Origin of the sequence: Mycolicibacterium chengduense, from assembly GCF_033741155.1 — a bacterium.
Taxonomy (GTDB): Bacteria; Actinomycetota; Actinomycetes; order Mycobacteriales; family Mycobacteriaceae; genus Mycobacterium.
In genome coordinates this window covers 511,239-624,698 of record NZ_JAWQNH010000003.1, presented here as the reverse complement: position 1 = coordinate 624,698, position 113,460 = coordinate 511,239, and the positions used below count along the sequence as shown (strand labels likewise).

Genomic DNA, 113,460 nt, shown 5'->3' with positions numbered 1-113,460 from the left:
AGGCGCTCAAACCGGGTGCGGTGATCGATGCCACCAGCACCACCACCGAGTTCAACACGTTGTTCGAGACGATCATGGGGATCGCCCAGCAGGTGGATCCGGTGAAGCTGAATCAGACGTTGACCGCGGCGGCGCAGGCCTTGGACGGGTTGGGCGACAAGTTCGGGCAGTCGTTGTTCAACGGCAACGACATCTTGGGTGAGCTCAATGCGCGGATGCCGCAGATCCGCCGGGACACGCAGGGTTTGGCGGATCTGTCGACGGTGTATGCGGATGCGGCGCCAGACCTGTTCGACGGGCTCAAGAGTGCGGTGGTGACGGCGCGCACGCTCAATGCCGAGCGGGGGACCATCGATGCGGCGCTGATGTCGGCGGTGGGGTTCGGTAACAACGCCGGGGATGTGTTCGAGCGGGGTGGGCCGTATCTGGTGCGCGGTGCCCAGGATTTGTTGCCGACCACCAAGTTGCTGGATTACTACAGCCCGGCATTGCTGTGCACGCTGCGCAATTTCCACGACGTCGCGCCGCGTTTTGCCGACATGCTGGGCGGCAACGGCTACTCGCTGGTGCTCGCCGACGAATTGGTCGGTGCTGGAAACGGTTACGTGTATCCCGACAACCTGCCGAGGGTCAACGCCCGGGGTGGGCCGGAGGGCAGGCCGGGCTGCTGGCAGCCGATTACCCGGGATCTGTGGCCGGCGCCGTATCTGGTGATGGACACCGGTGCCAGCATCGCCCCGTACAACCACTTCGAGCTCGGCCAGCCGCTGGCCGCCGAGTACGTCTGGGGCCGCCAAGTGGGGGAACGCACCATCAATCCGTGACGCTCGTGCATGGACTAGGTTGACCGGGTGGCTCGTCGCAAACGATCGAGCGCCACCACCGTGGCGATCCTGACCCTGATCGGTGCCGTGCTGTGCATCCTGGCGGTGGGCGGATTTCTGCTCTACCCGTACTACCTGCTGCGGCCGTGGATCTATCATCCGGTGTGGTTCGGTGTTCCGGGTTTCCTACTGCTGGCGCTGGCCTGCTGGCTGGGGCTGGGCCGTGCAGCGGTGAAGTGGGCTGGTGTGGCCGTGTGTCTGTGCTGCGGCGCGACGATAGGGTTCATCGGCTGGTTCGCCGCGGCGTACGCCAGCCCCATGCATGCCGCGGGGACGTATCGAGCCCCCGACGGTGGGGTGGAAGTGGTGGTGTATCAGAGCACGGCCGGCTTGGCGCCCGACCTCACCTGGGAATTGCGCCTGCACACCCGCCGTGGCCTGCTCTCCCGGGAGAGCGATCTGGGCTGTGTCAACTCGGATGTCATGGCGCTGAACATTATTCAGTGGATCGGTCCCCGGACGGTACGGGTGGGCCTGTCCCGGGCCGGGGCCATCGACGTCCTTGTCGACGACCAGGGCAGGCCCAGCCGCACCGTTGACGGGGGCTGCTAACTCAGGTGGTGTACCTCCTGCAGCCCGTACACCGGGGTGGGCAGCCCGGCGTGCCGGGCCTTGAGCTGCAGCGCCAGGTACAGCGAATAATGCCGGGACTGATGGAGATTCCCGCCGTGGAACCACAGGTTCTCCTGCTGGGTGGGCTTCCACATGTTGCGCTGTTCGCCCTCCCACGGACCGGGATCCTTGGTGGTGTCCGAGCCGAGGCCCCAGACCTTGCCGACCTTGTCGGCGACGTCCTGACCGATCAGGTCGGCGGCCCAGCCGTTCATCGAACCGAACCCGGTGGCATAGACCACCACGTCGGCCGGCAGCTCGGTGCCGTCGGACAGCACAACGGAATTCGCGGTCAGGTGGGACACGTCGCCGTGCGCCAGCTTGATGCTGCCGTCGGCGACCAGATCGCACGCGCCGACGTCGATGTAGTAGCCCGACCCGCGGCGCAGGTACTTCATGAACAAGCCGGACCCGTCATCGCCCCAATCCAGGTCGAAACCGGCGGCCTCCAGCCGGGCGTAGAAGTCCTTGTCCCGCTCGCGGATCGCGTCGTAGATCGGGATCTGGAACTCGTGCATGATGCGGTACGGCAGTGAGGCGAAGGTCAGGTCGGCCTTCTCGGTGGTCATGCCGGCGGCCAGCGCCCGCTCCGAGTAGAGGTCGCCCAGGCCCAGGTCCATCAGCGAATCCGACTTCACGATGTGGGTCGAGGACCGCTGCACCATGGTCACGTCGACACCGTTCTCGTACAGCGCCTTACAGATATCGTGCGCGGAGTTGTTGGAGCCGATGACCACGGCCCGTTTGCCGACGTACTGGTCGGGGCCGGGGTGGTGGCTGGAATGGTGCTGGTCACCGAGGAACTCATCCTGCCCGGGGAACGACGGCACATTCGGCTTACCGGACATTCCGGTCGCCAGCACCAGATGCGCCGGCCGCAGGGTCACCGCCTCACCGTCGCGATCCACTTCGACGGTCCAGCGCTTCTCGTTCTCGTCATACGTGGCGGACCGGCACGTGGTCTTCGACCAGTACGGCACCTCCATGACCTTGGTGTAGAACTCGAGCCAGTCGCCGATCTTGTCCTTGGGTGCGAACACCGGCCAGTTCGACGGGAACGGCAGGTACGGCAGGTGGTCGTACCACACCGGGTCGTGCAGGCACAGCGACTTGTACCGCTTGCGCCATTGATCGCCGGGACGGTCGTGCTTGTCGACGACGATGGCGGGCACCCCGAGTTGACGCAGCCGCGCCCCGAGCGCGATGCCGCCCTGCCCACCGCCGACCACCAGGACATACGGCTGCTCGGAGTAGCCCAGGGTGCGCTCCTCGTCCTGCCGCTTCTCGGCCCACGACCGGGTGTCCGGGTCCGATCCGTGCACGGCGCCGAGCGGCCGGGTGGCGCCCTTGCCCTCCTCGTGACCCTTGAGTTCCTGCAGCGTGGTCAGCAGGGTCCACGCTTGATCACCCTTGAGCCGCAGATGCCCGATCCCGCGGCCCACCGCGGTCTCGAACTCGATGAACGCAGTGGTCACCTCCCCGTCCTGAGTGGGCGTCTCACGGGTCCGGAAACCGGACGGCTCGGAACCGGCCAAACGTGTCGTCAGCATGGCGGCGATCGCCTCGCGGCCTTCCAGCGTCTTCAGGTTCCAGGTGAAGGCCACCAGGTCGCGCCAGAAGCTGTCCAGGGCGAACTTGCCGACAGCACGGTCGATATCGCGAGTGGCCAGGGCGTGTTCGAAGTCGGTGAGCCACGCGTCGACCCGCTGCTGCGGGGAGAGCTCCTCTGGGTGCGACGGTGCTGGTGCATCGATGGTTTGTGTCATGTGAGCCAGCACACACCGGCGCGACGAGCGTCACAAGGGTTGCAGAGGGTTGCACCCCGCCATCCGCATCGGCCCCAGGTCAACGCCCGTGCAACCCCTTGCAACTCTTTCCGGCTGTGGTGCACGCCACATACAACGGATGGCATGAAAGCAGCTGTGTACTACGGACCGAACAAGCTCGACGTCACCGAGGTGGCCAAACCGGAGCCCGGGCCGGGCACCGTCCAAATCCAGGTCGGATTCAACGGCATCTGCGGCACCGACCTGCACGAGTACTTCGCCGGACCGATCTTCGTCCCCACCGCACCGCACCCGCTGACCGGTCAGCAGCTGCCGTTGGTCATGGGCCACGAGTTCGCCGGAACCATCACCGCCCTGGGCCCCGGCGTAGCGGGGTGGGCCGAAGGCGACCGGGTCGCGGTCGAGCCCGTCTACCGCTGCGGGAAGTGCAGCGCGTGTCGCGCCGGCCACTACAACATCTGCGCGCAGATCGGCTTCCACGGCCTGATGTCCGACGGCGGGATGGCCGAATACACGGTGGTGCCCACCAACATGCTGCACAAGCTGCCCGACAACGTCTCCATGGAACTGGGTGCGCTCGTCGAACCGATGTCGGTGGCCTACCACGCTGCCACCCTGGGCGATCCGGACCCCGAAGGCACCGCCATGGTGTTCGGCGCCGGACCCATCGGTATCGGGCTGTGGTTTGCCCTGCGCGGCAAGGGCATCGAGGACGTCTACGTCGTCGAGCCGGCACCCACCCGCCGGGCCGCCATCGAGGCACTCGGTGCGCGCACCCTGGACCCGACCGCGCTGGACGTGCCGGCCTTCATCGCCGAACACACGTCCGGCCGCGGCGCCGACGCCGTCTACGACGCTGCCGGCGTGGCGCCCGCGGTGGAGACGGCACTGGCCTGCGTGGGCGCTCGACGCCCCATGGTCAGCGTCGCCATCTACGAGAAGCCTTTGACCACACCGCTGTTGCGGCTGGTCATGAACGAATCCCGCATCCAGGGATCGCTGTGCTACACGTTCGCGGACTTCGAGGCCGTAATCGCCCTGATGGCACAGGGCACCTACGACGCCACCGGCTGGGTGACCTCCATCGGTATCGACGACGTGGTCGACGAAGGCTTCGAGGCGCTGCACGCCGGCGCCAAGATGAAGGTCCTCGTCGACCCGTCCAAATGAGAGGAAACGTCATGACACGAAGCATCGAAGCCCCGCTGCTGGACAAGGTCGCGCTCGTCACCGGTGCCGGCCGCGGTATCGGCCGGGGCATCGCCCTCGAGCTGGCCCGCCAGGGCGCCGACATCGCCCTGGTGGACGTCAACCTGGAAGGCATTGCCGCCGTCGCCGACGAGATCACCGAAATTGGTTCGAAAACAACCACTTTCGTCGCCGACGTAGCTGACCGCGATGCGGTGTTCGCCGCCGTCGAGCATGCCGCGACGGCGCTGGGCGGATTCGACGTGATGGTGAACAACGCCGGCATCGCACTGGTGGGCCCACTGGCCGACGTGACCCCGCAGCAGCTGGCACGGTTGTGGTCGATCAATGTCGACGGCGTGCTGTGGGGCATCCAGGCCGCCGTCGCGAAGTTCAAGGAACTCGGTTGCCGGGGCAAGGTGATCAATGCCTCCTCCATTGCCGGGCACGAGGGATTCGCCATGCTGGGCCCCTACAGCGCCACCAAGTTCGCGGTGCGGGCACTGACCCAGGCCGCCGCCAAGGAGCACGCCGCCGACGGCATCACGGTCAACGCCTACTGCCCCGGTGTCGTCGGCACCGATATGTGGGTGGAGATCGACAAGAGGTTCGCCGAGCTCACCGGTGCAGCCGTGGGGGAGACGTTCGAGAAGTTCGCCGGCACCATCGCGCTGGGCCGGCCGGAGACGCCCGAGGATGTCGCCGGTTTCGTCGCCTACCTGGCCGGGCCCGGCGCGGACTACATGACGGGTCAGGCCGGCCTCATCGACGGGGGCATGGTCTATCGCTGAGCCCCGCGCGTGACACGCACTGTGATGGGGAGCACAATCGGGTCAATGCCCGGTTCGTCGGTCCCCGAACCCGCGGTCGCAGTCGGCGATGACCCGCGGAGTTACGCGCTGTTGTTGTCCGAGGTCTACGACGCGACCATGGCCGGCGGGCGAGCCCCCGCCAAGCCGCGCCCGGTGATCGAAGAGTCCTGGAACAGGTTGTTGGGGAAGGGGATCGACCCCGAACACCACTGCCCGCCGGATGTCGACCGCAGCGCGCTGGATCTGCTGCGGCAGTCGTCCGGGCTGCTGGCCGTGCTCGACGACATCTCCCGCGGGCTGGAGTCCGTACTGGCCGACGGCAACAACATCCTGGTGGTCGCCGATGCGCGCGGCCGGGTGCTGTGGCGCTCGGGCGCTGCACGCGTGCTCATGCACGCCGACCGGCTCGGCTTCACGGAGGGCGCCAACTGGGGGGAGACCGCCGTCGGGACCAACGCCATCGGTACGGCGCTGGTCTCCCGGCGCGCGGTGCAGATCTTCTCCGCAGAACACTTCCTGCGCAGCCACCACTCCTGGACGTGCGCCGGCGCCCCGATCCGGGACCCGCGCACCGGGCAGGTCATCGGGGCGGTCGACGTCTCGGGGCCGGCGTCCACCGTGCACCCGACCACCATCGCGCTGGTCGACCTGGTCGCACGGCTGGCCGAATCGCAGTTGCGGGAGGCGCACGACCGCACGTTGAACCAGCTCCGTGCGGTCGCGGCGCCGATCCTGGCCCGCATTGCCGCGCCTGCGCTGGCCGTGGATGCGGAAGGGTGGGTGGCCGCGGTCGGCGCACTGCCGCCACATCACCGAATCCTGCTACCGCAGAACGTGGCACCGGGCCGGGCGTGGGTTCCGGCGCTTGGGCCCTGTGATCTGGAACCGCTCAGTGGTGGCTGGCTGGTGCGCCCGGTGGACGATGAAGAGCAGGCGCCGGCCACCACCCGGGCCGTCCTGGACCTGCGGGACAGTAGTGTCCCGACGCTCGAGATGACCGGGCAGTTCGGGTCGTGGCGGCGGGAGATCTCGCCGCGGCACGCCGAGATCCTCTACGTGCTGGCCACCCGGCGATCGGGACGTTCGGCGCCGGAGTTGGCCGAGGATCTCTATGGCGACAGGTCCCGTGTTGTGACCGTGCGCGCCGAGATGTCCCGTATCCGAAAGCAACTCGTCGGTGTGATCGCGGCACAGCCTTACCGTTTCGCCGAATCGGTGGAACTGCAGGTGCGGTACCCGGCGGATATGCGCAATTTCCTGACGGCGTCGAACGCGCCGGCCGTCCGCGCGGTCCGGCTCGTCTGATCGGCCCTCAGCCCAGCAGAATCTGGCTCAGCCTGGTGGTCGTCGCGACCCCGTCGTCATACCCGCCCTCGCCGCCGAGCGCGTTCATGATGGCCAGCGTGAATCGCTGACCGGGCCCGGCGAACCCGACCGAGTTGATCACCCAACCGCCCTGTTCCTGGGACCAGCCGTTCTTGTTGCCGGGGTTCATTGCCGGCCCGGCACCCCACACTCCCCACTGTTGATCAGGGGCGACCCGCTGCATCTCGGCGGCGATCGCTGCCGCGTCGGCGGAGTTCATCTGTCCCAGAATGTAATTCATCAATCGGTCCAGGTCATTGGCGGTGGCCTTCTGAAAACCCCAGTACGGGAAGATGTCTCCGAATCCCGGCTGGGGCGCCAGCGAGGTCATGCCGTAGCGCGGAAAGTCGGCGTTGAACGTCCGGTGATCGGGTCCGCCGTACCGCGACCACAGCGTGTCGGCGGCGTCGTTGTCGGAATCGCGCAGCATGGCGGCCATCAGCTGCCGGTCGGCCGCGGACAGCCGCAGCGCGCCGGCGCGCTCCCTGGTGAGCAGGTCGACGACCATGGCGAGTTTGATGGTGGACGCCGTCCAGATCATCGAGTCGGCATTCGGATTCGCATATCGCTGACCGGTAGAGCGGTCCCGCAGGACGTAGCCGATGACACCGGGCCGCCCGGCCAGGTAGCTGTCCGCGGCGGCAATGCGGTCCCGCAGGTCACAGCCGGCGTCGGTGCACGCGGCGCGCGCAGACGGCGCGAGCAGGCCGGTGAGCGTCAACAGTGTGGCGGCCATCAGGGCGAGACGGTTCACGCGCACACCGTAGCCGCCCGTCACGCCGTATACGACGACATCGACAGCGAGCCGTAGGTGTACCCGTCGACCAGCCGGGAAGCGGCAGTGCCCGATGCGGCCAGCAGGCCTGCGAAGTACAGCCCTGGAATGAAGTGATCCGGGGTGGGGACCGCCGCGGCATAGTCGGGATGTTCGGACAGCCGCACCAGGTCTGCCGGAGCCGTGACGAGCAGGTCGCGTGCGGCCTCGTCGAACCGCTGGGCCCAGTCGAATCCGGTATCGGGGCTGGTGGGATTCATGGCGCGCAGATTGTGCACGATGTTGCCGCTACCTGCGATGAGTACTCCCCGGTCACGCAGCGGAGCCAGGCGGGCGCCCAGTTCGAGGTGATAGTCCAGCGGCTTCTCGGCATTGATGGACAGCTGCACGACCGGGATGTCCGCCTCGGGGAATGCGTGCGCCAGCACCGACCAGCTGCCGTGGTCGATACCCCAACTGTCCACGTCGGCACCCACCCAGGTCGGCTCGACGATATCGGCGATCTCCGCGGCCAGATCCGGCAAACCCGCTGCAGGATAATCCATTTCGTACAGTTCGCGCGGAAAACCGTAGAAGTCGTGGATGGTCCGCGGTTTCGGCATCGCGGTGACCGCCGTGGCGTTGATATACCAGTGCGCGCTGATCACCAGGATGGCGCGCGGGTGCGGTACCGATGCACCGAACTGCTGCCAGGCAGTGGTGTACCGATTGCTCTCCAGGGCGTTCATCGGGCTGCCGTGCCCGAAGAACGCGACGGGCATTCTCATGGCCACCATTGTCCCCCGGGCGGCGGGATTGGGCATCAACGGTCGTGCGGTGAGCGTTGTCGTGTGACACGCATCTCGGAGGTAGGTCTTGCGATGCCGCTGCGGCTAATTAGGCTCGCCTTACTTACTGGAGTGAGGTGCTGAGTGCGTGACATCCGTGTGGCAGTGGTCGGGGCCGGTCCGGCCGGAATCTATGCGTCGGACATCCTGACCGGCGAGCTGCCCGGTGCCCGGGTCGACCTCTTCGACCGGTTGCCGGCGCCGTACGGGTTGGTGCGCTATGGCGTGGCGCCCGACCATCCGCGGATCAAGGAGATCATCAAGGCGCTGCGCCGGGTGCTGTCCCGCAGCGAAATCCGATTCATCGGCAACGTGCACTATGGCACCGACCTGACGCTCGCCGATCTTCGCCGCCATTACGACGCGGTGATCTTCTCCACCGGCGCCCGGGCCGATCGCCCGCTCGACATCCCCGGTATCGACTTGCCGGGTAGTTACGGCGCAGCCGATTTCGTGTCGTGGTACGACGGCCATCCCGACGTTCCGCGCACGTGGCCGCTGGAGGCGGAAAGCGTCGCTGTCCTGGGCGCGGGCAATGTCGCACTGGACATCGCCCGGATGCTGGCCAAGCCCGCCGACGAACAGCTGACCACCGAGATCGCCGGCAACGTGTATCAAGGCCTCGCCCTGAACCGGGCCACCGACGTGCATGTGTTCGCCCGGCGCGGGCCGGCCCAGATCAAGTTCTCGCCCATGGAGTTCCGCGAGCTGTCGCATTCGCCGAGTGTGGACGTGATCGTGCATCCGGAGGGCTTCGAGATCGACGAGGCCAGCCAGAAGGCCATCAACTCCACCAAATCGGTCAAGCTCGTCGTCGACACCATGATGCGCTACATGGACAAGGAACCCACCGGTGCGCCGCGCCGCATCCACCTCCACCTGTGCCAGTCGCCGGTCGCGGTGCTCGGCACCGACCGGGTCGAGGGGCTGCGGACCGAACGTACTGAGTTGATCGGTGACGGAACCGTCCGGGGGACAGGGGAATTCACCGATTGGCCGGTGCAGGCCGTGTACCGCGCCGTCGGGTACCTGTCATCGCATCTGGCCGATTTGCCATTCGATCACCATGCCGGTGTGGTGCCCAATGACGCCGGGCGCGTGCTCGACGCCGACTGGATGGTGGTGGACGCGACGTACGTCACCGGCTGGGTCAAGCGCGGCCCCATCGGATTGATCGGACACACCAAATCCGATGCAGCCGAAACGATCAGCAGCCTGTTGGCCGATCTGCCCGGACTTCGCCCGCCGGAGGTCACCGATCCGGACGCCATCCTGGAACACCTGTCCGGCAACGGTGTCGACTACACCACCTGGGCCGAATGGGAACGCCTGGACGCCCACGAGACGGCGCTCGGCGCGGCACAGGGCCGGGAACGGGTCAAAGTCGTTCCCCGGGAAGACATGATCCGCGCGGGCCGCGGCTAGTTGGCGCTCGTCGGTGGTGGTTGGAAGGGGTGGTACCACCACCATTGGGCGCGTTCACCGGTCGGGCCCTTGTACGGGCCGACGGTAGGTGGCGCGGTGCTGGGTGGTCGGGCTAGTGACCCGCGGTCGATGGGGTCGCCGTCGGTGTCGGTGACGACGAGGCGATCGGCGGGGCCGGTGATGGTGATCTCCCCGCGGTGATGCTGGCGGTGATGCCGCGGGCAGAGCAGCACGAGATTGTCCAGCTCGGTCGGGCCGCCGTCCTCCCAGTGGACGAGGTGATGCGCGTGCAAGCCTCGGGTGGATGCGCAGCCGGGGATGACGCAGTGCCGGTCCCGGTGTTCCAAGGCTTTCCGTAGCCGGCGGCTGATGGTGCGGGTGGACCGTCCGGCCCCGATGGGTCGGCCGTCACGCTGAAACCAGGCCTCGCAGGTCGCATCGCAGAGCAGTTCGCGGCGCTGCTCGTCGGTGAGGATTGGCCCCAGGTGCAGGGCGGCGGGTTGGTCGACCTCGACGTGCACGATGACGGTGCTGTGCTGCCCGTGCGGGCGGGCGGCGACGTCGGTGTCCCAGCCGGCGTGCACCAAGCTCATGAACGCATCGACCCGGGTGGGGAACGGCGTCTGGTCACCGGGATGCTCGGCGATCAGCGCGTCGTGGCGGGACTGCAGCGCGGCGTCGAGTATGGCGGCTTCCAGCCGGGGCAGGGTGATCCGGTAGATGCAGTGCTGGCCGTGTTCGGTTTTGGTGATGTGCGGTGTGGGTTCGGGTTTGGGTGGCGAGTCTGGTTGGGGTGCCAGTTTGATGGCGGTGCGCAGTTGTTCGACGGTGGCCGACAGCGCCAGTTCGGCGTAGTGCGCATCAGACCCGTCGGCGGCGCGTTCGGCGATCACCCCGACCTGATCCAACGACAGCCGGCCCTCGCGTAAACCATCGGCGCAGCGGGGGAACTCGTCGAGGCGGTGCGCGACGGCGGCCATGGTTTCGGCGTTACGCGGTGTGGCCCCAGTTTTCCAGGCGATCAGGGCCGCGATCGAGCGGCAGCCGGTCATCCCGGCCAAGTCGTCGCGCTCGAGTTCGGCGACGATCTCGACCAGCCGCCCGTCGATGGCGTTGCGTTGCCCGCACAACTCACCGATCTCGTCGAACAGCACCGCCACCCGCTCTTTGGGCTCCAAAGATGCTGCGGCGGTGGACATACCTCATTCTCGCAGAGGGGTACGACAAGTACGGTCGGCCAGCGCGTACCCAAGTACGCCGTGTCTCAGCGCGTACCCAAGTACGCGTCGGCCCACGCGCCGATGATCCGCCCCGCCCGGTGCGCCTGCCCCGGCCCGGTCAGCAGATGCTCGGACCCCTCCAGCGACACGAAACTGCGGGGATGCCGAGCGGTGCGGAAGATATCGCTGGCGTTCTTGATCCCGACGGTGTTGTCGGTGGGGGAGTGCAGGATCAGCAGCGGCAGCTTCAGGCCCTTGATCTTGTGGTGCAGCTTCGCCTCCCGGACATCCTCGACGAAGGCGCGTTTGAGGGTCAGCGTCTTACCGCCCACCATCCACTGGCCGCTGCCCTCGGCGAACACCTGCTCCAGGCAGGCGTCGTACTGATGCTCGACGTGTGCCGGATCGATCGGCGCGCCCACCGTCACCACCGCCCGTACACCGGGGCACTCGCGCGCCGCGGCCAGCACCGCCGCGCCACCCCACGAATGGCCGGCCAGGATCTCGGCCGGCGTACCGCGCTCGGCCATGAACTTGCAGGCCTCGATGACGTCGTTGACCTTCACGGTGAACGATCCGTCACCCCAGTCGCCCTCGGAATGACCCAGCCCCAGCGCGTCGAAACGCAGCATGCCGATCCCGTCGGAGGCCAACTGCTTACAGATCCTTGCCGCGGCCGGCGAGTCCTTGCCGAGGGTGAACCCGTGCGAGAACACGCCCCAGCCCCGCGCCGGGCCGTCCGGCAGGTCGATCACGCCGGCCAACATCGGGCCGGTTGCGCTGGGAAATGTCACCCGTTCAGCCATGGGGGAGGTTTACCACGGCCGGGTGCGTGATCCGTAGGGTGTGGGGGTGCCTCTCAACACCATCGCGCTGGAACTGGTGCCGCCGAACGTCGAGCGCGGCCCGCAGTACGCCGTCGACGAGGCCCACAAGGTGCTCGAGCTCGCGGCAGCGACCGGCCTGACCGGCCGGTTCGGCCACATCATGATCCCCGGCATGATCGACGAGGACGACGACCGTCCGGTCGAGATGAAGCCCAAGATGGACGTACTCGAATACTGGACGCTGATCCGGCCGGAGCTGCCGGGCATGCGCGGTCTGTGCACCCAGGTCACCTCGTTCCTGGGGCCCGACGCCCTCGGTCGCCGGCTGACCGATCTCAGCGGCGCGGGATTCGACGGCATCGCCTTCGTCGGCGTGCCGCGGACCATGAAGGACGGCGAAGGCGAGGGCGTGGCCCCCACCGACGCGCTGTCGATGTACGCCGACCTGGTGCCCAACCGCGGCGCCATCCTGATCCCGACCCGCGACGGCGAACAAGGCCGATTCGCCTTCAAGTGCGGACAGGGCGCCACCTACGGCATGACGCAGCTGTTGTACTCCGACGCCATCGTGGGCTTCCTGACCGACTTCGCCAAGACCACCGAGCACCGGCCCGAGATCCTGCTGTCCTTCGGCTTCGTCCCCAAGATGGAGTCCAAGGTCGGGCTGATCACCTGGCTCATCCAGGACCCCGGCAACGCGGCGGTCGCCGCCGAACAGGAATTCGTGTCCCAGCTGGCCGGCGTGGAACCCGCCGAGAAGCGGGTGCTGATGCTCGACCTGTACAAGCGGGTGATCGACGGCGTGGCCGACCTCGGATTCCCGCTCAGCGTGCACTTCGAGGTCGCCTACGGGGCGTCGAAGCCGGCCTTCGAGACCTTCGCGGAGATGCTGGCCTACTGGTCGCCGGCCTGAGCCTCAGGCCGCGAACGCGGGGGTGAGCTGCACCCGCAGTACCGGGTCGGTGCCCAGCCGCTCGCGCAGCGCCTTCTCGAACTGCCAGATGGACGCGAGGTCATGGTCCAGCCGGCAGTCCACCGCCGCCACTGCGCCAGCCGGTGGCGGGCAGTCGGCGATGTGGCCGGCCACCGAGTCGAGCAGGGTGCGCGGCACCGCCAGGTAGTACAGCGGGTGCGGGTGCTCTACCGCGGCGGCGAACACCAGGCCGTGCTCGGTGATCACCAGGTGGGTGGACAGCACCCGGGCCGGCCGCTCGTGCGTCTCCGCTACACCCCATTCCCCGGCAGCCACCCGGCCCTGCAACGCGTGCAGCCGGACATCGTCGGTGAGGAACCGGGTGAAATCGGCCGGACCGATCCGTGGCGACGACCGCGGGTCGCAATCCAGACAGGCGCCCAGCGTGCCGCCAACGTAATCGAACCACCGATCGATCATCTCGACACTCCCATCGGGTCGGTCCCCTCGAGCGTGCACCCGGGCGCAGGCGTGGGTCAACGGGTGCGGGCACCTATCCTTGACCAAATGTCCGGATTGTCTGCCGCGTCCGTGCCCGAGCTGCGCGCACGCCTCGATGGCCTGACGATCAGGGACGCCGCACGGCTGGGCCGGCGGTTGAAGAATCTGCGCTCGGCCCCCGACGAGAAACTGCTGGCGCAGTTCGCCGCCGCCGAAGGCCTGATCGCGACCCGGCTGGCGGCGGTCCCGCAGATCAGCTACCCGGACCTGCCGGTCAGCGGACACCGTGACGAGCTGGCCAAGGCCATCGGCGAGCATCAGGTCGTCGTGGTGGCCGGGGCGACGGGCTCGGGTAAGACCACCCAGCTGCCCAAGATCTGTCTGGAACTCGGCCGCGGCATCCGCGGCACCATCGGGCACACCCAGCCCCGCCGGCTGGCGGCCCGCACCGTGGCCCAGCGCATCGCCGACGAACTGCACGTGCCGCTCGGTGGGGCCGTCGGCTATACGGTGCGCTTCACCGATCAGGCCGATGACTCGACGCTGGTCAAGCTGATGACCGACGGCATCCTGCTCGCCGAGATCCAACGCGACCGCCGGCTGCTGCGGTACGACACGATCATCATCGATGAGGCCCACGAACGCAGCCTCAACATCGACTTCCTGCTCGGCTATCTGCGCGAATTGCTGCCGCGCCGGCCGGATTTGAAGGTTATCGTCACCTCGGCGACGATCGACCCAGGTCGCTTCGCACAGCATTTCGGCGGTGCGCCCATCGTCGAGGTGTCCGGACGGACCTACCCGGTGGAGATTCGGTACCGACCCCTGGAAGTGCCTGTCGGCAAAGATGTTTCGGATGATCCCGACGACCCGGACCACGAGATCGTGCGAACGGAATTGCGTGATCCCACCGAGGCCATCGTGGACGCGGTGCGCGAACTGGCTGCCGAACCGCCCGGTGACGTGCTGGTGTTCCTGTCCGGGGAGCGAGAGATCAGAGACACCGCCGACGCCCTGCGCGGCGTGGTCGGTACCAACACCGAGGTGCTGCCGCTGTACGCCCGGCTGCCCACCGCCGAGCAGCAGAAGGTGTTCACCCCGAGCCGCACCGCCCGCCGGATCGTGTTGGCCACCAACGTCGCCGAGACCTCATTGACGGTGCCAGGGATCCGGTACGTCGTCGACCCCGGCACCGCCCGCATCTCCCGCTACAGCCGGCGCACCAAGGTGCAGCGGCTGCCCATCGAACCGATCTCGCAGGCGTCGGCGGACCAGCGGGCCGGCCGGTCGGGGCGCACCGCGCCCGGCGTGTGTATCCGGTTGTACTCCGAAGAGGATTTCCAGGCTCGCCCGCGCTACACCGACCCGGAGATCCTGCGCACCAACCTGGCCGCGGTCATCCTGCAGATGTCGGCTCTGGGCCTCGGTGAGATCGAACGGTTCCCGTTTCTGGATCCGCCCGATGCGCGCAGCATCCGCGACGGCGTCGGCCTGCTGCAGGAGCTCGGCGCCTTCGACGGCACCGGTGCGTTGACCGACGTCGGGCGCCGGTTGGCGCGGCTGCCGCTGGATCCGCGGATCGGCAGGATGATCCTGGCCGCCGACACCGAGGGCTGTGTCCGCGAGGTACTGGTGCTGGCTGCGGCGCTGTCCATCCCGGACCCCCGTGAGCGCCCCGCCGACCGCGAAGAGGCGGCCAGGCAAAAGCATGCCCGCTTCGCCGACGAGCATTCCGACTTCGTCTCCTACCTGAACCTGTGGAACTACCTACGCGAGCAGCGAAAGGACCGCTCCGGCAGCGCCTTTCGCCGGATGTGCCGTGATGAGTTCTTGCACTACCTGCGGATCAGGGAATGGCAGGACCTGGCCGGACAGTTGCGCAGCATCGCGCGCGATATCGGCATCCAGGAATCCGATCAGCCCGCCGACCCGGCCGTCATCCATGCCGCGCTGGCCGCCGGACTGCTGTCGCATATCGGCCTGCGCGACGAGACCAAGGCGCGCGACTCACGGGACTATCAGGGCGCGCGGAACACGAAGTTCGTGCTGGCGCCGGGATCGGTGCTGACCAAGCGGCCGCCGCGCTGGGTGGTGGTCGCCGATCTGGTGGAGACCAGCCGGTTGTTCGGCCGTACCGCGGCCCGGATCGATCCCGAGACGCTGGAACGCGTCGGCGCGCATCTGGTGCAGCGCACCTACAGCGAACCGCACTGGGATGCCACGCGGGCGGCGGTGATGGCCTACGAACGTGTCACGTTGTACGGGCTGCCACTGATACCGCGCAGGCGGGTGGGATACGCCGCCGTCGATCCGGTGGTGGCGCGCGAGTTGTTCATCCGGCACGCCCTGGTCGACGGCGATTGGCAGACCCGGCACCACTTCTTCCGGGACAACGCCGCGCTGCGCGCCGAACTGGCCGAGATGGAGGAGCGCTCACGCCGTCGCGATCTGCTGGTCACCGACGACGAGATCTACGCACTGTACGACGCCCGGGTACCGGCGACGGCCGTGTCGGGCCGGCATTTCGACGCCTGGTGGAAAAAGCAACGCCACAAGACACCGGACCTGCTCACCTTCACCCGCGACGAGCTGCTCCGGGTCGACGACTCCGCCGACCACCCGGATTCCTGGCGCACCGACGACCTGGAATTGCCGCTGTCCTACCGGTTCCAGCCGGGCGCCGCCGACGACGGCGTCACCGTGCATGTGCCGGTTCAGGTGCTGGCCCGGCTGGGCGGCGACGGATTCGCCTGGCAGGTACCGGCTCTGCGCGAAGAACTGGTCACCGCGCTGATCAAGTCGCTGCCCAAGGAGCTGCGCCGCAATTTCGTGCCGGCTCCCGACACCGCACGCGCCGTGCTGGCCCGGCTGGAGCCGGATGCGGGCTCGGTGCTGGAAGCCGTGCAACGAGAGCTGCGCCGGATCAGCGGCATCCTGGTGCCGATCGACGCCTTCGACCTGACCAAGGTGCCCCCGCACCTGCGGGTGACCTTCGCGGTGGAGGACACCGACGGAACCGAGGTGGCCCGCGGCAAAGACCTTGGCGTGCTTCAGGAAACGCTGGCCGCACCGATCCAGCAGGCCGTCACCGAAGCCGTCGCCGGAGACTGGGAACGCAGCGGTCTGACGGGCTGGCCGAGCGATCTCGCCGAGCTGCCCCGCACGGTAGAGCGGGTCAGCGGTGGGCATTCGGTGCGCGGTTATCCGGCCTTCGTCGACCGCGGAACGTCGGTGGACATCCGGGTGTTCGCGTCGGCCGTCGAGCAGCAGGCCGCGATGGGCCCGGGCATCCGGCGGCTGCTGCGGTTGAGTGTGCCGTCACCGGTGAAGGCGATCGAACGCGGTCTGGACATGCGGACCCGGTTGGCGCTGGGCGCGAATCCGGACGGCTCGTTGCCCGCGCTACTGGACGACTGCACCGATGCGGCGGTCGATGCGGTGGTACGCGCACCGGTGTGGACGGCGACGGACTTCGGTGCGCTGCGGAACCGGGTGGCCGCCGAACTCGGTGCGACCACGCGCGGCATCGTCAGCCGTGCTGAGAAGGTGTTGACGGCCTACCACGAGGTGCAGGTGGCCCTGCCCGAACGCCCCAGCCCCGTGCAGGCAGCGGCGATCGCCGACATCCGTGCTCAGCTGGACCGGTTGCTGCCCAAGGGATTTGTCGCCCATGCCGGCGCAGGTCGGCTGGCCGACCTGATCCGGTATGTCACCGCGATCGGCCGCAGGCTGGAGCGGCTACCGCACGCCCCCGCCGCAGATGCCGAGCGGATGGCCCGGGTGCATGCTGTCGAGGACGCGTATGACGCCGTGGTGCAAGCCCTTTCGCCGACCCGTGCACAGGCCGCCGACGTCCGCGATATCGGCTGGCAGATCGAGGAACTGCGGGTGAGCCTGTGGGCCCAACAACTGGGCACGCCGCGACCGGTGAGCGAACAGCGAATCTACAAGGCGATCGACGCGATCGGCTGAGACCGGTCCTGCTCACCGGCGCAGGTCGGCCAGGCTGGCGCGCAGGCCCCCGTCGCGCCGGATCTGGACGCCGGCCACCGCAGCCATGACCGCGGCGGTGACGAAGTGCACGACGGCGTCGGTGATGTTGTTCGGGAACGTGAACACGTAGGCCACCTGGTGTGAGAACAGCGCCCAGACGCCGGGCAGGCCGCCTGCTACGGCGGCCGCCAGCAGGTAGAGCACCGCCCAGGAATTGCGCAGGCAGAACACCAGCCCGGGCCCGAACAGCGCCAGCCCGGCCACCGCGTGCCAGCCGTTGTAGTCCATGCCGAGGATCTGCACCGTCGGCGCTCCGGGGCCGACGGCGAAGCTGGGTTCGGCGATGAACCCGATGACCGCCTGGACCAGGTGCACGAGGCAGATGACCAGCAGTCCCCACTGTGCGAACGTCCAACCGCGCCGGGTATCGGTCATTACTACCCCCTGTAGTAGATCCGTCCTCCGACGGTACGACGACGAATCCGCCGGGTCAATGGGCCGGCACCGGTTAGCGTGTCGGAGTGCAGCGCGTCGTCATCGCCGGTCTCGGGGATACCGGTGTGTTGACCGCGCTGCGGCTGGCGCGGCGTTTCGAGGTGGTCGGCATCTCGGCCAAACCGGGCCTGCTCAGCGGGCAGGAACTGGGCGTGCGGGTAGCCCGGCCGCAGGAGTGGTCCCGTGACTACTGGACCACCTTCGACCGCTTCCGCGGCCTGGACGGGGTGCGCACGGTGCACGGCACCATCACCGGTCTGGACCCGGCCGCCCGCGTCGTCGACGTGGATACCGGACCGGAACCCTATGACGTCCTGGTCATCTCCACCGGTGTGACGAACGGTTTCTGGCGGCGGCCGGACCGGCAGACCGCCGAGCAGATCGACGCGCAGCTGCTGGCGGTGCACGCCCGGCTTGCGGCGGCACCGACCATCGCGGTGATCGGCGGCGGTGCGGCCGCGGTCAGTGCGGCCGCGAACCTGGCCGCGGCGCTGCCCGACGCGGCGATCGATCTGTACTACCCGCGCGACCATGCGTTGCCGCACCATCACCGGCGGGTGTGGCGCCGGGTCGAGCGCCGGTTGGCCGCGGCCGGGGTGGGGTTGCACGGCGGTCATCGGGCCGTGGTGCCCGGCCATGCCGACGAGATCACCACCGGCCCGGTCGAATTCAGCACCGGACAACCCCCCGTGCACGCCGATGCCGTGCTCTGGGCGGTGGGGCGGGTGCGGCCCAACACCAGCTGGCTGCCCGCCGATGTACTGGACGAGCACGGTTTCGTGCGGGTCACCCGGCAGCTGCAGGTTCCCGGCCACCCGGAGGTCTTCGCGATCGGTGATGTCGCGGCCACCGATCCGCTGCGCGCCTCGGCCCGCAGCCGAGCCGACGCGCTCCTGGCCCGCAATATCGCCGCCTTCGCCGACGGGACACCGTTGCGTGAGTACCGTCCGCCCACCCGGCGCTGGGGTTCGGTGCTCGGCGCCCAACGCGACGGGCTTGAGGTGTTCACGCCCGGCGGTCAGGCCTTCCGATTCCCGGCTTGGGCCGTCCGGAACGTGTTGCAGCCGTTGATCGTCAAGAGGGGGATCTACCGCGGGGTGCGCGCACCCCACGGGTGATCGTCACGGGGCCCGTTGGGTCAGCACACCCGCGGCCCGGAACGGTTCGAGCTGCGCCTCGGTGGCCGACTGGTCGGTGACCAGGATGGCCCCCGGCGGGATCGGGGCCCAAGCGTGGAACTGCCGTTGGCCCAGCTTGGCGGCGTGCGCCAGGATGTAGACCGTGCCGGCCCGCTCGATCATGAGCTCCTTGAGTCGGGTCTGGTCCAGTTCGGCCTCGCAGATGCCCAGCTCGGCATGCACCGAGTCGGCACCGAGAAATGCTCGGTCGAAGGTCAACCGGGCCAACGTGGCCTCGGCCAGCGGGCCGACGAACCCCTGGCTGAGATGGCGCAACGTACCCCCGATGCACTCGACCCGGACATCGTCGGCGTCGGCGAGCTCCTCAAGCGCACTCAGGCCGGCGGTCACCACCGTCAAACCGGGGATATCGCACAGGAATTCACCCATCGCGCCGACCGTGGTACCGGCGTCGAGCAGGATGGTCTCGCCAGGGCGCACCTGTGCGGCGGCCCACTGGGCGATCTGCCGTTTGGCGGCATAGCCCTCCTGGGCGCGCTGCCGGAAGGACGATTCGGGGTGGGGATCCAGCGCGATGGCGCCGCCATAGGTGCGCGCGATCAGCCCCTGCTCGGTGAGCTGACCCAGATCGCGCCGGATGGTGGACGCGGTGACGCCGAACTGCGCGGACAGCTCCTCCACGCTGGCCAGCCCGCTGGACCGGGCAAGCCGCACGATCTCGGCCCGGCGTGCCTGCGACCCCCGTACCGGCAAAACCCTATCCTTTGACAGTCGTTGTGCTGCTTGCCAATTCGGCGGCCTGCCGAAGAGCTTCGACCATACTACCGGCCTCGGCGATACCCTTGCCCGCGATATCGAAAGCCGTGCCGTGATCCACCGAGGTGCGGATCACGGGCAGGCCGACGGTGATGTTGACCCCGGCCTCGATGCCGAGCACCTTCACCGGGCCGTGCCCCTGGTCGTGGTACATGGCCACGATCAGGTCGTAATCACCACGTCCGGCCAGGAAGAACGCGGTGTCGGCGGGCAGCGGACCGTGCACGTCGATACCGTCGGCGACCAGCTTCTCGACGGCGGGGATGATCTTCTCCTCCTCCTCGCCGTATCCGAACAGGCCGTTCTCACCGGCATGCGGGTTGATGCCGCATACCCCGATCTTGGGCTCCGGGTTACCGGCGCGCACCAGTGCGTCGTGGCCCCGGCGCACCGTGCGCTCCACCAGTCCCGGCTCGATCCGCCGGACGGCATCGATCAGGCCGATATGGGTGGTGACGTGGATGACCTTGAGCTTGGGCGTGGACAGCATCATCGACACCTCCTCGGTGCCGGTGAGATGCGCGAGCAGTTCGGTGTGACCGGGAAACACATGACCGGCCGCGTGCAGCGCCTCCTTGTTCAACGGCGCCGTGCAGATCGCCTGGACATCGCCGCTCACCGCCAATTCGCTGGCCACCCGGATGTACTCATAGGCGGCGTGCCCGGCCGCCGCCGACAACTGCCCCCACGGCAGATCGTCGGGCAGCAGGTCCAGATCGATGACATTGATGCGATCCGCAACCTGCCGGGCGTCCGCGACGGTGGCGACGGTCACGATATCGGCCGCGCTGCCCAGCAGGGCGGCCGCCTGCGCCAGCCGCTTCGCATCACCGATGACGACGGGTTTGCAGCGGGCCTGGGTGGCCGGGTCCAGCAGCGCGGGCACGATCACCTCCGGCCCGATACCGGCACCGTCGCCCATGGTCACGGCGACAACGGGAAGTCCTGTCATGAGTTGTCCTTCAATTGAGGGTGGACATGCTGGGAACTGGTCAGATAGTCGGCGATGGCGACCAGACTGTCGCCGTCGCCGAAACTGCCAGGACGGGTGGCGACGCTGCGCCCGTCGGATGCGACCGACACCACCGCACCGTGGTGCACCTGGTGGATGGGCCGCAGATCGGTGAGACCGAGGGCATCGACGACCGCGCGGGCTGTCTCCCCGCCGGTGAGGATGAGGTCGGGCCGGTGACCGGTGCGGGCAGTGAGGGCGGTGGCCACCAATCGTCCGATGACACAGGACAATTCGCGCGCGGCTTCGAGCCGGATCGGGCCGTCGACGGTGACCACCGCCGGTCCTGCCGCGAGCGCGCGGCCGATGTCGGCGGGATCGACGGTGTCGCGGAGCAGCGCATCGGCGGCCAGCGGCACGTGCTGCACGCCCGTGTCGACAAGTCGGCCGACCTGTTCGGCTGCGTGCGGATGCGCCGTGCCCACCACGGCGAGCAGGCCTGCCGAGGGCCGCCGGTACACGTCGGCGGCTGCCTGCGCCGGAAGGCTGCGCGCCAATGCGGCGGCCAGCGCCGATGTGCCGACCAGCTGAGTGCGCGGTGTGACGGAGCCGATGATGGCGTCGAGGTCGGCGTCGCTGGTGGCGTCGCGGACGGTGACATTGGGCCCGACCAGCTCGGCCAGCGAATGCGGCGGCGCATCGGCTTCGGCGGCCCACGCGTCGGTGCGGTGCAACGGCACCCCGTCGACGTGCAACACCCCACCGATGACGCTGCGCCGCAGCGCTGGCAGTGCGGCCGCGACCAGCACCGGGCCGCGCTCGGCCAGCACCTCGACCTCGTCGCGGACATTGCCGCGCAGCAACGAGTCGATCTTCTTGACCACCAGCACATCCGGAGCCAATCGGGCCAGCGCCTCCCGATGCCTCCGCCGGGCGTCCTTGGCGGTCATGGTGCGGGTGTTGAGGTCGAACACCGTAACCCCGGTGACCGCGACGGCGCCGGCCGTGAGGCACAGGCTGACCGGGATGCCGCGGTCCAGGAAGGCCGCGGCGGATTCGGCCGCCCCGGAGAGGTCGTCGGCCAGCACGGCGACGGTGCCGGTCACAACGACGACCCTGCACACTGCACGATGGTTTGGCCGGTGATGCTGCGGGCGTCCGGGCCGAGTAGGAACGCGACCAGCCCGGCCACCTCGGCCGGATCGATGAACCGGCCCAATGGTGGGAGTTTGGGCGGGGTATGTGCGCGCGCCGGATCGGCCAGCATCGGCGTGTCGGTGGGACCCGGGGCGACGACGTTGACGGTGATGCCGCGGCCGGCGAGTTCGGCCGCCCAGGATCGTGCCATCCCCGTCAACGCGGCTTTGGTTGCGGCGTACTGACTTTTGCCGGGGTTGCCGGTCATCGTGCGGCTGCCGATCAGGACCAGCCGGGCACCGTCGGGTAACCTGGGTGCGAGCGCGTCGATCAGCGCTTCGGCTGCGCCGACGTGGATGCGCCACATCCGCTGCCCATGGTCGGAATCCAGCGCACCAAGCGGCGCCGAGTATTGCAACCCCGCCGCGTGGACGACGGCGTCGACCGCGCCGATGCCGCGGGCCCAGTCGCGCAGCCCGTCCAGATCGGCGAGATCCATTGTCGCCGAATCGAAAGCGGGGTCTCGGAGATCCGGCACCCGACGGCTCAGCCCGATGACGTGCCAGCCGCCGTCGAGCAGGCGGCGTGCCACGGCGGCACCGATGCCGGAACTGGCGCCGGTGACCACCGCCGTGCCGGTCATGTCGGGATCCATGCCGGGCTCACCTCGACATACTCGATGGCCTGCCGGAACCGGGTGAACGCGATGTGCAGGGTGTCGCCGGCGGTGGTGATGCTCGGGTAGGAGTACTCCCGGTTCAGGCCGTCCCGGGAATTGTTGGACAGGCAGTAGCCGTCCCCGACTTCGAGGTCGCGGCGCACCGGCCAGGTCAGTCCACCATCTTCGGACAGTGCCAGCGTCATCGGGGCGCGGGGTGCGCCCCAGAACGCCGTCCGGGTGCCGTCGTCGACCGGTAGCCGGGTCGCTGGCGCAGGCTCTTCGGCGGCCAATCCGTCGTCGTCGATCTCGTCGTAGAGCGAGGTGCGCCGCGCGGTGGCGTCGGCCGCGCTGGATTCGTTGTACACCAGGGCCAACCGGTCATCGGGAAGCACGACGAACTGGATGGACGAATTGTTGTTCGGAAGGTCCGTGGGCTGCGGTGCCGACCACGTCTGGCCGTCGTCGGTGGAGACGCTGCGGTAGACGAAATCCGCCCAGCGGCTGCGATACAGCGCGACCAGCGTGCCGTCGGAGCGTCGCCCGATGTTCATGTGCACCGCTCCGGTGCTGTCGGGCACCACCACCTCGCGCCAGGTGCCGCCGTCGTCATCAGAGATCATCACGCCGCTGTAGTCGCGGTCCCCCACCCAGCGCTGTCCCGGGACGCGCACGCAGTGAAAGATCGGCAGCAGCAGCCGTCCGCCGGGAAGCCGGATCAGCGGTTGGCGGACGAATACCCCGCCCTCCTCGGTCTCGGGCAGCAACACGTGCGGTTCGCCCCAGCTGTGCCCGCCGTCGGAGGAGATACGGCGCAGCACCCGAGCGGTGTCCTGGTTACCGGCATGCTGTGAGGTCCACAACAGCCAGACCTGGTTCGAATCATGCACGTACAGAATCGGATTCTGCTCTGAGCGGGTCGGGTCATCAGACAGTGCGACGGGTGGTGACCACACCCCGTCGTCGAGCCGGGAGAACCACACCCCGATATCCGAGACCCCCTCCTGCGTGCCGGCGAACCATACGCACCCCAGCGCACCGTCGGGCAGCACCGCGAGGTTGGCGGCATGGTTCTGCACCCGTGGCGCTGGTAGCAGAGCGTCGCGGCGGCCAGGCTCGAGGGTCGTGCGGACGATCCCGTCGGTGTGCAGCGATGCGGTGCTCACGGTCAGTTGCCCTTCAGTGACACGGTGGCCAGGTTGTAGGAGTTGGTGGGCCGCATGGCGATTCCGTCGATGCGCGTCCGTCTGCCCAGCACTGCCTTCGGCACGAACGACCACAACATCGGGCACGTCGCCCAGATGGCGTGCTGCGCCGTGGCCAGCAGGTCGGCGCGGCGCTTGGCATCGGGTTCCTCCGAAGCCCTGGTGATTTGGGCAGTGATATCGGGAAACAGGTAGCCGTGGTAGGTGTCGCGGGTCTTCTCCTTCTCCGCGGTGCCCGCGTACATGCCCTGCATGATGGTCAGGGCCAATCCGGTCGGGCTGGGGAAGCCGTTGCCAAGGACGTCCCAGTCGCCGGCGCGGCCCTGCCGCCACTGGGCGATATCGCCACCGGGCTCGAACTGGCGCAGGGTGGCGCGCACCCCGACGGCCGACAGCATCTGCACCACTGATTCCATGATATCGGTATCGGCGGCGAATTCGCCGCTCTCCCAGATGATCTTGAGGGACAGATCGCGCAGGCCGAGTACGTCGAGCTCGTGCCGGGCTCGGTCCGGATCGTAGGTGTACTCGCCGGTCTCGACGGCGCCGTCCAGGCTCAGCGGGATGACGCCCTTGGAGGCGGTGGCCGACTTCTGCAGCACGTTGTCGATCAGTGACGTGCCGTCGATGGCGTAGGTGAGCGCGCGGCGCACCCGGGCGTCGGCGGTGGGCGCGCCGGCCGGCTTGCGGAAGTTGTAGAAGAGCTGATTGAGCCGCACCCCGTCGGCGTAATCCACAGCGACACCGGATAATCCGGCCAGCTGATCGGTGGAGTCCGGCGTGATGGAGTCGATCACGTCCACCTCGCCACTGCGGAGTGCCACTACGCGGCTGGATTCGTCCGGTATGAACCGCACCCGGACCGACTCGATCGACGGGCGCGGTCCCCAATAGTTGACGTTGCGTTCCAGGCTGTAGTTGCCCAGCCCGCGGTCGGCGGCGGTGACGATGAACGGCCCGGTGCCAACGCCGCCCTGCAGATCCTCGGGCCGGTTGGCTGCGGCCGGCGTGACGAGAATGTTGGACATCAGGTAGTCGAGCACCGGCACCGGGCGCTGGGTGTTCAAGGTGAAGCTGGTGGCGTCGATCTTCGTGAGCGTCGGCCATTCCGGGAAGAAGCCGCCGACGAACCCGCCGTGCACCTGGCTGTACATCTGCAGGGCGGTGGCGACGTCTTCGACCTGGACCGGCGATCCGTCGGAGTAGCGGATGCCGCGGCGCAGCCGGACGAACCACTGGGTGGGCGAGTTGAGCCGGAACTCCTCGGCGAGCACCAGCCGCGGGCGCAGGTTCTCGTCGATCTCGGTGAGCGCCTGGCGCACGGCGCGCTGCACGGTCAGCGCGGCATCGTATTGCAGCAGCTTGTTGTCCAGGGTGGTCATGGACCGGTTCATGGCGAGACTGATCGTGGTGGGGCCCGGCCGGCCGGTGGGCGTGGCGCACCCGGCCGCGGCCGATCCGAGAGCCAGGCCGGCACCCAGCAACACCCCGGACCGGAGCAGGTTGCGGCGCGAAAACTGCCGTTGGAGAACGGGTTTGGTCATCATCGACCCTCCGGGCGAGACTCTGTTGTGACGGCTGACACAACCGAACTGTACGCCCTATTGCGCACAACGCGCAATCTATCGCGCATACTTGCGCAAATCACGCAGGCGTGACATTGTGAGCTGAGTAACAGCACCTCCTCGTTCGACGAAGGACGTCTCGATGACCCAACAGCTCGACGCACCGGCCCGCCGGCCCGCGCGCCGCTGGTTCACCGCCGCCATGCCGAGATACATCATCCGGCGGCTGGGGCAGAGCTTGCTCACCGTATTCCTCACCCTCACCACGGTGTTCGTCCTGATCCGGTTGGCACCGGGGGACCCGGCCGACGCCATCGCCGGGCCGCTGGCCACCACCGAAGACCTGGCTCGCATCCGCACCGACCTGGGACTCGACGAGTCGCTGTTCATCCAGTACCTGCGCTACCTGCAGGGCTTGCTGCACCTGGACCTGGGCACGTCGTACTCGTTCCAGGCCCCCGCCCTGGACGTCGTGCTCGGCCGGCTGCCGTACACGATCACGCTGTCGGTCGCCGCGATCCTGCTGACCACGGTGGTGGCCGTGCCCTTGGGGGTGTGGATGGCCCGGCGTGCCGACACCCGTCGCGAACTGGCCGCCAACGCCGTCACCATCACCGGGCAGTCCATGCCGGATTTCTGGACCGGGCTGATGCTCATCACGCTGTTCGCCGTGCTGGTCCCGGTCTTCCCGGCCGCCGGTTTCACCACCTGGTCCAGCCTGGTGCTGCCGACGGTCACCATCGCGGTGCTGCAGGTGGCACTGATCTCGCGGATGGTGCGCCGTGAGATGGTCGGCGCCTTCAACTCGCCGTACATCATCGTGGGCCGGGCCCGCGGCGTGACCGAGCGGGAGCTCATCTGGCGGTATGCCATGCGCAACTCGGCCATCCCGGTGCTCACCGCGCTCGGCACCAGGTTTGCGTCGATGCTCAACGGTGTCGTCGTGGTGGAGGTGGTGTTCGCCTGGCCCGGTGTCGGCTCGCTGGTGGTCCGCGCACTGGAAACCAGGGACTATCCGCTGATCCAGGCCACCGTCCTGGTGACCGCCGTGCTGGCGGTGCTGGTCCAGTTGGTGGTCGACCTCTGCTATCCGGTGCTCGATCCGCGAGTGCGACTCGGGAAGGGAACCGCCAAATGACCGCACCGTCGACCACCGTCTACCCGACACCCACGCAGGAGCGTCCGTCGGCGGTCACCGCGCGCGATATCGCCCGCGCCGGTGCGACGCGCCGCGCCAGGGACAGCCGGGTCAAGATCTGGATCGGCAGTATCGCCGCGCTGATCGTGATCCTGCCGGTCGCGTTCGCCCGCGTCCTGCCCGTGCCCTCGCCGGATGCCACCGACCTCGCCGCCCGCCGACTGCCGCCGCTGACCGGCGGCCATCTGTTCGGCACCGATCAGCTGGGCCGCGACCTGTTGGCCCGTGTGCTCTACGGCGGACAGGTCTCGCTGGCGATCGGCATCCTCGCTGTCGTGGTCTCCGGCGTCATCGGCTTGACGCTCGGCGCCGTCGCCGGTTACCGCGGCGGCTGGATCGACACCGTGGTCAGCCGCCTGCTGGAAGCTCAACTGTCGCTGCCGCTGTTGATGATGCTGTTGCTGGTGGTGGCGCTGTTCGGGCCGTCGATCCCGGTTATCACCTTTGTCATCGCCATTGCGCAGTGGCCTGAAATAGCCCGCCTGACAAGATCATTGACGTTGGTCGAGCGCGAGAAACCCTATGTGGCGGCGGCTCACGTGCTGGGCCTGGGCCGCACCGCGATCCTGCTGCGCCACATCATCCCGAACATCATCAAGCAGGTCTCCCTGGTGGTACTGCTGCTGCTCGCCCAGGCGGTGCTGCTGGAGAGTGCGCTGAGCTACCTCGGGGCCGGCCCGCAGCGCCCGTTCGCCACCTGGGGACGCATCATCTCCGACGGCCAGGACTACGTCACCACCTCGTGGTGGCTGGTCACCCTGCCCGGGTTGGCGATCGCGTTGTTGGTGGTGGGGGTCAATCTGCTCGGCGACGGCCTGCGGGATCACGCGGGCTTCACCAAAACCGGTCTGCTGAGCCGGTTCTCGCTCCGGAAGAAGGCGGTCTGAGATGGCGAAACTGCTGTGCGTCGAGGAACTGCAGATCGAGCTGATCACCGCGGCGGGTGTGATCCGCGCGGTCGACGGCGTGTCGTTCGATATCGAGGCCGGTGAAACCGTCACGATCATCGGCGAATCCGGCTCCGGGAAGTCCACCACTGCGATGGGCATCCTTGGGCTGCTGCCTGCCGACCTGGCGGTGTTGTCCGGATCGGCGACCTTCGGGGACCGGCCGATCCTCGGCGACGATCGGGAGCTGTGCGCCGTGCGCGGTCGGCATATCGCCCTGATTCCGCAGGATCCGATGACGGCGCTGAGCCCCGTGCACACCATCGGCGCACAGCTGCGCGACGCCATCCGGCACAGCGGTGTCAGGGGGCGGGCGCGGCAGCGGGACCGGGCGGTGGAATTGCTCGAACAGGTGAAGATTCCGCGGCCGGCCGAACAACTCGCCAAGTACCCCCATCAGCTGTCGGGCGGTCAGCTGCAGCGGGTCCTGATCGCCGCCGCGCTGGCCGCCGGACCAGAGCTGATCGTCGCCGACGAACCCACCAGCGCGCTCGATGTCACCGTTCAGGCCAGCATCCTGGACCTGTTGCTGGAACTGCAGCAGCGCACGGGTATCGGCATGCTGCTGATCACCCACGACCTCGGTGTCGCGCGGTTGATGTCCGACCGCATCTTCGTGATGCGCAACGGAAGATTCGTCGAAGGTGGACCCGCCGAGGAGCTGCTGCGCGCACCCCGGACCGAGTACACCCAGCGGCTGCTGGCCGCGGTGCCGCGGCTCGACGGCGCCGCCACGATCGGAGTTCCGGCATGAGCGAGCTGCTGACGGTGACCGACCTCGTCGTCGATTACCCGGCCGGCAATGGCGTGTTCCGTGCGCTGGACGGCGTCAGCTTCTCGGTGCAGCGCGGCACCACCTTGGCCGTCGTCGGTGAATCGGGCTGCGGGAAATCGACTTTGGCGAAGGCGATCGTCCGCCTGCTCACCCCGACATCGGGCCGGATCGTGTTCGACGGTACCGATATCGCCGCCCTGTCCGAGCGTGCCTTGCGGCCGCTGCGGTCGCGCATCCAGATGGTGTTCCAGGACCCCTACGGATCGCTGGACCCGCACCTGGATGCCGTCGACATCGTCGCCGAACCGCTCCGCCTGCAGGGCATCAGCAGCCGGGCCGCGCGCCGGCAGCGGGCAGCCGAACTGATCGACCGGGTGGGGCTGCCGACGACGGCGCTGCACCGCAAGCCCGCCGAGTTCTCCGGCGGACAGCGGCAACGCATCGGGATCGCCCGCGCGCTGGCCAGCGGACCCGACCTGCTGGTCTGCGACGAGGCGACCAGTGCGCTGGACGTATCGGTTCAGGCACAAGTGCTCGACCTGCTGCGGGAGATCAAACGCGACACCGGCCTGACCTACCTGTTCATCACCCACAATCTCGGCGTGGTGCGCGAGATCAGTGACAACATCATCGTGATGCGGGGTGGCGCCATCGTCGAGCACGGCGCCAGTGCCGAGGTGCTCGCACATCCCCAGCAGGCCTACACCCGCGCGCTGCGGGCGGCAGCGCTGGACCCGACCACCATGGTCGGCGTCAAACCACGAAACGTTCTGCGTATCAACGAGGAACAGGGAGTCGCATAGTGTCCGACCTGCAGTTGTCCCCGCTCGTCCTGGGCACCATGACCTTCGGCGACACCGTCGATGTCGTGGATGCCCAACGGATGTTCGACACGGCGTTGGACGCGGGCATCACCCATGTCGACACCGCCAACGGCTACGCGGGCGGCGAGACGGAGCGGATCCTGTCCGGACTGCTCAAGGAGCGGCGGGACCGGGTCACCCTGGCCACAAAGGCCGGGATGCCGCACCCGGATGCGGACGGACACGCACCGCTGTCGGCCGCCGGGTTGCGTGCCAGTGTCGAGGGCAGCCTGTCCCGGCTGGGCACCGACCACGTCGAACTGTTCTACCTGCACCAGCCCGACCGCGCTACCCCCCTTGCCGAAACCCTTTCCACCGTCGCCGAATTGGTGAAGGAGGGCAAGATCGGCGCGCTGGGGGTATCCAACTACGCGGCATGGCAGATCGGCGAGATCAACCACCTCGCCGACGAGGTGGGAGCGCCGCGACCACTGGTCGCCCAACAGCTCTACAACCTGCTGGCGCGCCGGATCGAGGACGAGTACGCCGAGTTCGCCGCGGTCACCGGTCTGATCACCATGGTGTACAACCCACTCGGAGGTGGGCTGCTGACCGGACGGCACACCTTCGATGCCGACCCCGCCGACGGCCGGTTCGGGACGTCGCGGCTGGCCCAGATGTACAAGCAACGCTACTGGAACACCGCGATTTTCGAGGCGATCGAGGCGCTGTCGGCGATCGCCGAGAAGGCCGGTGTGCCGCTGACCGAATTGGCGCTGCGCTGGCTGCTGTCCAAGCCTGCTACCGGGCCGATTCTGCTCGGTGGATCCAAAGTCGAACACCTGCAAGCCAATATCGCGGTGTTGGCAAAGGGGCCACTGCCCGTCGATGTGGTAGAAGCCTGTGATGACGTGGGCGCGGCATTGCGCGGCCCGATGCCCAACTACAACCGATAGGTCGACATGAGCGCACACGAATTCGCCGCCCGGTTACGTCGCCGGGAACGCATCCTGGGCTACTGGTCGGTGCTGGACTGTCCCGTCGCCCACGAGTGGCTGGCGCACGTCGGCTGGGACTACTTGGCCCTGGATCTGCAGCACGGGTTGATCGGCTACTCCGGCATGCTGGCCGGCCTGACGGCCATCGACGCCGCAGGCGGCCCGGTGGGGTTGGTCCGCGTCGAGGCCAACGATCCGACCCCGATAGGGCGGGCGCTGGATGCCGGGGCAGCCGGCGTCATCGTCCCGCTGATCAACACCGCCGCCGAGGCCGCCGCCGCCGTGGCCGCGGCGACATACCCGCCCAACGGAATCCGCTCCTACGGTCCGATGCGCTCCCAACTGCGGATCGGGCCACTGCCAGCCGACGCCGACCGGGACACCGTCGTGCTGGCGATGATCGAGACGCCGCGTGGTCTGGCCGAGGTGGCCGAGATCTGCGCGGTGCCCGGCCTGGACGGCGTCTACGTCGGCCCGTCGGACCTGCGGCTGGCCGTCGGTGGGGCGCATTCCAACGACCCCGCCGTCGCCGACGAGTTCGAGGCGGCGCTGCAGCGGGTACGGGAGGCTGCCGCGGCGGCCGGGATCGCGGCGGGCATCCACACCCCCGACGGGGTGAGCGCGGCCCGGCGGCTGGCGGAAGGATTCACCTTCGCTTCGGTCGCCTCGGACGTCACCCACCTGAAGGCGGTCTCGGCCGGGCATCTCAAGGACGCGCTGGGCGGGTAGCCCCCGTCTGGAGTACGGCACGCGCGCCACTGACCGCCGCCCGACGCGCTAACCTGAGCCCCATGCAGGTGACATCGCAGGCCACCGTGCCCACGCCGATCGACACGGTGTGGGCCACCCTGACCGACCACGTCGGGATGGCGTCCTGGGCTCCTGGCCTGAGCGTCAGCTTGGGCAGGCCGGGCGCGCCCGAACCCAACGGCGTCGGCGCTGTCCGGCGGATCAAGACGCCGGGGCCGGGGCCCGACATCGTCGAAGAGGTCGTCACCTTCGAGGCGCCGCACGTCTTCGGTTACAAGGCGCTGTCCGGCACGCCGTTTCCCGGCTACACCGGTGAGGTGCGGTTGACGCCGGTGGGTACCGGCACCCGCATCGACTACACCGTCGGGTCGACGGCCTCGTTCCCGTTGGTCAAGGCCCCGCTCGCGGTGGTCGCGCAGGTGCTGCTGCGATTGCTGGTGCGCGCGGCGTCGCGCGCCTGATGCCGGCTATATCCGGGGGATCTCGGCGTTGATCGCGTCCAACAGTGCGGGGTAACGCTTGGCCTCGGGGTGCCCGCTGGGCTTTCCGCTGCTGACCACCGCCACCGACAGCGCCCGCTCGGGATCGGCCCACACGGCGATATCGGTCAGCCCGGTGTGCCCGAATGCGCCCGCCGCGTCCCGGCCGAAGGGGCCGAACCGCTTGGACCCGAGCATGTACCCGGTGCCCCATCGCATCGGCGCCATGCCGGTCGCCAGATCGGGGCGCAGCCGGCGCGCCTGCCTCGTCGCGGCCCGCAGGGTTTCCGGCCGCATGATCCGCACGCCGTCGAGTTCTCCACCGCGGCAGAGGATCTCGGCGAACCGCGACAGCTCGTCGGCGGTGGATACGGTGTTCGACGACGGAACGATGCCGGTCAGGAATTCTGGCGTGTTGGACAGCGGGATGATCTGCTGCGGCGTCCCGCCGACGGCCAGTTTGAACGCCTTGGCGATCGGCACCGGCAGCGGCTTGCCGGTCACATGGCTGGGTGCCACCAGCGGAACATCTTCTGGCGCAACACCATAATTGGTCCAGCGGAAGTTCAGCGGTGCGAGGATCTCGTCGCGCAGGATATCGCGGACGGTGCGTCCGGTGGCCGCCGAGATGATCTCGCGCATCAACGGGCCCCAGGTCAGCCCGTGATAGATATGCACCAAACCGGGCCGGTACACCGGTTTCATCTTGCCGAGCATCTCGCGGGCATACTCGCTGTCGTCCATGCGCCGCAGGTCGGGTTTGGGCCCGGTGGCGAACGGGATACCCGCGCTGTGGGTGAGCACATGCCGGATGGTGGTGCGGTCCTTGCCGTGGCTGGTGTAGCTGGGCAGGTAGTCGCAGACCCGGTCGTCGAGCCCGAACGTGCCCCGCTCCACCAGCATGTGGGCGACGGTGGTGGTGATCGCCTTGGCGGCCGAGTACACGCAGAACGGGGTGTCGGTGCGGACCGGGATCTTCTCGGCGTCAACGGGGTCGGCGGGACCGTTGCCCCAGCCGTGGCCGATCGCGCGGTTGAGCACCACCTTGCCGCGATGGCGCAGGCACACCTGGATGGCCGGCTGCATCCCGGCGAGATACCAATACCGGGCTTTGTCCCAGATCCTCTCCACCGCTGCCGGATCGATATCGGAGTGGTCTTCGGGTGCACGGTCGGTCACCTCGTCGAGATCGGCCGGCACCCGGATGCGGCCGTCGAATCCGGTGGTGGTCGTCATGGCTGCCTCCGCAGGGTCGCCGACAGGTGATGCTGCAGTGGTTGCCCCACGGCACCCATCTGCACGGTGTAGGTCAGCTCGTCATCGATCACGGTGAACGAACGGGCCAGTGCGGTCACCTCTTTCGCCGAGGCTGACCGGCCGATGGTGGTGGCGATGACGTCGATACGCAACGGTTCGGCGACAACGGAACCCTCCAGGATCTCCACGATGCCGGTCGGGTGCGCGAGCACCAACTCCACCCGGCCGGGTGCCGGCACCCGGAGGTACCCGGTCTCGGCGTGCAGGGGCCGGCCGTCGTCGGCGGCCGTGGTGCGCTGCGCGTACGCCAGGAACGGCTTGCCGACATGGCCGAACGTGACGGTCTCCCGATAGTCGAACGGTTCGATGGTGGGGTACTCACCTGCGCCGGATCCGGCCCAGGTGCCGAGCAGGGGAGCCAGCACGGCGACTGCGGGATGAAGGTCGGGCACGCTCGCCAGCCTACGGCGCGGTGTTTAAATGCCTGGGTGAACACCGACGAAGCTGCCCTTGTTGGCGACGCAGCCCGCCCCCACCCCGCTCGCCTGTCCAAGGCCCTCTACCCGGTGTCCGGTCTGGCGATCGCGAGATACGGTGATATGGATGCGAACGGCCACCTGAACAACCTGGCGCTGGAGGCACTGCACGAGACCGCTCGCGCGGAGTTCAACGAGCGCATCTTTCCTGGCATCTACCAGCCAGAGGGGCGTCGCGTCCGGCTGGTGACGGCCACCAACGTGGTGCACTTTCTGTCCGAGGTGCACTGGCCGGCGACCATCGACACCGGCCTCGGCGTCGGGCGTATCGGCCGGACGTCGTTCGTATCGTCCACCGCGTTGTTCGTCGGGGAGGACTGTGTCGGCCTGTGCGACACCGTGCTGGTGCTGCTAGACGACAACGGTCCTACCCCGATCCCCGAACAGACCCGGGAGCAGTTGGAAACGTATCTGTTTCGCTGACCCGGCTATAGTGCGGCGTCGGCGACATCCAGCGCCGAATCCAGGATCGCCAGACCTTCGCGCACCTCGTCCGCGGACACGTTGCACGGCGGCACGACGTGGATCCGGTTGAAGTTCGCGAACGGCAGCAGGCCGCCGGCCTTGCAGGCGGCGATGACGGAGTTCATCGCCGGGCTGGATCCGCCGTACGGTGCCAGCGGCTCGCGGGTCTGCTGATCGGCCACCAGTTCGACGGCCCAGAACACCCCGGCGCCGCGGACCTCGCCGACGCTGCGGTGCTTGGCGGCCAGTTCGGCCAGGCCGGGACCGATGACCTCGGCGCCGATCCGGGCGGCGTTGTCCACCATGCCCTCGTCGGCCATCGCGTTGATGGTGGCGACGGCGGCCGCGGTGGCCAATGGATGCCCGGAGTAGGTCAACCCGCCCGGGTAGGCGCGGTGCGCGAACGTCTCGTAGATGGCGGGGCTGATCGCCACGCCGCCGAGCGGCACGTAGCCGGAGTTCACCCCCTTGGCGAAGGTCATCAGGTCGGGCACCACGTCGAAGTGGTTGATGGAGAACCACTTTCCGCTGCGCCCGAAGCCGGCCATCACCTCGTCGGCGATGAACACGATGCCGTAGCGGTCGCAGATCTCCCGCACCCCGGCCAGGTAGCCCGGCGGCGGCACCATGATGCCCGCCGTGCCCGGGATGGATTCCAGGATGATGGCGGCGATAGTGGACGGACCCTCGAGCTGGATCAGCTGGTCCAGGTAGGCCAACGCGCGCTGGGACTCCTCGGCCTCGGTGCTGGCGTGGAACTGCGAGCGGTACAGGAACGGCCCGAAGAAGTGCACCACCCCGGCGTTGCCGTGGTCGTTGGGCCAGCGGCGCGGGTCACCGGTCAGGTTGATCGCCGTCTCCGTGCCGCCGTGGTAGGCCCGGTACCGGGACAGCACCTTGTACCGGCCGGTGTGCAGCCGGGCCATCCGCACCGCGTGCTCGACGGCGTCGGCGCCGCCGTTGGTGAAGAAGATCTTGTCCAGGTCACCGGGGGTGCGTTCGGCGATCAGCCGAGCGGCCTCCGAGCGCGCCGCGTTGGCGTGCTGCGGCGCGACCGTACAGAGCTTGGCGGCTTGTTCGGCAATGGCGGCAACCACTTTGGGGTGCTGATGGCCGATGTTGGTGTTCACCAGCTGTGAGGAGAAATCGAGCAGGCGACGGCCTTCGCCGTCCCACACGTAGGACCCCTGGGCGGCGGTGATCGTCATCGGGGCGATCTCGGCCTGGGCGGACCAGGAGTGGAACACATGTTTGCGATCCAGTTCGAAGGCGCGGGCGGCCTCGGCGCGCGCGGCCTCGACGGTCAGACCGTTGGGCAGCAGGGTCGACTCTTCGGTGACAGTCATATCGTGCAGTCTCTCACTTGTTCTCGGGGAAGCCGAGGTTGATGCCGCCGTGGGAGGGGTCGAGCCAGCGGCTGGTGATGGCCTTGGCGCGGGTGAAGAAGTTCACCCCTTCGGTGCCGTGGGCGTGGCTGTCGCCGAACAGCGAGGCTTTCCAGCCGCCGAAACTGTAGTAGGCCATGGGAACCGGGATCGGGACGTTGATGCCGACCATGCCGACCTCGACCTCGTTCTGGAAGCGCCGGGCGGCGCCGCCGTCGTTGGTGAAGATGGCGGTGCCGTTGCCGTATGGGTTGGCGTTGATCAGCTCCAGGGCCTGGTCGTAGGTGTCCACCCGCAGTACCGAGAGGACGGGGCCGAAGATCTCGTCGGTGTAGACGCTCATGTCGGGGGTGACGTTGTCCAGCAGGGTGGGGCCCAACCAGAAACCATCGGCACCACCGTCGGCTTGGACATTGCGACCGTCGACGACGACCTTGGCGCCGTCGTTCTCGCCGGCGTCGATATAGGAGGCCACCTTGTCGCGATGGGCCTTGGTGACCAGGGGGCCCATATCGGAGTCCTTGGTGCCGTCACCGATCTTGAGGCCGACGGTGCGCTCGGCGATCTTGGCGACCAGGTCGTCGGCGATGGGGCCGACGGCCACGGCGGCCGAGATGGCCATGCAGCGTTCCCCGGCGGAGCCGAAACCGGCGTTGACCATGGCGTCGGCGGCCAGGTCCAAGTCGGCGTCGGGCAGGATGACCGCGTGGTTCTTGGCCCCGCCCAGGGCCTGGACGCGCTTGCCCGCGGCGGTACCGGTGGCGTAGACGTACTGCGCGATCGGGGTGGACCCGACGAACGAGACGGACTTGATCTTGGGATTGGTCAGCAGCTCGTCGACGGCGGTCTTGTCGCCCTGCAGGACGTTGAACACGCCGTCGGGCAGCCCGGCCTCGGCCCACAGTTGGGCCAGCCACAGGGAGGCCGACGGGTCTTTCTCCGACGGTTTGAGCACGACGGTGTTGCCGGTGGCAATGGCGATGGGGAAGAACCACATCGGGACCATGGCGGGGAAGTTGAACGGCGAGATGATCGCGACCGGGCCGAGGGGCTGGCGGATGGAGTAGACGTCGACCTTGGTGGAGGCGTTTTCGGTGAACCCCCCCTTGAGCAGATGCGGGATGCCGCAAGCGAATTCGACGACCTCCAGGCCACGGGATACCTCGCCGAGGGCGTCGGAGACGACCTTGCCGTGTTCGCTGGTGATGATCTCGGCCAGTTCGCCCTTGCGGGCGTTGAGCAGCTCCCTGAAGTTGAACAACACCTGAGTCCGTTTGGCCAGCGAGGTGTCCCGCCACTCGGGGAAGGCGGCGGCGGCGGCGTCGATGACGGCGCGGGCGTCCTCGACGCTGGCCAGAGCCACCTGCCCGGTGACCTGACCGGTCGCCGGATTCGTGACCGGCGCCGTGGCACCGGAGGCGCCCTCGAAGAACTTGCCGTCACGCCAGTGCTGAACGGTGGCTTGCATCGCGATGTGCTCACTTTCTGTCGGAGTGCTCTCAGTGTGTGGCCGCGGACACCCGAGCGGCCGTTACGAATCGTCTCTGAAATCGCTCCCACCGTTACGATGTGTAAATGATCATCACGGTGGCCGATGTCGTCCGGCTGCCGGTGCTGCAGAAGGGCGAGCCCGAGATCCTCAGCTCGCGGCGATTCGACGAGCCGATCCGCTGGGTGCACGTCAGCGATATGGCCGACCTGTCCACCTTGGTCCAGGGCGGTGAACTGGTGCTCACCACCGGCGCCGCCCTGCGTGCCGACCCGGGCCGTTACCTGCGCGGGATGGCCGAGGCGGGGGTGCTGGGCGTGGTCGTCGAACTCGGCGGGCATCGATTGCCGGCCGGTACCGGCACGATCGCCGAACGGTACGACCTGGCCCTGGTGGCGCTGCACCGGCAGGTCCGCTTCGTCGAGGTGACCGAGGCGGTGCACCGGATGATCGTCACCGATCAGTTCGACCGGGTGGATTTCGACCGCCGTGTGCACGAGACGTTCACCGATCTCAGCATGAAACGCGCCTCGCTGGGCGGCATCGTCGACGCCGCTGCGGCCATGCTCGACGAACCCGTGGTGTTGGAGGATTTGGCGCACCGGGTGCTGGCGGTATCGGCCCGCGGCCACACCGCCGACCTGCTGCACGACTGGGAGCGCCGATCCCGGCGCAGCGCGGGCACCGAACACTGGGCCGTGACCGCGGTGGGGCCGCGCACCGAGGAGTGGGGCCGGCTCATCGTGCCGCGCCAGCCCGCCGACGCGGCGCGCACGCAGATGGTGCTGGAACGGGCCGGGGTGGCACTGGCGCTGCATCGGATGATCGAGCGGGACCGCTCCGGGCTGGCGCACCAGGCCCAGAGCGGGTTGTTCGACGACGTGCTGCGCAGCCGGATCACCGACGAACGCGAGGCCGCCGCTCGTGCGCATGCGCTGGGGCTGCGCTCGTCGGTCCGGTACGTGCCGGCCACGGTACGGGTCGAGCGGCCGGCCGGGGCCCGCGGAATGGCCGATCCTGTTGCGGGACAACGTCGCAACGTGTCGCTACTGGACACCGTCACCCACACCGTCAACGCCTCGGGACATACCGGCCTGTTCTCGGTGCGGCGCGACGGTGAGATCGGCATGGTGTTGTCGCTCGGCGTCGCTCGCTCGGCGGATACCGCACTGGCGGCGCTCGGCACCGATCTGCGTCGCGAAATCCGCCGTGTGGAGGGCATTTCCGGCGCGGCGCTGGCGGTCGCCGAACCCGTCGAGCGGGTGATCGATGCCATCCACGGCCTGGCCGAGGCCTCGCACATCGCGGAGGTGGCGCTGTCGATGGCCGAGGCGGCGCGCCCGTACTACCGCGCGGCCGACGTGCGATTGCGCGGACTGATCTCGCTGCTGCGCAGCGATCACCGCGTGCAGGCTTTCGCCGAGACCGAACTCGGGGCACTGTTGTCCGGTGACCCCTCGAATATCGAGGTGTTGCGCGAGTATCTGCGCTCGGCAGGCAACAAGGCGGCGGTGGCCCAACGGTTACACATGAGCCGGCCGGCGCTCTACAAGCGGTTGGCCACCATCGGAGGCGCCCTGGGGGTGGAACTCGACGACGGGGAATCGCGGACATCACTGCACGTGGCGCTGATGGTGCTGGATGCGCAGAAGCTCAGCCGCCCGGCCGGTTCCGTCGTCGAGCCGGTGCGTGCCGAGATCATCGACCCGTACACCTGAGCCAGGGTGCTCGCCTCCGCGTGAAACGGCGGTAGGGTGGCCGCTATTGCCGGTGTTTGGTACGGGGGAGGACCGCTGCGGTGCCCAATGACGATCTCGCCGATTTCGAGCACGCAGAGTTCACCCACGAGGGCACCACGCGGTCGATTTTCCGGAAAGGCACGGGGCCTGCCGTCATCGTGATCGCCGAGATGCCCGGGATCACTCCCAAGGTGCTGGACTTCGCCAGGAAAGTCGCCGATATCGGATGTACCGCGGTGCTTCCGCACCTGTTCGGTGAGCCCGGCTTCGACCCGAATCGCAGCATGCAGGCAGCACTCGGCAGTTTCGCCAGGGCCATGGTGCCGGCCTGTGTCAGCAAGGAATTCGTCACGCTCGCCACCGGTCGGACGTCCCCGGTGATCAGCTGGTTGCGGGCGCTGGCCCGGGCCGAACACGAACGGTGCGGCGGTCCGGGTGTGGGCGCGGTCGGAATGTGCTTCACCGGCGGGTACGCCCTGGCGATGGCGGCCGACGATGTGCTGTTGGCACCGGTGCTCTCGCAGCCGTCGATGCCGATGGCGTTGACCGCGCGGCAGAAGCGTTCGATCGACATCTCGCCGCAGGACCTCGCCGTGGTGAAACAGCGTTGTGCCGCCGGGCTCACCGTGCTGGGTCTGCGGTTCAAGTTTGACCGCATGGTGCCCGCGGAGCGCTTCGAATTCCTGCGCGAACAACTGGGCGAGGCGTTCGTCGCCGTCGAGCTCGAGGACGCCGATGCCAATCCGGATGCGCTGTTGACCCCCCACTCGGTCTTGACCGAACACCTCATCGACGAGCCCGGGCAGGCCACCAGGGCCGCCCTCGACCAGGTTCTCGACCTGTTCCGCAGCAGACTGCTGACCGCCTGAGTGCGCCGCCTCCGCTGAGGGGGTCGGCGCAGGAATGACCGGCCCGGCGCCTGACGTTGGCAGGTGTATGAATCACCGCGCCGATGCGACAGGGACCCGGGGATCGGGTTGTGGAGTGTCCTCACTCACAAATGCCTTGTCGGGCGCGTTGCTTAGGAGGACTATCTAGTCATGCTAATCATCAAGCGCTACGTGGAAGCGGCGTTGCTGTCCGTGGTCGCGCTGGTGGCGATCGCCATTCCGACCACCATGTTGCTCCAGGACGGACCGCACGTTCCGGTGCAGATCGTCGTCAACGAACCGCTGTCCGGTCCTGCCCGTTGAGTCGAGGTGCGACATGTCTGGAATTGTTCGTCGGTCGCTACGCTTCTGGGGTGCTCACTCGCCTAGGTGGCTGACGGTAACCCTCTGCGCCGCAGCGGCATTGGCCCTGCCGGCGGCTGCCGTGAGCGCCGCGGTCGCGCCGGCGCCGGTGTCATCGGTGGTGGCCCAGCCCACCGGTGGCGGTGGCCCGGACGGTCACGGCGGTGGCGGAGGCTGCGGAAGCGGCCCCAACTGGCACGGCTGCGGCGGCTGGAACCCGCAGCAGGGCGGCTTCGGCAGCGGATGCTTCAACGGCATCTGCGGCGGCTGGGACGGTACGCGCGGCTGGGGCGGCTGACCCAGGTCGCTGGTTCGGTCTAAGCCGAGCGACCGATATCGGGACGGTTTTCCGGGTCGTCGTCCACCGTGGCCAACTTCGGCGACTCCAGCAGACAGGATTGATTGCCGCCGGCCTTGCGCGCCTCGTACATTGCGTTGGTCGCGATGGTGACCAGCTCGTCGAGCACGTCGCGCGAGGTGTGCCGGGCCAGCGGTTGCAGCGGAGTGCTGACCACACCCAGGCTCGCCGTCAACTGGAACGGCGCGGATTTGATGGTGCCCAGGATGCGGTCGGCCAGCGGCGACGGATCCTCGTGGGTGAACACGTCGGCGATCAGATACTCACTGTCGCCGAGGTGGCCGATCACCGCATCACCGCGCACGGTCTCGCGCAGCCGCTGTCCGATGGCCACGCGGGCGCGGTTGCCACCCGTCTTTCCCGACATGGCCGTCAGGAGCGAGAAGCTGTCCAGGTTCGCGACGATGAGCACGAAATACCGGTCGTCCCGGCGGCTGCGCGAACCGATCAGGGTGGCGACCTCGTCGTAGAACGTCTCGCGGTTCAGCAGGCCGGTCAGCGGTTCGATACCGTCGTGGCTCATCTCCGAGCCGGCGATCTTGAGGGCCAGTTCGCAGGCGAAAGCCACCGTCGCGTTGATGGTCACCACCAGCGCGATGGACGACAGCGCCGCCACGGGCTCGGTGACGAACAGCCGCCACGCCAGGATGGCCAGCGTCGCCGCCTGGATGCCTCCGATGAGCAGCAGCAGCCGGCGGGAATGGAAGAAGACCGTGTACGCGGTTGTCACGACGAACGCGGTCGAACCCACCAACGCCATGATCGGGTGGGGCAGCCACAGGCATGACGCGGCAATCAGCAGGGTGCCGAACACGACGCAGAACACCGACTGCCGCCATGTCGGCCAATCCGAGCGAAGCCAGATCGCGGCCATCACGCCGGTGCACAGGATGACGATCGCGCCCCCGGCCGGCCCGGACATCGGGGTGTACTGCGAGGTGGACACGGTGACGGGCAGCGCGATCGCGCCCAGCCCGATGATGCTCCACGCCACCACGCGACACGTCAGGGTCTGCAGATCGCGGGCCGCCAGGAACGACGTCAGCCATTGGTAGTGATCGCCGCGGTGTCGCCAGCGTGCGGGCGTAAGCATCAGATGCCCGTTCGCGCCGGGCCGCAACACTGAGGCATCACCGAACGGTACAGCAACAGGCGCCCTGCCGGTACCGGAGACGAGGGGCGAAATACCTGGTTAGCCTCGGGTTATGACAGCGCAGTGGACGCCAGGGCGGCTCGGGGATCTGACCGGCAAATGCATCGTTGTGACGGGTGCGACCAATGGGGTGGGATTGGCCACGGCGACGGCACTCGCCCGCGCCGGCGCCCGCGTCATCCTGGCGGTCCGCAACACCGAACTGGGCGCGCAGCGGGCCGCGGAGATGGGTGGCGACACCGCTGTCGCCCGACTGGATCTCGCCGACCTGTCCTCGGTCCGGGCCTTCCCCGGCCGACTCGACGACCTCGGCGCCGACGCGATCGACATCCTGGTCAACAACGCCGGCGCGCTGACCCGGCAGCGCACCGAGACCGTCGACGGTTTCGAGACCACCATCGCGACCAACCTGCTCGGGCCGTTCGCACTGACCAACGTGCTGCTCGGACGGGTCCGGGAGCGGATCATCACCGTGGGCTCCGAAGCGCACAAGTCGGCCACCCTTCATCTGGACGACCTGCATCTGCGCCACCACAAGTGGACCGTGATGGGTTCCTACGCGGCGTCCAAACTTGCCGTGATGCTGTGGGGTCTGGAACTGGACCGGCGGCTGCGGGCCGCCGGGTCGCCCGTCGTCTCCCAGCTGACTCACCCCGGATGGGTCGATTCCAACCTGCCGCAGGTGACCGGCGGGCCGCTGATGAGCGTCGTGCAGCGCGGGGTCAAGCTGGTGGTCGGTGTACTGGCCAACGACGCCGACGCCGGTGCCGCCACCACGTTGTACTGCCTCACCGAGCCGATCCCGCCGGGCAGTTACGTCGGTGTGCAGGGACGTTTCGGTTTGCGCGGTGGCCCGGTGCTGATCGGGCGCTCGGCGCAGGCCTGCGATTACGCGACCGCGGCGCGTATCGTCCAATTCGCCGAACATGAAACCGGCACAGAGCTTTTGGTCACTGGTTCGCCGCGGCCGGCCGCGCGCTGAATGTTTGCCGACCCATAACGGGACGGCCATCTGACGATGGCATGGTGACGCGGTGACCGTCGAGTCGGCGCCAGCACCGGCCCCTGGCCGGTTTGCCGACCGGTTCCACCACTGCTGTGAGCGCGTCACCGCGCGCCTGCCGCTGCGCCTTGACCGGGTCGTCGCTCCCACCTTTCTGGGTTTCGTACTGATCAACGGTTTCACCTTCGGGGTGGATCTGCTGATTTTGACATTGCTGCACAGCGGTTTTGGTGTGCCATTGCCGGTCGCCCTGACAGTCGGCTACGGGTGCGCGTTCGCGCTGAGCTACGCGCTGAACCGGACGCTGAACTTCCGCTCGCACGCGCAGGTCCGATCGCAACTGGCGATCTACGTCGTGGTCGTGGCCCTCAACTACGGGGCATTCATCGTTGCCGTGCCCACCGCACTGGCATCGTTCGGACTGGAGTACCACCTGGCGCGGGTCATCGCCGGCGGCGGTGAAGCCGTCTTCATGTACACCGCCATGCGCTGGGTGGTGTTCCGGCGCTGAGCGCGCGCTCCTACCGCGAACCTCCAGCTGATCTCCACGTCGTCTCCACACAATCGGGCCCACCGATGGACATGCTCGAACGCATGAAAAGCAAAGGTCCTTTGGTGACGGTGGCCGCGGTGGCGGCCCTCGGCGGCGGGTTGTGGGCGGTCAACGTGCACCACACACCCGCACCGTCGGCGACCCGGACGGCAGCCGCGGTCAACCCGGCCCCGACGCCGGCACCCCCACCACCCCCGGCGCCCGACCCGTTCGCCACCAAAGCCAACTTCGCCGGCAAGATCCCCACGGCGACCGGCACGATCACCGTGGAGATCACCGTGCACGGGACCGAGGCCGTCGCATACGCGTGTGACGGACGGGCCGTCGAGGCGTGGCTGCGAGGCAGCGCCCGGGGCGGTGCGCTGGCGCTGAGCAGCAAAGGTGCCACCAGTAGCCTCACCGGCGAACACCACGGGACCACGGTCACCGGCACGCTGACGATCGGCGAACAAAGCTGGAAATTCGCCACTTTCGAGGTGGACCGAGTGCAGGGAACCTCCAATGCGCCGTGAGTACGCCGAGGCGGATACCCGCCTGCTGGCCGCGCCGCGGGCCGCCGATACGGCGCTGCTCGGTGCACTGGCGATCGGAGCGGTCGTGGCCGTCGGGCTCGGCGTGTACGGCCGCCTGCACACCCCGCAGTTCTTCGCCGTCAATATCGGGGGTTTCTCCGGACCCGGCGCGGTGAAATCGTGGCTGGCGACCATCGCCGTTGCGCTGGCCGTCTTCCAGTTCATCTCGGCACTGGTGATGTACCGGGTACTGCCGGGCGGGCGGGCCCCGTCCTGGATCGGTGTCGCACACGTGTGGTCGGGCCGGCTTGCGGTCCTGGCCAGCGTGCCCGTCGCGGTGCACTGCCTCTACGCGCTCGGATTCCAGGCCACCGACAGCCGGGTGCTGTGGCATTCGCTGTTCGGTTGCTTCTTCTACGGCGCCTTTGTCGCCAAAATGATCCTGCTGACTCGGAAAAACCTGCGAGCGTGGGTGATTCCGGTGCTCGGTGGGCTGGTGTTCTTTACTCTCGTCAACATCTGGCTGACCTCAGCCCTGTGGTTCTTCCAGATCAACGGACTTGCCAAATGAAGCCGAGGAGATCAGCCATGACCATCCACGAGAACACCGTCGGACGCCGCCAGGTAATTGCCGGAGCCGGAATCGGACTGGGCGCCACCGCAATTGCGGCTTGCTCAGGCTACGGAGGCGGTCGCAACGACGGGAAAGCGGGGGATGATAAGGACGCTGCGTCTGCGACGCCGACATCATCGGAGACCCCTGGAGCGCCGGCGGTGCTCGCCAAGACATCGCAAGTCCCCGTCGGCTCGGGGCTCATCGTCGACGGTGTGGTGCTCACCCAACCCAGCGCCGGCGTGTTCAAAGGGCTGTCGACGGTGTGCCCGCACGCCGGCTGCGCGGTGTCCTCGGTTGCGGACGGGAAGATCATCTGCCCGTGTCACGGCAGCACCTTCGGCCTGGACGGCGCCGTCATCAAAGGCCCGGCCACCAAACCGCTGGCCACCGTCGCGGTGAGCGTGCAGGGCCAGGACATCGTCAAGGGTTAGACACCGGGAGGGCGGGCGCCGGCCACTGGTTACGATCACCGCCTGTGGGAGACGACGAGGCTGACAACCCGCCACCGTGGTACGAGGAGACCTGGGCGGTCTACGCAGCCGGTGCCGGCGTGATCGCGGTGCTCGTCGTCCTGGTGTTCGCGGTGGTGCAGACCTCACGCAGTTCGATGGATCCCGGCCGCCCGCTCACACCGGCGACCGTGGAGGCGCCCACCTCGTCGGGGACGACCACCCCGGCCACCACGACCACGACCCGCACCACCACGACGACACCGTCGACCGCCGATATCAACCCGTCGGGGTCCGGCACCACGACCACGACCACCGACGACTGGGTGCCTGGTTTCCCCGAACTGACCGGCGGCACCTCGACCACGACCACCACCAGCGACCCGTACGCGACCAGCACGTCAGCCCCCAGGGCCGGAGCGATCTGAGCCCCCAGGGCCGGTGCGACCTAGGCGGCCAGCGCGCTGCCCTTGCGCCACTGGTCCCACGGCACGCTCCAGTCGCCGTTCTGCGACAGCAGGTCCTGCGGCGGGCCGCCGGTGTGGCGGACTTCGACGACATCGCCGGGCACCGAGAAATCGAAGAACCATTCGGCGTTCTCGGAATTCAGGTTCAGACATCCGTGCGAGGTGTTGGTGTTGCCCTGCGCCCACACCGTCGCATTGAGCTGATGAAGATAGATGCCGTCACCGCTGATCCGGGTGGCCCACGGGATCGTCTCGCGGTAACCGAGCCGGGAATTGACCGGCAACCCGTAGGACGACGAGTCCATGATGACCGGGTTGGCCTTGTCCAGCACGGTGTACACCCCCGGCGGGGTCCAGAAGCTCAGCGTCGTCCCGCCGATGGTCTCGGTGCCGCCACGGCCCATCGAGGTGGGCATGGTCCGCACCAGTTTCCCGTTGTCGTACACGCTGACCTGTTTGGTGTTGTCGTCGGCGATCGACACGTGCGCGTCGCCGATCTTGAACGACACCTTCTCGTCGTCCTCGCCGTACACGCCGTTGCCGAGCGGGACGCCATAGATGTTCGCGGCCACCGAGACCGTGGTGCCGGGCGCGTAGTAGCGCTCGGGGCGCCAGTGCGCGGTCTGGTCGTCGACCCAGTACCAGGACCCCTGCACCGGCGGTGAGGTGGTCACCGTCAGCTGCCGCTCGGCCCGCGCCCGGTCGGCGATCGGCTCGTCGAACCGCGCCACCACCACCGTGCCGACACCGTAGGTGCCGCCGTCTTTCAACAGCGCGTACCCCGTGGTGGTCAGTGACACCGACGCCTGATAGCTGGGGGACACCGTGGTGAAACTGGAGGTCTCGGCGGCCGGCATCCCACCCGGCCCCTGCGAGCGCACGGTGAGCGTGTACTCGCGTCCGTAGCCCAACGGGACGGCGGGCTTCCACACCGTGCGATCCGGCGTCAGCACGCCGGGCACGACCGTGCCGTTCTCGTTGACCATGGTCACGTCGGTGAGGGTGCCGGTGAATGCGGTGACCCGTACCGGTCCGCGCGGGAGCACTCCCTGGGCGCCCGGCTGGGGCAGCACTCGGACCGTCGCCGGCGTCGGCGCAGGCGCAGGCGGGACGGCTTCGGTCGCGGCCAGATCGGTGCTCGCGGCCAACGTGCGGCAGCCGTCCTGGCATTGCGCAATACGCGAACTCTGCGTCACGCCGAAGGCGGTGGTGACGAGGAGCAGCGCTGCCAGGCATGCGACGCGCACGCGGTAACGATCAGGACGCACGGACACTCCGGGGCAGAAGATGAGGTGGACCGGGGTGCGTCACTGCACTGGCCGGACAGAAGCTCTCATAGTAGAGGGCCCGGGGCCCGGTTCACACGCGACCGCTGATCTCCATGCTGTCCGTGTCGCGGGCCGCGAAGTTGACGCTCGTGTAGCCGTTCGCCGGATCGCGTACGTAATCCAGATATGGCTTGGTATCGGACATTTCGGTGTTGTCGGCGATCACCAGCGCGCCGGATGACAGCTTCGGTTCCAGCACCCGCAGCACCGGGAGATACAGCTCCTTCCAGCCGTCGAGCAGGACGAGATCGACCGGAGCCGGTACCTCCGCCAGGGTGGTGACCGCATCGCCTTCCACGACGGTGATGAGATCCGCCAGGCCGGTCTCGGCGAAGGTTTGCGCCGCGGCGTCGATCTTGGCCTTGCTCAGCTCGGTGGTGATCACGCGGCCGGTCCCGTTGTCCCGCACCCCGGCGGCCAGGTGCACCGCCGACAGGCCGAACGACATCCCGAACTCGACGATCGTGGTGGGCCGGGTGGCGCGCACCAACATGTAGAGCAGTCGGCCCGCGGCCGGGGTGACCGGCATGTAGATGTCGCTGAGCGCGTCCGCACGTTCCTGCGCCGTCGCCTGCTGCAGGCGGGCACGGTCGGCGGGCCCACGCTCGCGCAGTTGGGCCATCTGTCGGTCGGATTCGGCGTACATCCGTGCCAGCGCCGCCGCGACGCGGGAATCGTCGAGTGTCGTCATGCCCGCGAAGCTACGCCGCGGGGCTGTGCGCCCGATTAGACCGATTCCGGATTCTTCTGCCACAATTGCTGGTGAGGGGAGTACTCCTACCGCTGCGGTGTCGTCATCACGTGATCCAACGTTGGATTACCGGTGCCGCGGGCCGCGCTCGTCATCGGCGCGGCGGAAGAGACCTCGGCCGTTGAACGACGACCGGAGGCTCATGATTCATGAACGTGTCTGCACTTGAGTGGGGGATCACCCTCAGCGTCACGATCGCCATTCTGCTGTTCGACGTGATCGTGATCGGGCGGCGCCCGCACGAACCGTCCCGCCGCGAGACCGCGACGTACCTGACGATCTACGTCAGCCTGGCCGTCGCGTTCGGGTTGTGGACCTGGTTCTTCCACGGCAGTCAGTACGGGGTGGAGTTTTTCGCCGGGTGGCTCACCGAATACAGCCTGTCGGTGGACAACCTGTTCATCTTCTTGATCATCATGGCCAGCTTCAAGGTGCCGCGGATCTACCAGCAGCAGGCATTGCTGGTCGGCATCATCTTGGCGTTGATCTTCCGCGGCATCTTCATCGCACTGGGCGCGGTGGCCATCGAGCAGTTCTCCTGGGTGTTCTATCTGTTCGGCGCTTTCCTGGTGTACACGGCGGTCAAGCTGGTTCGGGACACCGAGCATGACGACGACGCGGACAACGGCGTGGTGCGGTTCGCGCAGAAGCACATGAAGTTCACCGACAAGTGGGACGGCCTGCGGCTGTGGGTGAAAGACCACTCGGCCGGCGGCAAGCGGCTGATGACGCCGATGTTCCTGGTCATCGTCGCGCTCGGCACCACCGATCTGCTGTTCGCGTTGGACTCCATTCCCGCCATTTACGGACTGACCCGCGAGCCCTACCTGGTGTTCACCGCGAACGTGTTCGCCCTGATGGGACTGCGGCAGCTGTACTTCCTGCTGGGCGATCTGCTCAAACGGCTGGTCTACCTGTCCCAGGGGCTGGCGTTCATCCTCGGCTTCATCGGCGTGAAACTGCTGCTGCACGCGCTGCACGAGAACGAGGTGCCGTTCATCAACGGCGGCGAGTCGGTGCACGTCCCCGAGATTCCGACCCTGGCCAGCCTGGGCGTCATCGTGGTGACCCTGGTGATCACCACGGTGGCCAGCCTGTACAAGACCCGGTCCGACGCGAAGAAGTCGGTGCCGGCTGTGGCCGAATAGCGGCCGAGTAGGGCCCGTGGTGGAATCCCAGGATCGGCTCCGCCAGCAAACTCGCCGAGTTAGCATCTCGGCAGGGGTCCGTTGGTCGGGCCGGGATGGGGGCCAATGGTGGCGAACTCACGGGGGCGACATCGAGTTCGATCGGGTCACGAGCTCAGCGGGGTGGCCGGGGGGACGGGTGTCGCCCTGTCCACCGTTGCCCTGGCGGCCGTCGCGCTGATCGGCACGACCCCGGTGACGGCGGCCGGCGTGACGCTGTCGGCAAACTCGGCCGTGTACTACCTCAAGGGCACCGAGATCGGCGACACCACGGGTCATCCGGCGCCGTTCGCCTTCACCACCGCGATGATGACCGGGGCAGGCCGGGCCGCGCCGCAGGTCGACGTCACCGTCGTCGACTATCCCGCCACGATCGGCCCGTTCTCCAACGGCGGGTTCGGTGACCCGTCCTGGGGGGTATCGGTGGGCCGGGGCATTGCCGCCCTCGGGGAACGACCGCAGAGCGGCGACACCGTATTCGGGTTCTCGCAGGGCGCGGTGGTGGCCACCAGGTACAAGCGCGACCATCCGGGAAACGGCGTCAACTACGTGCTGGTGGAGAATCCGGGCCGGCCCAACGGCGGCATCTTCGAGCGGTTCGCCGGGCTCTACGTCCCGCTGCTGAACGTCACGTTCGACGGCGCCACGCCGGTGGTGGACGACCCCGAGGAGGGTGCGGGGACCACGGTCGACATCGCCCGGCAGTACGACGGGTGGGCGGATTTCCCCAAGTACCCCTTGAACCTGCTGGCCACCGCCAACGCGGTGCTGGGCATCGTCTATCTGCATGGGGACACCCAGGACCTCGACGCGAGCGCCCTGGCGGATATCGACACGTCCGATCCGCGCTACTACCAGCAGCACGGCGACACCACCTATTACCTGGTCCCGACGAAGCGGCTGCCGCTGTTGATGCCGCTGCGCGGCGTGGTTCCCGGCGCGGTGCTCGACAGGCTGGATGCCCCGCTGCGAGCCGTGATTGAAACCGGCTACGACCGACGCGATTACAGCAAGAACACCCCGGCACAGGTGTTTCCACCGGTAGGTGTGCCGGCGGCGGCCACGGACGAACCGGCCGAGCCAGTCGCACGCCAGGCACCCGCCGCCGTCGCGGCTGATACCGCCCGGCCGGCCCCCGCGGCCCCGACCGGAGCGGCCGGCGCCGGCAGCGCACCACCGGTCGCCACCCCCACGACGACGAAGAAACCCAAGCCGGCCCGCGTCGCACTGGCCGCGCAGCTGCGGCGGTCGGCCGCGGCGATCTCGTCGGCACTGCGTTCGGGCCGTCTGATTCACGGCACCGCCGGTACTCCCGGAGACGGCAAGACCGTGTCGAGGGTGCCGGGCGCCGATGCGACGCCGCCGCAACCGAGAACCCCGGATACCGGCAAGCCCGCGACGAAGACCGCGGACAGCGATGCACACCCGGCGGACGCCGCCTGAACCGACGATCCGGGTAGCGGGCCGGCCGACCCTCTGACCGCACCCTTAGGCGCGCAGGCCGCCGAACCCCTAGGGTTGTGTCGTGCTAGGCCCCGCCCTGGTGGTGCTGTTCGCCTTGTGCGCCGCGATCTTCGCCGCTGTCGGCATCGTGGTGCGCCAGCGCGCCACCCTCGACGTTCCCCCGGAGCACGGGGTGAGCACCGTCATGGTCGCCACCCTGTTGCGCCGACCGCTGTGGTGGGCGGGCACGGCCGCCGCGGTCGCCGGTTTCGTCTTCCAGGCGCTGGCGCTGGCTCATGGCTCCCTGCTGGTGGTCCAGCCGCTGTTGGTCTCGGCACTGCTGTTCGCGCTGCCGTTGAGCGCCCGCATGGCGCACCGCCGGGTCACCCGCGGTGAATGGCTGTGGGCCATCCTGCTCACCGTCTCGCTGGCGGTGTTCATCTTGCTGGCCCACCCGCGGGCCAACGAGCAGATCGAGTCGGCCCGGCAGATCACCGTCGTCGTGGGGATCAGCTTCGTGCTCGTGATCGGCTGTGTCGTGATCGCGGTGCGCAGGCCGGGCTGGCAACGGGCGGTGCTGCTGGCCGTCGGTGTCGGGGTGCTCTTCGGCATGGTGGCGGTGATGACGAAGGTGCTGACCCACCTGCTCGCCCGCAACACCGTGGCGCAGGTGCTGGCCACCCCGGTGCCCTATGTGTTGGTCGCGCTGGGTGTGGTGGCCACGCTGCTGCAGCAGTCGGCCTTCCATGCCGGCTCGTTGCAGACCTCGGTGCCCACCATGTTGGTGATCGAACCGCTGGCCGCGGTGCTGCTCGGGGCCTTCGTCCTCGGGGAAACGTTGGACGCCAACGGCTGGGAGGCGATCGTGCTGACCCTGGCGGTGGTCGCGATGACGGCGGCCACCATTGCCCTCGGGCGCGACGAGGGGGCGTATGAGGCCCAGTTGGAAGCGCGTAAGGAGCCCGCACGCCGTTAGCCGGCGGTTCAGCCCGCGGTTGCTGTGAAATCGCTGAATGCCTGGGTGGAGGCGGTACGCACCGGTGTTCTTGCTCACAGCACCCTGGTAGCTGCCAGGTTCGGGGCATATCTTTAGTTTTGCTAACGTTGTTTCGGGTACCGGTCACAGTGGCCGGCAGATAGCACCACGAATTTTCCGTATTGATCGCAAGAGTTATCGGGGGTTTCAGATGACCAATGACGCGAGTGTCGAGCGTTTCCAACGCCGCCTCAACCACCTGTACGACACCGACCCGCAGTTCGCGGCGGCCGCCCCGAGCGACGAGGTCATCGCCGCCGTCGACCAGCCGGGGCTGCGCCTGCCCGCCGTCGTCAAGACCGTGCTGCAGGGCTACGGGGACCGCCCCGCCCTCGGGCAACGTGCCGTCGACTTCGTCACCGACCCGGCAACCGGCCGGACGACCGCCGCGCTGCTGCCGCGCTTCGAGACCATCACCCACCGTCAGTTGTGGGACCGGGTCCAGGCCGTCGCCAACGCGTGGCACGACCAACCCGTGCGCAGTGGCGATCGGGTGGCCATCCTCGGCTTCACCAGCGTCGACTACACCACGATCGACACGGCGCTGAGCCAACTCGGCGCCGTCTCGGTACCGCTGCAGACCAGCGCGTCCGTCACCGCGCTGGCGCCCATCGTCGCCGAGACCGAACCGGTCCTGATCGCCAGCAGCATCGACTACCTCGACGATGCCGTCGCACTCGCCGAAGGCGCGTCGGTCGGTCATCTCGTCGTCTTCGACTATCACTCCGAGGTCGACGACCAGCGTGCGGCGGTCGCGGCCGCACAGGCCCGGCTCGGCTCCGGCGTCACCATCGAGTCGTTCGCCGACGTGATCGAGCGTGGAGCCGCACTTCCCGACATCGACGGGGTCGTCGGCCCCGAGGACGACCCGCTGGCCCTGCTCATCTACACCTCCGGCAGCACCGGTGCGCCCAAGGGTGCGATGTACCTGGAGAGCAAGGTCACCAACATCTGGCGCCCGGCCGCCAACGCGCATTGGGACGACAGCCAGGGCAAGGTGCCCTCGATCGTGCTGAGCTTCATGCCGATGAGCCACGTGATGGGCCGCGGCATCCTGTACGGCGCGCTGGCCTCGGGCGGCACCGTGAACTTCGCCGCCAAGGCTGACCTGTCCACCTTCCTGGAGGACCTCGCGCTGACCCGACCGACGCAGCTGAACTTCGTCCCGCGCATCTGGGACATGCTCTTCCAGGAATTCCAGAGCCGCACCGCGCACGGCGCGGACGAGGATGCGGTGCTCGCCGACATGCGGGAGAACCTGCTCGGCGGGCGTTACGTCAGCGCCCTGACCGGGTCCGCGCCCATCTCGCCGGAGCTCAAGGCCTGGGTCGAGCGGCTGCTGGAGCAGCACCTGCTGGAAGGGTACGGCTCCACCGAGGCCGGCTCGGTCTTCGTCGACGGCCGGATCACCCGGCCGCCGGTGCTCGACTACAAGCTGGTCGACGTGCCGGAGCTCGGCTACCGGCTGACCGACGTCCCGCACCCGCGCGGTGAGCTGCTGGTGAAGTCCACCCAGCTGTTCCCCGGCTACTACAAGCGCCCCGAGATCACCGCGCAGATGTTCGACGAGGAGGGCTTCTACCGGACCGGCGATATCGTCGCCGAGCTCGGGCCCGACGAGGTCCGCTACGTCGACCGGCGCAACAACGTGCTCAAGTTGGCGCAGGGCGAGTTCGTCACCGTGTCCAAGTTGGAGGCGGCGTTCACCACCAGTCCCCTGGTGCGCCAGATCTACACCTACGGCAACAGCGCCCGGCCCTACCTGCTGGCCGTCGTGGTGCCCACCGACCCGACGGTGAGTAAGGCCGACATCGCGCAGTCGCTGAAGGACACTGCCCGCGTCGCCGACCTGCAGAGCTACGAGATTCCGCGCGATTTCCTGGTCGAGACAACACCTTTCACGGTGGAGAACGGTCTGCTGACCGGTATCCGCAAGCTGGCCTGGCCCAAGCTCAAGGAACGCTACGGCGCCGAACTCGAAGCGCTGTACGCCGAGCTGGCCGACGGCCAGGCCAACGAATTGCAGTCGTTGCGTCAGCACGGTGCCGATGCGCCGGTGCTGGAGACCGTCAGCCGTGCGGCCGTCGCGCTGTTGGGTGCCGCGACTGCCGATGTGGCGCCGGATGCGCATTTCACCGATCTGGGTGGGGATTCGTTGTCGGCGTTGACGTTCGGGAATCTGCTGCAGGAGATCTTCGGGGTCGAGGTGCCGGTGTCGGTGATCGTGAGCCCCACCTCCGATCTGGCGGCGATCGCGGCGCATATCGAGACGCAGCGTGCCGGCGGTACGGGCCGTCCGACCTTCAGCTCGGTGCACGGCGCGGGGGCCGACGAGGTCCACGCGGCCGACCTGACGTTGGACAAGTTCGTCGACGCCGCGACGTTGGCGGCGGCGCCGTCACTTCCCAAGGCGGGCAGCGAGATCCGCACGGTGTTGCTGACCGGTGCCACCGGTTTCCTGGGCCGGTATCTGGCACTGGAGTGGCTGGAACGGATGGATTTGGTCGACGGGAAACTGATCTGCCTGGTGCGGGCGCGCAGCGACGAGGAGGCCCGGGCCCGGCTGGACAAGACGTTCGACACCGGTGATCCGGAGCTGTTGGCGCACTACCAGAAGCTGGCTGCCGAGCACCTGGAGGTCATCGCCGGTGACAAGGGCGAAGCGAATCTCGGTTTGGAACAGTCGGTTTGGCAGCGGCTGGCCGACACCGTCGACTTCATCGTCGACCCCGCCGCGTTGGTCAATCACGTGCTGCCCTACAGCGAGCTGTTCGGACCCAACGCCCTCGGCACCGCCGAGCTGATCCGCATCGCGTTGACCACCAAGATCAAGCGATTCGCCTACGTGTCCACGATCGGGGTCGGGTGGGGGATCGAGCCGGGCAAATTCGTCGAGGACGCCGATATCCGCACCATCAGTGCCACCCGGGTGGTCGACGACAGCTATGCCAACGGGTACGGCACCAGCAAGTGGGCCGGTGAGGTGCTGCTGCGCGAAGCCCACGACCTGGCCGGGTTGCCGGTCTCGGTGTTCCGCTGCGACATGATCCTGGCCGACACCAGCTATGCCGGCCAGCTCAACCTGCCGGACATGTTCACCCGGATGATGTTCAGCTTGGTGGCCACCGGGGTCGCGCCGAAGTCGTTCAATCAACTTGACGCCCAAGGTAACCCGCAGCGGGCCCACTATGACGGGCTGCCGGTGGAGTTCATCGCCGAGGCCATCTCGACCCTCGGCGCGCACGTCGACCAAGGGTTCGAGACCTACCACGTGATGAACCCGCACGACGACGGTATCGGCATGGACACCTTCGTCGACTGGCTGGTCGAGGCGGGCTACAAGATCGAACGCATCGACGACTATGCCGAGTGGCTGGACCGCTTCGAGACGACGCTGCGCGCCTTGCCGGACAAGCAGCGCCAGGCCTCGCTGTTGCCGCTGCTGCACAACTACCAGCAGCCCGGTGTCCCGGTGAACGGGGCGATGGCGCCGACCGACGTGTTCCGCGCTGCGGTGCAGGAGGCGAAAATCGGTCCGGACAAGGACATCCCGCATGTCAGTGCCGCGGTGATCGTGAAGTACATCACCGATCTGCAACTGCTCGGCCTGCTCTGAGCCGGAAAGCCTGGTCACCGCCCATTGCTGACGGGGGCCAGGCTTTCTCAGCTCATTGACAGCTGGGACGGGAATTCCGCGGTCCGCCCGCTCGTCCTTCTAATAGGGCGCAACGGCGCGCTCACCCCTGATTTGTATTGAAGTACCAGACGTTTTAGAGGTTCTGTGATGCCGAACGATATCCAAGACGAACGGCTCGAACGCCGCATCGCCGACTTGACCGCCAATGATCCCGAATTCGCCGCGGCGCGGCCCGATCCGACGGTGAGCGAGGCCGCCGACGTACCCGGCATGCGGTTACCGCAGATCGTCCAGACCGTGTTGCAGGGCTACGCGCAGCGACCCGCGCTGGGGCAGCGTGCCGTCGAATATGTCACCGATCCCGCGACCGGCCGGACCACTGCCGCGCTACTCCCGCGTTTTGACACCATCACCTACGCCCAGTTGTGGGACCGCGTCCGCGCGGCCGCCGCGGGCCTGCACGCCTCTGGTCTCGCCTCGGGTGACCGGGTCGCCATCCTCGGCTTCACCAGCGCCGACTACACCGTGATCGACACCGCGCTCGGTCAATTGGGTGCGGTATCGGTTCCCTTGCAATCCAGTTCGACGGCGTCGGCACTGGCCCCGATTCTGACCGAGACCGAGCCGCGGATCATCGCCGCGAGCATCGACTATGTCGACGAGGCCGTCGAACTCGCGCGCACCGGGCACGCGCCCGACCGGGTGGTCGTGTTCGACTACCACTCGCAGGTCGACGATCACCGCGAAGCGCTGGCCGCCGCCACCGATGCGCTGCCGGCCGGCGTCACCGTGGAAACCCTGGCCGAGGTACTGGCCCGTGGCGCCGACCTGCCGCAGGCCCCGGCCCTGAGCGTCGACGACCCGAACCCGCTGTCGTTGCTCATCTACACGTCGGGCAGTACCGGCGCCCCGAAGGGTGCGATGTACCTGGAGAGCCAGGTCACCTCGTTCTGGAAGCGTTCCAGCGACTCGTGGTTCGGCCCTAGCGTCGCGTCGATCAACCTCAATTTCATGCCGATGAGCCACGTGATGGGGCGCGGCATCCTGTACCTCACGCTGGCCGCCGGCGGCACCTGCTACTTCGCTGCGCGTGCCGATCTGTCCACGCTGCTCGAAGACTTGGCGCTGTCCCGCCCCACCGAGCTGAACTTCGTGCCCCGCGTCTGGGAGATGCTCTACCAGGAATTCCAGAGCCGTACCGCGCATGGTGCGGACGAGGATGAGGTGCTCGCCGACATGCGGCAGAACCTCCTCGGTGGTCGCTACGTGGACGCGATGACGGGCTCGGCCCCGATCACCGACGCACTGAAGGCCTGGGTGGAACACTTCCTCGGTATCCACCTGCGCGAGGGTTACGGCTCCACCGAGGCCGGCATGGTGTTCTTCGACGGCCGCGTACAGCGCCCGCCGACCATCGACTACAAGCTGGTGGACGTCCCCGAGCTCGGCTATCACCGGACCGACCAGCCATATCCACGCGGCGAACTACTGGTGAAGACCGTCAACCTGTTCCCCGGCTACTACAAGCGCCCGGAAGTCACCGCAGGGGTGTTCGACGAGGACGGGTTCTACCGGACCGGCGATATCGTCGCCGAGCTCGGACCCGACCAGATCCGTTACGTGGACCGCCGTAACAACGTGCTCAAGCTGGCCCAAGGTGAGTTCGTCACGCTGGCCAAGCTGGAAGCCGCGTTCAGCAACAACAGTCCGCTGATCCGGCAGATCTACGTCTACGGCAACAGTGCCCAGCCCTACCTGCTCGCCGTGGTGGTGCCGACCCCCGATGCGCTGTCGGGCTACGCCGACGAGGTTGCCCTCAAGCGTGCGATCGCCGAGTCACTTCAGGATGTGGCCAAGGCCCAGGACCTGCAGAGCTACGAGGTTCCCCGGGACTTCCTCATCGAGACGACACCTTTCACGGTGGAGAACGGTCTGCTGACCGGTATCCGCAAGCTGGCCTGGCCCAAGCTGAAGGCGCACTACGGTCCCGCGCTGGAGGATCTCTACACCGAGCTGGCCGACGGACAAGCCCGCGAACTGCGGGCACTGCGGGCCGAAGGGGCGGACGCGCCGGTCATCGAGACGGTCTCGCGCGCCGCCGCGGCGCTGTTGGGTGCTGCGACTGCCGATGTGGCGCCGGATGCGCATTTCACCGATCTGGGTGGGGATTCGTTGTCGGCGTTGACGTTCGGGAATCTGCTGCAGGAGATCTTCGGGGTCGAGGTGCCGGTGTCGGTGATCGTGAGCCCCACCTCCGACCTGGCGGCGATCGCGGCGCATATCGAGACGCAGCGTGCCGGCGGTACGGGCCGCCCGACCTTCGCCTCGGTGCACGGACGACACGCCGCTGAGGTGTCGGCCAGCGAGCTCGCCCTGGACAAGTTCATCGACGCCGCGACATTGGCGGCGGCGCCGTCACTTCCCAAGGCGGGCAGCGAGATCCGCACGGTGTTGCTGACCGGTGCCACCGGCTTCCTGGGCCGGTATCTGGCCCTGGAGTGGCTGGAACGGATGGATTTGGTCGACGGGAAACTGATCTGCCTGGTGCGGGCGCGCAGCAACGAGGAGGCCCGGGCCCGGCTGGACAAGACCTTCGACAGTGCCGGACCCAACAGCGGCGGCGATCCGAAGTTGTTGGCGCACTACCAGAAACTGGCCACCGACCACCTGGAGGTCATCGCCGGTGACAAGGGCGAGGCCGACCTCGGGCTGGACAAGGCCACCTGGCAGCGTCTGGCCGACACGGTGGACCTGATCGTCGACCCGGCGGCGCTGGTGAATCACGTGCTGCCCTACAGCGAGCTGTTCGGGCCCAACGCCCTCGGCACCGCCGAACTGATTCGCATCGCGCTGACCACCACGATCAAGCCGTTCGCCTATGTGTCCACGATCGGCGTCGGCGACCAGATCGAGCCGGGCAAATTCGTCGAGGACGCCGACGTGCGGGTGATGAGCTCGGTGCGTGCGATCAACGACAACTACGCCAACGGGTACGGCACCAGCAAGTGGGCCGGTGAGGTGCTGCTGCGCGAAGCCCACGACCTGGCCGGGTTGCCGGTCTCGGTGTTCCGCTGCGACATGATCCTGGCCGACACCAGCTATGCCGGCCAGCTCAACCTGCCGGACATGTTCACCCGGATGATGCTGAGCCTCGTCGCGACCGGTATCGCCCCGGAGTCGTTCTACCAGTTGGATTCCGACGGTCAACGGCAACGGGCGCACTATGACGGGCTGCCGGTGGAGTTCATCGCCGAGGCCATCTCGACCCTTGCGGCGCACGTTGCCGAATCAGCGGGGGCGTTCGAGACCTACCACGTGATGAACCCCTACGACGACGGCATCAGCATGGACACCTTCGTCGACTGGCTGATCGACGCGGGCTACAAGATCGAGCGGGTCGGTGAGTACGGTCAGTGGCTGTCGCGGTTCGAGACCGCACTGCGGTCTCTGCCGGACAAGCAGCGCCAGGCGTCGCTGATGCCGCTGCTGCACAATTACCAGCAGCCGGAGACGCCGGTGCGGGGTTCGATCGCACCGACCGACGTGTTCCGCGCTGCGGTGCAGGAGGCGAAAATCGGTCCGGACAAGGACATCCCGCATGTCAGTGCCGCGGTGATCGTCAAGTACATCACCGATCTGCAACTGCTCGGCCTGCTCTAGGCCGCTTGCCGGTCACGCGGTGACCGAAAGTGGGGCGCCCGTTTCGGGTGCCCCACTTTCGTCGGTTCACGCGTGCCAGGACGACCAGTGGCGCACGGTGATCGCCACCACCGGACCGTCGAGCGCGGTCCGCTCGTATTGCCGGTATTTGGCGCGCAACAACGCGTATCCGATCGCCATCTGTTCACCGTGCGGGTGGATCTCGGCGGTTCCGTCGGCGCGGACCCACCACAACTGCGTCCAATCGTCGGTGTAGTGATCGACCAGCAGGCTGACCCTCGGGTTGGCCTCGATATTGGCCAACCGCCGTAACCGCTGTGTCGACTTCCGTTTCGCGTCCACCGCGGTGTACACCGTGTCGCCGCTGACCGCGAACACCACCGGAACCAGATGGGGGACGCCGTCGGCGGCCGTGCCGAGTACGGCCACGGGCGCGGCGGCGAACGACTGCGCCCAGTCCGCGTCGGGCGCGGTCATCGTGCCGTCCTGGGCTGCGGCGCAACGCTGATCGGTGGCCGGGTCACGTTGATCCTGGGTTTGGATGGCGGCTCACTGGGCTGCCGGGGCGCCGGCCAGGACTGCTCGGGCGCCGGCTCCGGCGGGGGAGGCGGTGGTGGCGGCGGGGGCGGCGGCGGAGGGGCCGGCGGCTCGGTCGACAACGGGGTGGTGGTCGGCGTTGCACTCGGCGTGCTGCTGACCTGGTCCACCGGTTCGTCGTCGCTCGAGCCGGAGAAGGCAAGCAGCACCACCGACACCACCAGTGCGACCGCCGCGGCGCCCAGCGCCAACAGGGCCAGGGTTGCCCGCCGCGTGCGGTACCACGGCGGCGGCGGAGGTTTGAACGTCCACGTCCCGGTGTTGAACGCGTCGAACGGGCCGGTCTGCGGTTCCGCTGGTGCGGCCACCGGCTCGTAGAGCCGCGGGTCATCCCACACGCTGGCGTTGTGCCCCGCCCAGCCCGGGTGGCCGGCACCGTCAGCGCCGCCGGGATCGGCCGGATCGGCGGTTCCGTACACCCCCGGATCCGGAGCCTCGCGTTCACCCACCCCCCGATGGTATGTGCCGACCTGCGCAGATGCCGGTTCCGGCCGTGGCGGCACGCCGGATCGCCTGCAGCGGCCACCGTCGTCCGGCATTTCGTGAAGCCCCGTCGCGGACCCGAATGCGCCGGTAGGGTCGGTCTGCGTTCATTGCAGGTTCATCGCCGCAGGCGGATCGCGACACCGGAACGTCACCGGCCGGCCGCTTGCTCAACGGAGGGTTTGCGCATGAAGAAATCTGGGCTGAACACGACGGGTCTGCTGGCGATGGCCGCCGCCGCGCTGCTGGCCGCGGGGTTGGTCACCTCCTGCGCGCCGCCCGAGAAGAAGGACGGGCAGGGCGGCAACGCGGCGAACACTGCGACCTCGGCCGCAGACTTCGGCGGCATGGACGGCCTGATCGCGGCGGCCAAGAAGGAGGGCGAACTCAACGTCATCGCCCTGCCGCCGGACTGGGCCAACTACGGCGCCATCATCGAGGCCTTCACCGCCAAGTACGGCATCAAGGTCAACTCCGCCCAGCCGGGGGCCAGCAGCCAGGAGGAAATCAACGCCGCCCAGCAGCAGAAGGGCCGCAGCACCGCGCCCGATGTGTTCGACCTGGGCCAATCGGTGGCATTGGCCAACACCGGCATGTTCGCGCCGTACAAGGTGGAGCATTTCGCCGAGATATCCGACTCGTTCAAGGACCCGGACGGCCGATGGGTCAACGACTACGGCGGCTACATGTCGATCGGCTACGACTCGGCCAAGGTCGGTGTCATTGCCGGCGTGGACGACCTGATGAAGCCCGAGCTGAAGGGCAAGGTGGCGCTCAACGGCGACCCGACCCAGGCCGGCGCCGCGTTCTCCGGGGTGATGATGGTCGCGGTGGCCCAGGGCGGCTCACCGGACGATATCGCCCCCGGCGTCGAGTTCTTCCGCAAACTCAACCAGGCGGGCAACTTCCTTCCGGTGGATCCGACGCCGGCCACCATCGCCTCCGGCCAGACGCCGGTGGTGATCGACTGGGACTACCTCAATGTCGCGCAGGCCAAGAAGGTGCCCACCTGGAAGGTGGCCATCCCGCACAACGCCGCGGTGGCCGGGTACTACTTCCAGGCCATCAACTCCGAGGCACCGCACCCGGCCGCGGCGCGGCTGTGGCAGGAATTCTTGTACAGCGACCAAGGTCAGAACCTGTACCTGGCCGGCGGTGCCCGGCCGGTGCGGGCCGACTCGATGGTGACCAAGGGCACCATCGACCGAGCGACATATGGCACGCTTCCGCCGGTGGACGGCGCAGCCACCTTCGTCTCCGTTGAGCAGAACAAGAAGGCGACCGACTATCTGAAAGCCAACTGGGCCAAGGCGATCGGTTGACGCCGGTGCGTCGCGTCCGCGAGGTGCTACCCCTGCTGCCATTCCTGGCGGTGGTGACGGTGTTCTTGATCATCCCGACGGTGACCGTGCTGGTGAACGCGTTCGTCGTGGACGGGCGCTTCTCACCGGAGCGGCTCACCGCACTGTTCAGCGAGGCGCCGCTGGCGGCGTTGGGCCGCAGCCTGCTGCTCTCCGGCAGCACCGCACTGATCGGCGCGGTGTTCGGGGCGTTGTTGTGCTGGCTGATCGCCGGTAGTTCGCCGCGTTCCCTGGTGCGCCGGGTGGTGCTGTCGTTGTGCAGTGTGCTGGCCCAGTTCGGTGGTGTCGCACTGGCCTTCGCGTTCCTGGCGACTATCGGACTCAACGGTGTGCTGACGGTGTGGGCGCAGCAGGCCTTCGGCTGGGATCTCGCCGGCTCGGGCTGGCTTTACGGGCTGCCCGGACTGATCCTGGTGTACAGCTACTTCCAGATCCCCCTGATGGTCATCGTCTTCCTCCCTGCGCTGGAAGGACTGCGCGTGCAATGGCGCGAGGCCGCCGTCAGCCTCGGCGCCGGGCCGTGGCGGTACTGGCGTGAGGTGGGCGTCCCGCTGTTGACCCCCGCCTTCCTCGGGTCACTGCTGTTGTTGTTCGCCAACGCTTTTGCCGCGTACGCGACTGCGGCGGCGCTGGTCAGCCAGGGCAGCCCGATCGTGCCGCTGCTCATCCGGGCCGCGTTGACCAGCGAGGTGGTGCTCGGGCAGTCCGGCTTCGCCTATGCGCTGGCGTTGGAGATGATCGTCGTGGTCGCCGTCGTGATGGTGGCCTACAATGCCCTGGTCCGGCGCACGGCACGGTGGCTGACATGACGAAGGCGGTGCGCGGCGGGCTGTGGGTGTTGTTCGGCCTGTTCTTCCTGCTGCCGCTGTATGCGATGGCCGACTTCTCCACCAGAGATCCGCTCGGGGGTGGCCGCACGCTGGCGGCCTGGCACAGCCTGGTCAGTGATGACGAACTGGTCGCGGCGATCGTCACCTCGGTGCTGCTGGCGGTGCTGACGGTCGTGGCGATGCTCGCGGTACTGGTGCCGACGATGATCTGGGTTCGATTGCGCACTCCGTGGGCGCGCCGGCTCATCGAGTTCTTGTGCCTGCTGCCGTTGACCATTCCGGCGCTGGTGATCGTCGTCGGCTTGCGCAACGTGTACCTGTGGGTGACCTATCTGCTCGGGGAATCCGCACTCACCCTCACCTTCGTCTACATCGTGCTGGTGCTGCCGTTCGCCTACCGCGCCATCGACGCGGCGCTCTCGTCGATCGCCCTGACCACCCTGGCAGAGGCGGCGCGTTCACTGGGGGCCGGATGGCTCACCACCATCGCGCGGGTGATCGTGCCGAACATCTGGTCGGGCATCCTGGCGGCGGCGTTCATCTCGATCGCCGTGGTGCTCGGCGAGTACACGGTGGCCTCACTGTCGGGCTTCATGACGTTGCCCGTGCAGATCGTGACGATCGGCAAGGCCGACGGTCCCACCTCGGTGGCCGCCTCGTTGGCCACCCTCATCTTCGGTTTCGTGCTGCTACTGGTGCTTTCATTGGTGACGAGAAGGGGGCGCCGCGGATGACGGCCGGTGTCGCGGTGGAGTTGAAGGACCTGAGCCGGCATTACGGGGCGGTGCGCGCACTCGACGGGCTGACCTTGCGGATGGAGCCCGGTCAGTTGGTCGCGCTCCTCGGCCCGTCGGGCTGCGGTAAGACCACCGCCCTGCGGATCCTGGCCGGGCTTGACGAGGCGAGTGCGGGCAGCGTCTGGGTCGACGGCCGGGATATCAGCCGGGTGCCGGCGAACAAACGCGATATCGGCATGGTGTTCCAGGCGTACAGCCTGTTTCCCCACCTGACGGTGCGTGACAATGTGGCGTTCGGCCTGAAGATGCGCGGAATGGCCAAGCGGGACAGGCAGGCTCGTGCACTGGAGATGCTGGAGCTGGTGGGGTTGGCGGCGCAGTCGGATCGCTATGCCGGTGAGCTTTCCGGTGGCCAGCAGCAGCGCGTTGCCCTGGCCCGTGCCTTGGCCATCCGGCCCAGGGTGCTGCTGCTCGACGAACCGCTCTCGGCCCTGGATGCCAAGGTGCGCACCCAGTTGCGCGATGAGATCCGAAGGGTTCAACAGGAAGTCGGCATCACGACGCTGTTCGTCACCCACGACCAGGAGGAGGCGCTGGCCGTCGCCGATCGGGTCGGCGTGATGAATGCGGGCCGGCTGGAACAGCTGGCAGCCCCGGCTGATTTGTACACGGCGCCGGCCACGCCCTTCGTGGCCGAGTTCGTCGGGCTGAGCAACCGTGTTCCGGCCGAGGTTATCGACGGCCGGGTGCTGTTGTGGGGCATGGCTGTTCCGGCGCTGCCCGGATCGGTGACCGGTGCGGGCACGGCGCTGGTTCGGCCGGAAGCCGTGCGGCTTGTTGCTGTGCCGGCGGGGGAAACCGATACCGCCGGGGTAGGGACGGTGCAGTCAGTGTCGTTCCTCGGGGCGGTGTCCCGGGTCAGGGTGGCTCTGGCAGGACCTGAGTCCAGCGGGAGCGAGCGCGACACGGTGCTGGCCCAGGTCGGCGGTGGTGCGTCGTTCGCCGTGGGGCAGCGGGTCCGGATCAGCGTCGAATCCGACGGTGTGCTGGTGGTCTAATCCCCGCCGGTGATCTCGGCGATGGCCTCGTTGAGCCGATCCTGGTCGGCGGCAATGGAATCACTGGCCACCTCGGTGGCGTTGTGCAGCGCCTCGTTGAGCCGGTGGGACACCGTGTCAGAACCCAGCCGCAGCACACCGTCGGAGAGGTAGACATCGACCAGATGGTGATGGCCGTTGAGGGTCACCTCGACGGTCTCGGATTCGTCTGCCGCCGTGAACGATTCACCGGCCATCTTCTGCAGCTGGCTGTCCATCAGGTCCTGCAGGCGGCTGGCCTGGCGCAGCACGGCGGCCACCTGAGGATGCATGTCGTCGGTCGGTTCGAAGCTCACTTCTGGTCCTTGTCCGGGGTGTCACGGCGTTTGCGCGCCCCGATGACGCCCTCGGTCCAGGCGCGGTCCTCGGTATAGAGGTCCTCGTCGGGGGCGAGGTTCGGGTCGCGCCGCTTCTCCTTGCCTGGTTGGGCGCCACCGTGGCCCATACCGCCCATGCCGCCGCCCATACCGCCAATACCGCCGCCCATGGCCGCCGCCGGGATGGCGCCCGACCCGCCGCCGCGCGCCCCACCGGGTGCCGGGCCGACGGTCTCGGCGCCGACGCTGGGCTGCAGCGGCATGCCGGGCGTGCCCGCGCCGCCACCGGCGCCGCCACCTGAGCCGCCACCGGAACCGGCACCGGCAGGGCTGACACCCGGGTCGTCCAGTGCCGGGTCGGGCAACCCACCATCGGGCAGGCCACCTCCCGGTAGCCCGGCACCGGACGGCAACCCACCGCCGGCAGGGGAACCACCACCGCCCTTGCCGGCCGGGCTGCCGCCGGAACCCGATGGGCTACCGCCTGATCCGGATGAGTCCGACGGTGCCTGAGCGGCCGACAGCGGATCGGCACCCTGCGGGCTGACCGGCGCGGACGGCGGCTGCGGCGCAGCGCCAGGCTGACCGGCACCGCCGCCTGGGGTACCGCCGCCACCTCCACCGCCGGAGCCCGATGTGGTGCCCCCGCCGGTCCCACCGGATGAGGCGAACCCGGGCTTTTCCACTTTCACCTGATCGAAGGTGGCCTGCCCGGCGTAGTTCTGCCGCACCTCGTCGGAGGCCTGCTGCAGCTTCGCCATCTCGGCCTGCACATGCTGGGCTTGTACCTGGGACCTGGCGTCGCCCTCGGCCAGTAACCGGGCCAAGGCCTGCTTGGCGGCGAGGTATTGCAGATAGAGCGGCGTGTGTTCGGTCACCGCGGTGACGTGCGCGTCGGCGATCTTGGTGGCAGCGTCGGCCAATCGCCGCCACGCCGCACCCAGGTCGGTGCACCAGTCGCCGTACTCGTCGAGCCGCCGGTGGGCGGCATCGGCGGCCTCACCCTCCCAGTCGGAGGTGTTCTTCGGTGGGCGGGCACCCTCGGCACTGTCGGCGGCCAGGCCCCACTGCACAGCGGCGGCCCGCAATGAAGCGTCGCTACCGCTGAGCAGCTGGGCGTGTGTCTGCTCGATATTGCTGTACCCGCTGGCATCCGGGGCCTTCGGCGCCGGAGGCGCCTCGGGTACCGGGGGCAGCGGGGTGGACGGCGGGGACAACGTGATGCCCTCGACCGCCGCGTGCCGCTGCGGGTCGTCGAGGGTGGTCTTGTACTTCTCGTCGACCTCGTCGTAGGCCTTGGCGGCCGAGTCCAGCATCTCGCCGAGCCGATGGCCCTGGGCCTCCGCGAGTTTCTGATACTGCTGCAGTTCAGCGGCGTTGTCGTTCAAGTTCGCCGTCGCCGTGACCGCCAAGGGCAACTGGTCCGGTGGCGCGGCCTTCGCGTCCGGCTGATACCAGAACACCGCACGCATCGCCCCCGCCAGGGCTCTCAGGTCGGCGGTGACAACCTTGACCTCGTTGGTGGTCATACCCCCTCCAGCGCCATCTGGTAACGGCTCTCCTCACGCGGGTTGATCAACCGGATCGGCAACTGAGCGTGCCGTGGCGTGCCGATGAAGTTGCTACGCAACACGACTCGTCCGACCCCCGGGTGTGGTCCGAGGTAGGTGGTGGCGTTGGGCCAGGTCACCTTGGCCTCGTTGCCGATCCGTCCGTTCACGAAACCGGCGAACTCGCGGAACTGCGGACCGAGTGTCACCACACCACCGGCGGCGGCCGACCTGATGACGAACTGGGTGAACAACCGCGCGTCACCCAGGTTGATGCTGACATCGACGTCGTCGAACGGCATGTACACCGGGTAGCGGTCGGCCGTCTCACCCACCAACACCCCGGCCGATCCGATGGGCAGTTCGTAATGCCGGTCGGTGACCGGGCTTTGACCGAGCAGTGCGGCCCGCTGCCCGCCGAACAGGCACGAAAAGCCGCGCGGGGTGGTCGGATTGGCCAGCGTGGTGAGCAGCACCGTGGTGGTGGGTGCGGCGCCGGGCCGGATGCGCACCCGGGTGATGGTGTGGTCGGCGCGGGCCGACCACCAGACGTTGGGCCCGCCCGGCGCCACGTACGCCGCGGTGAACGTGCTGCGGCCTTTGATCGACGACCACGACTCACGTTCGAAACTGATCTCGGTGGCCCGGTCGAAATCGTCGAAGCTGCGTCCGCACCGTGCGTCGATACCGTTGCTGGCCAACTGATCCGCGATGCGGGTGGTCGAGGCCACCAGATAACGGGCCAGCCCGGCGACACCGGACTCGCGGCGCTGGGCCGGCCTGCGGGTGCGCTCGGGGTCGGCGCGCAGCACGATCCAGGTGCGCCGGTTCGCCGGTGCCGGGTACGGCCCGACCACCTGCTCGTACAGCGCCACGAGGCTGGCCGGTGCGGTCTTGCCCACCCGGTACCCGGCGGAGACCACGTCGGCCTCCAGTTCGGGACAGTGTGCGGCGAGCAGACGCTCGACCAGCCGGGTGTCCACCACGTCGTCGGTGAAGGCCTCACCGGACACCAGCACCGTCGGGGTGAACGGGCGTGGGATCAGTTCGATGGTGGCGATCAACTGGTCGCCCTCCCAACGCACCGCGACATGGTCGCCGGGCAGCACCGTGGCGCCGACGGCGGGCACCGACGGCGCGGGTGGCGCGACGGTGTGCCTGCGCCGCCAGGAGAACAGTGCCGCGATCCAGCCGGTGAAGCGGCGGCCGCGCACGGTCAGGGTGGTCGCCACGGCGATCAGCACGGCCAGGGTGATGCCCAGCCACAACAGGTTCAGCTGGATGAAGACCAACACGACGGCTGGGATCAGCACCGCCGCCCACAGCAGATGACCGGTGGTGAAGCGAAAACCGAACTGGCCGAAGAACTCTCTCATCGGCGCCTCAAGGCACGGCGGGCCATCGCGCCGATCCCGAGGATCAGCGCGACCGCGGCACCTGTGATCACCACGATGGTGATGGGGCGGCGGTCCGGCGGTGCGACGTATACCGGCGGCGGAAGCTGTTTGACCCGGTACGGCACCGCTTTCGGGCCGGCGGGCACATCCCAGGTCAGTGCGGCCACCGGGTCGATGACACCGGCGCCGACGTAGTTGTCCACCCCACCACCGGGATGCCGGGCGGTGGCGGTGATCCGGTTCATGATCTGCGCCGGGGTGAGGTCGGGGAAGCGTTGCCGCAGCAACGCCGCCAGGCCGGACACATAGGCGGCGGCGAAGGAGGTGCCCGCGATGGGGATGGGCCCGTCGGTGCCCGCCAGTGCGTTGACCGGGTTCCCGTCGTATCCGAGTGCGGTGATGTTCTCCGCGGGGGCCGCCGCGTCGAGCCACGGACCCGACACCGAGAAGCTGCTCGGCTGACCGGTCTGGCCGATACCGCCGACCGTCAGCACCATCGGTGAGTACCAGGCCGGGGACACGATGGTCTGGACCTGCTTCCAGCCGCGCGGGTCGTTGGGTTGGTCGGCTTCCGGTGGCGGATTCTGCGAGCAGTCCTGGCCGGTGTTGCCTGCGGCGACCACGACCACCGCGCCCTTGATGTTGACGGCGTAGTTGATGGCCGCACCGAGGCCGGTCTCGTTGATCGGGCGGGTCACCTTGTAGCAGGCCGCCTCGCTGATGTTGATCACCTGCGCGCCCAGGTTGGCGGCATGCACGATGGAGCGGGCCAGGCTGCGCAGCGAACCGGCGGTCTGGGTGCTGTTCGGATCGTTCGGGTCGCTGCGGGAGCCGACGGGCTGGAAGTTGTCCGAGGTCTGGCGCAGGGACAGGATGCGGGCGTCGGGCGCCACGCCGACGAAGCCGTCGGTGGGGGCGGGCCGGCCGGCGATGATCGAGGCGGTCAGCGTGCCATGCGAGTCGCAGTCCGACATCCCGTTGCCGGCCTTGTCGACGAAATCACCGCCCGGCTCGGCCGGGACTCGGGGGGACCCGTTCACACCGGTGTCGATGACCGCGACGGTGATCCCGGCGCCGGTCGCGAACTTCTGGGCGTCGGCCAGCCGCAGATAGTCGTTGGCCCACGGTTTGTCGGTGAAGTTCGAGTTCGGGAACGTGATCGGCGCCGAACACACCCGCCGCTGTTCGGTGGGCTGATCGGGCCCCGTCTCGTCCGGCGGAACGGCCCCGGGGTCGATCGTCGGCGGTTCGACGGCGCCCACCGGCGGTGCCAATCCCACCAACAGCGTCAACGCGGCCAGCAGCGCAGCGATGCGTCGCACGGTCGTCACTCCCCCTTGCGGTCCCCGGTTGCGGTTGTGTGGCACAACCGCAGCAAAGCGAAGGCCGCATCGGTGCGGCGTGTTCGCGCAACGTCAGCCTATGAGAAGAATCCCGCGGGCGGCGTCAGAGCAATATTACGGGGGCGAAGAAGGGGACCGTATCGCTTTCTGGTGGGGCTCAGGCGTCCAGATCCTGGGTGACCAGATCGGCGACGGTGGCCAGCGCCGCCGCGTCGTCGGAGGACACCGTCACCTGGGCGCCGTTGCCGGCACCGAGGGTCATGATCATCAGCGCCGACCCGGCGTCCACCGGCTCGCCGCCGTCCACGGCCAAGGTCACGGGCACGCCGGCGTTGACGACGGCCTCGGCGATGATGGCGGCGGGCCGGGCGTGCAGGCCGATGGCGGATCCGACGGTGACGGTCTTGCTGGGCATGGTTGTTCTCCTCAGTTGTAGGGGTGGGGGTTTATAGGGGTGGATCAGGCGTTGACGGGGGTCTTGGTGAACTGCTTGGCGAGCACGACGGCCAGGGCGGCGACCGCGGTTCCGGCCGCCAGCGCCACCAGGAACCACACCAGGTGGCCGATCGCGAAGAATACGAAGATGCCGCCGTGCGGGGCCTTGAGTGTGACGTCGAAGGCCATGATCAACGCGCCGGTGACGGCACCGCCGGCCATCATCGACGGGATCACCCGCAGCGGATCGGCCGCGGCGAACGGGATGGCACCCTCGGAGATGAACGAGGCGCCCAGGAGCCACGCCGCCCGGCCGTTCTCCCGTTCCGGCTCGCTGAACATCCCGGGCCGCACCGTGGTGGCCATGGCCATGGCCAGCGGCGGCACCATACCGGCGGCCATCACCGCGGCCATGATTCGCAGCGATGCCGGGTCGGCGACATTGAGCCCCGCGGTGGCGAACGCGTAGGCCGCCTTGTTGACGGGGCCACCCAGGTCGAAGCACATCATCAGGCCGAGGATGACGCCGAGCAGGATCACCGATGCGCCGGTCAGTCCGTTCAGCCAGTTGGTCAGGCCCGAGGTGATCGCGGCGAGCGGACGGCCGAGCAGCATGAACATCAACAGTCCGACGATCAGCGACGCGAACAGCGGGATGATCACCACCGGCATCAGGCCCCGCAACCATTGCGGGACATTGACTTTCGAGATCCACAGTGCGGTGAAGCCGGCGATCAGGCCGCCGACGATACCGCCGATGAACCCACCGCCGACGAATACGGCGACCGCACCCGCGGTGAAACCCGGTGCGATACCCGGCCGGTCGGCGATCGCGAAGCTGATGTACCCCGCCAACGCGGGGACCAGGAACATGAACGCCAAGCCGCCGACGGTGAACAGCACCGCACCGAGGTACTGCATGAAACCGCCTGCGGGCAGGTCGGTCAGCGAGTTGCCGGTGGCAATGTGGGCGCCGAGCGAATTCATGCCGAAGCCGACGGGTTTCGCGCCGTCGGGACTGTTCGCGATGTCGTATCCGGCGAACAGGAAGCCCAGCGCGATGAGCAGGCCACCGGCCGCCACGAACGGGATCATGTAACTCACACCGGTGAGCAGGATCTGGCGCATCCGGGTTCCCCAGCCCAGGCCGCCCGCGGCGGAGGGGGTGGCGGTCTCGCCGGCGGTTCCGCTGACGCGCGGGGCGTCGGGGTCGGCGGCGGCCGAGACCGCCTCGGCGATCATCTTGTCCGGCTCGTTGATGGCGCGTTTGACGCCGGAGGCGATGACCGGCTTGCCGGCGAAGCGCTGCTTGTCCTTGACGCCGACATCGGTGGCGAAGATGACGGCATCCGCGCCGGCGATGGTGTCGGCCGATAGTGCGGTGCCCCCCGAGGAACCCTGGGTCTCGACGTGCAGGGTGACATCGGCCCGTTCGGCGGCCAGCTTGAGCGCATCGGCGGCCATGTAGGTGTGGGCGATTCCGGTGGGACACGCGGTGACCGCCACGATGGACGCCGTCTTGGCCGGGGCGCCCGACTCGGCGGGAGCGGGTGCGGCCGGGGCCGGGTTGACCACCCCGTCCACGAGGGCCACGAGTTCTCCCGCGGTCTTGGCCGCACGCAGTGCTGCCACGAAGTCCTTGCGGACCAGGGCGCGCGCCAGGCTGGAGAGCAGCTTGAGGTGCTCGGTGCCGCCGGATTCCGGTGCTGCGATGAGGAACACCAGATCGGCAGGCCCGTCGGGGGCGCCGAAGTCGACCGCAGGCGCCAGCCGGGCGAACCCGATGGTCGGGGTGTCGACGAATGCGGACCGGCAGTGCGGGATGGCGATGCCGCCCGGTAACCCGGTGGCCGACTGTGCTTCCCGGGCCATAGCGGCGGCGATCAGGCCGTCCGCGTCGCTGGTCCGGCCTGCGCCGGCGAGCAGTGCGGCGATGCGGCTGATCACGGACTGGTTGCTGGTGCCCGCGTCGGCGTCGAGCAGTACCAGATCGGTGGTGATCACCGGTTGTGCGGTATCGGTGGTGGACATGGTGTGACCTTCTTGTGGTGGGGTTCAGGATCCGGTGGTGGACGGTGAGATCGACTTCACGACAACGGCATCGAGGTTGACCTGAGCAGGAGCGGGCAATGCCGATCCGGGCAGGCCGGCCGCGGCGCTGCCGTAGGCCACGGCCATCTGTAGACGTTCGGCGGGTGCGGCGCCGGCCAGGGCGGCACGGACATAACCGGCCAGCGACGCGTCTCCGGCACCGACCGTGCTGCGCGGCACGGTCGGCGGTGGCGTGGCCAGCCAGCTGCCCTCGCCGTCGACCAGCACGGCGCCGGCAGCCCCCAGGGTGACCAGGATGGTGGCCGCACCGCGGTCGACCAGCTGGCGGGCGGCGGCGACCACCGGTCCGGTGTCACCGTTGGCCACCGCCTCTTCCAGCTCGGCGCCGGAGCAGTCGGTGAGGCCGGCCAGCTCGTCGGCATTCGGCTTGATGACATCCGGCGCAGCGGTGCCGAATTCGGCAGCCAGCGCCGACAGCGGAGCGTCGGAGGTGTCCACCGCGACACGGCAGTCGTATCCGGCGAGCTCGGCCACCACGTCGGCGTACCAGCGGTCGGGGATGCCCGGCGGCAGGGAACCGGACAGCACCACCCAGCTGGCGGTCTGGGCTGCGTGCAGCACGGTGTGGGTGAGTTCCTGCAGGGCCCAGTCCTCGACGGGAGCCCCCGGCTCGTTGAGTTTGGTTGTGGTGCCGTCGTTCTCGGTGATCGTCAGGTTGGTGCGCACCTGGCCGGGGATCGGCACGTTGCGGTACGGCACACCGATGGCACTCAGCGCGACGAGGATCGGATCGGTGTCGGCGGCGGGCAGCACGGCGATCGTGTCCAGCCCGGCCAGTCCCAGGGCGCGTGCCACGTTGACGCCCTTGCCGCCGGGTTCACTGGTGACCGACCGGACTCGGTGCACCGCGCCCCGCACGAGCGGTGTGGCGAGGGCGACGGTGCGGTCGATGCCGGGATTCGGTGTGACGGTGACGATCATGGCTGCTCTCCCGCGAGGACGATTTCGATGCCGAGCCCGCTCAGCTCGGTGTGGTCGGCATCGGTGATCTCGGTATCGGTGATCAACGCGTCGACACTGGAGATCGGTGCGAAACTGATCAGCTCCTCGCGCCCGATCTTCGATGAATCCGAGGCGACGACAACGTAATTGGCGCACTTGACCATGGCCCGCTTGACCGCTGCCTCGTCCGGGTCGGGGGTGGACAGACCATGGCGAGGGGTGATCCCGTTGGTACCGATGAACGCGATGTCGACCCGCAGGCTGTCGAGCACCGCCAGCGTGGCCTCGCCGACGGCGGCCTGGGTGACGCCGCGCACGCGTCCGCCGAGCAGGTGCAGCGCCACCGAGGGGACGGCGGACAGCCGGGCGGCGATCGGCACCGAGTTCGTCACCACCACCAGGTCGCGGTCGGTTGGGATGACGGCGGCGATCCGGCTGGTGGTGGTGCCGGCGTCCAGCAGCACCGTCGACCCGGACAGCGGGAAGAAGTCCGTGGCCGCCGCGGCGATGGCATCCTTGCGGTCGGCGCGCGTGGTATCGCGCTCGCTGACGTCCTGTTCGACCAGGTGCAGCGCGCGGGCCGGAACGGCGCCGCCGTGCACGCGGCGGACCAGCCCGGCCTTGTCCAGTGCTGCCAGGTCACGCCGGACGGTCTCGGTGGTGACCTCGTAGGCTTGCGCCAGTTCGGCGACGGACGCGCGGCCCTGCCGGATCACCAGCGAGGCGATCGCTTGCTGACGTTCTTCGGCGTACATGGCTCCGGTCTCGGGGTCTGGGATCGAGTGGGTTCTCCGGTGGGGGACCGGGTTGCAAATGTTGGTATGTGTTGTTTTACGCTTGTTTGTGTTGACTTGTCAACGATTTCTTGTAACGTGGCTCACATGAGTGCTTCATCTGTGACGGATGCCGGTACGCGGGTGCTGACCGGGGTCCCTGTAGTGCCCGGGGTCGCCTATGCCCCGGTCATCCGCCCCGGGCGCAAGCCCGAGATCGATCTGGGTGCCGCCGCGCTCGGCGACGAGGAGCGTCCGGCCGAGGCCGCCAGGTTCACCGCCGCGGCCGCCGCGGTGGCGGGCCGGCTGCGGGAACGGGCCGGTCGGGCCACCGGTGCCGCCGCCGAGGTGCTTGCCACCACCGCCGGCCTGGCCCAGGACCGGGCCTGGCTGGGCGCGGCCGAGAAACGTATCGCCGAGGGCACCCCCGCGGTGCGGGCCGTGGCCGCTGCCGTCGACCAGTTCGTCGCGATGTTCACCCAGATCGGCGGCATGATGGCCGAACGGGTCACCGATCTGCGCGATATCGGGGACCGGGTGATCGCCGAACTGGTCGGCCTGCCCGAACCCGGAGTGCCCCAGCCCGAGGTGCCCTCGATCCTGTGCGCCGAGGACCTTGCCCCGGCCGACACCGCGGGGCTGGATCCGGCCCTCGTGGTGGCACTGGCCACCACCCTCGGCGGACCGACCAGCCACACCGCGATCATCGCCCGCCAGCTCGGCATCCCGTGCATCGTGGCCGTCACCGGGCTCGACGACATCCCCGCGGGCACCATGGTGCTCGTCGACGGCACCCGTGGCACGGTCACCGTGGCCCCGGACGAAGCCGCCGCGCAGGACGAGGTGGCGGCGGCCGAACGCGCCGCCGCGGACGCCGCTGGCTGGGCCGGCCCCGGTGCCACCTCCGACGGCCATGCCGTCGCCGTGCTCGCCAACGTCCAGGACGGTGCCGCCGCTCGGGCCGCTCGGCAGACACCGGCCGAAGGGGTCGGCCTCTTCCGGACCGAACTGTGCTTCCTCAACACCGATACCGAGCCCACCGTCGACGAGCAGGCCGTCATCTACGCCGACGTGCTCGACGCGTTCGCCGGCCACAAGGTGGTCGTGCGCACCCTCGACGCTGGATCGGACAAGCCGCTCAAGTTCGCCGGCCATCCGGACGAGGCCAATCCCGCCCTCGGGGTCCGCGGTATCCGCATCGCGACCGGCAACCCCGGGCTGCTGGACCATCAGCTCGCGGCCATCGCCGCCGCGGCGCAGCGGACCGGCAACCAGCCCTGGGTGATGGCGCCGATGATCGCCACCGCCGACGAGGCGAAGGACTTCGCCGCCAAGGCGCGGTCGCACGGACTGACCCCGGGCGTGATGATCGAGGTGCCCGCCGCGGCGTTACTGGCCGACCGGATTCTGGGCCACGTGGACTTCCTGTCCATCGGCACCAACGACCTGGCGCAGTACACCATGGCCGCCGACCGGATGTCGGCCGACCTGGCCGCGCTCACCGACCCCTGGCAGCCGGCCGTGCTGTCTCTCGTCGCGATGACGGCGAAAGCCGGTGCGGCCGTGGGTAAGCCGGTTGGCGTGTGCGGTGAGGCGGCCGCAGATCCGCTGCTGGCCTGCGTACTGACCGGCTTCGGGGTGACGTCACTGTCGGCGGCCGCTGCCGCCGTTCAGGGGGTCGGCGCCAAACTGGCGCAGGTCACCTTGGCGCAGTGCCGGGCCGCCGCGGAGGCGGTGCTGGGCACCGGCAGTGCGGCGCAGGCCCGGGCCGCGGCGCGTGAGGTCCTCGGCTAGAGAGTCCACCCGGTTTCTTCGGGCCACCACTCGACGTCCCGGCCGTGACTGCGCAGCACGACGGTGTCATAGCCGAGTTCGTTCGCCTGGGCCTTGGTGTCGGCGAACACGCGGCGGGCCTCCTCTTCGGAGGCTTCTGCGACGACGGTTTCCTGCGCGCCGTTGGCGGGGTCACCACGGTCGTGCAGGGTGGCCGCGACGACGGTCCACGGTTCGGCTGGGTTGATGTCGGTCATTGCCGTCGGATACCCACTCCCGGCCGCCGGAATGAATCGGACCGTGGTCCGGTTAAATGAAGCATGCCTGCTATCACAGCCGATACCCTCACCCTGCCCCGGATTTCCGGGCCGGGCTCCACCGACACAGCGCGCCCGGTGCGCACCATCACCACCGGCCCCCGCGGTTACGAAGGCGAGGGCTTCCCCGTCGTGCGCGCGTTCGCCGGGGTCAGCGCCGCCGATCTCGACCCGTTCATCCACATGGATCAGATGGGCGAGATCGAATACCAGCCCGGTGAGCCGCGCGGCACCGACTGGCACCCGCACCGCGGCTTCGAGACGGTGACCTACATGATCGACGGTCGTTTTGCGCATCAGGATTCGCACGGCGGCGGCGGGTTGATCACCGACGGTGCCACCCAGTGGATGACCGCCGGCTCGGGCATCCTGCACATCGAGACGCCGCCGGCCGAGTTGGTGGAAAGCGGTGGTGTCTTCCACGGCATCCAGTTGTGGGTCAACCTGCCGCGCGCGGACAAATTCGCGAACCCTAAATACCAGGCGATCGAGGGCAATCAGGTCAAGCTGCTGTCCTCGACCGACGGTGGTGCGCTGGTGCGCGTCATCGCCGGTGAGATCGACGGTGAAGCCGGGCCGGGTGGAACCCACACACCGATCACCTTGGCGCACGCGACCGTCGCGCCCGGTGCCCGGATCGACCTGCCCTGGGACCGCCGGTTCAATGCCTTGGTGTACGTGCTGTCCGGGCGTGGCGCGGTGGGTCCGGTCGGACATCCGATCCAGCAGGGCCAGCTTGCCGTGCTGGGGCCCGGCGATCGCATCACGCTGGCCGCCGACGGGTCGCAGGACTCCAACCGGCCCGCCATGGAGGTCTTGTTCTTGGGCGGCAAGCCGATTCGTGAACCGGTCTTCCACTACGGTCCGTTCGTGATGAACTCCAAGTCCGAGGTCATCGAGGCGCTGGAGGACTTCAACGCCGGCCGGTTCGGGGTGGTGCCCCCGAACGCGCTCATGCCGTACCGGCGGGGGTGAGGGCCGGCGCCGGCGCCGGGTACAGCAGCTCCAGCTCGCCGAGGTTGGCGGCGACGGTGACAAGCGGCAGCGCTGCCGCGACCGACAACTCACCGCCGGCCCCGGCGCGCAGCGCCCGGACGAAGTCGTCGCTGATCGGTGCGCCGAAGGCCGCCGGTTCCACGCCGCGAAACCGTTCGCAGGCTGCGGCACAGTGGGATTCGAGAACCGTGCGCACCTGCGGATAGGTCTCCAGGGGCGGCGGCACGACATCGGCGATCAGTTCGGCGGCACCGCGCAGCCGGGTGACCCGGTTGGCCGAGGTGATGACCGGCGCACGCAGGTCGGTCAAGCCGCCGCTCTCCGAAAGATAGTGGCGCAGCGTGTCATCCACCGTGCGACCGGCCGTCATGGCGTCGAATCCGAGCGCGCTGATCCGGTTGTCGGCATCTTCTGAGGCGCCGCGCGTCACCCGCATCACCGTCGCCTTCATGTACGCCATACCGGCTTCCCGGGCCGCATCCAGGGAACGGTTCACCGCCGAGGCGGCACCTCGCGGCCACAACAGCACCGACACCACCACACCCACCAGGGCTCCGATGACCACATCCTCGACCCGGATCAGTCCCACCCGCCAGCCGATCGGATGGATCAGGTTGAAGATGATCACCACCATCATGGTGAACGCGGCCTGCCCCGCGATGAACGACGCCACCTCGGGCACGAACGCCGATCCGAAGGCCACCACCGGCAAGGTCAGCCACATGACGATGGGGTCCACGCCCATCAACGCGATGAACACCGCGCCGAGGCCGAACCCGATCACCGTTCCGGTGATCGCCCGCACCACGCGGGCGCCGGTGGTCAGTGCGCTGCTGCGCAGCACCGACATCGCCCCGAGTACCACCCACAGCCCGTTCTGCACCGGGAACAGATAGGTCACGCCGACGGCCAGGGCCAGGCCGAGACCGGTGCGAAGGCTGTTGCGCACCACTACGGCCCTGGTCGCCACGAATCCGGATGGGATGCTGGCGACGGCCTCCGATTCCGAGAGCACCCGGGCCGCCGCACCGGAAGGCGGCAGGCGCCGGCCCAGCACCCTGGCCCACACCGGTCGGGCGTCCGCGTCGGCGGCCAGCCCGATCACCCGGCCGGTCGCTGCGACGCAGGCGGATATGGTTCTGCGGGTCAACAACTTCCGACCGATCACCAGTGCGGCGTCGTCATCGGGTGCACCCAGGATCTCCAGGATGTCCTCGCGGTAGCGGCTCTGCGCGATCAGCCGTTGCACCGCCAGCGCGTGGGCGAGCGCGCGGCGGTGTGCCGTGCGCCGTGGCTCGGCGGTGCGCAGAACCGCGGCGGATTCCCGCAACACCGCGACGATCGGATCGCGCATTTCGGCGAGCAGGACGCCGGAGGATCCCGTGACGAGGTCGGACAGCCACTGCAGATCGTCGATCACCCGCACCAGGGCGCGGCTGCCCGCGGTCAGGCCGACGGGCCGGAAGTCGGCGCCCAGAAACGTCGTGCGCAGGGCGTCCATCGCCGCGGTGACGTCGTCGGCCGAGGCATCCCGCTGCAGGCGGTCGGCCAAGGTCGCGCATACCTGCGCCGCGTGCTGCCGAAGTTCGTTGTGGTGGCGGGGCGGCAGCAGGAACAGTGCGGCAGGCACACACAACGCCAGCGCGATGGCCCAGCCGAGCAGCCGGTCGGGGATGGATCCGGGCGGGAGGCACAGCGCGGGCACGAAGGTGAGGAGCGTGGCGCGTTGGCCTGCCGCGACGATCTCGCTGAGCACCCCGGTGAACGTCACCGCTGCGGCGATCACGAACATCACGGTCACCGCGAGCCAGGGCACCGGCGCCACCAGGGTGCCCAGGGTGATCAGCACGGCACCGTTGAACCCGAGACCCGCGTAGGCCAGCGCCCGGGCGGGTCGGTTACCGGGAAAGTCGGCCAGGATCAGCAGGGCGACCGCGCCGAGGATGGCGAACATCGAGGTCTGCACCCCTCCGACGCCAAAGGCCGCCGCGGCGACCAGCGGGAGTACCAAGCCGGCGCGAGTGGCCCGTCGCAGCGCGTCGTACTCGGGGTCGCGGGCGTGCACCCTGGTGACCAGTCCAAGCCAGAGCGCGGCCGGGGACAGCATGCCCGTGGATGTTAGACGGTCAGGGCTGCTCGGGGACGTCGTCGAACATGCCGGAGTCCAGGCCGTCGAGCAGTTGGTTGGACAACCAGCGCAGGCTGCCGAAATCCCGCGGTAGCGACGCTTGTTCGTAGCCGGTCAGCAGATACACCGCGGCGATGGCGAATACCTGGGCCTGCCGCTCGTGCTGCAGGACCTCGAACGCCGATTCCTTCATGATGTCGAACCGGTGCTGGTCGACTGCCTTCTGCACCGCGCCGACGGTCGGGTCCAGCGAGCTCCACACCCGGATCGCTGCCTCGGCGCCGTGCGGGAGGGCCAGCCCCTCTTCCACCAGCTTGCCGATCCGGCGCCGGGGATCGCGCTCCCCGCGCGCCGCGTCGATGATCTGGGTGGTCTTGACCCGCATCCAGTGCTCCACGAGCGCTTGGGTGTACGCCGACCAGCTGGTGAAGTAGTGGTAGAAGGAACCGGTGGTGACGCCCAGTCGCTGACATACCTCGGCCAGCTTCAGGCCGGCGTAGCCTAGATCGGACAGGATCTCGATGCCCGTCTCGAAATAGGACTCCCGCGACACCACCCCTGCCATGGTTGGACACCTTAGTTTGATCGATCCACTCCGTTGGCCCGGTCGAGCCGGTCCGGCGTCGGTAGCTACGGATCTGAACGTTTGCTGAATCTGGGGCCTAGGTAACCGTGGTGCGATGACAGCAGTAGTGAGACGGGTAACCTGTGGCACAATTTGACTGTGCCGCACATAGCCAGCAGAGGACCGGGTCGCCCGCCCGCAGCCAAGGCCGCGGATACTCGTGAGCGTATCGTGCAAGCCGCACGCGAGGTTTTCAGCGAACTCGGTTACGACGCGGCCACTTTCCAGGCCATCGCCGTCCGATCGGATCTGACCAGACCCGCCATCAATCACTACTTCGAGAACAAGCGGGTGCTGTACCGCGAGGTCATCGAGCAGACCAACGCGATGGTGGTGGGCGCCGGATTCGAGAAGGCTAAGGCTCAGCGCACACTTCTGACCAGGTTGTCGACATTTTTCTCGGTCGTCATGCAAACCGACAACAGGGATCGGTCGGTGACGGCGTTCCTGGTGACTTCGGTTCTGGAATCGCAGCGGCATCCCGAGCTCATCCAGGAGCCGCACGACTCGCTGACCAGCTCCCGCTCCTTCGTCTCGTGGGCGGTGCAGGAGGCGATCGACAGTGGCGAGCTAACCACCGATACGGATGTCGAGACACTGGTCGAGCTGCTGGTCGCGGTGATGTGGGGGATGGGTTTCTACGCCGGGTACGTCGGCTCGTACGAAGATCTGGAACGTGTTATCGAAAAGTTCGAGCTGCTGTTGGCTAACAAATTGTGGACGCTGAGCGGGTAGCTGTCAGCAGCGCCAGCGCATAGCTAACCTAACTTGTTCGGTAGCATGGCGAACGACTTCCTCAGCGCTCGATTGAACGGATCGCCACATGAGCTCTCTGCGCACGCATGACGACACCTGGGATATCGCGACCAGTGTCGGAACCACCGCCGTCATGGTCGCTGCCGCACGTGCCGCCGAGACCGAAGCGGAGAACCCGCTCATCCGTGATCCGTACGCCAGGATGCTGGTGGACGGCACCGGCGCCGGTGTCTGGAACTTCATGCTCGACCGGGAGTTCGTCGCCAAAGCCGCCGATATCGATGCCGAAGCGGCCGCCATCTTCGCGCATATGGGCAGCTACCAGGCCGTGCGTACCAAATTCTTCGACGAGTTCTTCCTGGCCGCTGTCGGAGACGGCAACTCAGCCCCTTCCGCCGACGCCGGGATACGCCAGGTCGTCATCCTGGCCTCCGGGCTGGATTCACGCGCCTACCGGCTGGACTGGCCGGCGGGCACCACGGTGTTCGAGATCGACCAACCCAAAGTCCTCGAGTACAAGGCCGCTGTGCTCGCCGAGCACGGGGTGGCCCCGTCGGCGCAGCGCCACGAGGTGCCCGTCGATCTTCGGCATGACTGGCCGAAAGCCTTGGTGCAGGCTGGTTTCCAGGTGAATGAACCGACCGCCTGGCTCGCGGAGGGGCTGCTGATGTACCTGCCGGCCGATGCCCAGGACCGACTGTTCGCTCAGGTCACCGAACTCAGCGCGGCGGGCAGCAGGGTGGCCGCGGAGACCGCACCCATCCAGGCGCAGGAACGCCGCGCCGAGATGAAAGCCCGGTTCGATGTCATCCGGGAGAAGTTCGGGATGGACGACGGTCTCGATGTCGCGGAGCTGATGTACAACGACCCCGACCGGGCCGATGTCGCGGTGTGGCTGGCCGACCACGGCTGGGACAGCGCCGCCGTGAAATCGGCCGACGAAATGCGCAGGTTGGGACGGTGGGCGCTGCCCAGCGGACCCGATGCGCCCGGCGACGACGCGTTCTCGTACTTCGTCACCGCGGTGCGGCAATAGTCGATTTGGGCCTTCTGGACGCCCAACCAGTTGGTTAGTATGCGGGCAGCCCCCATGTGGAAGGACGCCCGCCGTGACCACAACCGATGCGACACCGGAGGCCGGTCCGCTCGCCACCCCCGATATCCCCGCGATCGTCGCCGGCATCCGTAAGACATTTGCCACCGGACGCACCCGCGACGTGCAGTGGCGGCAGCAGCAGCTGCTGGGGTTGGAACGGCTGGTGGTCGACAACGAACCGGCGATCGCCGCGGCGCTGCACCAGGACCTGGGTCGCCAACCGTTCGAGGCCTGGCTCGCCGATGTGGCCAGTGTGGCCGCCGAGGCCGCCGACGCGGCAAAGAACCTCGGCAAGTGGACCCGGCGCAAATACCGCAGGCTGGAATTCTCCCAACTGCCCGGGCGCGGCTGGGTCGAGTACGAGCCGTTCGGTGCGGTCTTGATCATCGGCGCGTGGAACTTCCCGTTCGCCCTGACCCTCGGACCGGCCGTCGGTGCACTGGCGGCAGGCAATGCCGTCGTGATGAAACCGTCGGAGCTGGCCCCGGCGTCGTCGGCGTTGATGGCCGAACTTGTCCCGCGCTATCTGGACCCAGGAGCCGTGGTGGTCGTCGAGGGCGGCGCGGCGGTGAGTAAGGAACTCATCGAGCAGGGGTTCGACAAGTTGTGTTTCACCGGTGGCACCGAGATCGGACGCAAGGTGTACCAGCTGGCGGCCGAGCAGCTCACCCCGGTGACCCTGGAATTGGGTGGCAAGAGCCCGGTGATCGTCGCCGCGGACGCCGATATCGAGGTGGCCGCCAAGCGCATCGCCTGGACCAAGCTGATCAACTCCGGTCAGATCTGCATCGCCCCCGACTATGTGCTGGCCGACGCCAGCATCCGTGACGAACTGGTCGACCGGATCACGCGGGCCGTCACGGCATTCGAGGCAGACGCCACCGGCGGCAAGCGCATCGTCAACGGCAGGCACTTCGACCGGCTGACCACGGCTGTTGCCGCCACCACCGGTGACGTGGTGCTCGGCGGCGGGTCCAATGCGGCTGCGCTGGAGATCGATCCGACGGTCGTCGTGGATCCCGCGCTGGACGAGCCGCTGATGACCGACGAGATCTTCGGACCGATCCTGCCCATCGTGACAGTTCAAAACCTGGACGAGGCAATCGAATTCGTCAACGCGCGGCCAAAACCGCTGGCCGCTTACCTGTTCACCAAGTCCAAGGACACCCGCGAAAGGGTGATCCGTGAGGTATCGGCCGGCGGCATGGTGGTCAACCACCTGATCTTCCATTTCGCGACCACCCGGCTGCCGTTCGGTGGCGTCGGGCCCTCGGGAATCGGGGCTTACCACGGGCGCTTCGGCTTCGAGGAATTCAGCCACCGCAAGTCGGTCCTGACCAAGCCCACCCGGCCCGATCTGGCCAAGCTGATCTACCCGCCCTACACCGAGAAGGCGTGGAAACTCGCGCGAAAGATCTTCTGATGCACCAAAAAGGGGGCACCCTGTTGGGTGCCCCCTCCTGGCGCTGCGGCGACGGCGGCTCGTCAGTGGCCGGCCGTTCAGTGGCTCTGGTGAACCGTGTTGTCGACCTGCGGGGCCGTCGCGTGCGGCTGGATGTCGTAGATCCAGTCGTGGTGGCTGATATCGGCCGACGCCGGGGCTGCCAGGCCCAGGACCGCTGCCGTCAGGCCGCCGGCGATGATTCCTGCGATGGAGAACTTCTTCATGATCCTGCCTCTTCCTTGATCCGTATCGGGGCTCTTCGCTCCGGTCTGACAGGTAAAACGCACAGGTCAGCGAGGTAATCCCGATGGCAGCGATTGATCGACGGTTGGCAGGAAACCTGCGTCGGCGGACCCGGTTCACCGGCACCTAACCGACCGCCGTATACAGAAGAATGAAGCTCGGCTGAAACGAAACTCGTTGGAGAGGAATCCCATGCCCGGAGTGCAGGATCGCGTCGTCGTCGTCACCGGAGCCGGTGGCGGTTTGGGCCGTGAGTACGCGTTGACACTGGCCCGTGAGGGCGCCAGCGTCGTCGTCAACGATCTCGGTGGTTCCCGGGATGGCACCGGCGCCGGCCACAACATGGCCGACCAGGTGGTGTCCGAGATCAAGGAGGCCGGCGGCCGCGCCGTGGCCAACTACGACAGCGTCGCCGAACCCGAGGGCGCCGAGAACATCATCAAGACCGCGATCGACGAGTTCGGCAAGGTCGACGGCGTGGTGAGCAACGCCGGCATCCTGCGCGACGGCACCTTCCACAAGATGACGTACGAGAACTGGGATGCGGTGCTCAAGGTGCACCTGTACGGCGGCTACAACGTCATCCGCGCGGCCTGGCCGCACTTCCGTGAGCAGAGCTTCGGCCGCGTGGTGGTCGCCACCTCCACCAGCGGGCTGTTCGGTAACTTCGGGCAGGCCAACTACGGGGCCGCCAAGCTCGGCCTGGTCGGCCTGATCAACACGCTGGCCCAGGAAGGGGCCAAGTACAACATCAAGACCAACGCCGTCGCGCCGATCGCGGCCACCCGGATGACCCAGGACATCCTGCCGCCGGAGGTGTTCGAGAAGCTGACCCCCGAGTACGTCGCACCGGTGGTGGCCTACCTGATGACCGAGGAACTGCCCGACACCGACTCGGTGTTCATCGTCGGCGGCGGCAAGGTGCAGCGCACCGCGCTGTTCCAGAACGACGGCGTCACCTTCACCGAGGTGCCGACGGTGGACGATATCGCCGCCAAGTGGGGCGAGATCACCGACCTGTCCGCGGCGCAGGCGGCGAGCTTCAAGCTCGGATGAAAGCCCTTGTCGCACAGGCCCTGACCGGCACCGACGGGTTGGCCTACACCGACGTCGACGATCCGGTGTCCGGTGACGCCGTGATCGTCGACGTCGGCGCGGCCGGGGTGTGCTTCCCCGATCTGTTGTTGTTGCGCGGTGAGTACCAACTGCGGTTGGAGCCGCCGTTCATCCCGGGGATGGAGGTAGCCGGCACGGTGCGGTCGGCGCCGCAGGGCTCGAATCTTGCCGTCGGCCAGCGAGTCTCGGCGATGACCATGCTGGGCGGCTACGCCGAGCAGGTCGCGGTGGCTGCCTCAAGCGTGGTGCCCACGCCCGACGCGATCGACGATGCGTCGGCCACCGCGCTGCTCGGCAACTACTACACGATGTACTTCGCGCTGCAGCGCCGTGCGGCCCTGCGGGCCGGCGAGACGGTGCTGGTGCTCGGCTCGGCCGGCGGCATCGGGGTGGCGAGCATCCAGATCGCGAAGGCGCTCGGCGCCCGGGTGGTGGCGCTGGTGCATCGCGCCGAGGCCCTCGATTTCGTGTCCGGCGTGGGCGCCGACGTGGTGCTGCCGCTGGCCGAGGGCTGGAAGCAAGCGGTGCTGGACGCCACCGGCGGGCGCGGCGTGGACGTGGTGGTGGATCCGGTCGGCGGCGACGCCTTCGACGATGCGATTCGGGTACTGGCCCCCGAAGGACGCCTGTTGGTCATCGGTTTCGCTGCCGGACAGGGCATTCCGACGGTCAAGGTGAACCGGCTGCTATTGCGCAACGTCAGCGTGGTGGGCGTCGGCTGGGGTGAGTTCCTGCGGCACGAGCCGGCGGCCCAGGCGGGGGTCGGGGCCGGGCTGGCCGCCCTGGTGGCCGCCGGGCTGCGTCCGCCCGCTCCGGTCACCTACCCGCTGGCCGACGGCGCCGCCGGGCTGCAGGCCCTGGCCGACGGCAAGATCAAGGGCAAACTCGTCCTGGTGCCGTGAGCACCCTCGGGCTCGTCCTCGTCGCCCTGGTCATCGCCGTCGGTCTGGCCGGCATCGTGATCCCGGTGCTGCCCGGCGGATTACTGGTGTTCGCCGCGATCACGGTGTGGGCGCTGGTCGAACAGAGCACCGTCGGCTGGGTGACCCTGGGTATCGCCGCGGCGTTGTTCGTCACCGCCGAGGTGGTCAAGTACGCGTGGCCGGTGCGCCGGATGCGCCAGGCCCAGGTGAGTACCTGGAGCCTGGTGGCCGGTGCGGTGCTCGGTGTGATCGGCTTCTTCGTGATCCCCGTGCTCGGCCTGGTGCTCGGCTTCGTCGCCGGGGTGTATCTGGCCGAATTGGCCAAGCGACGCGATCAACGCCGGGCGTGGGCGTCGACGGTGCACGCCCTCAGGGGCGTCGCGCTGTCGGTTGGCGTCGAGCTCACCGGGGCGCTGCTGGCGACGATCACCTGGGTGTGCGCCGTCCTGATCTGGTGATTTCGGCGCGGTTACCCGCGGTGGGCGCGGAGAAGCGCGCCGAAATCACGCCTGCAGGGCGGCGCGCAACCAGTCGATCTGCTCCGGGGTCACCTCGGAGACGTCCAGGAAACCTCCGAGCGAGCCGTATTTCTCGTCGCGGACCCGCCACGCCGCCTCCAGGTACTCCTCCCGGACGCCGAGCACCTCGTCGGTCAGCCGGGCCTCGGCGAAGGTGATCACCTCGGGGGTCTCGCCGGCGCGGGCCCGCACCTGCTCCAGGATCTGTTCCCGCAGCGCGGGAATGGCGTCATTGCTGCGCAGGAAGTCACCCAGGATGGTGTCGCGGTCGACACCCACCGCCTCCAGCACGGTCGCAACGGTGAACCCGGTGCGGTCCTTCCCGGCGAAGCAGTGCGCGAGCACGGGCCTGCCGTCGGCCAGCAACGAGATGACCTGGCGCACCGCGGTCTGGGCCCCGGGCAGCGCCGGAAACTCCTCGTACACCTCGGCCATGTAGCGCTTGGCCGATTCGGTGACGTCCTCGTCTGCCGGCGACTCGGACATCACCCGCTGGAACGTCGACTCGTGCGGGGCGTCCTGCTCGCTGTCGTCGTCGAAGTGGAACGGCAGCAGGTGGATCTGCACGTCATCGGGCACGTGGCCGGGCCCGCGCCGCTGGACCTCCCGGTGCGACCGCAGATCGGCGACGTCGGTGATACCCAGTTCGACGAGCCGCCGGCCGCCGTCGTCGGTGAGCCTGCTCAGCTCGCTCGCGCGGTAGAACAGGCCGGGACGGACCCCGGTCTGCTCGGCGACGTCACGAAAATTCCAGGCGCCCGGCAGTTCCACGGTTACTACTGTGTCACGCTCGTTCCGATGCGCGGCACGCCGCCGTCGCAAACGCCGATTTCTCCTGGCCGAGCTCCGCGCGGGCGATGGTCCGCATGTGCACCTCGTCGGGCCCGTCGAACAGCCGCATGGCGCGATGCCAGGCGTACAGCCGGGCCAACGGGAAATCGTCGGAGACTCCCGCACCGCCGTGCACCTGGATGGCCCGGTCCAGCACATCGCAGGCCACCTGCGGGGCCACCGACTTGATTTGGGAGACCAGCACGTGGGCGGCCTTGTTGCCCTGCTGGTCGATGGTCCAGGCCGCCTTCTCGCACAGCAGCCTGGCCTGGTCGATCTCGTTGCGCGACTTGGCGATCGCCTCGCGGACCACGCCTTGCTCGGCCAGCGGCTTACCGAACGCGATGCGGGTCTGCACCCGGTCGACCATGAGCGCCAGCGCCCGCTCGGCCGCACCGAGGGCGCGCATGCAGTGGTGGATGCGGCCCGGTCCCAGGCGGGCCTGGGCGATCGCGAACCCGCTGCCCTCCTCGTGCAGCAGGTTCTCGGTGGGCACCCGGACGTTGTCGAAGACGATCTCGCAGTGCCCGTGCTGGTCCTGCCAGCCGAACACCGGCAGCGAACGCTGGATGTCCACGCCGGGTGTGTCGGCGGGGACCAGGATCATCGACTGCTGCTGGTGGGCGGCTGCGTCCGGGTTGGTGCGGCCCATCACGATCAGGATCTTGCAGCGCGGATCCGAGGCCCCGGTGATCCACCACTTGCGCCCGTTGATGACGTAATCGGACCCGTCGCGCAGCATGGTGGTCTCGATATTGCGGGCATCGCTGGAGGCCACGGCCGGTTCGGTCATGGCGAAGGCCGACCGGATCTCACCATCGAGCAGCGGTTGCAGCCACTGCTTGCGCTGGGCCTCGTTGCCGAACAGGTGCAGGGTTTCCATGTTGCCGGTGTCCGGCGCGGCGCAGTTGAGCACCTCGGGGGCGATCTCCATGCTCCAGCCCGAAAGCTCGGCCAGCGGCGCGTACTCCAGGTTGGTCAGCCCGGACTCCGACGGTAGGAACAGGTTCCACAGCCCCGCGGCGCGCGCTTTGACCTTGAGGTCTTCGACCACCGGGGGCACCGTGTGATCCTTCGGGCCCTTCTCCTCGCGATAGGCGTGATAGGAGGCCTCGGCCGGGAACACGTGCTCGACCATGAAATCGGAAAGCCGCTGGTGGTAATCGGCCGCCTTGGCTGACATCGCGAAGTCCATGACCGTCACGATAGGCCACCTGGTTAGACAAGTGGAACAAGTCGACCATCGCGCAGCGCCAGCTCGCCCAGGGCAAGCAGCCGAGGCCATTCGGGCTGGCCGGTCTGGTCGACCAAAGGCGCACGCCGGCGTTCCTGTTTCTGGACCCACCGGACCACACCCGGCTGCGCAAGCTGGTCGTCAAGGCGTTCGCGCCGCGGGTGATCAGCGCGATGCAGGCCGAGATCACCGCGGTGGTCGATGATCTGCTGGACACCGCGCAGCAGAACGGCGAGTTCGATGCGGTGACGGGTCTGGCCTATCCACTCGCGGTGGCCGTGATCTGCCGGTTGCTCGGCGTGCCGGTCGAGGACGAGCCTCAGTTCGGCCGGGCCAGCACCCTGCTCGGACAGACCGTCGACCCGTTCCTCGCCGCCACCGGCGTGCCGGAGGGTTTCCACGAGCGCATCGAGGCCGGGAAGTGGCTGCGTTCCTATTTTCGGGAGCTCATCGCGCGGCGGCGCCGCGCTCCGGGTGACGACCTGATCTCGGCGCTGGTCGCCGTCGAGGAATCCGGTGACCAGCTCACCGAGGACGAAATCATTTCGACGTGCAACCTGCTGCTGATCGCCGGCCACGAATCCACGGTGAGTCTGATCGCGACCGCCATCCTGGTGATGCTGCGCGACCGAGCGCAGTGGAAGGCGCTCGGTGCCGACCCCGGACGCGCTGCCCGGGTGGTGGAGGAGACGCTGCGCTGGGACCCGCCGGCCCAGTTGCTGGGCCGGATCGCCGCCGAGGACATCGTCCTGCCGGACATCACCGTCCCCAAAGGCGACACCATGATCGTGCTGCTGGCCGCCGCCCATCGGGACCCCGCGGTCAACGCCCGACCGGATGACTTCGACCCGGACCGCAGCCCGATCCGGCATCTGGGCTTCGGACACGGCACACATTTCTGTCTGGGGGCCGCTCTGGTCCGGATGGAGGCCTCGATCGCGTTGTCCGCGGTGACGGCCCGGTTCCCGGGCGCCCGGTTGGCGGGGGAGCCGGTGTACAAGCCCAATGTGACCCTGCGCGGTATCGCGTCGTTGCCGGTGCAGATCTAGGCAGTGTCAGTCCTGCACCGCCTTGGCGATCGCAACGCAGGTCGTCAGGCAGCGTGGATCTGGTTCGGCCGCCTCGGTCAGCTCCCACATCGCGTTGTGCATGACCCGCACCGTCACCCATGCTCGGGCCCGGTCGGCGTCCAGCCCCGCGGCGTCGACCAGGGTGTAGAACCGGCGCCGCACACCGTCGCGGACGTAGCCCGTCAGCTCGTCCCACCGGTTCCAGAGCATGGGCGCGAGCTCGTAATGCGGATCCCCGTCCATCGGTTTGGGATCGATCACCAGCCAGGGCTCCCGGTCGGCGGCCAACACGTTGGCGTAGTGCAGGTCGCCGTGGATCAGCGTTCCGCCGCACGCGGCGTCGGTGACGAAATCGTCGCCAAGGCTGATGGCCTGTTCCACCAGCCGGCGGGGCACCGCCGCGTTGCGGGGCAGCGCTCGCAGCCCCGCGGTCCATTCCCTGACGAAGCCGGCAAGCGGTCGTAGTTGCGGCAGCGCGGCGACGTGGATGCGCCCGTACAGCCCGGCGACCACCTCGCACGCCTCGATATCCCACAGTTCCTCGAGATTTCGGTCCTGCAGCCGTTCCAACAGCAGGGACCGGGAATGCGGATCGGCGCGCAACAGCCGGACCGCTCCGGACCCGCCCCAGCGGCGCAGCGCCAGATGCTCGTGCTCGGATTCGGTGTCGGGGAAGGCCACCTTCAGCACGGCAGAATCGCCGTCTCCGGTGCGTACCGGCAGCACGATCGAACAGAACCCGTGTCGGGGTGCGCCGTCGAGCACCAGGTTCCAGCCGTCCAGCTGCGCGGAGACCAGGGTGGGCAGGCGATCCACCCAGGCCTGCCACTGCGGTCCCCGGGCTGCCATGGCCGTCACCGCCTCGGGAAGGACGATCACCGTGCCATCCTGCCAGCGGGTCCGGGATTCGCGCCCCTGGCCTGCACGCCGCGGGACTTCTTTGACAGACTGGTCGGCATGGCACAGATAACCATCAAGGGAAACCCCATCCACACCGTCGGCGAGCTTCCTGCTGTGGGAGCGCCGGCGCCGGCTTTCTCCCTGACCGGCACCGATCTGGCGCCCGTCAGCAGCGACAAGTTCAGCGGTAAGTCCGTCGTGCTGAACATCTTCCCGTCGGTCGACACGCCGGTCTGCGCCACCAGTGTCCGGACCTTCAACGAGCGGGCCGCCGCCAGCGGCGCCACCGTGGTGAACGTGTCCAAGGATCTGCCGTTCGCGCAGAGCCGGTTCTGCGGTGCCGAGGGCCTGGAGAACGTCATCGCGGCATCGGCGTTCCGGGACAGCTTCGGTGAGGACTACGGCGTCACCCTCGTCGACGGTCCGTTCGCCGGCTTGCTCGGTCGTGCCGTCGTGGTGATCGGTGCCGACGGCAACGTCGCCTACACCGAACTGGTCCCCGAGATCGCGCAGGAGCCGAACTACGACGCCGCGCTCGCGGCGGTCAAGTAGGCCCCGCCCCACACGCCGTAAAAGCGCCGGTTCGCACAGCGAATCGGCGCTTTTTCATGTCGCCGATCACCGTTCGGTCACGGTATTGCATCTCATCAGCGTTGTGCCGCATGGAATTTGGGTTGCTGGCCTAGAGGGCGGTAGAAATGTCTTCAGTGGCCGTCAATTACGGGGTCACATCGTGAATCCCGCGTGAATTGCAGAGAGTTGAGGTTCGGATGAAGCGCATCTGTGCCTTGTTGATCGGCTTGGCAGTGTTGCTGGCCACCCCCGGTATCGCCGCCGCGGACCCGTTCGGGCGACCCGCACGAAACCAGCAGGCGATCGACTTCGTCATCGCGCGCGCCTTGTCCCAGCGCGGGGTTCCCTACACCTACGGTGGCGGTAATGCCAGCGGGCCGACTCGCGGTGTGCCGCAAGATGTCACACCGCTGGCCGCCGACCCGGCCACCGGGTTCGGCACACCTCAGGTGGCTGCCGGAGCCCCCGGGTTGGTCCCGGGTCTGAACTTCCCCGGACTGGCAGCGCCGACGGCCGCGGCGCCGACGGTCGACCCCAACGCCAACGTCGTCGGGTTCGATGCGTCCGGCCTGATCGTCTACGCCTTCGCCGGTGTCGGGCTCAAACTCCCCCGATCTTCCGGTGAGCAGTACAAGGTGGGCCAGAAGGTGTTGCCGTCGCAGGCCCTGCCCGGTGACCTGATCTTCTTCGGGCCGGACGGTACCCAGAGTGTGGCGTTGTTCCTGGGGAACGGCCAGATGCTGGAAGCCACCAGTCCGGTGGTCACCGTGTCACCGGTGCGCACGGACACCATGGCCCCGTACCTGGTTCGCCTCATCGCCTGACCCCGTCTGGACGGCGACTTGTGCACGTTCTGTCACCCCAGAGATGACAGGACGTGCACACGTCGCTGATTAGGTCCGCACCGGCAGCGAGGCGTCCCGGCGCAACACGAAGAAATAGGGCCGGGAGACGCCGCGCAGATCCATGGCACCGATCACCTCGTCGTCGGACAGCCGGCGGAAGACGTCGTTGATGGGCAATTGGTCGTAGATCATCGTGGCGGTGTCGATGTCGCGATACCTGGTGGTCCGCAGCCGGGCCTTCGGGGCAGAGGTGCCCAGAATCGGTCGCAGCCTGGAGATCGGCCGTTGCAACGACGCGGATTTCAGGATCGGCAGCTTGCTGGTGGGGCCGAGTCCGGCGAAGGCGAGCAGCGGGTTCATCGCCCACAACCCCGCGCGGTCGGCAGTGGGGAACAGCAGCGGATGAACCTTCTCGGCGCCCAGGAACTGCTTACCCCACCAACCACTGGCGGCAAGCAGCCCATCCAGCGGATGACCGGTCGGCAGTTCGGCGCCGCGCCAGGTGCCGAGCATGAAGTCCGGATCCACCGCAGGCGCGGCGTCGAACACCTCGAGGGCCTCGGCAGTGGTGGTTGGCACGGTCGGCAGAACGTCCTGAGCGAGCATGCCGCGACCATACTTGACAGGCGTCAAGTTGGGCAACGTCAGACGCCGACGTAGGCCGCCAAGTGCTCGCCGGTCAGCGTGGCGCGCCGTTCCACAAGGGTGCGGGGCGTTCCCTCGAACACCACCCGACCACCGTCGTGTCCCGCGCCGGGGCCCAGATCGATGATCCAGTCCGCGTGTGCCATCACCGCCTGATGATGTTCGATCACCACCACCGACTTGCCAGAGTCGACGATCCGGTCCAGCAGCGCCAGCAACTGCGCGACATCGGCCAGATGCAGCCCGGAGGTCGGCTCGTCCAGCACATAGACGCCGCCCTTCTCGCCGAGGTGAGTGGCCAGCTTCAACCGTTGCCGCTCGCCGCCGGACAGCGTGGTCAACGGTTGGCCCAGCGTGAGGTAGCCGAGTCCGACATCGGCGAGACGTTCCAGGATCTTGTGCGCGGCCGGCAGCGCGGCCGTCTCGGCGAAGAAGTCCGATGCCTCGGTCACGGGCATCGTCAGAACCTCGCTGATATTGTGCCCGCCCAACGTGTATTCCAGCACCGCGGCATCGAACCGTCGGCCCTCACATTCCTCGCACGTTGTCGCCACCCCGGCCATGATCGCCAGGTCGGTGTAGATGACGCCGGCACCCTTGCAGGCGGGGCAGGCACCCTCGGAGTTGGCGCTGAACAAGGCCGGTTTGACGCCGTTGGTCTTGGCGAAGGCCTTGCGGATGGGCTCGAGCAGCCCGGTGTAGGTCGCGGGATTGCTGCGCCGCGAACCCCGGATGGGGGATTGGTCGACGGCCACCACCCCGTCGCGCCCGGCCACCGACCCGTGGATCAGCGAGCTCTTACCCGACCCGGCCACCCCGGTCACCACGACGAGCACACCGAGGGGGATGTCGACATCCACGCCCACCAGGTTGTGGGTGTCGGCGCCGCGCACCTCCAGCGCGCCGGTGGGTTCACGCACGGCGTCTTTCAACCTGGCGCGGTAATCCAGATGCCGTCCGGTCAGGGTGCCGCTCTTACGCAGTTGTGCCACGGTGCCTTCGAACACCACCTGGCCGCCCGCGGAGCCCGCTCCCGGGCCGAGGTCGACCACGTGGTCGGCCACCCTGATCGCTTCGGGTTTGTGTTCGACCACCAGCACGGTGTTGCCCTTGTCGCGCAGCCGCAGCAACAGGTCGTTCATCCTGGCGATATCGTGCGGATGTAGACCCACCGTGGGCTCGTCGAACACGTAGGTGACATCGGTCAGCGCCGACCCGAGCTGGCGGATCATCTTGACCCGCTGAGCTTCCCCGCCGGAAAGCGTGCCCGACGGCCGATCCAGCGACAGATAACCCAATCCGATCTCGACGAAGGAGTCCAGGGTGTGGCGCAGTGCCGCGAGCAGCGGTGCCACGCCTGTCTCGTCGATCCCGGTGATCCATTCCGCCAGATCGCTGATCTGCATGGCGCACACGTCGGCGATGTTGCGGCCCTTGATCTTCGACGAGCGCGCCAACTCGGACAGTCTGGTGCCGTCGCACTCCGGACAGACGGCGAAGGTCACCGCACGTTCGACGAAGGCGCGGATGTGCGGTTGCATCGCGTCGACATCCTTGGACAGGAAGGACTTCTGGATCGTCGGGATCAGGCCGGCGTAGGTGAGGTTGATCCCGTCCACCTGGATCTTGGTCGGCTCCTTGTACAGCAGTGCGTCCAGTTCCTTCTTGGTGAACTTTCGAATCGGCTTGTCCGGGTCGAAGAATCCGCAGCCCCGGAAGATCCGGCCGTACCAACCGTCCATGCTGTAGCCGGGGATGCTCAGCGCACCGTCGTTGAGCGACTTGGCCTCGTCGTACAGGGCAGCCAGATCGATATCGTTGACCACGCCGCGTCCTTCGCAGCGCGGGCACATCCCACCGGTGATGCTGAACTCCCGGCGCTCCTTGACGGTCTTGCCGCCGCGTTCCATCTTCACCGCCCCGGCGCCGCTGATCGAGGCCACGTTGAACGAAAACGCCTGCGGTGAACCGATATGCGGTGTACCCAGCCTGCTGAACAGGATGCGCAGCATGGGCCCGGTATCGGTTGCGGTGCCGACGGTGGAGCGGGGATCGGCGCCCAGGCGTTGCTGGTCGACGATGATGGCGGTGGTCAGGCCGTCCAGCACGTCGACGTCGGGGCGGCCCAGCGTCGGCATGAATCCCTGCACGAAGGCGCTGTAGGTCTCGTTGATCAGCCGCTGAGATTCCGCGGCGATGGTGTCGAAAACCAGCGAACTCTTACCCGATCCGGACACCCCGGTGAACACCGTCAAGCGGCGCTTGGGCAACTCGATGCTCACATCTTTGAGGTTGTTCTCCCGCGCTCCGGTGACGCGGATCCGGTCGTGGCTGTCGGCGCCGGCGCTCATCGCGCCGTGTTCAACTCGATCGCCGCCAGTATCAACGCCGTCAAGGCGTCCTCGTCGATCTCGTCGCCCTCACGAATATCGATGGCGCGCCTGGTGTTTCCGGTCAAACTGGAGTTGAACAGGCCACTGGGGTCGGGCAACTTGGCGCCTTTGGCGAACGTCAGTTTGAGGTAGTCCTTGTAGGTTTCCCCGGTGCAGATCATGCCGTCGTGTGACCACACCGGCACGCCCCGCCACTTCCATTCCTCGATGACATCGGGGTCGGCCCGGTGGATCACCTCTCGCACCCGGGCCAGGGTGTCCCCACGCCAGTCGGACAGCTCGCGGATCCGTGCGTCGATCAGGTCGGTCGCCGAGTCGCCATCAGATGTCGTCGCCATTGCCGACACTCCTTCTCAGTGCACTTCCTGGATGCGGATCATGGTGCCCGCAGGGTCACGCACGGCACAGTCGCGGACGCCATAGGGCTGAGCGGTCGGTTCTTGGACGATGTCGGCTTCGGTGGCCTGCAAGCGCTGGAAGGTGGCGTCGAGGTCCTTGGTGGCGAGCACGATGATGGCGTAGGTGCCCTTGGCCATCATCTCGGCGATGGTGCGGCGTTCTTCGTCGGTGGCGCCGGGGTCGGCAGCGGGTGGGTGCAGCACGATCGAGGTGCCCGGCTGGTTCGGCGGTCCGACGGTGATCCAGCGCATCTTGCCCGCACCGACGTCCAACCTGACCTCGAATCCGAGGATGTCGCGGTAGAACGCCAGCGATTCCTCCGGGTCGTCGTGCGGCAGAAAGGTGTTGTGAATGGTGATGTCGGTGTTCGGCATGCAGTTCACGCTAGGTGCAGGCCAACCGCAGGGGCTTCTCGATTCCTGATCGGTTTGGTCACGTTCTTCTCCATACAGGACGGCAACCCCTTGGTGATACCGGCGGTCTGGTCGCGGTACACGCTGGGTGGTACGCCCACCAGTTCGGTGAATCGGGTACTGAAGGTGCCCAGCGACGAACAACCCACCGCGAAGCACACCTCGGTAACGGTCCGGTCGCCGCGCCGCAGCAGCGCCATCGCACGTTCGATCCGCCGGGTCATCAGATAGGAGTACGGCGACTCGCCGAAGGCGAGTTTGAACTGCCGAGACAGGTGCCCCGCGGACATGTTCACCCCGCGCGCCAGGGCCTCGACGTCCAGCGGTTGGGCGTACTCGCGGTCCATCCGGTCCCGGACACGGCGCAACAGCTTGAGGTCGCGCAGCCGCTGCTCCGTGGAGTCCATATCCGGACTCTACTAACGTCGAGACGTGCACTGGATCGTCGATGCGATGAACGTGATCGGATCGCGGCCCGACGGCTGGTGGAAGGACCGGCACGGTGCGATGGTCGCGTTGGTGGCCCGGCTGGAGAAATGGGTGGTCGACGGCGATCGGGTGACGGTCGTCTTCGAGCGGCCGCCCTCGCCGCCGATCGGGTCCGATTTGATCATGATCGCGCATGCGCCGGCCGCCGCCGCGGACTCGGCCGACGACGAGATCGTCCGGTTGCTCCAGCACGACCCCCGGCGGGATCGGATCACCGTGGTGACTTCGGATGGTGTGCTGGCCGGTCGGGTTCGCGCCGCCGGCGCGCAGGTGTGTCCGGCGGCCAGGTTCCGCGCCGTGCTCGATGCCGCAAGCTCGATGGACGATCGATAACGGCTTCCCGCAACGTCTTTCGATCCGATCAGTATCCCGCATCGGGTTGCGAGGTGTCGCCGCACACCACCCGGCGCATTGCGGCACGGGAATCGGTGAACTCTGATAGACAAGATCTGTGTCGCGAAATCTGGACGCCGGATCGGGCGGGAGTGCGCGTGTGCTGTGCCCGCACCCGGTCATCTGCCGTTCGGTTGCTGTTCGGCTGAGCGCTCTACGGTGCGCGGATGCGTGAGCTTCTGAAGAACGCCGGCGCGGTGCTGGGTGCGGTCACCTGGCTCCTCGGCGTCACCGGTGCCGTACCCGGCTGCGCCCCCTCGGCCCGCGCGGCGGCGCTCGATTTCGGCGGCCTGGTCCGGACCTACGAGCTGCATGTGCCCGCCGGATCCCGGCCCTCGGCACTGGTGATCAACCTGCACGCGGCCGGGGCGACCGGCCGCGACCAGGCCGCCCTCACGCACTACGACGCCGTCGCCGACGCCCACGGCTTCGCCGTGGCCTACCCCGACGGTCTCGATATGAGTTGGGCCGACGGCCGCGGTGCGTCCGTCCCGGACCGCCAAGGCGTCGACGATGTCGGCTTCCTCACCACGCTGGCCTCGAAGTTGGTGTCCGACTTGGGAATCAGCCCCGGCCGCGTCTACGTGACCGGACTGTCGGCCGGCGCGTTCATGGCCAATCGGTTGGCCTGTGACCGCGCTGATCTGTTCGCCGCCATCGCTCCGGTCGCCGGCACGCTCGGCGCGAACGTGGGTTGCTCGCCGTCGCGTCCGGTCGCGGTGATGGCCACCTACGGCACCGCCGACCCGATCGTCCCGTTCGACGGCGGTCCGATGACGGGTCGCGGCGGGGTCAGCGACATCGTGTCGGCCCCGGCGCTGGTGCAACGGTGGCGTCAGCTCAACGGTTGTGCCGATACGCCCGCTCAGCAGCCGCTCGCGCCGAGCGGGGATGGGACACACACCGATCGCATCGATTATCCGCAGTGCGCACCCGGTGGCGAGGTGGTGTTCATGCGCGTCGACGGTGGCGGGCACACCTGGCCCGGCGCCCCGGAGGTGCTGCCCGCGCAGGCAGTGGGATTGGCCAGCCGCGGTTTCGACGCCTCGGAGGCCTCGTGGCGGTTCTTCGACTCACACGGTCGCTGAATCGCTAAAGGCGCGGCACGATCCATTGGCCGTGCGGGGTGGTGGCGATCAGCCGGCCCAGACCCGCGTCGTCGAAGGCGGTCACGAATTCGTCGAGCCCCTCGCTGAAATGCGCCCAGCTGTCCAGGTGGGCTGGGATGACCACCTTGGCACCCAGCACCTCGGCGGCCGCCGCGGCCCGCTGCCCGGTCAGGGTCAGCGGCCGATTGCGCTCCTTGGTCGCGACCCGGGCCGCACCGGCGAACAGCACCGCGATGTCGACCTCGCCGACTCGGTCCCTGATGGCCCGGACGGCGTCCAGTGAGGCGTTGTCTCCGCTGAGGTACACCGTCGGGATGCCGGCGCCCGACACCACGAAACCCGTTACCTCGCAATTGACATGACCGTTCTGGTCGCGGAGACCGTCCGCGGGTCCGTGCACCGCAGGTACCGCCTGCACGGTGACAGCATGTCCGTGTCCACCGGGCAGGTCGATGCTCTGCCAGGTCTCCAGCCCCCGCGCCGACGGTCCCAGGCGCTCGGCGGCCCTCGGGTGGGTCAACAGCACCGGAGCGCGCCGGGCGAACCCACGGCCTGCGGTGTCGAGATTGTCGGGATGGTCGTCGTGGCTGACCAGCACCACGTCCACCGCACCCAATTGCTCGGCCGGGACGGCCGGTCCGGCCGTCTTGGTGAGGTACCCGTGGTCGCCCGCGGGATCGAAGGTCGGATCGATCACCAGTCGCAGTCCGGCGATGTCGATCACCGTGGTCGGACCGCCGAGTACGGCGAAACCGAGATCGCGCCGCTGCGCGTCGATGATGTCGGGCATGGGATCTCAGCCTAGCCGCCACGCCGGCCGGCCCATTCAAGATCGCGGTGAGTTTTTCCCTCGTGCTCACCCCGGGCGTCGACATACCGTCACCACACGTGATGTCTTCCGCCTTCTCGCGCCGTCGCGCGCTTCATCTGTTGGGATTTGCCGGGGGAGCGGCGGTGCTGGGTCCCGCGCTGGCTGCCTGTGGATCCTCGGGCGGCGGTAATGCTTTGGCCTCGAACGCGCCGGTGTCCGGCAAGTTCACCGGCGTGACGTTGAAGTTGCTGGTCAATCAGCCTCACGTGACGTCCTTCCGCGATGTGCTGGCCCCGGCATGGCAGCGCGAAACCGGCGGCACCCTCGAGGTGACGGCGGCCCCGTATGACCAGCTGACCAGCAAGCAGATTCTCGATGTGCAGAGCGGCACAGGCGAATTCGATGTGTTCGACTACTTCTACTTCGGTCTCGGGGATCTGGTGGATGCCGGTGCGCTGGTGGACCTGACCGACTGGGTCGACACCAACAAGGCGGCCATCGGGGTGGACGGCTACCTGAAATCCGTCTACGACCCCTACACGCTGCTGGGCGGCAAACGCTACGGTCTGCCCTACGACGGCGACGTGCACATCCTGTTCTACAACGCCGAGCTGCTCGAGCGGTACAAGGTCGAACCGCCCAAGACCTGGGACGAATACGACGCCATCGCAGCCAAGATCACCAGGGACTCGCATGGTGCGGCGTATGGGGCCATCGTTTCCGGCCAACAGGTTCCGATGATCCTCGGCTGCTCGTACATCAACCGGCTCACCGGTTACGGCGGCGAATTGGTCGACAGCGCCGGGAAACCCGCATTGACGTCGGATGCGTCCATCGCGGCGTTGCGACACCTCGTCGAGGTCGCGCCGGTGGCCCTGCCCACACCCCTGCAGGTCGGCTTCGACCAGGCCAACACCGCGTTCCTCACCGGGCAGGGCGCGCTGCTGGACACCTGGACCGATATGGCATTGCGCGCCGAGGACCCGTCGGCGTCCAAGATCGCCGGCCGATGGGGTGCGGTGTCGCTGCCCGTCGGTGGCACCAACACCACCCCCCGCCACCGCGCTGGATGCCGGTTTCGGACTTGGCATTTCGACCGCTTCCAAGCACCAGGATGCCGCGGCCGCGTTCCTCGACTGGGCCACCGCCACGCCGCAGAATCTCAAGGCGTCCTCCACCGCGGGTGCCGGGATCGATCCGGTCCGCGGTGATGTGCTCAACTCGGACGGCTATGCCAAGGTGGTCACCAAGGCCATCGCCCCGATCCGGGAAGGCTTGAACGGCAATCCGCTGGTGTGGCCCAAGGAGAAAGGCGCTCCGAAGCTGTTGCAGGATTTGGTCGATCAGCTGGCACTGGCGATCGCCGGCACCCAGACCGTCGAACAATCGCTGGAGAACGCGCAGAAGAGCTGGGAGAACACCGCGACATGACCCGTCGCGTCCCGCTCTGGTTGGCCCTGCCCGCCATCGCCGGACTGGTGTTGTTCCTCGTCTATCCGACCGTGTACCTCGTCGCGCTGGCGCTGACCGATTCGTCGCTGGCTCATCCGTTGCGCGCGTTCAACGGAGCGCACAACTTCCAGACCGCATTCGCCGCGGCGGCATTCACACCGTCGTTGTGGCGTTCGACGCTGTTCGCCGTCACTGCCACCGTGCTGACCACCGTCCTGGGGCTGGCCCTGGCGGTGCTGTTGAGGGCTCGCGGAACCCGATTCGGGGCAGTGGGCGCATTACTGTTAGTGCCGCTCGTGACGGCACCGGTGCTGATCGGTGTCGCCTGGAAACTGCTGCTGGCCCCGGTCGGTGGCGGCCTGGCCGGCCTGTTCGGCGCGGTCGGCCTCGCCGGGTTCAACCCGCTGGGGTCGGGCACCGGTGCGTTCGTGGTGTTACTGGTCATCCATGTCTGGCAGTGGACACCGTTCGCCGTACTCGTCCTGTTCGCCGCACTCGGGGTGGTGCGACAGGAACTGCTGGAGTCCGCGCGGATCGACGGTGCCGGACCGTGGCGCACCTTCGCCACCGTCACCTGGCCGGCGATCGCGCCGACCGCGTTGGCGGTCCTGGTGCTGGAACTGGTGATCGGTTACAAGGTCTTCGACCTCATTGTGGTAATCACCTCGGGCGGGCCGGGGTTCGCAACTACCCTGGCGCCGTACGTGATCTACCAGACCGGGCTGCGGGGCAGCTTCGACATGGGTACCGCCGCCGCCCAGACCTTGGTGTTCGCCGCCGTGGTGGGCGCGGTGGCCACCGTGCTCACCACGGCGCGGGCGCGCGCCGTGCGGGCCGAGGCGTCATGAGTCGCAGAATCGTATGGGCCACCCTGGCCGTGGCCATCCTCGTGGCCCTGCTGCCGATCGGGTATCTGGTCTCGCTCTCGCTGCGCCCGCCGGGCGACGTGCTCAACTCGAGTCTGCTGCCGACCGAGTGGACGGCGGCGAACTTCGTCTCGGTGTTCGACACCATCGCGCTGGGCACCATGCTGCAGAATTCCTGGGTCTCGGCGCTCGGTGCGGCGGTGCTCGCGGTGCTGATCGCCACTCCGGCAGCGTATTTCACCGCCCGTAGGTTCGGTGGCGAGCGGCTGCTGACGGCCCTGTTGGCCAGTTACTGTGCTCCGCCGGTCGTCGCGATTATCCCGTTGTTCTTCCTGCTGCGCGACTTCGGGCTGACCAATCACGTGCTCGGCTTGGTGCTCGTCAACGGGGTGGCCAACGTCCCCGTCGCGGCGTGGCTGCTGGACGGTTTCGTGCGCCGCATTCCGGTCGAAATCGACGAGGCTGCCGTGATCGACGGGCTCACCGTGGCCGGCGCCTTCCGCAGGGCGGTGCTGCCCCTGCTGTGGCCGGGCATCGTCGCCGCGCTGTTGGTCGTTTTCTTCTTGAGCTACAACGATTTTCTGTTCGCGGTGTACCTCGCCGTCACGAAGGAGAGCCAGACGTTGACCGTCGGTTTGTCATTGTTCCAAGGGGACCGCAATGTCCAGTTCGGCCAGCAGGCCGCGGCCGGTCTGTTGGGGATCCTGCCGGTGTACGTACTGGCGTTGGCCGCGCAACGGTTCCTGGTCGGCGGCCTGACGGCCGGGGCCACCAAATGACGACCGTCGAACTTGCGGGCATCACCAAGACCTACGGCGGCGCACCCGTCGTCGACGGGCTGGATCTGACCCTGCCGGACGGATCGCTGACCGTGCTGGTGGGTCCGTCGGGATGCGGTAAGTCCACCACACTGCGGATCGCCGCGGGATTGGAGGCGGCCGACGCCGGGACCGTGCGCATCGACGGCCGCGATGTCACCGCGGCCGCGCCCCGGGACCGTGATGTGGCGATGGTCTTCCAGAACTATGCGCTGTACCCGCATCTGAGCGTGGCGGGCAATATCGCCTTCCCTCTGCGCAATGCGGGAGTGGGAAAGGACGAAGCCGCCGAGCGGGCCCGCGCCGCGGCCGCCCGCGTCGGCATCGAGGGACTGCTGGCCCGTAAACCCCGGCAGCTCTCCGGGGGTCAGCAGCAGCGGGTGGCCATTGCCAGGGCACTCGTACGGACGCCGTCGGTGTTCCTGTTCGACGAGCCGCTGAGCAATCTGGACGCCAAACTCCGCGTCGAACTGCGCTCCGAAATCCGGCGTCTGCAGCAGGAACTCGGCATCACCGCGCTGTACGTCACCCATGACCAGGAGGAGGCGATGACCATCGCCGACCAGCTGGTGGTGCTCAACGCGGGCCGGATCGCGCAGCGGGGGACACCCGAGCAGCTCTACCGCAGCCCGGCCGACACGTTCGTGGCCGGCTTCATCGGATCGCCCAGTACCAATCTCGTCGATGGGTCGGTGCACGAGGGCATATTCGACGCCGCCGGCCTGCGCTGGCCGGTCCCGCCGGGTACCAACGGGCCCGTGATATTCGGGGTGCGGCCCGAGGATCTGGTGGTCACACCCGACCCGGACGGTGCCGCCCGGGTCGACGTGGTGGAGCTGCTCGGCCCGCGCTATGTGCTGATCGTCAAGGCCGGAGCGCACCGGCTGACGGCGGTGGTGGAGGCCTCGACGGTGGCGGCGTGGCCGACGGTGCCCGAACCGGGCGCCCCGGTGCGGGTCGAGGTACGGCCCGGCCGCGCCCACCTCTTCGACGCCGCGACCGGAACACGCCTATCCCGGTGATTTGTGCACGTTCTGTCACGTCAGGCGTGACAGAACGTGCACGAATCGCGCTACTTCTTCTTGACGTCGAACCGGTCGTTGTCGGTCACCTTGACCCACGCGGCGACGAAGTCGTTGACGAACCGCTCCGCCCCGTCGGCCTGCGCGTAGACCTCGGAGACCGCCCGCAGTATCGAATGTGAGCCGAACACAAGGTCATTCGCGGTCGCGGTCCACCGGAGCTCACCGGTTGCGCGGTCGTGGCCCTCGTAGACGTTCTCCTGGGTCCCCGACGGCTTCCACTCGGTGCCGATATCGAGCAGGTTGACGAAGAAGTCGTTGCTCAGCGTGCCCGGCCGGTCGGTGAACACCCCGTGCTTGCTGCCGCCGTGGTTGGCGCCCAACGCCCGCAGACCGCCGACCAGCACCGTGAGTTCCGGCCCGGTCACGCCCAGCAGGTAGGCACGTTCCAGCAGCAGCTGCTCCAACGGAGCCTTCTCCCCGGGGCGCACGTAGTTGCGGAAGCCGTCGGCCCGCGGCTCCAGCACCGCGAACGACTCGACGTCGGTGTCCTCCTGGGTGGCATCGGTGCGGCCCGGGGTGAACGGCACCGACACCGTGACGCCGCCGTCCTTGGCGGCCTTCTCGATCGCGGCGTTGCCGGCCAGCACGATGACATCGGCGAGCGACACCTTCTTCGCTCCGCCGGCGTTGAATTCCGTCTGGATCTGTTCCAGCACCGGCAGTGCCTTTTCCAGCTCGGACGGCTCGTTGGCTTCCCAACCTCGCTGCGGCTCAAGACGAATCCGGGCTCCATTGGCGCCACCGCGCTTGTCGGTGCGGCGGAAGCTGGAGGCTGAAGCCCAGGCGGTCTTCACCAATTGCGGCACCGAGAGCCCGGAATCCAGGATCTTGGCCTTCAGCGTCGCGGCGTCGGCATCGTCGATGAGCTCACCCTCGACCGGCGGCACCGGGTCCTGCCACAGCTGCGGCTCGGCAACCCACGGGCCCAGATAACGTGAGATGGGGCCCAGGTCACGGTGCAACAACTTGTACCAGGCCTTGGCGAACGCCTCGTTGAGTTCCTCGGGATGGTCCAGCCAGCGTCGAGTGATCGCGCCGAACTCGGGATCCACCCGCATCGCCACGTCGGTGACGAGCATGGTGGGCTTGCGGTTCGGGGCACCGGGGAACGGCGGCGGGATGATGGCCTCGGCATCCTTGGCCTCGAACTGCCACGCCCCGGCCGGGCTCTTCACCAGCTCCCACTCGTAGCCGTACAGGATTTCCAGGAACGAGTTGCTCCACTTGGTCGGGGTGGGCGTCCACACCACCTCCAGACCCGAGGTGATGGTGTCGCCGGCGTTGCCGGAGCCGAACGGGCACTTCCACCCGAGGCCCTGCTGCTCGATCGGGGCGCCTTCGGGCTCCGGGCCGACCAAGTCGCCGTCGCCGGCGCCGTGGGTCTTGCCCAGGGTGTGGCCGCCGACGATCAGCGCGGCGGTCTCCTCGACGTTCATCGCCATCCGGCCGAACGTCTCCTTGATGTCCACAGCTGCCTTCAGCGGATCCGGATTACCTTCCGGTCCTTCAGGATTCACGTAGATCAGACCCATGGTGGTGGCACCGTAGGGCTGCGCCAGGTCCCGCTCCCCGGAGTACCGCTTGTCGGTGCCCAGCCAGGTGTCCTCCTCGCCGAACAGCACCTCCTCGGGCTCCCACACGTCTTCGCGGCCGAAGCCGAATCCGAACGTCTGGAAACCCGCCGACTCCAGCGCCACGTTGCCGGCGAACACCAGCAGATCCGCCCAGGAGATCTTGTTGCCGTACTTCTGCTTCACCGGCCACAGCAGCCGGCGCGCCTTGTCCAGGTTGGCGTTGTCCGGCCAGCTGTTCAGCGGAGCGAAGCGCTGCAGGCCCTGCCCGCCACCCCCGCGGCCGTCGAAGATGCGGTAGGTGCCCGCGGCATGCCAGCTCATCCGGATGAACAGGCCGGCGTAGCTGCCGTAGTCGGCGGGCCACCAGTCCTGGGAGGTGGTGATCACCGATAACAGGTCGGCCTTGAGGGCCTCGACGTCGAGCGTGGCGAAGGCCGCCGCGTAGTCGAAAGAATCACCGAGCGGGTTGGACGCGGGGGCATGCGGGTGCAGCCGCGACACATCGATCTGCTCCGGCCACCAGTCCTGGTTGGTCAGCGGGCCGTGCGCCTTGGGCTTCGGCGACGAGATGGCCGGGTTCTCGCTCTCGCTGTTGCTGGCGGTGCCGGCATCAGAATGCGGGGGACGGCTGTCGGACGTATCGGATGACACAACATTTCCTTCCGGGTTGGTGACAGGGCTGGATCACGGATGCGATCGGGAAACCGAGGGAGAGCAGTCGGGGCACAGGCCCCAGTAGATGACTTCGGCCTCGTCCAGGACGAAACCGTCGATGGCACCGTCCAGGTCGGCCGGTGTGAGGCATGGTGCCGCGCCGACGGCGCAGTCGATATCGGCGATGGTGCCGCAATTGCGACACACCACGTGGTGATGGTTGTCGCCGACCCGGGTCTCGTAGCGGGCCACCGACCCCAGCGGCTGAATACGACGCAGCAGGCCCACCGAGGTCAGGGCGTTGAGCACGTCGTAGACGGTTTGGCGTGAGACGTCGGGCAGGACGTTGCGCACCGCGAGGAAAATCGATTCGGTGTCGGCGTGGGGATGGGCCTGCACCTGATCCAGCACCGCAATACGCGGTCGGGTCACTCGCAGCGCGGCGGCCCTGAGCAGGTCCGCGTACTCCGCCTCTGACGCCACGGCATCACTATTGCCCCTTAACTGGACTCGTTAAACATTTTCTTTCATGGCTGCGTCTAACTGCCGTACCGGCACAAAACCCCGCGCCGACGTGTTATGCGCACCATGAAGATCCGCTTCGGAGTGGGGCTGGGAGCAGGGGTGGGCCCCGCCGCCCTGCCGGCGCTCGTCGATCAGCTCGAAGATGCCCGCGTCGACTCGTTGTGGTTTTCGGAGTTGGTGTACTCCCCGGCCATCGACCCGGTCGTCGGGATGACGTACGCGCTGGCGCGGACGGACCGGCTGAAGGTCGGCACGTCGGTGGCGGTGTTGCCGGGCCGGCACCCCGTGCTGGTGGCCAAGGAGTTGGTGTCGCTGGCCGCTCTGGCACCCAAAAGGGTGCTACCGGTTTTCGGTCTGCGCTCGGCGCTGCCCGCCGAGCGCGACCTGTTCCCCGTGCCCGACGGTCGGCGCGCCGCGGTGTTCGACGAAGCCCTGACACTGCTGCGGACCGTGCTGACGAGCACCGAGCCGGTGAACTTCACCGGGGAGCATCACCGCGTCCGAGACGCCGTGATCATACCCAAATCGGCTGCACCGCTGGACATCTGGATCGGCGGATCGTCGCAGGCGGCCTACCGGCGGATCGGCGCACTCGGCGATGGCTGGCTGGGCAGCTTCCTGACACCGCAGGAGGCGGGCCAGGCGCGTCGGGCCATCGTCGAGGCCGCCGAGCGGGCCGGTCGCGTGATCGAGGCCGACCACTACGGGATCAATCTCGCGGTGGGCACAGGCGAGTTGCCTGACGCGGTCGCCGCGGCGGTGCGCGCCCGGCGACCCGACCTCGACCCGGCGACGCTGGTCGCAGCCGATTGGCCGGCCCTGCACCGGCAACTCGACGCGTACATCGATGCGGGCCTGACCAAGTTCGTGATCCGGCCACTCGGTACAGACCCGGATTCGGCCGATTTCGTGGACCGATTCGCCCGCGAGCTGCTGCCGAGGCAGAACTGAGCCGGCCCGAGTCTGTGAGTCCGCGTTGACGCGACAGTGGCCGGGCGTAGAGGATTGCAGCCAGTGTCAAGGAGAGGACAACCTCAAATATGTTTGACCGGATCTCCGCGGCGGCCATCGCCGCCGTTGCCGGCGGCGTCATCGTCGGCGGTGCGCTGGCCGGCGCGGGTCAGGCAGCCGCCGAACCCGACCCGCTGATCCCCACCCCGGCGCCGGGCGCGCCCGCCGAACCGGCCCCCGGCCAGCCGGTGCTGGTGGCCAACGAGCCTGTCGGTGCGCAGCCGCCCCCGCCGGCCGGGGCGCCGCCGGTGCCCGAAGTCAGCAACCAGCAGTACGGGCAGGGGCAGACGCCGGGGCAACTGGGTTATCTCCGCGACGTTTGGCACACCTTCCACAGTGCCGATCCGATCGGCGAGCTGACGATGTCTCCCGAGGACGCCGGGGTCGGGCTCGGTGCTCCGCCCGGGGCGGGACCGGCCCCCAAGCTGCCGCCGGGCTACACCTCGTTGACCGACCCGAGTTCCTCGACGCCGGCCTTGCCCGCCACCGTCGCGGCCCCACCGGGCACGCCGGGTGGCGGCCCGGCGTTGCCGCCCGGCTACGTCGCACTCAGCGACCCGAATCCGCCGGCGTGGGTGAACGAGCCGGCACCGGGAGCTCCTGCGGCGCCCGCCGATCCCGCGGCACCGCCGATCGTCGCACCCGGCGCCCCGACGCCGTAACGAGCGTGCCGGTCGCTCGACTGCACGCCCCGTCCTGGCGGGGTTTCGCCAGCGACAACTACGCCGGGGTACATCCGGAGGCGCTGGCCGCGATCGACGCCGCCAACGGCGGGCATCAGGTCGCCTACGGGGAAGACGTCTACACGGCCCGCCTGCAGGATGTCATCCGCGACCAGTTCGGTGCCGGGGCCGAGGTGTTCCCCGTCTTCAACGGCACCGGTGCCAACGTCGTCGCGCTGACCAGCGTGCTGCCCCGCTGGGGCGCGGTCATCGCCGCATCCACCGCTCATATCAACACCGACGAGGCGGGCGCGCCGGAGCGCATGACCGGTATCAAGCTGCTGACGGTGCCGACACCCGACGGCAAGCTCACTCCGGAACTGGTCGCCCGCGAAGCGTGGGGCTGGGGCGACGAACACCGCGCCCAGCCGCTGGCGGTGAGCATCACCCAAGCCACCGAAATGGGCACCGTCTACACCGCGGACGAGGTGCGGGCGATCGCCGATTTCGCGCACACGCACGGGATGGCCCTGCACGTCGACGGCTCCCGGCTGTGGAATGCGGCGGCCGCCCTGGGAATGCCGTTGCGCGCGTCCACCACCGAGGCCGGCGTGGACATCCTGAGCCTGGGCGGCACCAAGAACGGCCTCCTGGGGGTGGAGGCGGTCGTGGTGCTCGACAGCGAACGCGCCGCCGGATTGACCTATCTGCGCAAGTTCACCATGCAGCTGGCCAGCAAGATGCGGTTCGCCTCGGCACAGCTGCTGGCCTTGTTCGACGGCGAGCTGGGGATCCGCAACGCCGGGCACGCCAACGCCATGGCGACCCGGTTGCGGGCTGCGCTGGAAGCCGGTATCGCCGACGGCGTGCTGCCGGGTCTGGCGTTCACCCAGGACACGTCGGCCAATGCGGTGTTCGCGACGCTGCCCACCGCCACCGCCGACCGGATCCGCGAGCGGGTGCGGTTCTATGACTGGGATCGTGCCCGCGGTGAGGTTCGGTGGATGACGGCATGGGACACCACCGAAGCCGATGTCGACGACTTCGTCGCCGTCATCCGAGAGGAGTTCGCATGCGGATCAACGTGACCAGCGTGCTCGTCGACGATCAGGACAAGGCGTTGCGGTTCTACACCGACGTCCTGGGTTTTCGACCCAAGCACGATGTACCGGTGGGCGAGTACCGGTGGGCGAGTACCTTGGTTGCCGACGGTATTCCGTTCACGTCGTTTGCCGTCGACGATATCCAGGCCGAATACGAACGTCTGGTGGGCCGCGGGGTGCGGTTCACCCAGCAGCCGGTATCGATGGGAACGGTCACCACGGCGGTGTTCGACGACACCTGTGGAAATCTGATCCAGATCGCCCAGCACCACGGGTAGGGCCGGTCGGGCACACTGGTCACTTGTGGGCCATTCGCCAGCGGAGCCGGTCGGCGGGACGCGTGCGTTCCTGCCGGCGGTGCAGGGCTTACGCGGGGCTGCCGCCGTCGCGGTGGTGATCACCCACGTGGCTACGCAGACGCGGCAAAACGTCGGGGTGCTGGGACCCTTGTGGATCAGGTTCGATCTCGCGGTCGCGGTGTTCTTCGCGCTGTCCGGTTTCCTGCTGTGGCGCGGGCACGCCGCGGCGGCATACGGGCTACGGGAACCCCCGGACACCGGCCGCTACCTCCGGTCGCGGGTGGTCCGCATCCTGCCGGCGTACCTGCTTGCCGTGGTGGTGGTCCTGGCCTTGCTGCCCGACGCGCACGGCGCGAAAGCCGTCGTATGGCTGTCCAACCTGACGCTCACTCAGGTCTACGTGCCCCAGGCCTTGGTCACCGGCCTGACGCAGATGTGGAGCCTGTCGGTCGAGGTGACGTTCTATCTGGCGTTGCCCCTGTTGGCGCTCGCGGCGTGCCGCCTGCCCGTGCGGGCGCGGGTGCCGGTGATCGCCGCGGTGGCGGTGGCCAGCTTCGGGTGGGGTTACCTGCCGATACGGGTGCCCAACGATGCCAACCCGCTGAACTGGGCGCCCGCCTACGCATCCTGGTTCGCCGTGGGCATCCTGCTGGCCGAATTCACCTGCCGTCCCGACAGCGCGTTGCACCGCATCGCGCGCCGCCCGGTGGTGCTGGCGGTCATCGCGGTGGTGGCTTTCGTCGTATCGGCGTCCCCGCTGGTGATCCCGCACGGAACGGCTCACGCCAGTATCGAGCAGTTCGTGGTGCGCACGGCGATGGGAGCGATCGTCGCGGGAGCACTGCTGGCCCCGCTGGTCCTGGACCGTCCCTCGGCGCGGCACCCGGTGCTGGGGAGTCCGATGATGGTGACCTTGGGGCAGTGGTCCTATGGGCTGTTCATCTGGCATGTGGCCGCATTGAGTGTGGTCTACGCGTTGCTGGGCCGGCCGCAGTCCGGCTTCGGCTTCGTCGCGGTGCTGGTACTGACCTTGGTCTTCGGTCTCGCGATGGCCGCGGTGAGCTATGCCCTGATCGAGGAACCCTGTCGAATCGCCTTGCAGCGCTGGGAAGACCGTCGCAAGGCGGCGGTGCTACCGCTCACCGATCCCAGTGGCGGCTCCGCGGCCGACCGGAGCAGGGCGGCCTGAGCCCGGCGATCACAGCTGGCCTGCGCGCCACCTGTCCAGGACGCGCCGGTCCCGTTTGGTCGGGCGACCGGCACCGCGATCACGGACGGCCACCGGAGCGGCCGCGGCCGGCGGAGGCGGCGGTGTGCGATCGAGATAGCAGGTGACGGCGTCGGCGGCGCCGACGCGTTTCTGGATCACGCGTACCACTTCGACGATGCGGGTGGTATCGCCGACCCGGGCCCTGACGGTGTCACCGGGAACCACGGTCGTCGCCGGCTTCGCGGTGCGGTCGTTGACCCGCACATGGCCGGCGCGGCAGGCTTCCGCGGCGTCCGGCCGGGTTTTCGTCAGCCGCACCGCCCACAACCAGCGGTCCACCCGCGTCGACTCCATACCCTCCATCATGGCCCCCGTCACGATCCCGATGCCCTGAGCGCAATTGGGACAACTGAATCCAGCCCTGGATGAAAAGACTACGAGATATCGGGACCGTTAACTGATGACAATTTGCTAGAAATGGCACCTGCGGTTTGTTGACAAGCCGGCTCGGCAGCGTCAGTCCAGGACTGTCTCGTAGTACCGAATTCGTTCGTCCAGTTCTTCGGGATCATGGTCCTTCACGGAGTGCACCACGGCGATACGTCCGTCGATGATGTCGTCGATCTGCGCGAAGGGAGCGATCGCCGGGTATGCGCGCCGGCCCGGGTAGTTGTTGATGGCGAGTGTCCAGTCCGGTGCGTCCTGCAAGATGCACAGCGCCTTGAGGGCGCATGCGGTCCGGAACCGGCCGTCGACGAACACGAAGTCGGGAGCTTTATCGCTGCTCAGGCACGCGGTGGGCGGATCCGAGTAGCGCCGGAACTGCTCCACCCGTTCGGGCCCGGCGAACCACGGGTGGCGGGGGCGGCCCCACTTGCTGATCGGCCCGATGTCGGCGTGGTGGTAGCACTGGGCGGCAGGGTCGAGCAGGCCGTCGGCGGCGATGCGCTGCCGAACCGCGCCGAGGATCAGCGGATCCGCGTCGACGGCGACGAATTCGACGCCGTGCCGGGCAGCGGTGTAGGTCGAGCCGCCCGCGCCGAATTCGAGATAGCGGTGGCATTCTCTGATGGTCGCGAGAAACCAGTCCGCGGCCGTCTTACTTCCGAGCTGAGGTTTGCTGGGAATGTCAACGCGCCCCAATCGGCGATGCGCCAAATACACCAGATGGTCCGAACTGATCATTGGTTCGCCCCCACGAAGAAATGCATATGCAGGCGACGATAGCAGTCTCGACTGCGGGTGTCAGGACAGCCGGGGACGACTTCGCTAGAGGACCGGGCCTGCGCCCGGGGCGGGCGCAGCGAGTACCGGACCCGGTGGCGGACCCAGAGGTGCCGCCGCAGTGGCAGTCGCCGACGGTGCTGCGCCACCGAGATGCGCCGTGACGGGAATCAACGGGGTGGCAGCTGTCGCGGGCGCCCCGGGCGCCGCGGCGGCCCAGCTCGCCTGCAGGGCGTTGGCGGCGTAGGCCGCAGCCTGATCGACCATGCCGGCATCGAAATAGGTGTTGTGCGCGGAGAAACTCCGGCCCGCCGGGTCGCACACCAAGTCATTGTCCACGCACAGGTCGACAGTCTTGGCGGCGTACTGGGGGCCGACCGTCACCGACGGGTCGTTGATGGCGCGCATGAAGCGGGCCGACGGCTTACCGAACAACGCTACTGCGGCAACGTGATTGGCGATCTCGGGCGGCATGGGGGCGGGCACCGTTGCCGGATCGACGCCGTCGGGAATGGTACTGGCGGTGACGAAACCCATCACCGCAGCGCCCTGGGAGAAGCCGCCCAGCACCATCTTGGTGTCGGGGCACGCCGCGGCGGTTGCCAGGATGTGGTCTCGCGCATCGGAAATCCCGCTGACCGCGGTACCGAAGTCCAGGGTGGCCGGATAGTCCACCGCGTAGACCCCAACCGACTTACCGGGGAGCTTGGTGCGCAGTGCGTTGATGAAATCGCTGCCGGTGGGGCCCGGCCCCGGGTCCTCGGTGGTCCCGCGCGCGAAGACCACCTCCGCGTCGGGGCAACCCGCCGCCTGCGCGGTGGGCATCGCCGGACCGAAAAGCACGGTCGCGCTCTGAAGTAACACGGATCCTGCGGCCGCGACACCGACCGCAGCAACATTGCGCCAGGAGGTCACACAGGGAATGCTGACACACCTCGGCGGTCGCTGGCCCGGGCCGCCAGAGTCCTTTCACCGAAGCCACACCGTCTTATTAGGAATTGGGCGTCTTATCCGGACTGCGGGTGCAATTCCGTTGTGCCATCGATTGTCCGGTAGGCCGTCCACATGGCCTTGCCCATGGCGCGCAGTCCGTCCGCGTTGTAATGCCGGTCGACATCGCTGTTGAACGCATCCCTGATGCCAGGGACGAATGCGGTTCGGGGAATCCGGTGTGGCGTATCGGCGTGCACTGCGTTGATCGGCGCGTAATCCTTGCCGCTGCGCTCCATCTCCTCGGGAACCATGCCGCCCAAGATGATCGGTACCTCCGTGCCGTACCGGCTACGCAGATCGCCGAACAGCGCGTCCAATTTGGCCTGGTATTCGGGGGCGCTCATCAGGGGCACGTCGGATTCGCCTTGGTGCCAGAGCACCACGGCCACCGAACTGCCCGGGTATCGGGCGAGCGCCGCGTCGATGGCCGACACTGCCTCCCGGTACAGATTCCGGCGCGTTGTGGTGTCCGCGATATCCCAGGTGTAGCCGTTCTTGGGGTGGAATGACGTATCGCCACGGGCGCACGGCACCAATAGGACCGCCCGGTTGGTCGCCGTCGCAAGCTCTTTGCCAAAGGTGACGCCGAAACCAGCGCGGCGCGAAGGTGTTTCGTGTAGCAGTGGATCGATGCCCAGCACGACGGTGTTCTTCGACGGTCCGCTGTTGGCCCACTGGTGAACCCAGGGATGCGCGGTGGCGGCATCCTCTCGGTCCAGCGGGAGGCCCATCCCGAAGGCATTCGACTGGCCGAGGATCGGCACGACGAGGTACGGCCGCTCCGGGGTGGCCACCGGGATGCCCTTGGGCGCCAGCCAACGCTTGACGAAGCACTTCAGTTCGAAGATTGCCAGTTTCCACAGCGGGGCGTCACCGTCGGGATTGCGGCGTTTGGGCATGGCCAGCACAGTACAACCGGCAGTGCTGCGCGATTCGGGGGCGGCTACCGCTCGACGGTGTCGCGGACGACGGCCACACACAGGTCGGCGCACAACGCGGCCAGTTCGCCGACCGTCTCGCGGGGTTCGCGCAACCATTCGGCGATGATCTGGTTCACACCGCCGACCATGAACAGGGCGCCGCGGCGCATTGCCGTGGCATCGGGCAGGGCCGGGCCCAGCACCGACGGTGCCTGTTCGATGATCGAGGTGACGATCATGTCGAGGAATTGCATCCGGTACTCGAGCAGTCCGGGCACGCCGGTGACGTCGCCGACGATGATGCGATGCAGATGGGGGTCGTCGGCGACGATGTCCAGGAATGCCGTCAGCGCCGCGCGCAGTTTGTCTCGCAGGTCGCCGCTCTGCCCGACGCCGGCGACCACCATGGCATCCAGCAGTTGCGTGCGCACCTCGTCCACCACCGCGAACAGCAGTGCGTCGCGCGAGTCGAACTGTTCGTAGAAGTAGCGGGTGATCAGACCGGCCGCGGAGCAGACGCCGCGCACCGTGACATCGGCGATGCCGGACTCGCCCCAGATGCGTCGGCCGGCGGAGATGAGCTTACGGCGACGGTCGGCGCGGCGATCGGCCGCCGAGATCCCGCCGTAGTCACGCACCACTTCCGCGCGTTTCATTGACAGCACTTTACCCCCGCGCTAGTTTTCGACTACGACCGTAGTCCAAATAGTTGCTCAGCGAGGAGCGTCGATGACCGTCCATATCCCGACTCGGCATCCCGAGTCGCCCAGACCGGTACCGGGCATGGTCAAACTGCTGGCCCGCGCGCTCGGTATCGACGTACCCTCGCCGCGGCAATGGCAGCGGCTGGGGGAGCGACTGACGGTGGGCGACGAACCCATGGATCGGCTGCTGGACTGGATGGTCGATACCGGGCTGGCCCAGACCCGTCCGATGTTCGACCGAGCACTGACCGAAGGCATCGCCCATGTGCCGGAGGCGCCGGCACCGCTGCATGACTTCTTCGCCGCGGTGGAAAACACGCCGGAGTGGCTGGATATCGACGTCCTGCGGCGCGGCCAGCGCGCATTGCGCCGCGGTGGGGCCGACGGCATGTACGTCGCCAGGGATGTCTCGCTCCTGGGCGGCTACCAGTTCGCCGGCTTCAACAAGACGCTGCTGCGTACCGGCGCGCTGGAAAAGGGTTCCAACAAGCGATTCGCCGAAACCATGCAGTGGGCCATCGACGTCATCTCCGAGGGCGGGCTGGAGCCGCTCGGGATCGGCTACCGCTCCACCATTCGGGTGCGGCTCATCCACGCCTTCGTCCGTCGACACGTGGCGAACATGCCCGACTGGCGGGCCGACGACTGGGGCGTGCCGGTCAATCAGACGGATATGGCCGCCACCCTCGTCGGCGCGCTGGTCGCACCGCCGGTCGGTGGGCTTGGGATGGGAATCCTCACCGCACCTGCGGATCTGGAGGCCATCGCACACCTGACCCGGTACGTGGGGTGGCTCATCGGTGTCGAGGACGAGTGGCTACCGCGCGACTTCCGTGACGCCGTACGCGTCCTGTTCCACACCCTGACCGCGCTGTCGGCACCTGACGAGTCGACCCGTCAGCTGGCCACGCCCATGATCGACGATCCGATGAGCTGGCATTACGACCGCCTGCCAACCCTGCGTCGCAAGCTGGCCCGCGCCCAGCACCTTTCGGTGACCAGTGCATTTCTCGGGCCCCGAACCATGCGGATGCTCGGCCTGCCTGCCTATGTGCCGCCCTGGTATCCGCTGCTGCGGCTGCCGGTCAACGTCGCCCGCAGCGTCGTCGACATGACTGTCCCCGGCGGTATGGAGCGGGCGGCGCGCCGCGGCGCGCGCGAACAGCACGCCCTGTTACGCACCATGATCGGCGGCGCGCAGGCCGAGATCGGCGAATCCGCCGAGCACGTGAGTCGGGTTGCCTAGGACGCCTGGGAAGCCTTGCCTAGGACGCCTGGGAAGCCGCGGACCGGACGAGCGTGGGCCGCTCAGGCGCCGGCGTTGAGGATCTTGATCGCGAATACCAACGTGTCGCCCGGCTGGATGCCGGCCGCCGGTTGCCCATTGGGATAACCGTCGGCGGAAGTCATCGCCACCGCGACGGTGGAGCCGACCTTCTGCCCGGCGATCGCTTTCTGGAAGCCGGGAACGACGCCGTTGAGCGGGAAGTCGGCCGGGGTGCCGCGTTCATAGCTGCTGTCGAACACCGTGCCGTCACGCCCGTTGACGCCCATGTAGCAGACCGACACGGTCGCGGTGTCCGGAACCACCGGTCCATCGCCCGCTTTGAGGGTGTGCACCTGAGTCTCGGTCACGCTGAACGGCCCGCCCACCTTCACGTAGGGCGCGGCGGTGTCGGTCGACCCGCTCACGGCGATATTGCCGGTGGCTCCGGCGAGGGTCCACTCGGGGGTGCCGGGCTCGGCGGGCGCCGCCGTCGGGCAGCCGAGCGCGGCCGGGGGCGCTTCGGGCAGTGACGACGCCACCTGGGCGATCGACGGGGTGCTGGCCGAGGGCTTGGAGGAGTTGTCGGACTCGGATCCGCACGCGGCCAGCGTCATCACCAGCGACGTGGCGCCGGCGAACAGGGCGACGGAAGCAGACACACGGGATGCATTCACGCCCGCCACGCTACAGCCGCGCCTGGCCGTCCTGGCCGGGGCAACCCCGAGAACCACGAAATCGATTGCGGTCGCTGCACCCGACCGGCCACCATGGGAGATGACGCCGGACGGTTCGCCGCCGGCGCCGATTCAGGGGGAATCGAGGGGGAGTTCATCAATGGCGTTCCGAAAGGGCGAAGTAGTTACCGCGCGCCGTCAGTTGGCGGGCATCGACGTGCCGGTGGTTCCGGCCGGTTGCTCGGGAACGGTGGTCAAGACCACCGTGTTCGGCCGACCCAAGACGGTGCATTTCGAAGTGGCCGACGGTTGGGGTGTCAAACGATTCGACGTCGACGTGCAGCGCGGCGACGTCGACAGGAGTTCACCACCGCGGCTGTGACGTAAGTCATGGTGGTCGATGCCAGATCCGTTGCATTCGTCGTGGCGGTCCCGGGTAACCGGGGTGTCAAGGTGCACCCAGCGCCGACCTACCCGTCAACGCGAAGGGGCGAATCACGATGGCAACCAAGACGGCCGGAAAGATCACCGCCGATGTCGATACCACCACACTGCTCGCACAGCTGCGGACAGTTCTGGACCTGACCCACACCGAGATCCAGATCGCCGAAACCCGGCTTGCACAGGCCCGGACCGAGGCGGTCCAGCGTGAGCTGACCCAGAATGCCGCCAATGGTCGCGAGCGTGCGGTCGCCATCGAGCGCGCCATTCGTGATCTCGGCGGCTACCCCGATGTCGTCGGCCCGTTCCTCGGGCGCGCAGCCGCCGCGGTCAAGGCCCTGACCGAGCAGGCCGAACCGTTCGACGAGGCGCTGCTCGGGGATCTGGCTTTGGAGGACCAGCTGTTGGACCGGTCCCGCTATATCAAGGCGCTGGCCGTGGCCGCCAACCAGAACGATGTCGTGGAGCTGGCCGACCGCCTGATCACGGCGCACGCCGCGACCGTGGAGTGGCTCACCACGGTGTTGGCCGAAGACGCGCTCGGCGGTCCGGCCGCTCTCCGTCGTACGCCCATGCAGGCCGTCACCGGAGCCGCGGTGAAACTGGCCAATCTGCCGGGAATGTGGACGGCGCGCGGCCTGGATCGGCTGCTGGATGCCCTG

Annotated in this window: 112 protein-coding genes and 1 pseudogene (2 of these 113 running past the window's edge); 62 read left to right on the top strand and 51 right to left on the bottom strand. The window is 68.1% G+C overall.

What is annotated here, in order from left to right:
• Nucleotides 1-824, top strand: partial view of an MCE family protein gene (locus SBI67_RS13495; protein ID WP_318981334.1) — the 3' portion only. It extends 346 nt beyond the left edge of the window; only the last 824 of its 1,170 coding nucleotides appear in the window; the start codon falls outside the window, past its left edge; the stop codon is at nt 822-824.
• 27 nt (nt 825-851) lie between these two features.
• Nucleotides 852-1,436, top strand: coding sequence for a hypothetical protein (locus SBI67_RS13490; protein WP_318981030.1), 585 nt, complete (start codon nt 852-854; stop codon nt 1,434-1,436).
• Here SBI67_RS13490 and SBI67_RS13485 read toward each other — a convergent pair.
• Nucleotides 1,433-3,262 carry an NAD(P)-binding domain-containing protein gene (locus SBI67_RS13485; RefSeq protein WP_318981029.1) on the bottom strand — a complete coding sequence of 610 codons (1,830 nt, stop codon included), beginning with the start codon at nt 3,260-3,262 and terminating at the stop codon, nt 1,433-1,435. The genes SBI67_RS13490 and SBI67_RS13485 overlap by 4 nt on opposite strands.
• 144 nt (nt 3,263-3,406) lie before the next feature.
• Between SBI67_RS13485 and SBI67_RS13480 the strand changes: the two genes are divergently transcribed.
• The 3 genes from SBI67_RS13480 to SBI67_RS13470 are packed head-to-tail and all read left to right on the top strand — an operon-like array spanning nt 3,407 to nt 6,588.
• Nucleotides 3,407-4,453 (top strand): 2,3-butanediol dehydrogenase, encoded by a 1,047-nt coding sequence (locus SBI67_RS13480; RefSeq protein WP_318981028.1) that lies wholly within the window; start codon nt 3,407-3,409, stop codon nt 4,451-4,453.
• Between the two features lie 11 nt (nt 4,454-4,464).
• Nucleotides 4,465-5,262 carry an acetoin reductase gene (locus tag SBI67_RS13475; protein ID WP_318981027.1) on the top strand — a complete coding sequence of 266 codons (798 nt, stop codon included), beginning with the start codon at nt 4,465-4,467 and terminating at the stop codon, nt 5,260-5,262.
• A gap of 45 nt (nt 5,263-5,307) precedes the next feature.
• Nucleotides 5,308-6,588, top strand: a complete 1,281-nt coding sequence (locus SBI67_RS13470; RefSeq protein ID WP_318981026.1) for a GAF domain-containing protein — start codon at nt 5,308-5,310, stop codon at nt 6,586-6,588.
• Between the two features lie 7 nt (nt 6,589-6,595).
• Here the strand turns inward: SBI67_RS13470 and SBI67_RS13465 are convergent, their stop codons facing one another.
• A complete protein-coding gene (locus SBI67_RS13465) occupies nt 6,596-7,384 on the bottom strand; it encodes a serine hydrolase (RefSeq protein ID WP_318981333.1) in 789 nt (262 codons plus the stop codon).
• Between the two features lie 38 nt (nt 7,385-7,422).
• Nucleotides 7,423-8,184, bottom strand: a complete 762-nt coding sequence (gene ygiD, locus SBI67_RS13460; RefSeq protein ID WP_318981332.1) for a 4,5-DOPA-extradiol-dioxygenase — start codon at nt 8,182-8,184, stop codon at nt 7,423-7,425.
• A gap of 150 nt (nt 8,185-8,334) precedes the next feature.
• On the opposite strand from ygiD, the gene SBI67_RS13455 reads away from it, so the two are divergent.
• Nucleotides 8,335-9,675, top strand: a complete 1,341-nt coding sequence (locus tag SBI67_RS13455; protein WP_318981025.1) for an FAD-dependent oxidoreductase — start codon at nt 8,335-8,337, stop codon at nt 9,673-9,675.
• On the opposite strand, the gene SBI67_RS13450 is transcribed toward SBI67_RS13455, so the two are convergent.
• Together SBI67_RS13450 and SBI67_RS13445 are read right to left on the bottom strand one after the other, a co-directional pair.
• Complete coding sequence (locus tag SBI67_RS13450; protein ID WP_318981024.1) at nt 9,672-10,874, bottom strand: HNH endonuclease signature motif containing protein; 1,203 nt, start codon at nt 10,872-10,874, stop codon at nt 9,672-9,674. The genes SBI67_RS13455 and SBI67_RS13450 overlap by 4 nt on opposite strands.
• Before the next feature lie 65 nt (nt 10,875-10,939).
• Nucleotides 10,940-11,701, bottom strand: coding sequence for an alpha/beta hydrolase family protein (locus tag SBI67_RS13445; protein ID WP_318981023.1), 762 nt, complete (start codon nt 11,699-11,701; stop codon nt 10,940-10,942).
• 46 nt (nt 11,702-11,747) lie between these two features.
• Here SBI67_RS13445 and SBI67_RS13440 point away from each other — a divergent pair, with 46 nt between their 5' ends.
• The gene (locus tag SBI67_RS13440) at nt 11,748-12,635 is read left to right on the top strand and encodes a mycobacterial-type methylenetetrahydrofolate reductase (protein ID WP_318981022.1); all 888 of its coding nucleotides are present in this window, start codon (nt 11,748-11,750) and stop codon (nt 12,633-12,635) included.
• 3 nt (nt 12,636-12,638) lie between these two features.
• Here the strand turns inward: SBI67_RS13440 and SBI67_RS13435 are convergent, their stop codons facing one another.
• Entirely contained in the window at nt 12,639-13,115 is a 477-nt protein-coding gene (locus tag SBI67_RS13435) for a glucose-6-phosphate dehydrogenase (RefSeq protein WP_318981021.1), read from the bottom strand.
• An 87-nt stretch (nt 13,116-13,202) separates the two neighbouring features.
• On the opposite strand from SBI67_RS13435, the gene hrpA reads away from it, so the two are divergent.
• A complete protein-coding gene (hrpA, locus tag SBI67_RS13430; protein ID WP_318981020.1) occupies nt 13,203-17,108 on the top strand; it encodes an ATP-dependent RNA helicase HrpA in 3,906 nt (1,301 codons plus the stop codon).
• Between the two features lie 12 nt (nt 17,109-17,120).
• On the opposite strand, the gene SBI67_RS13425 is transcribed toward hrpA, so the two are convergent.
• Nucleotides 17,121-17,564 (bottom strand): DUF4383 domain-containing protein, encoded by a 444-nt coding sequence (locus SBI67_RS13425; RefSeq protein WP_318981019.1) that lies wholly within the window; start codon nt 17,562-17,564, stop codon nt 17,121-17,123.
• Nucleotides 17,565-17,650: 86 nt separating this feature from the next.
• On the opposite strand from SBI67_RS13425, the gene SBI67_RS13420 reads away from it, so the two are divergent.
• Nucleotides 17,651-18,742, top strand: a complete 1,092-nt coding sequence (locus tag SBI67_RS13420; RefSeq protein ID WP_318981018.1) for an FAD-dependent oxidoreductase — start codon at nt 17,651-17,653, stop codon at nt 18,740-18,742.
• A gap of 3 nt (nt 18,743-18,745) precedes the next feature.
• On the opposite strand, the gene SBI67_RS13415 is transcribed toward SBI67_RS13420, so the two are convergent.
• From SBI67_RS13415 to SBI67_RS13390, 6 genes are read right to left on the bottom strand one after another with little or no spacing between them, the layout of a single operon-like run.
• Nucleotides 18,746-19,516 carry a DeoR/GlpR family DNA-binding transcription regulator gene (locus SBI67_RS13415; protein WP_318981017.1) on the bottom strand — a complete coding sequence of 257 codons (771 nt, stop codon included), beginning with the start codon at nt 19,514-19,516 and terminating at the stop codon, nt 18,746-18,748.
• Between the two features lie 4 nt (nt 19,517-19,520).
• Complete coding sequence (gene pdxA / locus SBI67_RS13410) at nt 19,521-20,531, bottom strand: 4-hydroxythreonine-4-phosphate dehydrogenase PdxA (protein WP_318981016.1); 1,011 nt, start codon at nt 20,529-20,531, stop codon at nt 19,521-19,523.
• Nucleotides 20,528-21,637 (bottom strand): four-carbon acid sugar kinase family protein, encoded by a 1,110-nt coding sequence (locus SBI67_RS13405; protein WP_318981015.1) that lies wholly within the window; start codon nt 21,635-21,637, stop codon nt 20,528-20,530. The genes pdxA and SBI67_RS13405 overlap by 4 nt, the downstream gene beginning before the upstream one ends.
• A complete protein-coding gene (locus SBI67_RS13400) occupies nt 21,634-22,323 on the bottom strand; it encodes an SDR family NAD(P)-dependent oxidoreductase (RefSeq protein WP_318981014.1) in 690 nt (229 codons plus the stop codon). The genes SBI67_RS13405 and SBI67_RS13400 overlap by 4 nt, the downstream gene beginning before the upstream one ends.
• Nucleotides 22,308-23,492, bottom strand: a complete 1,185-nt coding sequence (locus SBI67_RS13395; RefSeq protein WP_318981013.1) for a sialidase family protein — start codon at nt 23,490-23,492, stop codon at nt 22,308-22,310. Before SBI67_RS13395 ends, SBI67_RS13400 begins: the two co-directional genes overlap by 16 nt.
• 2 nt (nt 23,493-23,494) lie before the next feature.
• Entirely contained in the window at nt 23,495-25,078 is a 1,584-nt protein-coding gene (locus SBI67_RS13390; protein ID WP_413232466.1) for an ABC transporter substrate-binding protein, read from the bottom strand.
• A gap of 220 nt (nt 25,079-25,298) precedes the next feature.
• Here SBI67_RS13390 and SBI67_RS13385 point away from each other — a divergent pair, with 220 nt between their 5' ends.
• The 7 genes from SBI67_RS13385 to SBI67_RS13355 all read left to right on the top strand — a co-directional run bounded on the left by SBI67_RS13385 (nt 25,299) and on the right by SBI67_RS13355 (nt 31,028).
• On the top strand, nt 25,299-26,234 hold the full coding sequence (locus SBI67_RS13385) for an ABC transporter permease (protein ID WP_318981330.1): 936 nt from the start codon (nt 25,299-25,301) through the stop codon (nt 26,232-26,234).
• On the top strand, nt 26,231-27,181 hold the full coding sequence (locus tag SBI67_RS13380; RefSeq protein WP_318981012.1) for an ABC transporter permease: 951 nt from the start codon (nt 26,231-26,233) through the stop codon (nt 27,179-27,181). Before SBI67_RS13385 ends, SBI67_RS13380 begins: the two co-directional genes overlap by 4 nt.
• Nucleotide 27,182: 1 nt before the next feature.
• The gene (locus tag SBI67_RS13375) at nt 27,183-27,995 is read left to right on the top strand and encodes an ABC transporter ATP-binding protein (RefSeq protein ID WP_318981011.1); all 813 of its coding nucleotides are present in this window, start codon (nt 27,183-27,185) and stop codon (nt 27,993-27,995) included.
• The gene (locus SBI67_RS13370) at nt 27,992-28,819 is read left to right on the top strand and encodes an ATP-binding cassette domain-containing protein (protein ID WP_318981010.1); all 828 of its coding nucleotides are present in this window, start codon (nt 27,992-27,994) and stop codon (nt 28,817-28,819) included. Before SBI67_RS13375 ends, SBI67_RS13370 begins: the two co-directional genes overlap by 4 nt.
• Nucleotides 28,819-29,775 (top strand): aldo/keto reductase, encoded by a 957-nt coding sequence (locus SBI67_RS13365; protein ID WP_318981009.1) that lies wholly within the window; start codon nt 28,819-28,821, stop codon nt 29,773-29,775. The genes SBI67_RS13370 and SBI67_RS13365 overlap by 1 nt, the downstream gene beginning before the upstream one ends.
• Before the next feature lie 6 nt (nt 29,776-29,781).
• Complete coding sequence (locus tag SBI67_RS13360; RefSeq protein ID WP_318981008.1) at nt 29,782-30,546, top strand: HpcH/HpaI aldolase family protein; 765 nt, start codon at nt 29,782-29,784, stop codon at nt 30,544-30,546.
• Between the two features lie 62 nt (nt 30,547-30,608).
• Nucleotides 30,609-31,028, top strand: coding sequence for an SRPBCC family protein (locus SBI67_RS13355; protein WP_318981007.1), 420 nt, complete (start codon nt 30,609-30,611; stop codon nt 31,026-31,028).
• A gap of 6 nt (nt 31,029-31,034) precedes the next feature.
• Here the strand turns inward: SBI67_RS13355 and lipE are convergent, their stop codons facing one another.
• Both lipE and SBI67_RS13345 read right to left on the bottom strand, forming a co-directional pair.
• The gene (lipE, locus tag SBI67_RS13350) at nt 31,035-32,282 is read right to left on the bottom strand and encodes a lipase LipE (RefSeq protein WP_318981006.1); all 1,248 of its coding nucleotides are present in this window, start codon (nt 32,280-32,282) and stop codon (nt 31,035-31,037) included.
• Nucleotides 32,279-32,755, bottom strand: coding sequence for a peroxynitrite isomerase (locus SBI67_RS13345; RefSeq protein ID WP_318981005.1), 477 nt, complete (start codon nt 32,753-32,755; stop codon nt 32,279-32,281). Before SBI67_RS13345 ends, lipE begins: the two co-directional genes overlap by 4 nt.
• 36 nt (nt 32,756-32,791) lie before the next feature.
• Between SBI67_RS13345 and SBI67_RS13340 the strand changes: the two genes are divergently transcribed.
• A complete protein-coding gene (locus SBI67_RS13340) occupies nt 32,792-33,262 on the top strand; it encodes an acyl-CoA thioesterase (RefSeq protein ID WP_318981004.1) in 471 nt (156 codons plus the stop codon).
• 5 nt (nt 33,263-33,267) lie between these two features.
• On the opposite strand, the gene SBI67_RS13335 is transcribed toward SBI67_RS13340, so the two are convergent.
• Entirely contained in the window at nt 33,268-34,650 is a 1,383-nt protein-coding gene (locus SBI67_RS13335; RefSeq protein ID WP_318981003.1) for an aspartate aminotransferase family protein, read from the bottom strand.
• 13 nt (nt 34,651-34,663) lie between these two features.
• The gene (locus SBI67_RS13330; RefSeq protein WP_318981002.1) at nt 34,664-36,157 is read right to left on the bottom strand and encodes a CoA-acylating methylmalonate-semialdehyde dehydrogenase; all 1,494 of its coding nucleotides are present in this window, start codon (nt 36,155-36,157) and stop codon (nt 34,664-34,666) included.
• A gap of 107 nt (nt 36,158-36,264) precedes the next feature.
• On the opposite strand from SBI67_RS13330, the gene SBI67_RS13325 reads away from it, so the two are divergent.
• The 4 genes from SBI67_RS13325 (at nt 36,265) to SBI67_RS13310 (ending at nt 39,447) form a co-directional block, all read left to right on the top strand.
• Nucleotides 36,265-37,896 (top strand): PucR family transcriptional regulator, encoded by a 1,632-nt coding sequence (locus SBI67_RS13325; protein ID WP_318981001.1) that lies wholly within the window; start codon nt 36,265-36,267, stop codon nt 37,894-37,896.
• An 80-nt stretch (nt 37,897-37,976) separates the two neighbouring features.
• Nucleotides 37,977-38,786 carry a dienelactone hydrolase family protein gene (locus tag SBI67_RS13320; protein ID WP_318981000.1) on the top strand — a complete coding sequence of 270 codons (810 nt, stop codon included), beginning with the start codon at nt 37,977-37,979 and terminating at the stop codon, nt 38,784-38,786.
• 171 nt (nt 38,787-38,957) lie between these two features.
• Entirely contained in the window at nt 38,958-39,110 is a 153-nt protein-coding gene (locus tag SBI67_RS13315) for a hypothetical protein (protein ID WP_266047386.1), read from the top strand.
• A gap of 70 nt (nt 39,111-39,180) precedes the next feature.
• Nucleotides 39,181-39,447 (top strand): hypothetical protein, encoded by a 267-nt coding sequence (locus SBI67_RS13310; protein WP_413232485.1) that lies wholly within the window; start codon nt 39,181-39,183, stop codon nt 39,445-39,447.
• 19 nt (nt 39,448-39,466) lie between these two features.
• Here the strand turns inward: SBI67_RS13310 and SBI67_RS13305 are convergent, their stop codons facing one another.
• Complete coding sequence (locus tag SBI67_RS13305) at nt 39,467-40,600, bottom strand: GGDEF domain-containing protein (RefSeq protein ID WP_318980998.1); 1,134 nt, start codon at nt 40,598-40,600, stop codon at nt 39,467-39,469.
• A 112-nt stretch (nt 40,601-40,712) separates the two neighbouring features.
• Between SBI67_RS13305 and SBI67_RS13300 the strand changes: the two genes are divergently transcribed.
• The 6 genes from SBI67_RS13300 (at nt 40,713) to SBI67_RS13275 (ending at nt 44,221) form a co-directional block, all read left to right on the top strand.
• Nucleotides 40,713-41,642, top strand: coding sequence for an SDR family NAD(P)-dependent oxidoreductase (locus tag SBI67_RS13300; RefSeq protein WP_318980997.1), 930 nt, complete (start codon nt 40,713-40,715; stop codon nt 41,640-41,642).
• 52 nt (nt 41,643-41,694) lie between these two features.
• On the top strand, nt 41,695-42,174 hold the full coding sequence (locus SBI67_RS13295; protein ID WP_318980996.1) for a GtrA family protein: 480 nt from the start codon (nt 41,695-41,697) through the stop codon (nt 42,172-42,174).
• 83 nt (nt 42,175-42,257) lie between these two features.
• Entirely contained in the window at nt 42,258-42,728 is a 471-nt protein-coding gene (locus SBI67_RS13290) for a hypothetical protein (RefSeq protein WP_318980995.1), read from the top strand.
• Nucleotides 42,718-43,299, top strand: coding sequence for a DUF6529 family protein (locus tag SBI67_RS13285; RefSeq protein ID WP_318980994.1), 582 nt, complete (start codon nt 42,718-42,720; stop codon nt 43,297-43,299). Before SBI67_RS13290 ends, SBI67_RS13285 begins: the two co-directional genes overlap by 11 nt.
• Nucleotides 43,300-43,502: 203 nt before the next feature.
• Complete coding sequence (locus SBI67_RS13280) at nt 43,503-43,775, top strand: Rieske (2Fe-2S) protein (protein WP_318980993.1); 273 nt, start codon at nt 43,503-43,505, stop codon at nt 43,773-43,775.
• 44 nt (nt 43,776-43,819) lie between these two features.
• Nucleotides 43,820-44,221, top strand: coding sequence for a hypothetical protein (locus tag SBI67_RS13275; protein ID WP_318980992.1), 402 nt, complete (start codon nt 43,820-43,822; stop codon nt 44,219-44,221).
• Between the two features lie 20 nt (nt 44,222-44,241).
• Here the strand turns inward: SBI67_RS13275 and SBI67_RS13270 are convergent, their stop codons facing one another.
• Both SBI67_RS13270 and SBI67_RS13265 read right to left on the bottom strand, forming a co-directional pair.
• Complete coding sequence (locus SBI67_RS13270) at nt 44,242-45,507, bottom strand: L,D-transpeptidase (protein ID WP_413232465.1); 1,266 nt, start codon at nt 45,505-45,507, stop codon at nt 44,242-44,244.
• Nucleotides 45,508-45,619: 112 nt separating this feature from the next.
• On the bottom strand, nt 45,620-46,279 hold the full coding sequence (locus tag SBI67_RS13265; protein WP_318980991.1) for an O-methyltransferase: 660 nt from the start codon (nt 46,277-46,279) through the stop codon (nt 45,620-45,622).
• Between the two features lie 209 nt (nt 46,280-46,488).
• On the opposite strand from SBI67_RS13265, the gene SBI67_RS13260 reads away from it, so the two are divergent.
• The 5 genes from SBI67_RS13260 to car (SBI67_RS13240) all read left to right on the top strand — a co-directional run bounded on the left by SBI67_RS13260 (nt 46,489) and on the right by car (SBI67_RS13240) (nt 57,302).
• Nucleotides 46,489-47,487 (top strand): TerC family protein, encoded by a 999-nt coding sequence (locus SBI67_RS13260; protein ID WP_318980990.1) that lies wholly within the window; start codon nt 46,489-46,491, stop codon nt 47,485-47,487.
• 162 nt (nt 47,488-47,649) lie between these two features.
• The gene (locus SBI67_RS13255; RefSeq protein WP_318980989.1) at nt 47,650-48,969 is read left to right on the top strand and encodes a PE-PPE domain-containing protein; all 1,320 of its coding nucleotides are present in this window, start codon (nt 47,650-47,652) and stop codon (nt 48,967-48,969) included.
• Nucleotides 48,970-49,051: 82 nt separating this feature from the next.
• Nucleotides 49,052-49,945 carry a DMT family transporter gene (locus SBI67_RS13250; protein WP_318980988.1) on the top strand — a complete coding sequence of 298 codons (894 nt, stop codon included), beginning with the start codon at nt 49,052-49,054 and terminating at the stop codon, nt 49,943-49,945.
• Between the two features lie 211 nt (nt 49,946-50,156).
• Nucleotides 50,157-53,621, top strand: coding sequence for a carboxylic acid reductase (car, locus tag SBI67_RS13245; RefSeq protein WP_318980987.1), 3,465 nt, complete (start codon nt 50,157-50,159; stop codon nt 53,619-53,621).
• A gap of 168 nt (nt 53,622-53,789) precedes the next feature.
• The gene (car, locus tag SBI67_RS13240; protein ID WP_318980986.1) at nt 53,790-57,302 is read left to right on the top strand and encodes a carboxylic acid reductase; all 3,513 of its coding nucleotides are present in this window, start codon (nt 53,790-53,792) and stop codon (nt 57,300-57,302) included.
• A gap of 66 nt (nt 57,303-57,368) precedes the next feature.
• Here car (SBI67_RS13240) and SBI67_RS13235 read toward each other — a convergent pair whose 3' ends face one another.
• Nucleotides 57,369-57,779: a TIGR03668 family PPOX class F420-dependent oxidoreductase gene (locus SBI67_RS13235; protein ID WP_318980985.1), complete on the bottom strand. Its 411-nt coding sequence runs from the start codon at nt 57,777-57,779 to the stop codon at nt 57,369-57,371.
• Nucleotides 57,776-58,348, bottom strand: coding sequence for a hypothetical protein (locus tag SBI67_RS13230; protein ID WP_318980984.1), 573 nt, complete (start codon nt 58,346-58,348; stop codon nt 57,776-57,778). Before SBI67_RS13230 ends, SBI67_RS13235 begins: the two co-directional genes overlap by 4 nt.
• 222 nt (nt 58,349-58,570) lie before the next feature.
• On the opposite strand from SBI67_RS13230, the gene SBI67_RS13225 reads away from it, so the two are divergent.
• Genes SBI67_RS13225 through SBI67_RS13210 form a run of 4 tightly spaced genes read left to right on the top strand, consistent with a single transcriptional unit; the run spans nt 58,571 to nt 62,368 of the window.
• A complete protein-coding gene (locus SBI67_RS13225) occupies nt 58,571-59,704 on the top strand; it encodes an ABC transporter substrate-binding protein (protein ID WP_318980983.1) in 1,134 nt (377 codons plus the stop codon).
• Nucleotides 59,701-60,552 (top strand): ABC transporter permease, encoded by an 852-nt coding sequence (locus SBI67_RS13220; RefSeq protein WP_413232464.1) that lies wholly within the window; start codon nt 59,701-59,703, stop codon nt 60,550-60,552. Before SBI67_RS13225 ends, SBI67_RS13220 begins: the two co-directional genes overlap by 4 nt.
• Nucleotides 60,549-61,307 carry an ABC transporter permease gene (locus SBI67_RS13215; RefSeq protein WP_318980982.1) on the top strand — a complete coding sequence of 253 codons (759 nt, stop codon included), beginning with the start codon at nt 60,549-60,551 and terminating at the stop codon, nt 61,305-61,307. Before SBI67_RS13220 ends, SBI67_RS13215 begins: the two co-directional genes overlap by 4 nt.
• On the top strand, nt 61,304-62,368 hold the full coding sequence (locus SBI67_RS13210) for an ABC transporter ATP-binding protein (RefSeq protein ID WP_318980981.1): 1,065 nt from the start codon (nt 61,304-61,306) through the stop codon (nt 62,366-62,368). The genes SBI67_RS13215 and SBI67_RS13210 overlap by 4 nt, the downstream gene beginning before the upstream one ends.
• Here the strand turns inward: SBI67_RS13210 and SBI67_RS13205 are convergent.
• From SBI67_RS13205 to SBI67_RS13170, 8 genes are all read right to left on the bottom strand, one after another.
• On the bottom strand, nt 62,365-62,679 hold the full coding sequence (locus tag SBI67_RS13205; RefSeq protein WP_266047572.1) for a YbaB/EbfC family nucleoid-associated protein: 315 nt from the start codon (nt 62,677-62,679) through the stop codon (nt 62,365-62,367). The genes SBI67_RS13210 and SBI67_RS13205 overlap by 4 nt on opposite strands.
• Nucleotides 62,680-62,699: 20 nt before the next feature.
• Nucleotides 62,700-64,253, bottom strand: a complete 1,554-nt coding sequence (locus SBI67_RS13200) for a PPE domain-containing protein (RefSeq protein WP_318980980.1) — start codon at nt 64,251-64,253, stop codon at nt 62,700-62,702.
• The gene (gene eccE, locus SBI67_RS13195) at nt 64,250-65,650 is read right to left on the bottom strand and encodes a type VII secretion protein EccE (protein ID WP_318980979.1); all 1,401 of its coding nucleotides are present in this window, start codon (nt 65,648-65,650) and stop codon (nt 64,250-64,252) included. The genes SBI67_RS13200 and eccE overlap by 4 nt, the downstream gene beginning before the upstream one ends.
• Complete coding sequence (gene mycP, locus SBI67_RS13190) at nt 65,647-66,993, bottom strand: type VII secretion-associated serine protease mycosin (protein ID WP_266047408.1); 1,347 nt, start codon at nt 66,991-66,993, stop codon at nt 65,647-65,649. The genes eccE and mycP overlap by 4 nt, the downstream gene beginning before the upstream one ends.
• Before the next feature lie 178 nt (nt 66,994-67,171).
• Nucleotides 67,172-67,429, bottom strand: a complete 258-nt coding sequence (locus SBI67_RS13185) for an HPr family phosphocarrier protein (RefSeq protein WP_266047409.1) — start codon at nt 67,427-67,429, stop codon at nt 67,172-67,174.
• Between the two features lie 44 nt (nt 67,430-67,473).
• Nucleotides 67,474-69,480 (bottom strand): PTS fructose transporter subunit IIABC, encoded by a 2,007-nt coding sequence (locus SBI67_RS13180; protein ID WP_318980978.1) that lies wholly within the window; start codon nt 69,478-69,480, stop codon nt 67,474-67,476.
• A 24-nt stretch (nt 69,481-69,504) separates the two neighbouring features.
• Nucleotides 69,505-70,482, bottom strand: a complete 978-nt coding sequence (locus SBI67_RS13175; protein WP_318980977.1) for a 1-phosphofructokinase family hexose kinase — start codon at nt 70,480-70,482, stop codon at nt 69,505-69,507.
• Entirely contained in the window at nt 70,479-71,258 is a 780-nt protein-coding gene (locus tag SBI67_RS13170; RefSeq protein ID WP_318980976.1) for a DeoR/GlpR family DNA-binding transcription regulator, read from the bottom strand. Before SBI67_RS13170 ends, SBI67_RS13175 begins: the two co-directional genes overlap by 4 nt.
• A gap of 66 nt (nt 71,259-71,324) precedes the next feature.
• Here SBI67_RS13170 and SBI67_RS13165 point away from each other — a divergent pair, with 66 nt between their 5' ends.
• Complete coding sequence (locus tag SBI67_RS13165) at nt 71,325-73,070, top strand: putative PEP-binding protein (protein ID WP_318980975.1); 1,746 nt, start codon at nt 71,325-71,327, stop codon at nt 73,068-73,070.
• Here SBI67_RS13165 and SBI67_RS13160 read toward each other — a convergent pair.
• The gene (locus SBI67_RS13160; protein WP_318980974.1) at nt 73,067-73,306 is read right to left on the bottom strand and encodes a hypothetical protein; all 240 of its coding nucleotides are present in this window, start codon (nt 73,304-73,306) and stop codon (nt 73,067-73,069) included. The two genes, SBI67_RS13165 and SBI67_RS13160, sit on opposite strands and share 4 nt — an antisense overlap.
• Nucleotides 73,307-73,369: 63 nt before the next feature.
• On the opposite strand from SBI67_RS13160, the gene SBI67_RS13155 reads away from it, so the two are divergent.
• A complete protein-coding gene (locus tag SBI67_RS13155; RefSeq protein ID WP_318980973.1) occupies nt 73,370-74,341 on the top strand; it encodes a pirin family protein in 972 nt (323 codons plus the stop codon).
• On the opposite strand, the gene SBI67_RS13150 is transcribed toward SBI67_RS13155, so the two are convergent.
• Nucleotides 74,319-76,469: an FUSC family protein gene (locus tag SBI67_RS13150; RefSeq protein ID WP_318980972.1), complete on the bottom strand. Its 2,151-nt coding sequence runs from the start codon at nt 76,467-76,469 to the stop codon at nt 74,319-74,321. The two genes, SBI67_RS13155 and SBI67_RS13150, sit on opposite strands and share 23 nt — an antisense overlap.
• A 19-nt stretch (nt 76,470-76,488) precedes the next feature.
• Nucleotides 76,489-77,055 carry a TetR/AcrR family transcriptional regulator gene (locus SBI67_RS13145; protein ID WP_318980971.1) on the bottom strand — a complete coding sequence of 189 codons (567 nt, stop codon included), beginning with the start codon at nt 77,053-77,055 and terminating at the stop codon, nt 76,489-76,491.
• A gap of 159 nt (nt 77,056-77,214) precedes the next feature.
• On the opposite strand from SBI67_RS13145, the gene SBI67_RS13140 reads away from it, so the two are divergent.
• The 3 genes from SBI67_RS13140 (at nt 77,215) to SBI67_RS13130 (ending at nt 80,390) form a co-directional block, all read left to right on the top strand.
• Nucleotides 77,215-77,850: a TetR/AcrR family transcriptional regulator gene (locus SBI67_RS13140; protein ID WP_318980970.1), complete on the top strand. Its 636-nt coding sequence runs from the start codon at nt 77,215-77,217 to the stop codon at nt 77,848-77,850.
• Between the two features lie 88 nt (nt 77,851-77,938).
• Nucleotides 77,939-78,907: a class I SAM-dependent methyltransferase gene (locus tag SBI67_RS13135; RefSeq protein ID WP_318980969.1), complete on the top strand. Its 969-nt coding sequence runs from the start codon at nt 77,939-77,941 to the stop codon at nt 78,905-78,907.
• Nucleotides 78,908-78,980: 73 nt separating this feature from the next.
• Nucleotides 78,981-80,390, top strand: coding sequence for an aldehyde dehydrogenase family protein (locus tag SBI67_RS13130; protein ID WP_318980968.1), 1,410 nt, complete (start codon nt 78,981-78,983; stop codon nt 80,388-80,390).
• Nucleotides 80,391-80,467: 77 nt separating this feature from the next.
• Here SBI67_RS13130 and SBI67_RS13125 read toward each other — a convergent pair whose 3' ends face one another.
• A complete protein-coding gene (locus tag SBI67_RS13125) occupies nt 80,468-80,635 on the bottom strand; it encodes a hypothetical protein (protein WP_165605440.1) in 168 nt (55 codons plus the stop codon).
• A 211-nt stretch (nt 80,636-80,846) separates the two neighbouring features.
• Here SBI67_RS13125 and SBI67_RS13120 point away from each other — a divergent pair, with 211 nt between their 5' ends.
• Genes SBI67_RS13120 through SBI67_RS13110 form a run of 3 tightly spaced genes read left to right on the top strand, consistent with a single transcriptional unit; the run spans nt 80,847 to nt 83,151 of the window.
• Entirely contained in the window at nt 80,847-81,710 is an 864-nt protein-coding gene (locus SBI67_RS13120) for an SDR family oxidoreductase (protein ID WP_318980967.1), read from the top strand.
• Nucleotides 81,707-82,672, top strand: a complete 966-nt coding sequence (locus tag SBI67_RS13115; protein ID WP_318980966.1) for an NADPH:quinone oxidoreductase family protein — start codon at nt 81,707-81,709, stop codon at nt 82,670-82,672. Before SBI67_RS13120 ends, SBI67_RS13115 begins: the two co-directional genes overlap by 4 nt.
• Nucleotides 82,669-83,151, top strand: a complete 483-nt coding sequence (locus SBI67_RS13110) for a DUF456 domain-containing protein (RefSeq protein ID WP_318980965.1) — start codon at nt 82,669-82,671, stop codon at nt 83,149-83,151. The genes SBI67_RS13115 and SBI67_RS13110 overlap by 4 nt, the downstream gene beginning before the upstream one ends.
• A 45-nt stretch (nt 83,152-83,196) precedes the next feature.
• On the opposite strand, the gene SBI67_RS13105 is transcribed toward SBI67_RS13110, so the two are convergent.
• Nucleotides 83,197-83,982, bottom strand: a complete 786-nt coding sequence (locus SBI67_RS13105) for a tyrosine-protein phosphatase (RefSeq protein ID WP_318980964.1) — start codon at nt 83,980-83,982, stop codon at nt 83,197-83,199.
• A 13-nt stretch (nt 83,983-83,995) separates the two neighbouring features.
• A complete protein-coding gene (locus tag SBI67_RS13100; RefSeq protein ID WP_318981327.1) occupies nt 83,996-85,237 on the bottom strand; it encodes an acyl-CoA dehydrogenase family protein in 1,242 nt (413 codons plus the stop codon).
• Nucleotides 85,238-85,278: 41 nt separating this feature from the next.
• On the opposite strand from SBI67_RS13100, the pseudogene SBI67_RS13095 reads away from it, so the two are divergent.
• Nucleotides 85,279-86,325 (top strand): annotated as a pseudogene (locus SBI67_RS13095) (cytochrome P450); the annotation flags it as partial.
• Nucleotides 86,326-86,331: 6 nt separating this feature from the next.
• Here SBI67_RS13095 and SBI67_RS13090 read toward each other — a convergent pair.
• Nucleotides 86,332-87,225: an aminoglycoside phosphotransferase family protein gene (locus SBI67_RS13090; RefSeq protein ID WP_318980963.1), complete on the bottom strand. Its 894-nt coding sequence runs from the start codon at nt 87,223-87,225 to the stop codon at nt 86,332-86,334.
• A 78-nt stretch (nt 87,226-87,303) separates the two neighbouring features.
• Between SBI67_RS13090 and tpx the strand changes: the two genes are divergently transcribed.
• Nucleotides 87,304-87,798 carry a thiol peroxidase gene (gene tpx, locus SBI67_RS13085; protein WP_266047681.1) on the top strand — a complete coding sequence of 165 codons (495 nt, stop codon included), beginning with the start codon at nt 87,304-87,306 and terminating at the stop codon, nt 87,796-87,798.
• A gap of 218 nt (nt 87,799-88,016) precedes the next feature.
• Complete coding sequence (gene ripD / locus SBI67_RS13080; protein ID WP_318980962.1) at nt 88,017-88,643, top strand: NlpC/P60 family peptidoglycan-binding protein RipD; 627 nt, start codon at nt 88,017-88,019, stop codon at nt 88,641-88,643.
• 69 nt (nt 88,644-88,712) lie between these two features.
• Here ripD and SBI67_RS13075 read toward each other — a convergent pair whose 3' ends face one another.
• Genes SBI67_RS13075 through SBI67_RS13055 form a run of 5 tightly spaced genes read right to left on the bottom strand, consistent with a single transcriptional unit; the run spans nt 88,713 to nt 92,921 of the window.
• Nucleotides 88,713-89,270 (bottom strand): DUF4334 domain-containing protein, encoded by a 558-nt coding sequence (locus SBI67_RS13075; protein WP_318980961.1) that lies wholly within the window; start codon nt 89,268-89,270, stop codon nt 88,713-88,715.
• Nucleotides 89,271-89,308: 38 nt separating this feature from the next.
• Nucleotides 89,309-91,660 carry an ATP-binding cassette domain-containing protein gene (locus SBI67_RS13070; RefSeq protein WP_318980960.1) on the bottom strand — a complete coding sequence of 784 codons (2,352 nt, stop codon included), beginning with the start codon at nt 91,658-91,660 and terminating at the stop codon, nt 89,309-89,311.
• Nucleotides 91,657-92,040, bottom strand: a complete 384-nt coding sequence (locus SBI67_RS13065) for a DUF1801 domain-containing protein (RefSeq protein WP_318980959.1) — start codon at nt 92,038-92,040, stop codon at nt 91,657-91,659. The genes SBI67_RS13070 and SBI67_RS13065 overlap by 4 nt, the downstream gene beginning before the upstream one ends.
• 15 nt (nt 92,041-92,055) lie before the next feature.
• Nucleotides 92,056-92,475 (bottom strand): VOC family protein, encoded by a 420-nt coding sequence (locus SBI67_RS13060; protein ID WP_318980958.1) that lies wholly within the window; start codon nt 92,473-92,475, stop codon nt 92,056-92,058.
• Between the two features lie 5 nt (nt 92,476-92,480).
• On the bottom strand, nt 92,481-92,921 hold the full coding sequence (locus tag SBI67_RS13055; protein WP_266047675.1) for a helix-turn-helix transcriptional regulator: 441 nt from the start codon (nt 92,919-92,921) through the stop codon (nt 92,481-92,483).
• Nucleotides 92,922-92,946: 25 nt separating this feature from the next.
• On the opposite strand from SBI67_RS13055, the gene SBI67_RS13050 reads away from it, so the two are divergent.
• On the top strand, nt 92,947-93,336 hold the full coding sequence (locus SBI67_RS13050) for an NYN domain-containing protein (protein ID WP_318980957.1): 390 nt from the start codon (nt 92,947-92,949) through the stop codon (nt 93,334-93,336).
• A 227-nt stretch (nt 93,337-93,563) separates the two neighbouring features.
• On the top strand, nt 93,564-94,484 hold the full coding sequence (locus SBI67_RS13045; protein ID WP_318980956.1) for an extracellular catalytic domain type 1 short-chain-length polyhydroxyalkanoate depolymerase: 921 nt from the start codon (nt 93,564-93,566) through the stop codon (nt 94,482-94,484).
• Between the two features lie 4 nt (nt 94,485-94,488).
• Here SBI67_RS13045 and SBI67_RS13040 read toward each other — a convergent pair whose 3' ends face one another.
• Nucleotides 94,489-95,283 carry an MBL fold metallo-hydrolase gene (locus SBI67_RS13040; RefSeq protein ID WP_318981326.1) on the bottom strand — a complete coding sequence of 265 codons (795 nt, stop codon included), beginning with the start codon at nt 95,281-95,283 and terminating at the stop codon, nt 94,489-94,491.
• Nucleotides 95,284-95,396: 113 nt separating this feature from the next.
• On the opposite strand from SBI67_RS13040, the gene SBI67_RS13035 reads away from it, so the two are divergent.
• Genes SBI67_RS13035 through SBI67_RS13015 form a run of 5 tightly spaced genes read left to right on the top strand, consistent with a single transcriptional unit; the run spans nt 95,397 to nt 99,474 of the window.
• Nucleotides 95,397-96,527 (top strand): ABC transporter substrate-binding protein, encoded by a 1,131-nt coding sequence (locus SBI67_RS13035; protein ID WP_318981325.1) that lies wholly within the window; start codon nt 95,397-95,399, stop codon nt 96,525-96,527.
• A gap of 1 nt (nt 96,528) precedes the next feature.
• Nucleotides 96,529-96,747 (top strand): hypothetical protein, encoded by a 219-nt coding sequence (locus SBI67_RS13030; RefSeq protein ID WP_318980955.1) that lies wholly within the window; start codon nt 96,529-96,531, stop codon nt 96,745-96,747.
• Nucleotides 96,744-97,616, top strand: a complete 873-nt coding sequence (locus tag SBI67_RS13025) for a carbohydrate ABC transporter permease (protein ID WP_318980954.1) — start codon at nt 96,744-96,746, stop codon at nt 97,614-97,616. Before SBI67_RS13030 ends, SBI67_RS13025 begins: the two co-directional genes overlap by 4 nt.
• Nucleotides 97,613-98,413 (top strand): carbohydrate ABC transporter permease, encoded by an 801-nt coding sequence (locus SBI67_RS13020; RefSeq protein WP_318980953.1) that lies wholly within the window; start codon nt 97,613-97,615, stop codon nt 98,411-98,413. The genes SBI67_RS13025 and SBI67_RS13020 overlap by 4 nt, the downstream gene beginning before the upstream one ends.
• On the top strand, nt 98,410-99,474 hold the full coding sequence (locus SBI67_RS13015; RefSeq protein ID WP_318980952.1) for an ABC transporter ATP-binding protein: 1,065 nt from the start codon (nt 98,410-98,412) through the stop codon (nt 99,472-99,474). Before SBI67_RS13020 ends, SBI67_RS13015 begins: the two co-directional genes overlap by 4 nt.
• 50 nt (nt 99,475-99,524) lie before the next feature.
• On the opposite strand, the gene katG is transcribed toward SBI67_RS13015, so the two are convergent.
• Entirely contained in the window at nt 99,525-101,762 is a 2,238-nt protein-coding gene (katG, locus tag SBI67_RS13010) for a catalase/peroxidase HPI (RefSeq protein ID WP_318980951.1), read from the bottom strand.
• Nucleotides 101,763-101,795: 33 nt separating this feature from the next.
• Nucleotides 101,796-102,248 carry a Fur family transcriptional regulator gene (locus tag SBI67_RS13005; protein ID WP_318980950.1) on the bottom strand — a complete coding sequence of 151 codons (453 nt, stop codon included), beginning with the start codon at nt 102,246-102,248 and terminating at the stop codon, nt 101,796-101,798.
• Nucleotides 102,249-102,353: 105 nt separating this feature from the next.
• Between SBI67_RS13005 and SBI67_RS13000 the strand changes: the two genes are divergently transcribed.
• The 5 genes from SBI67_RS13000 (at nt 102,354) to SBI67_RS12980 (ending at nt 106,554) form a co-directional block, all read left to right on the top strand.
• Entirely contained in the window at nt 102,354-103,241 is an 888-nt protein-coding gene (locus SBI67_RS13000) for a TIGR03854 family LLM class F420-dependent oxidoreductase (protein WP_318980949.1), read from the top strand.
• 89 nt (nt 103,242-103,330) lie between these two features.
• Complete coding sequence (locus SBI67_RS12995; RefSeq protein ID WP_318980948.1) at nt 103,331-103,963, top strand: hypothetical protein; 633 nt, start codon at nt 103,331-103,333, stop codon at nt 103,961-103,963.
• A gap of 5 nt (nt 103,964-103,968) precedes the next feature.
• The gene (locus SBI67_RS12990; protein WP_318980947.1) at nt 103,969-105,051 is read left to right on the top strand and encodes a threonine aldolase family protein; all 1,083 of its coding nucleotides are present in this window, start codon (nt 103,969-103,971) and stop codon (nt 105,049-105,051) included.
• A complete protein-coding gene (locus tag SBI67_RS12985; RefSeq protein WP_318980946.1) occupies nt 105,036-105,344 on the top strand; it encodes a VOC family protein in 309 nt (102 codons plus the stop codon). Before SBI67_RS12990 ends, SBI67_RS12985 begins: the two co-directional genes overlap by 16 nt.
• A 25-nt stretch (nt 105,345-105,369) precedes the next feature.
• Nucleotides 105,370-106,554 carry an acyltransferase family protein gene (locus SBI67_RS12980; RefSeq protein WP_318980945.1) on the top strand — a complete coding sequence of 395 codons (1,185 nt, stop codon included), beginning with the start codon at nt 105,370-105,372 and terminating at the stop codon, nt 106,552-106,554.
• A 9-nt stretch (nt 106,555-106,563) separates the two neighbouring features.
• Here the strand turns inward: SBI67_RS12980 and SBI67_RS12975 are convergent, their stop codons facing one another.
• From SBI67_RS12975 to SBI67_RS12955, 5 genes are all read right to left on the bottom strand, one after another.
• Nucleotides 106,564-106,929 carry an Hsp15 family ribosome-associated heat shock protein gene (locus tag SBI67_RS12975; protein ID WP_266047662.1) on the bottom strand — a complete coding sequence of 122 codons (366 nt, stop codon included), beginning with the start codon at nt 106,927-106,929 and terminating at the stop codon, nt 106,564-106,566.
• Nucleotides 106,930-107,091: 162 nt separating this feature from the next.
• Nucleotides 107,092-107,760 (bottom strand): hypothetical protein, encoded by a 669-nt coding sequence (locus SBI67_RS12970; protein ID WP_318980944.1) that lies wholly within the window; start codon nt 107,758-107,760, stop codon nt 107,092-107,094.
• Between the two features lie 84 nt (nt 107,761-107,844).
• Nucleotides 107,845-108,624, bottom strand: a complete 780-nt coding sequence (locus SBI67_RS12965) for a cutinase family protein (protein ID WP_318980943.1) — start codon at nt 108,622-108,624, stop codon at nt 107,845-107,847.
• A 182-nt stretch (nt 108,625-108,806) separates the two neighbouring features.
• Nucleotides 108,807-109,691 (bottom strand): sialate O-acetylesterase, encoded by an 885-nt coding sequence (locus SBI67_RS12960; protein ID WP_318980942.1) that lies wholly within the window; start codon nt 109,689-109,691, stop codon nt 108,807-108,809.
• Between the two features lie 44 nt (nt 109,692-109,735).
• Nucleotides 109,736-110,368 carry a TetR/AcrR family transcriptional regulator gene (locus tag SBI67_RS12955; RefSeq protein WP_318980941.1) on the bottom strand — a complete coding sequence of 211 codons (633 nt, stop codon included), beginning with the start codon at nt 110,366-110,368 and terminating at the stop codon, nt 109,736-109,738.
• Between the two features lie 73 nt (nt 110,369-110,441).
• Here SBI67_RS12955 and SBI67_RS12950 point away from each other — a divergent pair, with 73 nt between their 5' ends.
• Nucleotides 110,442-111,662: an oxygenase MpaB family protein gene (locus SBI67_RS12950; protein ID WP_318980940.1), complete on the top strand. Its 1,221-nt coding sequence runs from the start codon at nt 110,442-110,444 to the stop codon at nt 111,660-111,662.
• Between the two features lie 62 nt (nt 111,663-111,724).
• On the opposite strand, the gene SBI67_RS12945 is transcribed toward SBI67_RS12950, so the two are convergent.
• Nucleotides 111,725-112,366 (bottom strand): FKBP-type peptidyl-prolyl cis-trans isomerase, encoded by a 642-nt coding sequence (locus tag SBI67_RS12945; protein WP_413232463.1) that lies wholly within the window; start codon nt 112,364-112,366, stop codon nt 111,725-111,727.
• 151 nt (nt 112,367-112,517) lie between these two features.
• Here SBI67_RS12945 and SBI67_RS12940 point away from each other — a divergent pair, with 151 nt between their 5' ends.
• Complete coding sequence (locus SBI67_RS12940; RefSeq protein ID WP_318980938.1) at nt 112,518-112,739, top strand: hypothetical protein; 222 nt, start codon at nt 112,518-112,520, stop codon at nt 112,737-112,739.
• Between the two features lie 118 nt (nt 112,740-112,857).
• Nucleotides 112,858-113,460 carry the 5' portion of a ferritin-like domain-containing protein gene (locus SBI67_RS12935; protein WP_318980937.1) on the top strand. 387 nt of this gene lie beyond the right edge of the window, so only the first 603 of its 990 coding nucleotides appear in the window; it begins with the start codon at nt 112,858-112,860; its stop codon lies beyond the right edge, outside the window.

Bases quoted from the DNA above. Each gene is read 5' to 3' on its own strand.
- SBI67_RS13485 (WP_318981029.1), bottom strand. From the start codon at position 3,262: ATGACACAAACCATCGATGCACCAGCACCGTCGCACCCAGAGGAGCTC.
- SBI67_RS13480 (WP_318981028.1), top strand. From the start codon at position 3,407: ATGAAAGCAGCTGTGTACTACGGACCGAACAAGCTCGACGTCACCGAG.
- SBI67_RS13475 (WP_318981027.1), top strand. From the start codon at position 4,465: ATGACACGAAGCATCGAAGCCCCGCTGCTGGACAAGGTCGCGCTCGTC.
- SBI67_RS13470 (WP_318981026.1), top strand. From the start codon at position 5,308: ATGCCCGGTTCGTCGGTCCCCGAACCCGCGGTCGCAGTCGGCGATGAC.
- SBI67_RS13465 (WP_318981333.1), bottom strand. From the start codon at position 7,384: ATGGCCGCCACACTGTTGACGCTCACCGGCCTGCTCGCGCCGTCTGCG.
- ygiD (WP_318981332.1), bottom strand. From the start codon at position 8,184: ATGCCCGTCGCGTTCTTCGGGCACGGCAGCCCGATGAACGCCCTGGAG.
- SBI67_RS13450 (WP_318981024.1), bottom strand. From the start codon at position 10,874: ATGTCCACCGCCGCAGCATCTTTGGAGCCCAAAGAGCGGGTGGCGGTG.
- SBI67_RS13445 (WP_318981023.1), bottom strand. From the start codon at position 11,701: ATGGCTGAACGGGTGACATTTCCCAGCGCAACCGGCCCGATGTTGGCC.
- SBI67_RS13435 (WP_318981021.1), bottom strand. From the start codon at position 13,115: ATGATCGATCGGTGGTTCGATTACGTTGGCGGCACGCTGGGCGCCTGT.
- hrpA (WP_318981020.1), top strand. From the start codon at position 13,203: ATGTCCGGATTGTCTGCCGCGTCCGTGCCCGAGCTGCGCGCACGCCTC.
- SBI67_RS13425 (WP_318981019.1), bottom strand. From the start codon at position 17,564: ATGACCGATACCCGGCGCGGTTGGACGTTCGCACAGTGGGGACTGCTG.
- pdxA (WP_318981016.1), bottom strand. From the start codon at position 20,531: ATGACAGGACTTCCCGTTGTCGCCGTGACCATGGGCGACGGTGCCGGT.
- SBI67_RS13400 (WP_318981014.1), bottom strand. From the start codon at position 22,323: ATGGATCCCGACATGACCGGCACGGCGGTGGTCACCGGCGCCAGTTCC.
- SBI67_RS13390 (WP_413232466.1), bottom strand. From the start codon at position 25,078: ATGATGACCAAACCCGTTCTCCAACGGCAGTTTTCGCGCCGCAACCTG.
- SBI67_RS13385 (WP_318981330.1), top strand. From the start codon at position 25,299: ATGCCGAGATACATCATCCGGCGGCTGGGGCAGAGCTTGCTCACCGTA.
- SBI67_RS13380 (WP_318981012.1), top strand. From the start codon at position 26,231: ATGACCGCACCGTCGACCACCGTCTACCCGACACCCACGCAGGAGCGT.
- SBI67_RS13375 (WP_318981011.1), top strand. From the start codon at position 27,183: ATGGCGAAACTGCTGTGCGTCGAGGAACTGCAGATCGAGCTGATCACC.
- SBI67_RS13370 (WP_318981010.1), top strand. From the start codon at position 27,992: ATGAGCGAGCTGCTGACGGTGACCGACCTCGTCGTCGATTACCCGGCC.
- SBI67_RS13360 (WP_318981008.1), top strand. From the start codon at position 29,782: ATGAGCGCACACGAATTCGCCGCCCGGTTACGTCGCCGGGAACGCATC.
- SBI67_RS13355 (WP_318981007.1), top strand. From the start codon at position 30,609: ATGCAGGTGACATCGCAGGCCACCGTGCCCACGCCGATCGACACGGTG.
- lipE (WP_318981006.1), bottom strand. From the start codon at position 32,282: ATGACGACCACCACCGGATTCGACGGCCGCATCCGGGTGCCGGCCGAT.
- SBI67_RS13335 (WP_318981003.1), bottom strand. From the start codon at position 34,650: ATGACTGTCACCGAAGAGTCGACCCTGCTGCCCAACGGTCTGACCGTC.
- SBI67_RS13330 (WP_318981002.1), bottom strand. From the start codon at position 36,157: ATGCAAGCCACCGTTCAGCACTGGCGTGACGGCAAGTTCTTCGAGGGC.
- SBI67_RS13325 (WP_318981001.1), top strand. From the start codon at position 36,265: ATGATCATCACGGTGGCCGATGTCGTCCGGCTGCCGGTGCTGCAGAAG.
- SBI67_RS13315 (WP_266047386.1), top strand. From the start codon at position 38,958: ATGCTAATCATCAAGCGCTACGTGGAAGCGGCGTTGCTGTCCGTGGTC.
- SBI67_RS13305 (WP_318980998.1), bottom strand. From the start codon at position 40,600: ATGCTTACGCCCGCACGCTGGCGACACCGCGGCGATCACTACCAATGG.
- SBI67_RS13300 (WP_318980997.1), top strand. From the start codon at position 40,713: ATGACAGCGCAGTGGACGCCAGGGCGGCTCGGGGATCTGACCGGCAAA.
- SBI67_RS13290 (WP_318980995.1), top strand. From the start codon at position 42,258: ATGAAAAGCAAAGGTCCTTTGGTGACGGTGGCCGCGGTGGCGGCCCTC.
- SBI67_RS13285 (WP_318980994.1), top strand. From the start codon at position 42,718: ATGCGCCGTGAGTACGCCGAGGCGGATACCCGCCTGCTGGCCGCGCCG.
- SBI67_RS13265 (WP_318980991.1), bottom strand. From the start codon at position 46,279: ATGACGACACTCGACGATTCCCGCGTCGCGGCGGCGCTGGCACGGATG.
- SBI67_RS13260 (WP_318980990.1), top strand. From the start codon at position 46,489: ATGAACGTGTCTGCACTTGAGTGGGGGATCACCCTCAGCGTCACGATC.
- car (WP_318980987.1), top strand. From the start codon at position 50,157: ATGACCAATGACGCGAGTGTCGAGCGTTTCCAACGCCGCCTCAACCAC.
- car (WP_318980986.1), top strand. From the start codon at position 53,790: ATGCCGAACGATATCCAAGACGAACGGCTCGAACGCCGCATCGCCGAC.
- SBI67_RS13235 (WP_318980985.1), bottom strand. From the start codon at position 57,779: ATGACCGCGCCCGACGCGGACTGGGCGCAGTCGTTCGCCGCCGCGCCC.
- SBI67_RS13225 (WP_318980983.1), top strand. From the start codon at position 58,571: ATGAAGAAATCTGGGCTGAACACGACGGGTCTGCTGGCGATGGCCGCC.
- SBI67_RS13215 (WP_318980982.1), top strand. From the start codon at position 60,549: ATGACGAAGGCGGTGCGCGGCGGGCTGTGGGTGTTGTTCGGCCTGTTC.
- SBI67_RS13210 (WP_318980981.1), top strand. From the start codon at position 61,304: ATGACGGCCGGTGTCGCGGTGGAGTTGAAGGACCTGAGCCGGCATTAC.
- SBI67_RS13205 (WP_266047572.1), bottom strand. From the start codon at position 62,679: ATGCATCCTCAGGTGGCCGCCGTGCTGCGCCAGGCCAGCCGCCTGCAG.
- SBI67_RS13200 (WP_318980980.1), bottom strand. From the start codon at position 64,253: ATGACCACCAACGAGGTCAAGGTTGTCACCGCCGACCTGAGAGCCCTG.
- eccE (WP_318980979.1), bottom strand. From the start codon at position 65,650: ATGAGAGAGTTCTTCGGCCAGTTCGGTTTTCGCTTCACCACCGGTCAT.
- SBI67_RS13185 (WP_266047409.1), bottom strand. From the start codon at position 67,429: ATGCCCAGCAAGACCGTCACCGTCGGATCCGCCATCGGCCTGCACGCC.
- SBI67_RS13180 (WP_318980978.1), bottom strand. From the start codon at position 69,480: ATGTCCACCACCGATACCGCACAACCGGTGATCACCACCGATCTGGTA.
- SBI67_RS13175 (WP_318980977.1), bottom strand. From the start codon at position 70,482: ATGATCGTCACCGTCACACCGAATCCCGGCATCGACCGCACCGTCGCC.
- SBI67_RS13170 (WP_318980976.1), bottom strand. From the start codon at position 71,258: ATGTACGCCGAAGAACGTCAGCAAGCGATCGCCTCGCTGGTGATCCGG.
- SBI67_RS13165 (WP_318980975.1), top strand. From the start codon at position 71,325: ATGTGTTGTTTTACGCTTGTTTGTGTTGACTTGTCAACGATTTCTTGT.
- SBI67_RS13160 (WP_318980974.1), bottom strand. From the start codon at position 73,306: ATGACCGACATCAACCCAGCCGAACCGTGGACCGTCGTCGCGGCCACC.
- SBI67_RS13155 (WP_318980973.1), top strand. From the start codon at position 73,370: ATGCCTGCTATCACAGCCGATACCCTCACCCTGCCCCGGATTTCCGGG.
- SBI67_RS13150 (WP_318980972.1), bottom strand. From the start codon at position 76,469: ATGCTGTCCCCGGCCGCGCTCTGGCTTGGACTGGTCACCAGGGTGCAC.
- SBI67_RS13145 (WP_318980971.1), bottom strand. From the start codon at position 77,055: ATGGCAGGGGTGGTGTCGCGGGAGTCCTATTTCGAGACGGGCATCGAG.
- SBI67_RS13135 (WP_318980969.1), top strand. From the start codon at position 77,939: ATGAGCTCTCTGCGCACGCATGACGACACCTGGGATATCGCGACCAGT.
- SBI67_RS13125 (WP_165605440.1), bottom strand. From the start codon at position 80,635: ATGAAGAAGTTCTCCATCGCAGGAATCATCGCCGGCGGCCTGACGGCA.
- SBI67_RS13120 (WP_318980967.1), top strand. From the start codon at position 80,847: ATGCCCGGAGTGCAGGATCGCGTCGTCGTCGTCACCGGAGCCGGTGGC.
- SBI67_RS13115 (WP_318980966.1), top strand. From the start codon at position 81,707: ATGAAAGCCCTTGTCGCACAGGCCCTGACCGGCACCGACGGGTTGGCC.
- SBI67_RS13100 (WP_318981327.1), bottom strand. From the start codon at position 85,237: ATGGACTTCGCGATGTCAGCCAAGGCGGCCGATTACCACCAGCGGCTT.
- tpx (WP_266047681.1), top strand. From the start codon at position 87,304: ATGGCACAGATAACCATCAAGGGAAACCCCATCCACACCGTCGGCGAG.
- ripD (WP_318980962.1), top strand. From the start codon at position 88,017: ATGAAGCGCATCTGTGCCTTGTTGATCGGCTTGGCAGTGTTGCTGGCC.
- SBI67_RS13075 (WP_318980961.1), bottom strand. From the start codon at position 89,270: ATGCTCGCTCAGGACGTTCTGCCGACCGTGCCAACCACCACTGCCGAG.
- SBI67_RS13070 (WP_318980960.1), bottom strand. From the start codon at position 91,660: ATGAGCGCCGGCGCCGACAGCCACGACCGGATCCGCGTCACCGGAGCG.
- SBI67_RS13065 (WP_318980959.1), bottom strand. From the start codon at position 92,040: ATGGCGACGACATCTGATGGCGACTCGGCGACCGACCTGATCGACGCA.
- SBI67_RS13060 (WP_318980958.1), bottom strand. From the start codon at position 92,475: ATGCCGAACACCGACATCACCATTCACAACACCTTTCTGCCGCACGAC.
- SBI67_RS13055 (WP_266047675.1), bottom strand. From the start codon at position 92,921: ATGGACTCCACGGAGCAGCGGCTGCGCGACCTCAAGCTGTTGCGCCGT.
- SBI67_RS13045 (WP_318980956.1), top strand. From the start codon at position 93,564: ATGCGTGAGCTTCTGAAGAACGCCGGCGCGGTGCTGGGTGCGGTCACC.
- SBI67_RS13035 (WP_318981325.1), top strand. From the start codon at position 95,397: ATGTCTTCCGCCTTCTCGCGCCGTCGCGCGCTTCATCTGTTGGGATTT.
- SBI67_RS13025 (WP_318980954.1), top strand. From the start codon at position 96,744: ATGACCCGTCGCGTCCCGCTCTGGTTGGCCCTGCCCGCCATCGCCGGA.
- SBI67_RS13020 (WP_318980953.1), top strand. From the start codon at position 97,613: ATGAGTCGCAGAATCGTATGGGCCACCCTGGCCGTGGCCATCCTCGTG.
- SBI67_RS13015 (WP_318980952.1), top strand. From the start codon at position 98,410: ATGACGACCGTCGAACTTGCGGGCATCACCAAGACCTACGGCGGCGCA.
- SBI67_RS13000 (WP_318980949.1), top strand. From the start codon at position 102,354: ATGAAGATCCGCTTCGGAGTGGGGCTGGGAGCAGGGGTGGGCCCCGCC.
- SBI67_RS12995 (WP_318980948.1), top strand. From the start codon at position 103,331: ATGTTTGACCGGATCTCCGCGGCGGCCATCGCCGCCGTTGCCGGCGGC.
- SBI67_RS12985 (WP_318980946.1), top strand. From the start codon at position 105,036: ATGCGGATCAACGTGACCAGCGTGCTCGTCGACGATCAGGACAAGGCG.
- SBI67_RS12975 (WP_266047662.1), bottom strand. From the start codon at position 106,929: ATGGAGTCGACGCGGGTGGACCGCTGGTTGTGGGCGGTGCGGCTGACG.
- SBI67_RS12970 (WP_318980944.1), bottom strand. From the start codon at position 107,760: ATGATCAGTTCGGACCATCTGGTGTATTTGGCGCATCGCCGATTGGGG.
- SBI67_RS12965 (WP_318980943.1), bottom strand. From the start codon at position 108,624: ATGCCCACCGCGCAGGCGGCGGGTTGCCCCGACGCGGAGGTGGTCTTC.
- SBI67_RS12960 (WP_318980942.1), bottom strand. From the start codon at position 109,691: ATGCCCAAACGCCGCAATCCCGACGGTGACGCCCCGCTGTGGAAACTG.
- SBI67_RS12955 (WP_318980941.1), bottom strand. From the start codon at position 110,368: ATGAAACGCGCGGAAGTGGTGCGTGACTACGGCGGGATCTCGGCGGCC.
- SBI67_RS12950 (WP_318980940.1), top strand. From the start codon at position 110,442: ATGACCGTCCATATCCCGACTCGGCATCCCGAGTCGCCCAGACCGGTA.
- SBI67_RS12940 (WP_318980938.1), top strand. From the start codon at position 112,518: ATGGCGTTCCGAAAGGGCGAAGTAGTTACCGCGCGCCGTCAGTTGGCG.